The following is a 115,343-nucleotide window of genomic DNA, read 5'->3' on the forward strand; positions in this document are numbered from 1 at the left end:
TTCAGCTGTTTGGCTTTATTGATGCCGAAATTGAAGCCCTTTGCCAGATACGCATTCCGTAATCTGCCAACATATTCATCATATGTGCAGGTTATTTCACTGCCGTTGAACATTTCCTGTAACACTTCCCGATGGTTCTCTTTGGAAAGCTCCTGATAGTCGAATCCCTTTCTCGATACTGTACCTGACAGGTCAAAGTTCTCATCCAGTACGGGCAAACCATCATCGATAAAAAAGGTAAATGGCTCAAACTCGATATCCCTGATGAACTTTGGCGCCACGGTGCTGTAGTTTGTATCCAGATCGCTTTTGGTGACCTGTAATATGGATTCAGCCTTATTGTTCAATTCTGTCCCCAAATGCCCTCTGGTGTTGTCATCACCCTTGTTTAGGTGCAGTACGGTATGGATGTGTATATTCAGCTCCTGTGACCATTTCATCAGCTTGCCGGTAATTTCGGTCGCTTCCGTAGCATTATTGATGTCGTAAACAAGATCCCTGATCCCGTCTATGATGACCAGACATATTTTGCCCGCATATTTGGACAGGGCATATTCGATGATACTTATGCGCTCTTTAGTGGGGTATTCCCTCAGGGATATAAATTTTAGGTTTTCATGGACTTCCGTTGTCGGGTAATTTATGAGTTTGTAAACCCTTGAAATCAACCTGTGGCAATGGAATCTGCTCTGCTCCGTATCGCAGTACAGTACCAATGGACGGTTTATGGGAACTTTGACCTTATACTGTAATATCTGTTTTCCGCTCAATGCAGCAGCGACCAATGAAATCACATTGAATGTTTTCCTACTCTTGGCCTTTCCGGTGGATGCGCTGAAATTTCCTAATGTACCGATAACGGAATCGGAATTGCTGATTGTTATCATGATCGGAGGTTCTAAAAATTTATCTGTTATTTTTACTATAGCCCTATCCAATGCAGTGGCTATGTCCTGGTTAAACGAGATCATTATTTACCTCCTTTGTTATGGTTGAAGTTCGTCATGGATGCCATAACATCTTCTTTGTTGAAGTAAATGCGCTTTCCCATACGTTTATAGGGAATACGCCCCTGTTTCATCCATTCGGTCAGGCTGACAAGGGAAATATCAAGCTCGTTTGCCATTTCCTTTTTGGTCATTAGTTTTGTCGGTTGCTTTTTTTGCGGAGGATCGTCCATATTACCAACCTTTGAAATAAAAACCTGTAGTTCTTCCCTAACTGCATCCTTGACACAATCTCTAAGGGCATTTCGATCCAGTGTAATCATACTTTGCTCATGTTTATCAATTTAAGAATGTCGAAGTCATGGCCACTTTCTTCGTTTAATTAACTTGACACAAAATTGGGCAAGCAAGACCACAAAAAATGCCGTTCAGAATTTTGAACGGCATCTCTGCAAGGGGGTGGTATGATTTATCTTCTGGCTATTCAATTGGAATAATTTTGAATTTGCGATCTGAATTGTCAATGTCGGTGGGTTTACCGTCACAAAAATAGTTCTCTACTGTTCCGAATGGAATTGGCTTATCATGTTCCAAAAAATGATTGGAAATGATTTTTGCCCATGTTATATGGGCGTTAGTCCCTAGGAATGTTTCTGCTTTTCCGTTGATTATTATCTTTGCTTTCATAAATTCATCAAACAACGCGATCAGATTAAGTTTGTCGCCGTTCAGTATATTGATTTTATGATGATCCAAGGAATTCAATCGGGATTTCTCTTTTTTGAGCTTTTTAACCTGTTCTTTAAATTCATCCAATTCTTTTAATGTCGTATTATACTGTGCTAGCAAACGATCGAGATTTTGTTTCTGGATGAATTGCTTTTTTAATTCTTCCTGTTCCTCTTTGTTCGAATCTAGATAGTTCTCCAGAATAGTTTTTATGGTATTTATATTGGATTCTGTACTTGCATTGGATGAATTGGCAAGTTTCGTAAATGCCGAATCGATCAATTCCTGTGTCCGCTGGAATTCTATTTGAGTTTTGCTCTTTACTTCTTGCAATAGTTGCTCGCTGACTATCTCATATTTTTTTGACAGACTTACCGTGAAATTCCATCGGTCATATTTGGGAAGGATATTCTCGATGAAATACTGGAATTTCTGTATTCTAAGGTCGTTTCTTCTTTTCTGTGTCGCCGACAGCTTTTCCTGTGATTTGCTTCTTTCCTTTTTTAGCTCGGAATTAACAGTCTGCCATAATTCTTTAAAAAACTCTCTGCCGTCAGTATCGTTGAATTCAGCTTTGTAATAGTTGAAGTGGCGCAAAAAGAGATCTTCAAGTTGACTCTCTGGAAGTCGCTGAACTTTTATAAGAAAGTGTACATCCGCATGCGTATCGTTCTTGGAAAAAGGGACGCCCACGTCCAATGGATGCGGATCAAAGTCAAACGGTTTTCTTCTTCTGAAATATTTACTGTTCATAATTTTAAAATTTGTTCAGTGCATCGATTAACGAATCCGTGTTTGCCGATTCGTATTTCATTAAAGTCCTTATGTCGGAATGTGCGGTCAGTTTCTGCACAAGTGTAATGGGTACGTTCCTGCTCAATAGGTTCGTTACCATTGATCTTCTGCCGACATGGCTCGATAGGAAGTCGTACTTCCTTTTTTCTATCACCAGCTTTTGCTTACCTGAATACCTTGTGATCTTTATGATTTCGTCCATTCCTGCCAGTTTGCCGACAGTTTTGATATATTCATTGAACTTCTGGTTGGATATCTTGGGCACGGAGTAACCGATACGCTCCAAGATATCCTTTGCTGGGGCAATATACCCCTCAAAAGGTACGATCACCCTTTTTTTGACTTTTACCGAAATGAAGTCCCAAGCATTGTTTTTTATGTCCTTTGGGTCAAAGTTGATCAGATCCTCAAATCTTTGCCCTGTGTAGCACAATAGACAGAACAGATCCCGTACCCTTTCCAGACTGGGTCTGTCCGAAAGATCATGGTTCATCAGTTTCTGTATTTCGGATTCTGACAGGGCAATGATCTCATTGTAGGCTTTCTTCTTAAAGTTTGTCTTCTGGGTCTTGAAGACATCGGGATGCACCAAATAATCATTGTCGTTGCACCACTTTAGGAATACCTTTAACGTGGAGATGTACTTGTGGATGGTGTCATTCAGCAAGCCCTCTTTATCTCCATCGTTCGTGTTCTTTTTCCTGCTTAGAAATACCTCAAACTGATCGAGAAATTTACCGTCCATTTCCCTAAGGATAAGTTTTGTTCCCTTATGCTTCTCAAAATCCTCCAATCCCTTAAAGACTGTCCGGTATTCTTTTAACGTACCCTCTTTGACAAAATTGGATTTGTAGGAAAGGAACTGGGTTTTCAGGTGGGAAATGGATATTTCACTATTGACGGCATTGTCCCTGTCAATACAGTCCTGTACAATCTGTTTATAATCCTCTTTGGAAAGAAACTGGTTTGTTTCTTTTTTTCGCATTGCTTCCCTTGTACAGCAGTTTGCAAGGTTGTTCAGTTCAACATTGAATTCCAACGCTCCGCTGGCACTTGGTTTAAGCCTTTCCTTTTCAAAATCCCAACTTTTGGGCAATATCTTATAGTTTGTCCTGTATTTTATCCTACAGGATTTATCCGGTGAAAAGAAGAGATACAGTGCAGTGGGCGATGGATTCCAGAACTTTTGTGCAAGGTTCTTCTTTTTCCCTCCAACCTTTGCCAATTCCTGTTTGACCTTTTCAGGCGAAATATCGGGATTATAGGGCTTATCTAAATAAAAATTCACTTTCATATTTCTCGGACATATTTCGGACAGAAATGCTTAATATTACCATATTTTACCTTTGTAAGGTTAGGTAAAGATAGGTAATAAAATTTGTAAATACCTAATAATCAGAGTAAAATAAGAAAAGTAAAAGTAAGATATGATAACGGTTCGAATCCTGCCACCCCGACTAAAAAAGCTCTAACGAAAGTTAGGGCTTTTTTTGTTTCAAGGCAGGGTGCGAACCTACGACCCTTAAGATACTAGGAAGTTCGATTCGTAGGCGACTCAGGGTTGTGCTGGGAGCTATATGGAGATGAGTCGAATTTGTTTCAAGGCTTCACTAGGTGTAATAAAAAGGGATTTTTCAATTTTTTGCTTTGTAAAATGATCTGATTTTTAATCTTATTTTTAAATTATTTTGCAATAAGTCAGTCTATTAGGTGCTTTGTGAAGAATATTTTTGAAAAAAACATATTTTTAGTGTACTTTTGTGCCACACAAAACAAAGGTGATACCTTTTCGGGGTGTAGCGTAGCCCGGTATCGCGCCACATTTGGGATGTGGAGGTCGTAGGTTCGAATCCTGCCACCCCGACTAGAAAAGCTCTAACGAAAGTTAGGGCTTTTTTCGTTTTTTTTTATATCAAAATGAACTAAGGAATATCAAGGATTTTATGCCTTATTCCACACGCTATTCTTTTATTGTTATTATTATTTTAAGTATTTGAAAAATCAATATTTTGATTTTTTATGGCCTTTTGTTGCTGTTGGGTTTTTGAGGAGCATAAAGATCACAAAATAGGTCAGAAAGGAGCAGAGTGTATGAAAAGCCAACATACTTTCAGTATTCTTTTCTTTCTAAAGAAGGATAAGGTCAGCGGGTGAAAAGCCCCTCTTTATGCCTTATTGCAGTTAACGGTCAGTTTGCCGACTTCTCATTAAAAGAGCGAGTGCAAATCGCCGCTTGGAACCAAAAGAAACAGGAGCTTAGTGGAACAGATGATGACCATCGTATAAAAGAAAAAATCCGTGTCACGGAAAAGGACATCAATACTACGTACGGTGACCTGAAACTAGCTAAGTGTTCCCTAAGTCCCGAAACAGTTAAAGCTAAATATCTCGGTGAGGAAGATAATAAACAAGTCACTCTTCTATGGCACAAAATTGTCGTAATGAATAAAGGACAGATAGTTGAAATCGGAACCCATAAAGAACTAATATCAAAGCAAGGTTATTATTTTTCATTAGTTAAGGATCAGATTGAACTGGATTGCTGATAAGATTTACCATTATTAGCATTTTACCTTAAAATATTATTTTAATCTTCATCACCAAGAAACTAGCGAGATTCTTTTCGACGTATTATATGATATAATCAATGGAATAATTTTTTAAATTCCTGTAACATTTTTGATTGTCATTTTGTCTTCCTTTTAAAATAGATAGAATGGAAATGAAATAATTAAAATCATTTTTTTAATTCTTGTAACTTTTTTATAAACCATTTTGTCTTCTTAGTAAATGCAACAAACACAAACAAAATATGACCAATTTTTTTCGATCCAGAAGAAGCTATTTAGGTTTGCCGTATTCTTAGCTGATAATAGGGAAGAAGCAAAAGACCTGCATCAAGAAACTATGTTAAAATTGTGGGAGAAACGTGCAGACTGGGAAAAGCTTGAGAATATGGAGGCCTATGCAATAAGGGCTACAAAGAATATTTTTTTGAATTGGAAAAATAGAGTACAAAGAATGCGGGTATTGAGTACCGAAGAGATTTCAGAGGATCTGTATAAGGGACAGCTACCCGAAATTGAGTCGAAAATAAATGTTTGGGATCTGAAAGTAAAATTTGACGCAATGACAAGAGGTTTGCCGGATTTGCAGAAGCAGGTTATGTTTCTTCGAGAGGTAGAAGGTTATGAGTATAATGAGATTGCCGAATTGATGTCAATTTCTTTATCTAAGGTAAAAATTAGCCTATTTAGGGCTAGGAATTTTATAAAAGAAAGAGTTTCTAAAATAAAGCGATATGAAAGATAGAGATGTGGAATATTTGATGGAAAAATACTGGAATGGTGAAACGACCATAGATGAAGAAATAATGATCAAAAAGTATTTTTCTGAAATGGAAGTAGATGATAATTCCTTAGCAGGAATGTTTAAGTATTATGAGCTACTTGGTGAATTAGAGACAGATATAACGCCTGTCGAGGAAATTAAATTATTCAGCTTAGGAACAGAACCGAAGGTAAAGAAAATGATTAATTATGCTACGATTGCTAAAATAGCGGCGGTATTGATCATTGGAGTTGGCTTATATTTTACAGCAAATTATCATTATAGTGGTTTGCAAGAGAAAAAGGAGCAGGAAATGGCCAAAGAGCAGTTTGAAAATGATTTAAAGGAATTGTCTGAGTCATTGGCTATGGGGAAAAAGGAATATCAGGAATCTATAGGTGAATTAAGATATTAAAATAAAATTATAAGTCATGGGAAAATATAAAAAAGTATTACTGTTTGTAATTTTGCTATTCCAAATAGTATCTGTTACAGGACAAACAACATCTAAAGGAAATAAGGGAAATATCATAGATCTGGTATTCTCAGATTTGGCTAAAGATCCCTCGAATAAATTGTTTATTATGGGGGAAGCCATGTTGAATGAAATTAATGATAAGAATGGTTGGTCACGGAAAGAGACTTCTAAAATTGCTCGGTCAATCAATTCATATAAAGTTCTAACAATTGAAATAAATAATCATGGGGCTGGACTGAAGTTATTTAGAGAGATTGAGTCTGAAATACACAATTATCCAAGTTATAAAAAGTATCTTCAGGAAGAAGGCCATCGTTATTCAATTATTTATACCAAAGGAACTAACCCGAAATTCTCGTCAGAAATAGTTATCGTATACTTGAGGGATAAAAAACTTCGTATTTCAAGCTTTGCAGGCGACAACCTAGATGTCAAAGGAATGTACTAATCTCTCTATTACCTTTTAAACCAGTTAAAATTATAATTATGAAGCATTTAATATTGGTGCTAATGGGCATGCTATGTCTTCACTTTTCATTCTCGCAAGTTCAGACCGTAAAGAAATCAAACGAGATCATATTAAAAGGGAATGTTACCAATAAAAGTAATGGTCGGCCAATTCCTTTTGCTACAATTCATTTTTCGGCTTTGGAGAGTCTACACGAGGAAAAATATGTAGTCTCGTCAGATAGTATGGGTATATTCAATCTAAAAATCGTAAGAGGTGATTATCTGGTACGAAGCACCATAATAGGATATTTACTATTCGAAGACAAAATTAATACAGATAATTTTATAGCTGAAAAAAGATTAAATATAGAATTAACCTCAGAATCCAAGATGCTTGAAGAAATCACAGTTGAAGGTAAAAAAAAGAATATGGAAATGGTTCCTGGTGGGTTTAAATATAATGTCGGAGGATTGGCATCTTCTACCTCAAATAGTCTCGAATTGCTTCGTAGAGTACCTTTGATGATGTCGGATGGTGCTACTAATATCCAACTACAAGGAAAGGAACCTGTAGTCTATATCAATGGAAAAAGATTACTTCTAAGTGGTCAGGATCTTGCAAATTATCTAAAACAGATTCCCTCGATTGATATAGAGAGTGTTGAAGTTCTGACAAATCCGACGTCAAAATATGATTCTGATGGAGAAGCGGGAATATTGAATATTAAATTAAAACAAAAATCAATCAGCGGATTGTTTGGAAATATAAGTTCTAATGTGTCTACACTGTTTGGTACGGATCAGGGGGGAACTATTAATTATAGAAAAGATAAACTAGATCTTTCTGCGAGCTACAATTTTACTTACCGCGAAGATCACTATGTAAGGAACAACCGTTTTAATAATAAGCTTTTACCGGACTCTAGTCGTTTTTTTAAACAAGATATGGTTTCTGATAAAGCGGATCGAGGACATTCGGCAAAATTTGCTATAGCATATTCTTTAGATTCAAGTAGTACTTTATCAGGTAGTTTCTGGGCCGCGTTTTATCATTCTAATAGTCCTTGGATTATAAATTCTGAAATAGTTGACAATGAAGGTTTACTAACAAGTAAATATACACAAAATGATAAAAATCTAATAAACAACAGATTTTTATTATATGATTTGGCATATGAAAAGAATTTCAGAAATAAAAGTAAATTGAATATTGCCGGCAATATTTCTAGATATAACAATAAGGCCCTAAATAGTTATGATCGCATGTTTTTTAATACAGATGGAAGTCCAATTGAAGATAAATTTGCTGAGGATCGAAAGATGGAAACGGAGCGTCCATACAAATCTTATTCGGGAACTATAGATTATTCAAATAAATCGTTTTTGAATGGTGAAGTTAATTTGGGAATGAAATATACAAGCACCACTACAGAAAGCAGTTTCCGAAATTATTTATATGATAGCTCAAAACAGAGGTACATAAATGACGGGCAACTCAGTAGTGAACTCAATTTTAACGAAACTATTGCGGCGGCATATGGTAGTTATTCCAAGAAACTCAACCATTTTTCATATCAAATAGGACTTAGATTCGAGGCTTTTAAATATGACCTTAATACTACTCAGTTGGAAGATGCCTATAGTAATGACTACAGTAACTTATTTCCAAATTTAAATATTAGTTATAGTAAAGGAGAAAATGCTCCAAGATATTCGTTATCATATGGAAGAAGAATTCAGAGACCACGATACCCTATGTTAAACCCTTTCCTCAATACTTCGATGCTTGGGCTTTACACTCGTGGCAACCCTGTTCTTCAGCCTTATTTTACCGATAAGATAGAATTTCAGATCTCTAAAAATTATGGTAAAGGAAATTTCGTCATGCTTTCAGCCTCTTTCAACCAATCCAACGACATGTATAATAGTGCGATACGCTTTGATGAAAAGTATAATATGCCAGTTTCTGACTATGAAAATAGTTGGATCCTCAAACAATATGGAATCTATCTAGTCACTCAGAATAAGTTTGGAAGGTTTAGTATTAATACATATCTATCAGGAGGATATAACAATTTTAACTCAGGTACTAAGACAGATCAGTTTTTTTCCGAAATGTTTTCTTTTGTAGGTAATGCTAATCTATCCTATGATTTTACTAAGAGTACAAATATATGGTTATTCGGATACTATGTGTCAAATTCAACCATGTTTCAGACAAAAAATCTAGCTACTGGCTCTATTAGCGCTGGCATACAACAGAAATTACTGAAAAATAAACTGGCACTTTCAATGAAAATTGAAGACATGTTTAATATTAATGACCATCCAGTAATGATTATGAATCAATCTTTTAATCTGGATGTTAATAATAAGCTGAAATCAAGGTATTTAAGTTTTGGCGTCCAGTATAATTTTGGGAAAACTTTTGGAAAGAAAAATACTATTGACCAAAAGAAAGATAATAGAACTGAATAACAAATTATTGTGTAAGTAAACCGAGTTCCGGAAAGATGCGGTTGGCACTTTTTTTTAGGCATTATGTCATTAAGGCCAGTGAATTTGCTCGGAACTCGCAAATTCTGATAGTCATAGAATATGGAGGGGTATGCCACGTAAACAAATGTTCGGGGTTTTGTTTGGGAAAAGTGGGGCTGAGTCAATCCTGCCACCCCGACTAGAAAAGCTCTAACGAAAGTTAGGGCTTTTTTCGTTTCAGGACAAAAAGGCGAACCTACGACCGGATGCATTCTTCGCATTTTTTAACATTATATCCTTGTAAACCCGCTGTTAAACAGTTAAATTGCTTGAAATTTATTGTCAATTAGAATATAAACATAAATAATATGAACAGAAAAGCGGCATTTCTTTTAGGAATTTTGGCCTCTTGTGCATTACCGCAAGTAACCTTTGCTAAACATTCAATCGGAGAATCCATCCATTATCAACAAGATGTAGAAGGCAAAGAGCTGATTGGTCGATGGGACATCGAAGTTGATGTTAATGGTACCCCTGCACCATCCTGGTTAGAGGTAAAATTGTCGGGCTATAGAACTTTAGTCGGTCATTATGTAAGTACTTCCGGAAGTGCTCGGCCAGTTTCGCAGGTGTTTTATGAGAAAGGAAAGTTTAGATTTGCTATCCCCCCTCAATGGGAAGGTGGAAAGATGAATTTAAGTGTTGAGGGCGAGGTTGTGAACGGTGTGTTGCAAGGGACAATAACAGAACCTGATGGGAAAACATATCGCTTTAAAGGTGTTCGTGCTCCGGAGCTGAAGCGAACAGCTGCGGTAAAATGGGGTAAGCCTATTCAGCTGTTCAATGGTAAGGATCTGTCTGGATGGAAAGCTACTGGTAAAACGAATCAGTGGGTGGTGAAAAACGGAATTTTGACTAGCCCGCAATCTGGTTCTAATTTAGTCTCTGAGCAAAAATTTGAAGATTTTAAATTACATGTTGAATTTAAAATTCCAGCAGGAAGTAATAGCGGTGTCTACTTAAGAGGTCGTTATGAGGTTCAGATAGAAGATAGTCCCAAGGATGCACATCCCAATGCTGTGCTTTTCGCAGGGGTATATGGTTTCTTAGCTGCAAATGAAATGGTCAATAAAGGAGCCGGAGAATGGCAGACCTATGATATTACATTGGTAGGACGTCTAGTGACGGTTGTGGCAAACGGAAAGACTGTTATCAGTAACCAAGAAATCCCTGGTATAACGGGCGGTGCTTTGGATAGTAAAGAAGCAGAGCCGGGACCAATTTATTTCCAAGGGGATCATGGTCCCGTGGAATTCCGAAAAGTGATTATTACTCCAGCTATTAAATAGCATAACATGATACAAAGGCTATCTGAAAAGGTAGCCTTTTTAAATCCCTATGATAACGACTACAATATCTTCATTCTGATAGGAGGTGTAATAGCGTTCAATGGAGCCGTGAGCCTTGTACTCTTGCAGCTCTTCAAAAACCATTTTTTTTAACATTCCTTTTCCCTTGCCATGAATAAACTTTATTTCGTTCATTTCCCAATAAATAGCTGCATCTAGATTAGATCGCATAAAATCAATGGACTCTTGTAAGAGCTCCTCTGGCGAATAATCTTCCCAATCGTCAAGAAAGGTGTCGGTGTGTAAGTCAACGATAGCTGGTGGTTTGCGCATTTCTCAATATTTTACAATGCTGCAAAAGTATAATAAAACGGCGACTTAATAGGTTAAGTCACCAACGAAATCAATCGCTTGGGCAAATTTTTCATACCATTTTTTGATAATAGCTGCAATTTCATACTCTTCCGCATCGGCATGGTTGAGCATGAGTAACTCGATCGATTGGAGTAGCTGTTTGAGGTCTAGAAAATAACCGTCGAAATCCCGGAACGCAGACACGGTATCCCGAATAAGCAGCATGGCATCATGTCGAAGTGTAATCATATCATGACGTGAAGATATTCGGTCCAGCAACCATTCCTTTTGGAAATTGGAGTCAATATGTCTGTTGCAAGCCTGATTAAAAAGCAATTCAAATTCAACAATTTGATGTTTCAGGTCATATATAGCTTTTTGGAGCTCTTCAAAAGTACTGATGATCTTTTCTTGGGTCTCCATGTTTTTTGATATAATTGCCATGATATTTTACTTAAAAATGTATGCGCTTGGTTTTTAGTTATTTAAATAAAAGCATGTAAGGTATATACAAATAGTTCAGCCGAATGTTTTACATGTCTAAAATTCGGTTATGACTTTTGAATATAAAAGAAGAGGTCGAACCTAAAATGGAACTGAGTTTTTTCGGTTTTTGGTTCGGTTTCAAATGGTATATTTTTTTGAAGTCTAATTTAATTAATACTATTTAATTTTAGGTATATTTAATATCCTGTATTACTGTTAATACAGTGTAAATGTTTAATTATGTTAGCATCTAGTTTTGTTGAGTTCTTTAACAAGAGCAGGCCCTATGTCCTTTTTTTAGCACTGCTGCTGGTGTGCGGCTTACCCATGTGTCATGGCCAATATAAGCTCAAAGATTCTACAAAATTTATAAACGATCAGTTGCCGAGGTATCTCGGAAGAATGGGGAAGATTAAATCTAGAAATTATCCCCTTGTTGGCCGTGAAGCAATCTTGCGGATATTACTGAAAGACTATTACGTGTATAGACTGGTGTCAGGAGAAGATAGTTTGGATAGAGAACGTTATCCTGCTTTATGGAATCCTCTTTCGGTACAGACATTTAAAACGCTAAATACGCGTGATATGTTTAGTTACTGTATGCTTGCCCCTGAGTTTGAGATGCAAAATTGTGGTTCCTTGGGCCGGTTGAAAGGTCAACATATATTTGGAGTCTTTTATCGAGGGGACATACCGCTGGAATATTGGAGCAATAGACAGTTGGTCGCTTTGCATGGAAATAGAGATTCTGTTGTACGATATGTGGACCAGATGTGGTCTACACTCGATTTCATTGGTGAGAACACCAAAGATTTAGCGGTTGAATTGATGATGTGGGAGTTGATACCAAAGGTGTTGGATAAGTTGATTCTGACGCCAACGGACAACGATCTATATGCTTTATTGGTGCAAATAATGATGCGTCTGAAATTCAAACCTTTTGAAGATTCAGCTATTTATGAGCAATTGTATGGTTCGGCATCTTATATAGGAAGTCGAATTGAAAGCAATGCAGAAAATCGGAATGACATTATGAAATTCGCGCGGGAATGTTTTGAAACGCTAAATACATCGCCTGGCTTCCAATTGCCAACTTATATCAAACGGGAGCGTTTCTTAGATCCACCTTCTTCAAGGGAGCTGTCAGATCGGACGAGCACTTCGAAAGGACCAGATTGGAAGTGGAAAAAAGTAGATGTACCACATTATAAGCTAAAGCTGTAGATCTTTGTCTAGAAACAAAATTTCTTACGCAGGTAAAGTATCTTTTTGCCTTTAGTTTTTTCTAATTCTTGTGCTATGTTGACCACCGGGAGGGGAGTAGGTTATTTGCTTTTTTTTTACGTTATTCGCGTAAACGAAAAATAGCTTAAAATATAATATAATGATGGAAAAGGCGATCGGAAATTACCAATTAGAGATATGTTCAAATTCCGTAGCATCAGCAATTGAAGCCGAACAAGGGGGAGCGACCCGGATAGAGTTTTGTCAAAATTTGGAAAATGGAGGGACTACACCTTCGTTTGGTCAGTTGCAGTTAGTGCGGGAACTGGTGAATATTGGTATTCATGTGCTTATCAGGCCGCGTGGAGGTGATTTTCTTTATACAGAGACCGAGATCTTAGAAATGATAGCAGATATTCAGTTGTGCAAGGAATTGGGGATAGATGGTGTTGTAATAGGTATTCTGAACGCAGATGGTACGGTGGATAAAGTGAATACTTTGCGATTAGTGGAAACTGCGCGTCCCATGCATGTTACCTTTCATCGTGCTTTTGATCGCGTGGAAGATCCTTTTCAGGCATTGGAAGATGTCATCGAACTGGGGATAGATCGTATTTTGACATCTGGTCTGCAAAATTCTGCTTTAGCTGGAGTTCCATTACTCAAGCAGTTAGTTCAACAAGCAAATGGCCGTGTTGTGATTATGCCTGGTGCAGGTGTAGATGCAGCTAATATAGTTCATATTTTAGAGCAAACTGGGGCAGTTGCAATACATAGCTCGGCGAAAGAATTGCATGTGTCGAAGATGAGGTTTAACCAGAGTCAGGTCAATGGAATGGATGAGGCACAGTGGATGAGCTCAAAAGAAAAAGTCCACCAAATGGTGGACCTATTAAAAAGCCTTTAAAGTACTACTTTAAAGGCTATTAAATTCTTCTTACTATTTAGCTTCTGAAGCTAATTGATTTAAGATAGCATCGTTTTTAACGATTTGGTTGCTAGCTTTCATTTTTGATCTAGAACCTAACTCTACGTTAGTTCCTAATTTCAAAAACTGAACTTCAACACGTGAAACAGTTTTATTTCTTCTATCTTTTCTTTTTAAACGTGTAACTCCCATTTTGATAATATTTTTATTGTTTAAAATAAAACGAGGTCGGAAGCGGATTCGAACCGCTGTAGGAGGTTTTGCAGACCTCAGCCTAGCCACTCGGCCATCCGACCCTATTTTTTTCCTTTTGAAGGTCTGCAAAAATAAAACTTATAATTGGAATTAAAAAATCTTTATGATAAAACTTTTATGTTTTTAAGCATTGGTCTGAAAACCAAGCTGGTATTTTGCTGTGTGATCCTTTGAGCAATGGTCAGCAGGAACATACCGGACGGGTTTAAGCATAGCATGACAAAGACGTTTTAATAAACTATGTTATTCATAGGAATAAAAAATTGAATTGTGCCTCACCGAGCTGTCAAGTGGAAATGGACTCCATTCACTGTATCTTTTATTGGACAATGCCAAATGGTCTAATGTAAGTTTTTTATCGTGTTTTAATTTGGTAATTAATGATTTATGGATTTTGGAATAGATATTGCAAATGGTAATGTAATAAATCTCGTACAGGAAATTATGAGATTAAATGATAAAAGAAGAAAGTAAATTAAATTAGGAAACATGAAAAAACTATTATTATCTGCAGCAATTTTATTTGGTTCATTAGGAGCCTTTGCACAAGGTGGATTGGGATACGGGCTACGTGCGGGGGTAAATATTCCTAAATATTCATTTGAAAATGGAAGTTCTGAATCTAACACAGGTTTTTTTGTAACGGGTTATTTAGATGCACCTATTTCTCCAAACTTTTCCATCCAACCGGGGTTGTCTTTGCAAAATAAAGGTGGTAAATATACAGCAACTTCTGATAACGCGACAGGTGAGTTAAAACAAAGTATAATGTCTTTGGATATCCCTGTAAATGCTGTTGCTAAATTTCCTACGGGAGGATCTGGTAATTTCTTTATTGGAGCTGGCCCTTACGTGGGATTTGCACTTAGTGGTAAAAATAAATTTGAGGCAAGTTCAAATAATGCTAGTGTAAAAAGAGAATGGGATGTAAAATTTGGTAGCGGAGATGGTGATGAATTAAAACGCACCGATTTCGGTATAAACTTCTTGGCAGGCTATCAACTATCAAATGGTTTTCAGATAAATGCTGGTTACGGACTTGGTTTAACTAATTTATCTCCAGTATCTAACCTTTCAACGAAAAACCGCGTTTGGTCTGTGGGTATTGGCTTCGGACTATAAGAAATATAAGTACTTAAACTTATTATGAGGAAAGAGTCCCTGCATTTGTGGGGACTTTTTTATTGGATTAAACTTAAGTCGTCTGAAATTGTTATTTTTATTCAAAAGATTGCTGCATGAAAAGATTTCTTCCTTTACCCTTTTATGTCAAGTTGGCCTGTATACTCATCAGTATACTTTTATTGGGATACTTGGCAAAGATTGGAGATACTATACTCATCCCTATGATTTTGGGCTTGTTATTCTCTCTACTGTTGATTCCGTTAAGCAATTTTTTAGAGCGGAGGCTTAGGTTCCCGAGGACGTTGGCGGGGATATTAAGCGTAATCCTGTTTTTCGGCGTTTTAGGGTACGGACTTTTTCTTTTAGCCTCCCAGCTTACACTTCTTAAGGAAGATTTTCCAGCTTTTAAACAACAAATAATGGATGGTGTTGGTAATTTACAGACTTGGGTAAGCCATCAATTTGGAATTCAGCACAAAGATCAGATTGATTTTATCAATAAAACAGCATCGAAGTCTGTAGATTCGGGTACTTTATTCCTAGGGACAGCATTGGTTTCCCTTTCGTCGCTATTTATTTTATTTGTCTTTACCTTTCTTTACACATTTTTCTTACTTATATACAGAGGACACATTGTTAAGTTCCTTTTATTTGTGAATCGCGTAGAGGACAGACCTATCGTTCTAGATGTCGTTAAACAGGTTCAGTATGTGGTCAAAAAGTATCTTATTGGATTGCTGATCCAAATGAGTTTGGTTTCTTTATTGGTTTTTATAACGCTTTCGATTATCGGTGTAAAATACAGCTTATTGCTCGCTTTGATAACTGGCGTCTTTAACGTTTTGCCCTATGTTGGTATTTTTTCTTCGATGCTTATCATTGCGATTCTGACCTTTGCAACCTCGTCATTCACGCATGTGGTGCTGGTGATGCTTGCTTTGATTATTGTACATCTGATTGATAGCAACTTTATTGTCCCTAAGATTGTGGGTTCTAAAGTGAAAGTTAATTCGCTGTTTGCGATGCTTTCCATTATTATTGGTGAAATGATCTGGGGAATTTCGGGGATGTTTCTGGCCATTCCAATTTTGGCTATCGTTAAGATTGTGATGGACCGGATCAAAGAACTTAAACCTTGGGGATTTCTTTTAGGGGAAGAAGATAGTAAAGATGAGGTATATAAGGATTTATTTGGGACGTTAAATCCTCTTGAAAAGAAGATTATAGAAGAAAATGAGACGAAGGGGTAATTTTTTTAGAATTGAAAGTTTAATACGAATGGTATTATCATTTTTAAAGTCTAATATTAGAATTTGAACTAATTTCTAAATTATATAGTGAGGTCAAGTCTTTCGAAATAAGGTTCGGATATCTTAGTAACACTGCATGAACAAAGGCTATACCGTCATACAAATTTCCAGATTTTGACTTAGCAAAAGGATTAATTCCACATGTCGAAGAATCTGGAGGTCAGTTTGAAGTGTATTGTCGATATATATTGGGTTATTTAATAAATGGATAACTATTTTTCTCTTGTATTTCAGGAAATTTTAACCTATTTTCGTTTTATATATAATTTGTTATTAATGAAAAGAAAGTTACTCTCAATCGCTGCGCTATTATGTTTTATTACTGGTGCAAAAGCACAGACTTCTTATGGTTTTAAGGCTGGTGCAACTTTTCCTAAAATGACCGCGTCACTAGGAAGTGTATCTGTTTCGACAGAATCATCTACGTCATTTTATTTGACGGGCTACTTAGACGCTCCTTTGGCAAATAATTTTTCTATACAGCCTGGTTTATCGCTTCAAGGTAAAGGCGGGAAAGGATTGACACTTATTGACTTTGAAGAATTGGGAAATAATGTGAAATTGGATTTAATGTATCTAGAGTTACCTGTAAATTTTGTATATAGTATTCCCACAGGAAATTCTGGAAATGTTTTCTTAGGAGCTGGACCATATGCTGGATTAGGGCTGTCCGCAAAAGCCAAAGCGGAAAATGTGAAAATTGACGTCGGTTTTGGAGATAATAAATTGAAGCGTTTTGATGCCGGAATTAACTTTTTAGCGGGGTATCGTCTATCAAATGGCTTTTTGATTAATGGTGGATATGGCTTGGGACTAGTTGATATGGCGGGGGGTGAAGGAGGTTCTTTAAAGAATCGCGTTTTTTCAATTGGAATCGGTTATCAGTTATAATCTAGGCTAAAATATAAAAAGGGGCTTTTCTCGCGAAAGGCCCCTTCTTGTTTCAGTGACTGAAATCTATCACACTTTGATTTCTACTTCAACACCTGAAGGTAATTCAAGTTTCATCAATGCGTCAACAGTTTTAGCGTTTGATGAATAGATATCCAACAATCTTTTGTAAGCACACAATTGGAATTGCTCACGTGCCTTTTTGTTAACGTGTGGTGAACGTAATACCGTGTAGATTTTTTTCTCAGTAGGCAATGGAATAGGACCACTAACAACTGCACCTGTAGGTTTTACTGTTTTTACGATTTTTTCAGCTGATTTGTCAACCAAATTGTAATCGTAAGATTTCAATTTAATTCTGATTCTTTGGCTCATAGTATATGATATTATTTAAAAATGACCGCTGATTAGAGCTATTAACAACCAGCGGTCGGTTTATTTTTGAGTTCTATATTATTCTACAGAACCTTTGATTTTACCTTTTGATTTTGCAATCACCTCTTCAGCAACGTTACGAGGAGCTTCAGCAAAGTGATCAAATTCCATTGTAGAAGTTGCACGACCTGAAGTGATTGTACGTAATTGAGTTACGTAACCGAACATCTCAGAAAGTGGAACCAATGCTTTGATTACTTGTGCACCGTTACGTGAATCCAAACCTTGCATTTGACCACGACGACGGTTTAAGTCACCCATTACATCACCCATGTTTTCTTCTGGTGTTAAAACCTCTATTTTCATAATTGGTTCCATTAACACTGGAGAACATTTAGGTAATCCTTCACGGTATGCTTGACGAGCAGCTAATTCGAAAGACAATGAATCTGAATCGACAGCGTGGAATGAACCATCAATCAAACGAACTTTCATTCCTGATAATGGGAATCCTGCTAATACACCATTTTTCATTGAAGTTTCAAATCCTTTTTGAACTGAAGGGATAAATTCTTTAGGAATTTTACCACCAACGATTTCATTAACGAATTGAAGCGGTGATTTTGATAAATCGAAATCTTCATCCGCTGGAGAAATAACAACTTTGATATCCGCGAATTTACCACGACCACCTGATTGTTTTTTGAATACCTCACGGTGCTCAGTAGTACCGTTGATAGACTCTTTGTATGATACTTGAGGAGCACCTTGGTTAACCTCAACTTTAAATTCACGTTTCAAACGGTCGATCAAGATCTCTAAGTGAAGCTCACCCATACCAGAGATAACTGTTTGACCAGTTTCTTCGTCAGTTTTAACAACGAATGTAGGATCCTCTTCAGCCAATTTACCAAGACCAATACCTAATCTATCAACGTCAGCTTGAGTTTTAGGCTCAATTGCCAAACCAATTACTGGCTCAGGGAAAGTCATAGACTCAAGAATGATAGGTGATTTTTCGTCACAAAGTGTATCACCAGTTTTGATGTCTTTGAAACCTACAACAGCACCGATATCACCAGCTTCGATGAAAGGGATAGGGTTTTGTTTGTTCGCATGCATTTGGAAGATACGAGAGATACGCTCTTTGTTTCCTGAACGAGTGTTCAATACATAAGAACCTGCATCTAACTTACCAGAGTAAGCACGGATAAAACATAAACGACCTACAAATGGGTCAGTCGCAATTTTAAAACCTAAAGCTGCGAAAGGCTCGTTTACAGATGGTTTACGTGTGATTTCTTCACCAGTATCAGGGTTAGTACCTTTTACAGCCTCGATATCAAGAGGTGAAGGCAATAATTCCATTACTAGATCCAACATGGTTTGAACACCTTTGTTTTTGAAAGATGAACCACATACCATAGGAACGATCGCATTATCTAATACTGCTTTACGTAAAGCATCTAAGATTTCGCGCTCAGTTAACGAATTCGGATCTTCGAAGAATTTCTCCATCAAAGTCTCATCATAACCAGCTACTGCTTCTAATAATTTTTCACGGTATTCAGCAACTTCGTCCAACATATCCTCAGGAATAGGAACTTCAGTAAAGGTCATACCTTTATCATGCTCATTCCATACAATACCACGGTTGTTAATTAAATCAACAACACCAGTGAACGTATCTTCAGCGCCAATAGGTAATTGTAATGCTACAGCATCAGAACCTAGCATTGATTTTACTTGACCAACAACTTTTAAGAAGTCAGCACCTGAACGGTCCATTTTATTAACGAAACCGATACGAGGAACAGCATAGTTATCTGCCAATCTCCAGTTAGTCTCTGACTGAGGCTCAACACCATCAACCGCAGAGAATAAGAATACTAATCCGTCTAATACACGTAATGAACGATTTACCTCAACCGTGAAATCCACGTGTCCAGGAGTATCGATAACGTTAACTTGGTATTTATTACCACGGTATTGCCAGAAAACTGTCGTAGCAGCAGAAGTAATTGTGATACCACGCTCAGCCTCTTGCTCCATCCAGTCCATTGTTGAAGCACCTTCGTGAACCTCACCAATTTTATGGTTTACACCTGAGTAGTAAAGGATACGCTCAGTTGTTGTAGTTTTACCAGCATCGATGTGGGCAGCGATACCGATATTTCTAGTGAATTTTAAATCTCTTGCCATAATATTTTTAAGCAGCGGACCTTAATGGTCTTATGTGTTTAAATGTAATGTTAAATAAGTACACCGACCTTGATAAAAGATTATTTTTATCGGAGGTCGGTGTAATCATATTTTTTTGAATGTCTTCAAAATTAGAATCTGAAGTGTGAGAACGCTTTGTTAGCTTCCGCCATTTTGTGCGTATCTTCTTTCTTCTTAACAGCAGCACCTTCACCTTTAGAAGCTGAAATGATTTCTCCTGCTAATTTTTCGAACATTGTTTTTTCACCACGTTTACGAGCGTATGAAATTAACCATTTCATACCCAAAGCGATTTTACGATCTGGACGAACTTCCATAGGAACTTGGAAGTTTGCACCACCAACACGGCGTGATTTAACTTCAACAGCAGGCATAACGTTGTTCAAAGCTTTTTTCCAAGCTTCTAAACCGCTTTCTTGTGTTTTTTGTTCTACTAATTCTACTGCGTCGTAAAAAATAGAATAAGCGATAGATTTTTTACCATCTACCATCATATTGTTTACGAAACGTGTTACCTGAACGTCATTAAACTTTGGATCAGGTAAAATGATTCTCTTTTTCGGTTTTGATTTTCTCATTTTTCTTTCCTCCGTTTAATTATTTCTTTTTACCTTTTGCTGGAGCTGCAGCTACTTGTCCTGGTTTAGGACGCTTAGTTCCATATTTAGAACGACGTTGGTTACGACCTGCTACACCTGAAGTATCTAATGCACCGCGGATGATGTGGTAACGTACACCTGGTAAATCCTTAACACGACCACCACGGATCAATACGATCGAGTGCTCTTGTAAGTTGTGACCTTCTCCAGGGATGTAAGCGTTGACCTCTTTACCGTTTGTTAAACGTACACGAGCTACTTTACGCATTGCTGAGTTTGGTTTTTTAGGGGTAGTAGTATATACACGTGTACATACACCTCTTCGCTGTGGACATGAGTCCAACGCTGGTGACTTACTCTTATCAACCAGAGCTACTCTACCTTTTCTAACTAATTGTTGAATAGTAGGCATTTACCTGTTTTTGTTTATAAATTTTTTTACCTTAAATATTTTAAGTTCGCAAAGATACTTATTCCCTTTTGAATATGAAATAGTTAGTGTATAAAATTTAGATTATTTTTTGAATTGGTGTTACTCGTTTCTTTATTATAATCACGTTTCTTTAGTATTCTGTGCTCCTGACTACCCATTATCCTTTTGCTGTGTGTTAAACGAACCGTTTAGTATTTTTCGTCATTCGTAGCTTTGCTTCAGGAAACTAGTCTGCATGGAAGCTGAATATCCTCGTTTAGGCAACAATGGGCAGATTATATATGATTTTCAACAATGACTATTCAATTCATGAAGGTTTGTTGTACACGAATATGGACGATTATAGGGTAGCAAGACGGCAAAAAGTTATTTAATATAGGTTTCTTCTTATAAGCACTGTAAGTTGTTCTTTCTCTGTGTAGTACTCTTTAAATATTGGTATTCTCTCGAAAATATTCTTCTACTGGTTTTCAGGTATATTGCACCTCCTGCATGTTTTTGCGTTCTGTTTGGCAAAGTGTTTGATAAAAACGTGTAAATATTTAGTAGAAACAAATTAATGTATTCAAGTTATGAAAATCAAAATGAGATTAATGTATGCAGTGGTATTGGCCTTGGTAACCTTCGCTTTTGTTGGATGCTCAAAGGATAAAGATGAACCTATTCAAACAGGTGGAAGCATCGATGCAGCTGTTGGTACTTACAAAGGTAGTTTAGATCTATCGAATACAAGCGGACCGATGTTTGATAAAACCTTGACGGTTACAAAAATTTCTGACAATACTTTGAAAGTTGAGATTGGAGACAAAGCGCTAAAAATACCTGCAAAAGAGTTTAAGGTTATCAATAATATGAACATTGCAATTCAAACGGCTGGTGTTTCTCCAGAAGGATCATTTTTATTTGATGTGGAAAAAAAGACACTTCTTTGCCAAGGAAAGAAAACTACTGAAAATGAGGTCTTTTTCACTTTCGAAGGAACGAAACAATAAGTTTATCCTTTCTTGTTCAAAAGAAAAAGCGGTATTGACTTTAATCAATACCGCTTTTTTTGTCATATATCCAATTGGATGAGCTTAATACGCTGCCAATTATTGCAGATTTATTTTTAAGACAACAACGTAAAATCAATCTGCCGTTTATCAAGATCCACTTTCTTTACGCGGATTTGAACCTCATCACCCAACTGGAATTTCTTTTTCTTCCGTTGACCAATGATGGCATAGTTCTTCTCGTCAAGCACGTAAAAGTCATCGGTGATATCCCGCAGCCTGACCATACCCTCGCATTTGTTTTCCTCAATCTCCACATACATACCCCATTCGGTAACACCAGAGACAATACCCGTATATTCCGTGCCAATCTGATCCTGCAAATATTCGGCCTGTTTGTACTTAATCGATGCGCGTTCTGCTTCAGCCGCTTTTTTCTCCATTTGGGAAGAATGTTCGGCCATCTTCTCATAATGCTCCGCATTGATTTTGGCGCCGCCCTCCAGATAGAATTGTAAAAGACGGTGTACCATCACATCGGGATAACGACGGATAGGGGAGGTAAAATGGGTGTAATAATCGAATGCGAGTCCATAGTGACTTGTCTTCTTTGTTGTATAGATCGCTTTAGCCATCGAACGTACCGCAAGTGAAGTCAGCATATTTTGCTCTTTGCTACCTTCTATCTTTGTCATCAGCGCATTTAAAGATTTAGCTGTTTCCTTATCTGTTTTGATGGTCAATTTATGGCCAAACCGTGCTGCAAATTGAGAGAAAGTTGTCAGCGTCTCCGGATTAGGTACATCGTGGAACCGATATACAAAAGTAAGCTTGTTTTTTCCCCGCCCTTGTTTACCAATAAACTCGGCAACCTTCCGGTTGGCCAATAACATAAAATCTTCAATCAGCTTGTGCGCATCCTTACGGACTTTGGTATATACCCCTGTAGGTTTGCCATTTTCATCCAAGGTGAATTTTACCTCTTCACTTTCAAATGCAATTGCACCATTTTTGAACTTACGTTCGCGCAGAATATAAGCCAGTTCATTTAATTTCAGGATCTCTTCACTGAAATCACCCGATTTCGTTTCGATCACCTCCTGTGCTTCTTCATAACTGAAACGTCGGTCCGAATGGATAATTGTACGGCCGAACCATTGATCATGTACATTGGCTTTTTCGTCCAATTCAAAAACAGCTGAAAAGCATAACTTATCTTCATGTGGACGTAAGGAACAAACGCCATTAGAAAGACGCTCCGGAAGCATCGGGATAACACGGTCCACCAAATAGACCGATGTACCACGGTTAAATGCTTCTTTGTCCAATTCTGTATCGGGTATCACAAAATGCGAAACATCCGCAATATGAACACCGATTTCATAATTGCCATTCTCTAATTTTTGAAAAGAGATGGCATCATCGAAATCTTTTGCATCCGCTGGGTCAATGGTAAAGGTCGTAACGTTTCTAAAATCACGTCGCTTTGCAATTTCTTCCTCGCTTATTTTTTCCGAAATCTGATTGGCTTCATCCTCTACTTTTTTGGGAAACTCCAATGGGAAACCATAGTCGGCCAAAATAGCGTTCATCTCGGTGTTGTTTTCCCCTTTGGTGCCCAAAACATGTTTTACCGTTCCGACAGGATTTTTGCTTCCACTTGGCCAGTCGATAATCGAAACGACCACTTTTTCTTTGTCCTTGGCTCCATTCAGATTGTCCAAGGGAATAAAAATGTCGTGTAGCATCTTGCGGTCATCCGCAATAAAAAAAGCAAAATTGTTGGAGATGCTGATCGTTCCCGTGAAATCAGTCTTGGCCCTTTGCAGGATTTCAACGACTTCACCCTCTTTCTTACGGCCACCTTTTCTTTTTTCGAAGGTATGGACCTTGACAATATCGCCATGGAGTGCCTGTCTAAGTTTCCGCGGAGCGATATAAATATCGTTTTCAAATTCATCATCAGGAATCACATAGGCGGAGCCATCGGCAGTCATATCTACCTTTCCTGTGACATAAACTTTAAGTTGCTTCAGATTAAATTTGCCTCGTTCGATCTCAATAAAAAGTCCATTTCTTACATTATCATGTAAAATATCGGCTATAGCGACTTTCGAGTCGTTATCGGTAAGGTTCAATTTTGACGAAACTTGTTTATAGTTGAGCGGCTTATTACCCGATTTTTCGAAGATATCGATGATCAGTTGCGTTAAGACCTCCTTATATGGATTCTCTTTTCTTGTTTTCATCCAATTATTATTTATTATTTATTCATTTGCATCGATTTGCGGCGGTTTTCCTATTTCAGCGAACTGGCTGTGATAGCGAATTTGCAAATTCAGCCTATTACAACAGATCATGAGCAAGCCGTACATCAAGATCGATGCTCAATACAATGTACGAAAAAAACAGCATTTGACACGACAATAACAAGCTAAACGGAGCATCTTCCGATAGCCAATGTATAGACAGTTCAGCCGAAAAATAGTTTTGGATTCGTACAGCCTGATTTACTTTTTGCAATGATTGCACACACCAAGTGCATTTACGGCTATCGCTTCGAGACTAAAGCCTTCTGGGATTGATACTTTTGGTAAGGTCATATCTTCCAGACAGTATACAGAATTGCATACCCGGCAAATAAAATGCACGTGTTGGTCATGATGATCATGCTCTGAGCAGTTTGTCGAACACATGGCGTAAGTAGCTGTACCATGGAGATCAAAGATTTTATGGATAATCCCTTTCTCTTCAAAGCTGGCCAATACCCGGTATAATGTGACACGGTCAATATCCTTGCCCAGTAATTTCTCCAGTTCCGGCTGTGAAATTGCGGACTCTTTCCTCGAAATAATTTCAAGTACCTTCAACCGGGGTTGGGTAACTTTTAAACTATTTCGTTTGAGAATTTCTGGATATACAGTGTTGGAATCTTCCATGGATTTCTTCGTTAAGCCTTAGATCAAATACAAACTAAGAGAAATTTACTTTTATTTGCAAGTTTAAAAACTATCCGGCGAATTTATTCATCGTATTTTTTCCCCTTTGCATAGACCATTAACGAACATAAATGGACCATTTTCTTTCTCAGAGATGCTTTTGACAGTACAAAAATACGGAATCTATTAAAAATAAGAAAACCGATAAGTTTAAGATTAGTGTCATCTTACTTATCGGTTTTCGTTACTATATGGAAATATAGGAATCTTATTTGCCTGCAGCTTTAGCATGATCAGCTAAGAATGTCGCTAGACCGCTGTCTGTCAATGGGTGTTTCAATAAGGCTAAGATCGCTGATAAAGGACCAGTCATAACATCAGCACCGATTTTAGCACATCCTAATATGTGTGCGCTGTGACGTACAGAAGCTGCTAAAATTTGTGTAGGATAGTTGTAGTTATCATAGATTAAACGAATATCTTCGATCAACGCTAATCCATCTGTAGAAATATCATCCAAACGACCGATAAAAGGAGATACATAGGTTGCCCCAGCTTTAGCAGCCAATAGTGCTTGTCCAGCTGTAAATACCAATGTACAATTTGTTTTAATACCTTTTTTGCTGAAATATTTAATTGCTTTTACGCCATCCTTGATCATAGGGACTTTGACAACTATCTTGCTGTCAAGAGCTGCTAACGCTTCTCCTTCTTTGATCATTTCTTCATAATTTGTAGAAATAACTTCAGCACTGACATCGCCATCAACGATTGCACAGATCGCTTTATAATGGTTGATTACGTTTTCATCACCGCTAATACCTTCTTTAGCCATTAAACTTGGATTGGTTGTTACCCCGTCTAATACGCCTAAGTCTTGGGCTTCTTTGATTTGCTCTAGGTTCGCTGTGTCAATAAAAAATTTCATTGTATATGTTATTGAATGATAATTATTTGATTATTCTAATGTTCAAAATAATGATGCAAAGTTATTGATTATATTCCAGTATTGAAGCATTGATTTTCACCTATTGTATCTTTATTTTAGCAAAAAAGAATCTCTTCTCCTAATTTTTTGTTATACTTTTAATATAGTATTATCTTTACGTATGCAGGTTTTTCGTTCGCTCCATTATAGAAATTTCCGGTTACATGTTATAGGTCAAGCAATTTCCCTTATGGGAACTTGGATGCAGCGGATAGCCATCAGTTGGTTAGTCTATGAATTGACCGGATCTGTGTTTTGGCTTGGTTTTGTGCAGTTTATCTCCCTATTGCCTTCTTTGGTCCTGTCTCCATTTATCGGCAGTTTTGTCGATAAGCATAAAAAGTATAAATTGGTTCTGATAACCCAAATTGGTCTGATGATACAGGCTGGGATCTTGACCTTGGTCGTTTATCTGAAATGGGAGAGTGTCTTATGGCTTTCCATCTTAGGTCTTATACAGGGAGTCATTAATTCCTTCGATGTTTTGGGGCGTCAGTCGCTGATGATGTATTTGGTTGGGGACCGTAAAGATCTGCCAAATGCCATAGCGCTGAATTCAACAATTTTCAATGGCGCCCGAATGTTGGGGCCTGCAATAGGAGGTATTTTACTGAGTACATACGGTGAACTCGTCTGTTTTGCCCTGAACTTTATCAGTTTTGTTCCGGTCATTATTACATTATTGATGATGCAGGTTGACGAAACACATGTTCAACTGAGCAAGGGAAGCAATTGGGAAGGCTTGGTCGAAGGCTTTCGTTACCTTAAACGTTCACCGCATATCTCCTCACTGATTATTATCATGACATTCTCCAGCTTGATTGTTATTCCTTATACCTCGTTGCTGCCAGCCATAGCAAAAGAAATGTTTCATGGTGATGAACGTACGTTCTCCTGGTTTGAAAGTGCGGCCGGCCTGGGTGCCATGATTGGTGCATTTAATATGGCCCGTTTAAAATCGGGTACCAATTTGCGCTATCAGGTGATGGGGGCTGCTGCGCTTATGGGAGTTGCATTATTGTTTTTGGCGCATTCGAGTATGCTGCAGATGGCACTCGTCTATGTGATGTTGGTATCCTTTGCCATGATGATGCAAAACTCAAGTATCAATACGTATATTCAAACGCATGCCATACCGATCTATCGTGCCCGGGCAATCTCGTATTACGTGATGGCTTTTCAGGGGATATTTCCCATTGGTACATTGATGATAGGTTCCTTAGCCAGTTATTGTGGGCTTCGAACGACATTATACGTCATGGGTGGATTGGGTATATTGATCGCAATAGTGTACTATGGCTATCTCCGGCTCCATATCCACAAACGCCTATTTAAGTTTTAATTTCCGGGTTCTTAATTTTAAGGTGCGCTTTGCATAATCAATGACAGCGCCATAGTCTGCAAAAATATCTCCGCCCAATACGCCGATCACTGGTTCTAGATCCATCTGCTGATAGGCATAGTTGATCGAGCTTAAATCCAATACCGCAGTATTTAAGTTTTTTATCTGCCATTCACCAATTGTCAGACTCGGAATTTTTATATTGAAACTCTCCATTGAATTGGTGCCAAGTCCTGTTGATAATGTTTCTGAAGGCTCAAGCTGCAATTGGTCCTCCAAAAGATGCCCCAATTGTGTTTTATCAAATACAGTTTTAGATGCGCCAGTATCAACTACCATCTTGAACGAACGATTATATATTTCTACATCGACTAAAATGTGTGTGCCCTGGCCTTGTAAATCCAATAATTGAAATGGTACTGTTGTCATATAGCCAAACATACCCAAAAATTCCCTTAAAAAAGAAATTTTAAAACCCGCAGTGTGTGTTGAACGTTCATAAAAAAAGCTGTTATTGATAGAATAACAGCTTTTCATCTTTTTATCGTTTATGAGCTAAAGCGCTTTTATTTCTTTCAGTACATTATTCATTGTACGTACTGCTTCTGCACTTTTATTGAATTTTTCTTTGTCCTCTTCATCGAGTTGAATGGGGACGATGCGATCCCATCCTTTTTTATTGATGATAACCGGTACTCCAAGATTAATATCTTCTTGGCCAAATTCACCTTCCAAATAGACGGATGCTGTAAATAATTTTCCTTGATCACGTACGATACTTTCGACGACAGCAGCTGTTGCGGCACCCGGAGCATACCAGGCTGAGGTACCAATTAGGCTGGTCAATGTTGCTCCACCAACCATAGTTTTGTGTACAATTTCGTCTTGCTCTTCCGGGGTAAGGAAATCAGTGACTGGAATACTGTTCCACGTGGAGTGCTTGATGAGTGGAATCATCGTTGTATCTCCATGACCGCCAATGACAATGGCATTGAGATCGGCCGCAGAAGCATTCAGTTTTTCACTCAGTTGATATTTGAATCGGGCTGAATCCAATGTGCCTCCCATTCCAATAATTCTATTCTTAGGTAATCCACTTGATTTAAGTGCTAGATAGGTCATAGTATCCATGGGATTAGATACAATGACAATGATAATATCCGGAGAGTGTTTTACTAAGTTTTCGACAACGGACTTGACAATATTGGCATTTGTCCCAATCAATTCTTCGCGTGTCATTCCAGGTTTACGTGGAATTCCCGATGTAATGACGGCAACAGTAGAACCTGCAGTTGAAAGATAGTCATTGGTTACCCCCTTGATTTTTGATTCAAAACCCAATAAGGCGGCGGTTTGTGCCATATCTTGCGCTTTGCCTTCTGCAAAACCTTCTTTAATATCCAATAGTACAATCTCCTCGGCGACATTTCGACGGATTAAATTGTCCGCTGTAGTTGCTCCTACAGCTCCAGCACCAACAATAGTTACTTTCATATGTAAATTATTTGTTTATTCATGAGCTAATTTTTCCGCTTAAATATGCATGCCGCCTTCGGCGGTCTTTATGCCACATCGGATATCCGGTCCATCTTCACGAATGCTTGTACTTTTTTTAAATGGATATTTCATGAGCATTTATGTGGATTACTAAATAATTCTTGAATTTAATCAATTATTGTCAGTAAATCAATGTATTTAGCGGGAATAACTTGTTTTTTGACATAAGAAATAGAACGAGAATTGGTTTGTGGTAACAACGCATGATAACGCCGTCGAAAGTCAATGACTTTTATAAAATAGCAAAAAAAATAACAGGCCTGAAATTCGTTCAAGCCTGTTATTTCTATCGTGTAAATCAAATTTGAAATCCTAGAACGGATAGCCGATGGCTAAGTTGAACATCAAATTATCCTTTCTCCATTTTGAACTTCCAAAGTCGATATCCTTAAAGACCCAACGTTCTCCTTTTGGAAGATAGGGGATGCGGAAAGGTATTGACATATCTGTACGAATGATCAAAAACGTAAAGTCGAAGCGTAATCCAGCTCCACCGCCGACCGCTAATTCATTTAAAAAGTTCTTGCTGAACTTACCGCCCGGCTTGTTGACATCATCCCGTTGCAACCACACATTCCCGGCATCAATGAATGCTGCCCAATGAACAAAGCCTGCTAATTTAGCTCTGTATTCTGTGTTAAGTTCCAATTTGATATCACCGGTCTGATCGGCATAGAAGAGGCCGTTGCTTAATTTTTCAGGTGCTACTATTCCTGGTCCAATTGCACGAGCACCAAATGCCCGGATACTGTTAGGCCCGCCTACATAATATTGTTTTAAATAGGGAAGTGACCGAGAGTTACCATAGGAATAACTTAACCCTAAACTGACCCGTGAGGCAAGCTGCGAATTCTCCGACAATTTGAGATAGTGTCTGCCATCGCCACTGATCTTGATGTATTGGGAGAAGTAAGCATCGAACAATTTGAACGTTTTCCCTTTATTGAAATCTGCTCCTTTTATCAAACCGAGTATGTTTCCCGAGAGGTCCAGATTGCCTTTAAAATAAAATGTATTTTTCAAATGCTGCTTCATCGTGTTTTGAAACGTGAAGTTATAATTTGGGCCAATCGTAAATTGTGGATCTATTGCATGCCTTAACGCCGGAATAGTATCCATTTGTTTTTGGTAGTTTTCAGAAATACCTTTAGGCTGAACATAGGTAATCTCCATTAAAGCAAGATCGTGCTGCTTCTCCTCAGACTCCTGCCAGATATAACCGTAATCCAATGCGATGGAATTTAAGGTATATGCTTTGCGGCGATTTAAAAATTCATAGCGGCCTTTGACATAAGTCTTCGGGATAAAACGTCGCGTAGGAGAAATCCTTCCAAAAGGGGACAATATCCGCGGAAAGGTCAGTGTAGCCTCCATCCCGTAACGGTAATAACTCGAATTGAGGTCAGCCGATCCACCGGTCTGGGTTTCATAACCACCGAATACATTAAAACTTAACTGCTCTGCGCCTTTAAATGCGTTGCGTAGAGTCCAGTTGACATTAACTTCTGTACCATTGTATACCGAAGCCATTTTTCCCAAAAGTTCCACGCGGAGTGATTTTTTTGGCAATGGGGTTAAGTAGTAGTAGACGTCTAGTGCATTGGGAACTTCTTTGCTGTCAACAAAGTTGTTTTTGACAAATTTCCAGCTATTGAGATTCACCAGATGGCTGATGGTTTGGTTGTGGGCATTACGGTTGTAGACGTCGCCGGGGTGGAAGAAGATATGATTCGCGATAACAGGCTTTCTATAAAGATGCTGGCGATCTATAAAATAGTAGCTGCTATCATATAGTTCCGCGTTACGGGTGGATCGCTGATAGCCAGAGCTTGTTTCCGTGTAGTTCGGGTAAACGTAGATTTTATTGATCTTTGACGGTACCCTCGCCTGTGCCGGTGTTTCCTTCTTTACAGTAACATACATGTCGACCTTGTTGTTCCGGTGTGAACTGTCTACCTGAACCAGGATGTAATCAGGGCTAAAATAATAATACCCTTTATTTTTGAGGTCATTGTCGATGCGGTCACGCTCATTTAGGATAACATCAAGGCTATAATTTTTGCCCACCTGTAAGAGACTTTTATCGGAGCTCGAACGAATATCTTTACCCAGCTGCGTTGTGCTGTCAATATCAAATTGAACAGATCTTATTCGGTAGATAAAATTTGGCTTGGCCGTATAATTAACTGTTGCTTTTTTGTTTTCAACTAAAGTGTCAGATTTTACTTCAGCATTAAAGAAACCAAAATTCTCCAGACGGTTGCGCAGTAGATTCTCATTGTACTCGCGATTGACATCGCTCAACAATACCGGTTTCTCACCAATTTTCTTGAAAAATTTTTTAATGATATTATTCCCTACAGAATCGCCGGCCATATTGTTGAAGTACAACTTGAATGGTACGCCAGCTAGACGTTTATTGGGTTTGGGCATCAATGCCGCTTCTAAATGGGTCGCAATCTTTTCCTTGTTTTCCTTGGAGATGGTGTCCGAATCGACTATCACGTTGCCTTTAACATATAAGCTTTCCCCTTCTTTCAGATTCTTGGTTGAAGAACAGGATGCTATAAATGCAGCGAATGAAACTATTCCAACAATATACTTTAGTTTAGCTTGCATGATAACTCCTTTCCTCATCTTCATTTTTTATAGCTGTCGTTCTGATGGTATCTATATTTGATTTTGGACTATCGCTTTTCGGCGTGTTTTTACTGGAGTCCAACTGTTGTTTACGTTTCTCTTGTTCTCTTTCCTCTATACGTTTTCTGTACTCAGGGCTATGGGTCATCAAACTATCTCTGATGACTGTGCGTACGCTATCACGATACACTGAATCGGTTTCCATACGTTCCACATCAAAACGTTTTCTGAAACCTTTGCTATTCGTGTCATAGTACGCTTTGAGTTTTTTCGAACTCATCCAGATTTCCCGGAACCTGTTGTAATCCATATTGATGATAAATCCGATACCTGTTTCTACATATTGGCCTTGGAGCGTAACCTGATATTGATTTTTACGATATACCCGTGCAAAATAGCGACCATCTTGCGAAAGTTGATAATCCAATTGGATATCCCCAGCAATATTGTTGGCGGTTTCTCCCGGACGTGTATTTCCTTCAACTTCAAAATTAGAACCAACGGTAATTTTTAGACGATCATTTAAAAGCATTTTAGATACACCGATATTCAGATCTGTTCGGGTTTGGCCCGCTCCAGTAGCATAATCTTCCTCCGAAGTTAAGTTGAAATCCAGTTCTACTCCGGTGATAAGCTCGGAGGCAAGGCGGTTCAATTGACCGCTCAGGAATGAACTGATGCTATTTCTGACAATGGCTTCTGTTCCGCCGCCACCGGATAAACTTTCAAATGGATTGGTCGACATAAAGCGTCCTAAAACGATGAGTGAAAAGACCTGTTTGTTCAGTTCAGATGGATTTTCACGCAAGGTGGTCAATGCGTTATTTACTTTGCTGATCACATCTTGGGAAACAACTGAGTTGTTTTCGTCCAAGTCGATATCAAAATTAAGTTGCGGTTGGAACAATTTGTCTGTAATCTTCAACAAGACATTGAAAGGAATACGTTGCTTGTATAAATTAGCGTTTTCCGATCCCAGTTGCGTCGCTACAAGCTCCAGGGTTGGTGCTTTGGTTGTGTATGCTGCTGTGATATTAAGCTGCGCATCCAAGGGATCTCCGTTCCAGGTGATCGTACTTCCTTTTCGGAATGTAAAATCTTTTTTTACGGGACCAAAACTGAATGAATAGCTCCCTTTGTCTACGGTAAATGTACCTGACAAGGTAATTTTGCTGCTCGCATCAATGCCTGCATTCAGTTCCGCTTCTCCTTGGATATTCAGTGCATCCTGTGAGCCGGCATCCAAGAGAATTTTAAATTTGGCATCCTTATCCGTTTGAAGATTCAGATCTACGTCGATTCCTGTCAGACGGGTTACGGTCATCGAATCTAATTTTGCAAATACGTTGGCTCTTGTGGTATCACTCTTATCAACAAATTCGACAACACCTTTACGATCCGCCATCCCAGGATCCTCGTTTGGCATAACAAAGGTGAAATCGGTATCATCTAATACCTTGATTGTACCATCAACGATAGGCTTATCAAGATTCCCCCGAATGCGAAGGTTCGACGTAAGATACATTTTACCATAGAACATGTCGTTGTCGCTTTGTGTTGAATTGAGTACCTCAAAATTGTCTGTATTGATATTGAGATTAAAATCAAAATCAGTATACGTTTTGGTTTCTATGGATCCCGTTACCTTGGCAATATTTCCTTTCTTGTCTTCCAATGCAAATTTAGGGAAAGTAATACCCCTTTCATCCAGATGAATGGTTTCATCTTTGGCTTTGAAAAGTGCATTCAACATAGCAATATTGAATTGTGCATCTTTAAACTTAACATCGCCGTTAATGAGTGGTTTGGATGGCGATCCCGTTATTTTTAACTGACCTTCAAGATTTCCCTTCGAGTCCTTTAGATAACCCAAACTGAATGCCTGAACCGTCTGCATGGAGAGTGGCGCAATATCTAAGGTGAAATCCAGGGTTGCTTCTCCCTTTGGAGGATTTATAAAATCACCACTTAATACGACATTGTTGCCATTTTCACTGATACTAATATTCGCATTATAGGTGTTTTCCTTTTCATTGTTAACTTTTATGTTGACATTACCGACAGTATCTTGTCCAATATAGAATTTGTCGATCGTAAGATCGGATACAAATACAGGGCTACTTTCCAAACGTGATATGGTTGCCTGACCATTAATCCCGCCGCCAAGATCGACTGTTTCACTTTCAAGCATTTTACTTAATGTCTCAATGCGGAAATTTTTAAAGGCAATGTTGAGTGGCGAATTGAGCACACTGTCCTGCGATGATATACTCAGCTCTTGTCCTTTATTACTTAAGATAAAGTCATTGGCCTGAATACCTGTACTTCCAAATTTGAGCACGTTGTTTGGATTTATCGTCCACTTGTCATAGTTCAGCATAAGGCCATCCTGAAGTAGACTAAAAACAAATGCTCCATTATCAACGCGCATATTGGCGCCCAAATGATACTGCTCTTTCTCTTTCTTGTCCTTAATCCAAAGGCCAAAATCCAAATTATTTTGGATGACTTTACCGCTGAAAACTGTATTCACCAGTTCGATATTGCTCACCTTGATTTTATTGATCAAGGCCGAGTAGTAAAGTGTACTGTCCAAGGTATTAATATCCAGGGTAACGTTATTGATCTCGGTACCATTATACGTGATTTTAGGGGCATCCAACTTGGCAAGAATAGTTTTTGACTGACTATTGAACATACCGTCCAACGTAATATCAGACATTTCCGTCAGCTCCGGAAGGAAGTCCTTTATAAATTTAGTCCTGGTCAATTGGGCTGAAAACTCAATATTCTGAGGTTCATACTTAGGAACTTTAACAGCTTTTCCCGGCTGGTAGTATACCTGTAAAATGTCTTGGATGGCATTCTGCAACTCTAAAATTTTGTATTTCCCGACTAAATGGGCATTCAAAAAGTCCGATTTGAGTAGCAGCAAATTGCGGCTGGTATCGGCTTTTGCAACAAGTGAAATGCTGTCTAAAGTATAATATGCGTCGTTGTAAAGAATGGATGAATTGGTGATATGTGCCTCCCCATTTAAAAAATTTGGATCGGCTGAACTGAAATTGCCCACAAGTTTACCATGGTATTTGAGTTCATCATCCATTAATTTTAAGTTTTTAAGATTAATGGTATCTACCATAAGCTCAAAATCCACCTGTGGATATTTGGCCTTCATGTTGGCCGTTGCATTTAACTTCAATTGAATATTAGGATCGGGACTGACAACAGAAGCTTTGATATCCCCTTTGTCTGCAGTGAGATTCATATCGATATTCTGATAACGATAACCCATAGCATCCATTCGATTTACTTTGCCATCAAAATTGGCGACAAGCTTCTTCGGATCTGTTCCATGACCTTTGATTTTTCCCTCAAATGAAAGTATACCTAAGGTACTGTCCATTTTCATGATCTTACCAATGTCAAAATCACGAATACTGACAAATGCATCATAGGTTGTATCCCGGCCTATCATGCCTACTTTACCATTGAATTTGGCTGTTCCTTTCTCTGTAACCAGCGAAAGATTGGTGTTAAAGGCATTCATCCCACCGTTAAAAGTTCCGGTAAGGCCGATCGTATTGGGCAGCTCTATTCCGCTAGGAAGCATTTTTTTTGAAACCAGCTTTTCGATATCGGAACGTCCTGTAGTCAATTTCTTTAAATTAAGATCCATTGACATTTTATCAACATTGGGTAGACCCTTTAAATGCAGACTTGCAATGACACGTGTATTGGACAGAGTCTGGAAATCAATTGCCGGAATATTTAAATCATTTACCTTACCCACAACGCGACCATCAATATTAAACTTTTTGTCCATCAATGGTTTCATCACCTGCATGGTATCCAAAAAAGGAGCAAAATAGTAGATGTCGCGCATATCTACGTGGCTCTTTTTGATCGTTGCATTGACATAGATCAGCTCTGGCTTTTTGGCAATAATATCCAAAGATGGATAGGTTACTTTTAAGTAATCACGCAATAGGGTACGTGGTGTCTCTGCGTACAGGTTTTTGATCTCTGCGCCGGTATTTGTATACTTAAAATCCCCTTTCAATTGCTTGATCACAAATCCGGAATGATCAGAGGCTACAAGCTCTTTTAATGATCCACTGATCGAATCGGCGCTATAGTAAAGATCATTTAAACTGGTTTTCATTCCAGGGATCTTAATGTTGAAGTAATCAAAGCCTTTCATACGGGCCTGATTGTTGTCTCTATACGCTAAGCTTGTATTGTTGATTTGGATTTCTTTGGCTGAGACAACCCAGTTTATTTTGGTGGTATCCGCGGTGTTTTTCGCTTCTGTGTTTACTTTTTTCTGGATCTTTCCAAAGAGCACGTTATTGTCTGAACCGTCAAGATTGATCGTTTGAATATCGACAAGTTCTTTATTAAGGTCGATCTTGTTAATGTCTGCATGAAGATTTTTGATATAAAATTTTGTGTTCAGCAGGCTAGATTGATCCTCATAGCGCACTAAGATATTGGTCAGGTCAGCAATCTGTATACCGACATCTGGAAGCAAGGTGGTTACTTGTGCCGTTTTATCTGTAATACCAAAATCTTTGACCGTGGGTGCCGTGCCATCAACAACTGGTCGCCACTGTTTCACTGTGGCACTCAGACCATCTACCTTCACTTTGGGCAGATTGAAGGCCATGTTTTTTGTGAGGTCGAACTTCTTGATGTTGGTATTTAGGCTGTTCAGATAAACATCAGCACTCGTTCCAATAACATCATCGGCATAGACAATATGAAATTTATCAAATTTGACTTTATCGAGGTTAAATAGAAGGGCTGAACTGCTGTCTGCAGTCGGTTTGCTTTCTTTTTGAGAAGCGAAAGCTTTAACAATATAATCAAAGTTGAATGAACTGTCTGGCAATGTACGTCGAATTTTTGCCGTGATTCCTTCTGCTTCAATGCTCTGAATTTCAACGGTATTTTTCAGAAGTTTTAGCATGTTGATATCGACAGCTATGCTTTTTCCTGCCACTAAGGTATCCTTGCTTTGGTCAGCTAAATAGATATCCTGTAAAACCAGTTTTTTAGGGAAATCAATATTAATGTAGCCAATTTTAACAGGTGTACCAATCTTTCCCTCTACATATTGCGTTACTTTTCCGGCAATATAATTCTGAACGGAGGGTATTCTGATTAAAAATACGATTAAAATAGCCAGCGCAATTATTACTCCAATAATCCACAATATTGTTTTGAAAGCAATTCGGGTAAATCTGTTCAACGTATAATTTGATTTAAGTATCTATTAATAAAAATTAAAACGGAAAAAAGTTTGCTAAGTTTTCAGATATATAACGTATATCGCCACGATTTCAGCAAACTAAGATAAATTTGCGTGTAAATGCAAGTTTAATTTATGTGCTATACTTGCTAGCAAATATTAGACAGTTCTTCATTTCCCTTGTATAAAATCATTTTATCGTGGGAATGTTCTAAAAACACATCAAATAATTGACCAAACCATTCTAGTCGTACAAAGTTTTTTGTTTTTTAATTTTATGTTAATAAAAACATTAAATACCTATCAATTTGTCAAAGTAATAGGTATTTAATAGATGCATTATCCTGCTCGATATTCGTTTGGAGAAGAATATAAGCAATTATTCCATCAGTTTTTTATACTTGCCCCAGTTTTCGAATACCACCCATAGCCAAATAATGAAAAGTACAGCCCAAATAATTAGTCCCATTTGGCTGTAAAAAATCATGTTGTGGGTAAAAATACCAATGAGTATTGGGAAGATGACCAGTGCACCCAGTGTTCTCGTTTTTGGGAAAATAAACAATAAACCGCCCAAGAGTTCGATGATTCCAACCAGTGGCATTAGCCATTTGATCGTGGCAAAAGCCTCAAATACTTTTTTCATGTCCATATCCATTGGTGGCGTAGGCATATAATGAAAAAGTTTATCCAGCCCTGCATTGATGAATAGCAAGGCAAATAAAATACAAAGTATATTTTTAAAGATCTTCATAACGGTCGATTTTAAATTGATTATTTTACGGTTATCGTTGTAGGGGGATCAGTGCTGTTATCTTCTTTTTCTTCTTCGTCTTTGTTTGTATTTCGTTCTACGGTGATCGTACATTCTGTAAGCAATGCGGCTACAGCGCCAATTGCTGCAAAGACAGGTGCTAAGATCAAACCTATGGCACCAATGGTGACAGGAAAGCTCATGATTTCTTTGCCATGTTTGTCCGAAATGCTGATTTTGCTCACATTGCCCTCAGCAATGATTTCTTTGATCTTTTGTAAAAGGTTTTCACCGTTAATCTGAAATGTCTCTTTGAATCCCATAATGATATAATTTAAGTTCGCTCTTATAAAGTTATTCATTTTTTTACAGGAATTTATATAAAGTTATCAGCATGGTTGATCTTTGGTTATTAATAAACTGTATTGCTATTTTGGAATAGAGCAAAGCGCTTTGCTTCTTGATTCAAAAGTTTTATCGTATATCCTTGTGCTATACATGGCCTGTGCATGACGGATCAAAATTTACTTGAGCCGTCCGTTTGGCTCTTTCGTGAAAGTTCGTGCTCTTCGTGGGGTACAATTGTCAATCATATCCACTCTTAATGCGGTTTTTTATCGGATATACTTCGGATATTTAACGGTGCTTATTCGCTCATAACCGAAGAAGCACCGAACAAGCTCCGAAGAAGTACCGAAGAAGTACCGAATGAGCTCCGAATATGATCTCTCGATAAACATAAAAAAAGTCCCGTGCATTGCGCGGGACTTTTCGAGATTTATAGCGTAGCTATTAACCTAATGCTGTTAAGCTTTCCTGAAGAATTTTAATCTTCGCTTCGGCATCTGCCTTTTTACTTTTTTCGTTTTCGACAATTTCGGGTTTTGCATTTTGCACAAACCGTTCATTGGAAAGCTTTTTGTCTACAGATATAAGGAAGCCTTCTAAGTATTCCAATTCTTTGGTAATACGCTCACGCTCCGCATCCGCATCAATATTATTTTCCAAGGTAACATAACATTCGTCTTTGCCGGCAAGGAAACTTGCCGCACCAGTTATTTTTTCGGAAACAAAAGTTACACCCTCCAGGTTTGCAATCTTGGTGATGATATCAATATATTGCTCCAGGTTGATGTCCGATTGTTGATTGATTGCTAATGGTAAAGCAACTTTAGGGGAGATACCTTTAGAATTGCGAATATTCCGAACTTCCGAAATAATCTGTTGAGCGATAGCGAAATCTTTTATAAGCTGCTCATCAAAATCATTCGCTGTAGGATAAGGGGCTACGATAATACAATCTTTCTCGTCTTTTACACCGAACAGTTCGTCATGCCACAATTCTTCTGTTAGGAAAGGCATGAAAGGATGTACTAAAGTGAGTATACGTTGGAAAAAAGATTTTACTGTTTCTAAGGTTTCGCTAGAAATAGGGGAGCCATAAGCCGGTTTCACTAATTCAAGGTACCAAGCACAGAAGTCATCCCATACCAATTTGTAGGTTGTCATCAGTGCATCTGATAAACGATAGTGTTTGAAGTTTTCTTCGATATCGACCAGAGCTTGATTTAACCTTGCCTCAAACCAAGATGCCGAAATCTTATCTGAATCCGAAGCTGGAGTAGTTGTAATTTCCCAGCCTTTAACCAAGCGGAAGGCATTCCAGATCTTATTGGCAAAATTACGGCCCTGTACACAAAGTTCTACATCAAATGGAAGGTCATTACCTGCTGGAGCAGTCAATAACATTCCCATCCGCGTTGCATCTGCACCATATTCGTTCATCAAATCAATCGGATCAGGAGAGTTGCCCAGTGATTTAGACATTTTACGGCCCAGTTTGTCGCGTACAATACCTGTGAAATAAACATTTTCAAAAGGCAATTGTCCGCGGAATTCATATCCTGAAACGATCATACGTGCTACCCAAAAGAAAATGATGTCTGGGGCAGTGACTAAATCTTGCGTAGGGTAATAGTAGTTGATTTCTGCATTTTCTGGTTCGTTGATGCCATTGAAAACCGAAATTGGCCATAGCCAAGCTGAAAACCAGGTATCAAGCACATCCTCATCTTGACGTAGATCTGTCAATTGAAGCGTTGTATTACCTGATTTTTCCTGCGCTAAAACAAGGGCTTCTTCAACCGTTTGTGCAACCACAAAATCTTCGTTACCATCGCCATAGAAATACGCCGGTATTTGGTGTCCCCACCACAATTGTCTTGAGATATTCCAGTCGGTAATATTCTCCATCCAGTTGCGGTAAATATTTTTGAATTTCGTCGGATGAAATTTAATGGTATCGTCCATGACATTATCCAATGCAGGTTTTGCCAAGTCTTCCATTTTAAGGAACCACTGATTGGAAATTTTAGGCTCAATAACAGCACCTGTTCGCTCTGAAGTTCCAACATTATTGGTATAGTTTTCAACTTGCTCCAACAATCCTTTTTCTTCAAGCTCTTTCTCGATTTCCTTACGGACTTTAAAACGATCCATACCAGCGTAATGCAGGCCATTGTCGTTCAGTTTTGCTTCGTCGGTAAAGATGTCGACAAATTCCAGGTTGTGCTTTTTACCTAGTGCGTAGTCATTCACATCGTGCGCTGGAGTAACTTTAAGGCATCCTGTACCAAACTCCAAATCCACATATTCATCTTCAATGATGTTCACTTTTCTACCAACGATCGGAACAATGACTTGCTTTCCTTTTAACCAGGTGTAGCGCTCATCATTGGGATTGATACACACGGCTGTGTCACCAAAGATGGTTTCAGGGCGGGTAGTCGCCACAACAATATATTGATCTGTTCCCTCAACCTGATATTTCAGGTGGTATAATTTGCCGTTTTTCTCTTTATAAATAACCTCTTCGTCTGAGATATTTGTTTTTGCTTCAGGATCCCAGTTGACCATGCGGTAACCGCGATAAATCAATCCTTTATGATATAGATCGACGAATACGCGGATAACAGATTGATATAATTCCGGATCCATGGTAAAACGTGTGCGATCCCAGTCACAGGAAGCGCCAAGTTTTTCGAGTTGTTTTAGAATAATACCACCGTATTTTTCCTTCCATTCCCAAGCATGTTTTAAGAAATCTTCACGTGATAAAGATCGTTTGTCAATTCCTTGTTCTTTCAACATAGCGACGACCTTAGCTTCAGTTGCAATGGAGGCGTGATCGGTCCCCGGTACCCAACAAGCGTTTTTTCCCTGCATACGTGCTCGGCGAATCAAAACGTCTTGAATGGTATTATTCAGCATATGCCCCATGTGCAATACTCCCGTGACATTCGGAGGAGGCATCACAATCGTGTAAGGTTCACGTTCGTCCGGGGTGGAACGGAAAAATCCATTCGCTTTCCAATAGCTGTACCATTTTTCTTCAGCTTCTTTTGGATTGTAAGTTTTCGCTATGCTCATTTTAAATTTTTGTATTCAAACTTTTAAGGAACACAAAAGTAAGGAATTCTATGTTATTTTCCTTAGTAATCCATTGATCTTGTTCTCAAACAAAAAGAAGTTATGAATAAAGGCTAAACAATAAGTTCATTGATGATCCTCCTAAGCAGAAGAGGTGGTTATTGTAGTGAAGCAAAGCATAACGCAGGATTTATACTTTTTTAATCTTTTCTTCATATTACTAAGTAATTAGCCCGTATTTCATGTAAATTAATGTAAATTTGCCTGTTTTATTTTTACACGAAGGGATGCAACGATTTGCTAATGAGCTTAGAGCTTTAACACAGTATTTTCTGTTCTGGTTAATTATCTGTTTTATAGATAGATTGATTTTTGTTACTGCTTTTTTTGAGAAAATAGGTTTTTCCAATTTTACGGAAATTTTCAGAATTTATTACCACGGTTTGAACCTGGATTTTTCGGCTGTTTCCTATATATGTGCGCTGCCGTTTCTTGTGTATTGCATGTTAAGTTTTTTTCCAAAACTGAAACCCAAACGACTGATCCTGGATATCTATACCATTATTGTCCTGGTATTGTTCTTTGTGACAAGCTTTATCAATGTTAACATCTACCGGGAATGGGGTGACAAAATTTCTAAACGTGCCATCGATGCATTTTTTGCCTCACCTTCGGGTGCTGTAGCTTCGGCTGAGTCCACGCCGGTGTTTCTCCCCATCGTTGGGATGTTGATCGGTATATTCTGTGGTTATTTTCTGTACCGCTGGATGTTTAAAAAAGTCTCTTTTTTCAATATCAAATCTCCTGTTAGCAATTTTTTCAAACTGGCGATCGGAGTTTTTGTACTCTTCACCTTTATCCGCGGTGGTTATGGGAGAGCAACATTAAACCCTAGTAAAGCCTATTATTCCGAGGAAACATTTTATAATCATGCAGCGGTTAATACCCAATGGTCTTTTTTACGGGATTTCTTTGCCGAAAGTACCAAACTGAAAAACCCCTATAATTATTACGCGGATCAGAAGGATATTCAGGACAAGCTACGACCCGCCTTTCAAAGCCAACCTGATTCTGCTGTTGAGGTATTGTCAACGACTCGTCCGAATGTTGTTATTATCATGTTGGAAAGTTTTGTCGGCGATCTCATTCAGTCTCTTGGCGGGGAAAAGGGAATTACGCCACACATGGAAGAGTTGATTAAAGGCGGTATTTTGTTTGACCATATTTATTCTGCCGCCGATCGATCCGACAAAGGTATGGTAGCGGTGTTGAGCGGCTTTCCGGCACAAGGACCCGAGAGTATTATCAAGTATATTGACAAACATGAAAATATGCCTGCCATTGGACAGGAGTTGGATCATGCTGGTTACGAAACATCATTTTATCACGGCGGTCAGAGCGAGTTTTACAATTTTAAATCGTATATGCTGACGCATGGGATGTCTAGGGTGGTGGATAATGCCAATTTTGGATTGGATGCAGAACGTGCCTCATGGGGTGTATATGACCATGTGGTCTTTAATCAGATGATCAAGGATTTTAAAAAAGAAAAACAACCTTTCTTTTCGACGATCTTTACCTTAATTAATCACGAACCATTTGAGTTAAAACACGGCTATAAATTTGGCAATGCTACCAATGCGGATAAATTCCGAAGTACGGCAAACTATACGGATTCAGCTGTTTTTGATTTTATCAACAAAGCTAAAAAAGAAGCTTGGTATAAAAATACCCTTTTCGTAATTGTGGCTGATCATGGCCATCGCCTTCCTTCAGAAAAATGGGAGCTATTTCACCCCAATCGCTTTCATATTCCGCTGATCTTTTTCGGTGATGTGATCAAACCTGAATATCGTGGGAAAATATTCAATAGAATCGGTAACCAAACGGATTTGGCGGCAACTTTATTGACACAATTGAAGCTCCCTACAGATCGTTATCATTGGAGCCGGGATCTTTTTAATCCGACGACACCTCAAATTGCATTTTACAATTCGAAGGATGCCTTTGGTGTGATTACCCCACAACAGGCGGTTTCTTTCGATAATGTAGGACGGATTATTAATTATAGATCCAATAAAGAATATCCTGCTGGCAAAACAGACAGCTTATTGAATATCGGCAAAGCGTACTATCAAGACGTATATCGTGAATTTTTAAAATATTAGAGCTATGAAATTAAGAGGAGTATTTGCACCTTATTTTGCTGTCGCAATTCGTTTTATCTTTCTTTTGGTCATCTATGCGTTATTGCGATTGGGGTTTTATGGCGTCAATGCTTCCTTATTTCCTCATGTCGATGCAGGTAAGCTCTTGGTGATGTTTGCTGGTGGTGTACGATTCGACATTGTAGCCCTACTGTATTTTAATATTCTTTATATTGTGATGCTGACTGTTCCAGGTCCGTTTAAATCGAATAAAATCTATCAAAAAGTTGCAAAATGGATCTTTGTCGTGACCAATTCAATTGGTATAGCGTTAAATCTGATTGATTTTGCCTACTATCCATTTACCCTAAAAAGGACGACAGGAACAGTAATTGATCAATTTTCCAATGAATCCAACCTGATGAAGCTGGCTTTTGATTTCTGTTTGGATTATTGGTATCTCATCATACTGTTGGTACTGGTTGTGTATGGTTTGATTAAATCGTATAAACTTATTCAAATTGAAAGGACTACGAAATATAGCTGGAAGTCATTTTTGATCCAATTGCCTTTGTTTTTATTGACGGCCTTCCTTTTCATTGGTGGTGTGCGTGGCGGTTGGGCCCATAGTACCCGTCCCATTACATTGAGCAATGCGGGTGATTATGTGGAGACACCGGAAGAAATGAATATTGTGCTGAATACGCCATTCAGTATATTGAAAACTTTAAAGGCTGTCAATCTTAAACCCGTTCATTATTATTCCGAAACGGAGCTTGAACAGTTATACAATCCTATTCATGTGCCGCAATCAGACAAGCCCTTTGCGAAGAAAAATGTCGTTGTTCTGATTTTGGAGAGTTTTGCAAAAGAACATTTTGGTGAATTGAATAAAGATATCCAAGGTGGAAAATACAAAGGTTATACGCCTTTTTTGGATTCATTAATCCGCAATGCTTACACATTTACAGATACCTATGCCAATGGCCGTAAATCAATTGATGCTTTACCATCAGTCATTACGGGCATTCCTTCCATAGGTGAGCCTTTTGTGCTTTCGATATATTCTGGAAATGAAACCACAAGCTTAGCGAAGCTTTTAGGGAAAAAGGGATATGAGACCGCCTTTTTTCACGGAGCACCCAATGGCAGCATGGGCTTCTCCGCTTATATGAAACTGGCGGGTATCCAGCATTATTTTGGTAAAAACGAATATAACAATGACGCTGATTTTGATGGTATATGGGGAATCTGGGATGAACCATTTTTGCAATTTGTAGCAAAGAAGATCAATACGTTTCATCAGCCATTTTTCGCTAGTTTCTTCTCTTTATCTTCGCATCACCCATTTAAGGTACCTGAAAAGTATCAGGGGAAATTTCCTAAAGGACCTTTGCCCGTACAGGAACCCATTGGATATACCGATAATGCGCTACGCGAATTTTTTGCAACAGCATCGAAAATGCCCTGGTACAAGAATACTGTATTTGTTATCTGTGCAGACCATGCTACTGTAAGCTACCTGCCGGAATATCAAACGGCAGCAGGGGGCTTCCAGATCCCTATTATATTTTATGCACCCGGTGATAATCTAGTTGGCAAAGCGGATAAACTGGTACAGCAAATAGATATTATGCCTACTATTTTGAATTATCTGCACTATGATGAGCCTTATTTTGCATTTGGTTCAGATGCCTTCAAACCGGGTAAGGATAATTTTGTGCTTAATAATAACTCAGGAAGCTATAATCTCTACTATAAAGATTATATGATGTCTTATGATGGACTGAAAGTGACATCATTTTATGATCTTAAGAAGGACCGCTTGATGAAACAGGATCTGTTAAAACAACATCCAGCGGTATTGGATACGATGGAGACCAAGATGAAAGCATTTATCCAGCAGTATAACAACCGTATGATTGAAAACAAGCTGACCTATAAAAAATAACAGCCGGTTTTCTACCTGTTTAATCTAGCGCGAATGCTTCTATCGATAATAAACAAAACCAAATCGTAGACGAGGTAGATCAGGGGTAAGGTGAAGATGACCAAGAGGATAAAACCGCGGGACTTTTCATCAAAGACTCCATTGACAAGATAGTTGGCCACACTGGACCAAAACCAAATAAAAAAGTAGAAAGAGCTTGGAATGATTAGATTCCCAAGTAGGAGTGCATAGCGGTATTGGCCAGTTTTGTATTTTAGATAAATACAGCGGATATGCAGGTATAGCAGGCATATTGACCCGATCAGGGCGAGCAGCTCGGGATGTACCCAAAGAATTGCTTTTGCTAACAAGGAGGTTTTCAGGCCGACTTCGATATGAAAACTTTCTTTCCTTTCTACCTGATCAATTCTCCAGTGAACAATGGAATCTGTCTGTAATTTAGCGGTTCCCAGATCTTGTGTAAGTACATCCATCTTCCCGTCGAGGTGCAGAGACAGTTCAATCGGGCCAAAGGACGACCAGTATCTGGAAGGGAATAAGAGGTAGTCAATTTTGTATCTCGTCCGGATATCACGTCGGTCATAGCCCATATAAGCGCTGTATTGAACCTGAATACTGTTATCACCTTTGTGAAGCTTAGCGGTAAAATGAAATGCATCATTCAGCGAAATACGCTTCCATTCATCGCTGTCATAGCTGATTTCATAATAGCCATCCTTTAAACGTAAAAAGGGGAATTTTGAATCGGGTTGATCCATTTTTTTTCCTGCAATTTCGTTCTGATTGACGAGGATGCGATCCAATCCGTCCATATTTAAAGCGAGAAATACCAGTGGCAATTCGATAGCCTCTTCTGCATGGATGTTATAGACAATGCTGAAGTGACTGCGATAGTCCGAATTATAATCGGAAGTGTCTGCCAAAAGACGAATGTCAATACGCTCATTGGTGACTTTCAACTTTGCGGCAGGAACAAGCTGTCCTGTTATGCTATGGGGGCTCATTGGATTTGCCATGTTGGCAAACAATGTCATTACAGTGAGTAATAGATATACGGTTGTTAGTAGAATTTTATACTTCATTTGCTTGATATTGTCTGCTTAATATCAAGTTCCATATTTGTATGCCGACCTTTACATGATTGGGGCAGTTGTATATTAGGATATGCTTGATCTTTAACAAGATGAAAGTAAAAATTAAAAGGGAGAAATTAAAAAGGTGATTTATATTCGTCTATCTCCGATTCATATTCGTTAAGTATATTGTTTCATTCCGATGTAAATAAAACCTTCATGATTAGCAGGTACCAACAGCAATGAAAACGAACTGACGGTTCTTTCTGGCCTATAATAGGAGCCATTTTTAGAAAGAAAAAGACCCATGCCGCAAAGCATAGGTCTTTTTGTTTTTATTTTTCCAATTTTATTGAGGTTTAAACACCCAACAATAAACGAGCTGGATCTTCCAATAATTGTTTTACACGAACCAAGAAGCTTACTGATTCACGACCATCGATGATGCGGTGATCATAAGAAAGTGCAATATACATCATTGGACGGATCACCACTTGGCCATTTTCAGCAATAGGACGTTGGATGATGTTGTGCATACCCAGGATTGCAGATTGTGGAGCGTTGATGATTGGTGTAGACATCATTGATCCGAATACACCACCGTTGGTAATTGTAAATGTACCACCAGTCATCTCGTCAATCGTTAATTTGTTGTCACGCGCTTTAACGGCAAGTGCAGCGATTGCTTTTTCGATTTGTTCCAATGACATTGCATCAGCATTACGGATAATTGGAACAACTAAACCTTTAGGGGCAGAAACCGCGATTGAAATATCTGCGAAATCAGAATAGACAATCTCGTTATCTTCGATACGTGCATTCACAGCAGGCCATTCAGCTAATGCCGTGGTTACAGCTTTTGTAAAGAATGACATGAAGCCAAGACCGATTCCAAATTTCTCTTTAAAGGTATCTTTATATTTAGCACGAAGATCCATGATCGGCTGCATATTGACTTCATTGAATGTTGTCAACATAGCCGTTTCGTTTTTAACGGCAACTAAGCGTTTTGCGATCGTTTTACGTAATGAAGATAATTTCTCACGACGTTCGTTTCTAGAACCCGCTACCGGAGCAACTGTCGCAGCAGGAGCAGCGGCAGGTTTTGCTGCCGGTGCAGCAGCTTTAGCAACAGGTTGAGCTTTTTCGGCATCTTCTTTTGTGATGCGACCTTCTTTACCTGTTCCTTTTATTGTAGAAGGATCAATTCCTTTTTCTCTTAAGATTTTTGCAGCAGCAGGAGAAGCTGTACCAGCAGCATAGCTATCTGGATCTTCATCTTTTGCAGCGGCAGCCGCAACTGGAGCTGCGTTTGATGCTTCTGCAGCAGGGGCAGCAGCTGGAGCTGAACCACCGGCAGGAGCAGCGCCTTCTTCAATTGTACAAACAACAGCACCGATTTCTAAAGTATCACCTTCTTGTGCAATGATTCTTAAGATACCCGCTTTTTCAGCTGGTAATTCAAACGTTGCTTTGTCTGATTCCAGTTCGGCGATGTTTTCATCCATCTCCACATAATCGCCATCTTGTTTCAACCATTGTGATAAGGTTACCTCCGTGATTGATTCACCTACGGTTGGTACTTTAATTTCTAAGCTCATATATAATGTTCTTTATTGACAATTGCGTCCTATAGATTAAGACGCAATTGATTTTAAATTGTTTTTATTCGAATGATTTATTTAAGATCGCTGCTTGTTGTGCAACGTGTTGTTTCATGTAACCCGTAGCTGTACTACCACTTTCTTTACGGGCAACAAAACCTGTAAATGCAATCTCAGTACCCATTAGTTTACGGCAGTAGTAAGACCATGCTCCCATGTTCTCATTTTCTTCCTGAACCCAAACAAATTCTTTTGCCTTGTTGTATTTTTTACGGATTGCTTTCAATTGCTCTGTAGGAATTGGGAATAATTGCTCCAATCTCACGATAGCGATATCTTTGCGTTTGTCCGCTTCTTGTTTTTCTAATAAGTCGTAGTAAACTTTACCGGAACAGAACAACACGCGTTTAACATCTTTCGCCGCAACATTTGCATCATCGATTACCTCTTGGAAAGCAGTTTCTGTAAAATCTTTCAACGGTGATACCACTTTAGGGTGGCGCAACAATGATTTTGGCGTAAATACAACCAATGGTTTACGGAACTCACGTACCAGTTGACGACGCAACAAGTGGAAATAGTTAGCCGGAGTAGTACAGTTTGCTAAGATCATATTCTCATCCGCACATAACTCTAAGAATCTTTCGATACGTGCTGAAGAGTGTTCAGGACCCTGACCTTCCATACCATGAGGAAGCATCATAACTAAACCGTTAGAACGTTTCCATTTTGTCTCTGCACTCGATAAATATTGATCGACGATGATTTGAGCACCGTTGTAGAAATCTCCGAATTGAGCTTCCCAAATTGTCAACGAATTTGGATTAGAAGATGCATAACCATATTCAAATCCCAAAACAGCATATTCTGAAAGTAACGAATTGTAGATAGAGAATTTATCGCCACCTTTAATATTAGCTAAAGGAACATATTTCTCTTCCGAATCTTCAAGCGTCAATACCGCATGACGGTGTGAGAAAGTACCACGTTGTACATCTTGACCCGAGATACGTACACGGTTACCTTGATCCAATAATGTCGCGTAAGCCATCAATTCGCCCATTGCCCAATCGTATGAATCAGCAGTGATCATTTTGGCACGATCTTCAAACAAACGTGTAATCTTACGGAAGAATTTTTTGTCGGAAGGTAAGGTTGTGATTTCTTTCGCTAATTTTAAGAATAGATCTTTTGCAACTTTCGTTTTATCCGAAGTTGTTAATACTTCACCTTTTTTAGCGGGACGCAATCCTTCCCATGCTCCTTTAAACATCGGAATCTCTTCAGTCAATACCTCAACTGTTTTAGATTCCTCAAATTTAGTTTGCAATTCAGCTTTAAATTCCTTCTCGATATTTTTAGAATACGCCTCGTCAATACTTCCTTCAGTAATTAATTTTTTAGCATAAACTTCTTTCGGGTTCGGATGTTTCTCGATGATTTTATACAACAATGGTTGCGTGAATTTTGGTTCATCTGCCTCATTGTGTCCAAATCTTCTATAACATAACAGATCGATAAATACGTCTGTTTTATATTTTTGACGGTATTCAACAGCTAAATTAATCGCATAAACTACCGCTTCAGCGTCATCACCGTTCACATGGAACACGGGTGAAGAAGTGATTTTTGCAACGTCTGTACAGTATGTTCCAGAACGTGCATCCTTGTAGTTTGTTGTAAATCCAATCTGGTTGTTGATGACAATATGCACTGTACCGCCAGTTTTATAACCATCGAGTTTGGACATTTGGGTTACTTCGTAGACTACACCTTGTCCAGCAATTGCCGCATCACCATGAATGATGATCGGTGCAATTTTAGAAGAGTCACCTTCGTATTTGAAATCGATCTTAGAACGAACCATACCTTCAACGATTGGATCTACAGTTTCCAAATGCGAAGGGTTCGGTGCCAAACTTAAGTGGACAGATTTGCCATCGTTTGTTTTAACCTCAGATGAAAAGCCCAAGTGGTATTTTACGTCACCACCAAAGTTTACTTCAGGATCATCGGCATAAGTCTTACCTTCAAATTCAGAGAATACTGATTTGTAAGATTTACCCATGATATTAGTCAATACATTCAGACGGCCACGGTGAGCCATACCGATAACAAATTCCTGGATACCGATTTCTGCACCTTTTTCAATCACAGAATCTAATGCTGGAATTAAACTTTCCGCACCTTCCAATGAGAAACGTTTTTGACCTAAAAATTTAGTACCTAAAAAGTTTTCGAATACAACGGCGTGGTTTAATTTGTTTAAAATTCTCTTTTTTGTGTCCAAAGAGAATTTTGGCATGTTACGGTCCGCTTCCATACGGTCCTGTAACCATTTAATTTTTTCTGGGTTACGGATATATTTGAATTCTGCACCAATAGAACGGCAGTAAGTATCCTCCACCAATTGACGGATGTCTTTTAATGTCGCTGGACCTAAACCGACTTCAACACCTGCATTAAAAACGGTGTTCATGTCTGCTTCAGCAAGACCAAACGTTTCTAATTCCTTGCCAGGATAGTATTTACGTCTCTCACGAACGGGGTTAGTGTGTGTGAATAGGTGGCCACGGTCACGGTAGCCATTGATCATGTTCAGCACATTGATTTCTTTCAATACGTGCTCAGGAGTAGCTTCACCTACTGAACTTGTTGTTCCACCAGCATTTTGACCGAAATCAAAACCTTCAAAGAATTTTTGCCATCCGAAATCTACCGATTGGGGATCTTGCTTGTACGATTGATATAAGCCATCGACATAAGCCGAATCAGCATTACTCAAATATGTCAGATTGTCCATTTACAATTAAAACTATGAAATTTGTCAAAGTTATGAATAAAAAAAGAGTTTCTAATACTGAAATTGAATAATTTAATCAATAAATCTATCCAATTCTTAACATTTTTAGCATGATTTAAAAAGGGCTTCTAGCGTACTACAAATTTATTTTCTATTGGAATTATTTATTTCTGCCGAAGATTTATTTAACCAGTATTTCCTCCAGTTTTGGAAGTCCATTTGGGAAATGAGTTTTGATCAATTTTTGCCAATCCAGTGCTTTATTGTCTTTTTCACTTGTCCCAACTCCGGCAATATGAGACCACTGTCCGTAAACAGTTGCTGGAGAATAATCTAATAGATGCTCTTCATACCAGGAGGCGCCACGAAGCCAGTGTACCTGATACTCATGAACTAAATAGCTGGCTGCGATTAAGCGTGCCTGATAAGGGATATAGCCGGTCTTCTGTAACTGGACCATCACACTGTTTATAAAATCGTGTTCTGTATGGCCCGATTTCCATTTTTCAAATAATTCTTCATTCCCCTCTAAGTTCGGATGATTCTGATGGGAGCTGTTTTTAGTGCCCTGTGGCTTAAAAAATATATTTGGATATTTTTTAAGCATAAACCTAAAATAATCGCGCCAGAGAAGAATGTCGACAATCTTTTCAAATCGTTTGTCCTTCTTACCTTCACCAAGTTTTTTGATATTGTTATAGAGTAAAATAGGTGACAAGGCACCTGAAGCTATAAAAGGCCCTAGAATCAAGGGGTCCTGGTCCGTTTCCGGATAGGTTGACAATATCGCATGCATAATACTAAGCGCCGTGTCTTCGCCACCGAGAATATAGATGTCATCAACAGATTTGATCTCCTCCTCTGAATAGCCTAAATCTTTTAATGACGGAATTTTGGTGTCCTCGAGATGGGGAGGGGTAAGGAAATTGGTCGGAAATGGGATTGGTTGTCGAACTAGACTTTCCCGCTCAACTTTTTTCTTGAAAATAGAAAAACCATTGGGTATATCTTTAATAGGGAAAGGAAGGTCTTCCTTGTGGTAAAGGGTATGGCCAATGAAATGACGCAAATTTATTTTACTGCTCCAAAGCTCACTTTCTACTTTTTCCGATATAGAAGTTTCCCGAAGTGCCACTTCGCGGTGATGATAAACTTCGTTGACTTGGTATTTTTGTGCTATTCTTGGAATAATATCTTCAGGCTTGCCAATATAAGTCAATAAATCGCTACCATGGCTCTTTAATTTTTCTTTTAAAGCGGTCACGGCTTCGATGACAAAAGCCGCCCGTAAAACACCGGTATTTAAGGTGCCAAATTGATTGCGGTCGAAATATCGGGGATCAAAACAGTATACCGGGATGATAAATGAACTTTTTTCAGAAGCTTGATAAAATACTTCATTGTCATGAAGTCTTAAATCATTTCTAAACCAGATCATTGTAGCCCTTTTGTCCATAGAGGTGAAGATAAATACTTTTTAGTGCAGCCTATTTTCAGAAGATTTACAAATATATAAGGATATTGTGTTCTTGAAAGTATTTATGCGCGAATTGACAAAAAAAGGACAATGACGGTACTTGTTTGGATGGTTTACTCCATTTTGGTTAGGAAAAAATAAAAATAGTGTTAAACTTATTTGATGTTTCTCTGTTCTAAAATCAAAGAATTATGATATTTGTAGGTCATTGCCGTTGCTCTTGAGACGATCGGAGTAACATATTAAAAGCGTAAGAAAAACATGGAAAAGATAGCTGCATCACCAATGAAACCATCCTAGGGATTTTGTTCGTTTAAGAGATTGAAAGGGTAATACATAAATACAGCGTACTAGGAAGAAACGATCCTATTTAATGGCTCACGATTGTGAGAACGAATCATTAAATCGTGGTGGTTTCATTGCCATAAAAATAGAGAATTCGAATGAAAAAGGTTTTAATCAGCGGGCTAAATACCTATTTGGGACGACGGGCATCCTGTTATTTGCAATCCAGCGATTTTGATGTGACGGGATTAGTGCGCAACTTATCCCTTTTTAATAAAATAGTGAAGGAAAAGGTGACGGCAAAGCTTTTTGAATTGGATCTGCTGCGGAAAGGGGAAGCTTTCGAGCGTTTTCAAATTAGTGATCTCAATTTTGGGATTTATTTTACGCAGGTGCCTTCACTTGATAATGATATACAGCTTCAGCTTGAATTGCTTGGTCTGCGCAATTTCGTGGAAATTTGTAAACGTGCCGGAAATAATCGTGTCATTTATGTCGCAAGGCTAATGGATGAACATTTCTTGGAGCCTGTACGTGACCTGCTGGAGAACTTACGTGTCCAATATACCATTGTGATTAAAAGTAGCGTGATCGGGAAAGAGAGTGTTTTAAACCGGATATTTGCGAAACTTGCCAAACGGCAGACCATATTTTATTGGAACTGGGTGGCTTCACTGAAGTTTCGGCCGCTGCCTTTGCTCGATGTATACCGCTGGCTACGGGAAATGCCTTGGGAAAATAATTTTATATCAGAAGTTATTTACCTCGGCGGCAATGAAGAAATGACATTTAGGGGCTTATTTTACCATTTCCTCAAGTGCACTTCCGAGAGTCAAAAGAGAGAAATAAGCGTCAATAAATTCTTTGCTAAACTCTTGCTGACAAGGTTGAATGATATCAATAAAGAAGATATCGACGAATTTAGAAGAGTACTTTATTATGAGAAAAATGTAGATAATTCAACTTGGCAGCGGGTACAGGCATTTGAATTTACTCCTTTGAAATCCTATGTCTGCATGGATACCTAGGTAATGGTTGAGGTTGTTATACCGATGGTAGGAGAGGCAGATCGAAGATCGCTAAAGGTTTTTTCTTTATATCCTGTTTAATAAATTATTCTGTTAAATTTGTGGATTAACGTGTTGAAGCAGATTTAATATATGGGATACAATAGTTTAGAAGCATGTGTTGCGGATCTTGAAAAACATGGCCATTTAATCCGGATCAAAGAAGAGGTCGATCCGTATCTGGAGATGGCTGCAATTCATATGCGGGTATTTGATGTTGAAGGACCGGCATTGTATTTTGAAAATATCAAAGGTTCGGAGTTTCCCGCTGTGTCTAATTTATTTGGAACGCTGGATCGTTCGAAGTTTATGTTTCGGGATTCGTTGGATCACCTGAAAAAATTGGTGGATGTTAAGATGAATCCTGCCGCAGTGCTGAAAAATCCCTTTCAATATATTGGTTCATCGATGACCGCCCTAGGAGCTTTACCCTGGAAAAAGAAGTCGGGGGCTCCCATACTTCACGGAAAAACATCAATTAGTAAACTTCCGCAGATTGTCAACTGGCCAATGGACGGAGGCGCTTTTGTGACGATGCCGCAGGTGTATACCGAAGATGTTGCCAAACCTGGTATTATGCAGGCCAATTTGGGGATGTACCGGATTCAGCTTTCCGGGAATGATTATCTGCCCGATCAGGAGATTGGTTTACATTATCAATTGCATCGTGGTATCGGGATTCATCAAACTAAGGCAAATGCGCTCGGTAAACCTCTAAAGGTGAGTATTTTTGTCGGCGGACCTCCAGCCCATCCCTTGTCTGCAGTAATGCCGCTGCCGGAAGGACTCTCTGAGATGATCTTTGCCGGGGCATTGGGAAATAGAAGATTTCGCTATTTTTATGATAATGAAGGCTTTTGTATCTCTGCGGATGCGGACTTTGTTATTACAGGTACCGTTTATCCCAACGAAAATAAACCAGAAGGTCCTTTTGGGGACCATATCGGCTATTATAGCTTAACTCATCCGTTTCCTTTGATGAAGGTGCATAATGTGTACCACAAGAAAAATCCAATTTGGTCTTTTACAGTTGTGGGACGACCGCCGCAGGAAGATACTAGCTTTGGTGCTTTAATCCATGAAATTACGGGTGCGGCTATTCCAAAGGAGATTTCAGGTCTCCATGCAGTTAATGCTGTTGATGCCGCTGGTGTACATCCCTTGCTTTTTGCAATAGGGTCTGAACGATATACGCCTTATCAGCGTGTCGATCGACCGCAGGAAATTTTAACAATAGCCAATCAGATACTGGGTAAAAATCAGCTCAGCCTTGCTAAATATTTGTTTATTTCAGCACATGAAGATAATCCGCAATTGGATATTTATGATATTCCGGCTTTTTTGGGGCATATCCTTGAACGCATAGACCTTACTCGAGATGTTCATTTTCAGACCAATACGACTATTGATACCTTAGATTATTCTGGAGATGGATTAAATGCCGGTTCAAAGGTGGTTTTTGCTGCCGCTGGTACAAAGAAAAGAACATTGGGCCGTGAATTGCCAGCCAATTTTGAGCTGCCACGACCTTTCAATCAGGCAAAATTTGTCATACCTGGTGTTATTGCGATAGATGGACAGGCATTCTCCACATACGAGCATGAATCGGAAATTATGGCGGAATGGTGCCGCGCTGCCGCTGCAAGCTCCTGGGAAGGTTTTCCATTGATCGTTTTATGCGATGACGCCAATTTTACCGCTGCTACTGTCAATAACTTTGTTTGGACAACGTTTACCCGGAGTAACCCTGCGTATGATATTTATGGAATAAATAGTTTTACAGCATTTAAACATTGGGGTTGTGAAGGTCCTCTGATTATTGATGCGCGAACAAAACCCCACCATGCCCCGGCTTTGATTAAAGATGAAGCGGTGGAAAGACGTGTGGATCAGCTTGCTGCAAAGGGAGGTTCGCTGCATGGAGTTATTTAAGAGCGCTTAATGCCTGTTCATTCAGGTTTATGGTTGAGAAATTAAATTAGAATAGATTTTAAAAGGTATAACATCAAGATGAATACAGCAGAATTATTGATTAAATCAAAAGGAAGCGAATTACAGTTTCAGGAAGTATTGGCTCATATTGCCGATCATTACAGCTATAGTCCCAGTGCATTTCAGAATGGGACGTTGAAAAATTCGAAAGAAGAAAATCAAGGCAGTGCAAAAGTTTTCTATTTTGCACAGTTGAATGGTCTTTCGCAGGAGGATACTTTGCGTCTTTTTGCCGAGCATTATCAGAATGTACTCGATAATCCTGAGGGAGAGGGACATCAGAACATTCGTCAATTTAGGACAAATGGCTGGGATGGGATCCTGTTTGAGCAAGAGGTATTGGTAAAGAAATAATACGTTCAGCTTTAGGGGGAGCTTACGGTGGAATAGGGATGCACTTGCTGTAGCGACAGTTTCGATTGAGATCGCATAAAATAGGCAGAAGTCATCGAAAATAGAAAGGGCGGTAAACTGTTGTTACCGCCTTTTTTTTGCCAAATACATTACGGACTGTTTCGCTGGCTTAAGGCTTACTTTCGCAATCTTCTTCTTTATTTCCGCCAAAATAAACCATCCAGCAAATGCCAAATTGATCTTGAAAAGCGCTGTATAGTTCAGCAAAGAATGTTTCGCCGAGGGGCATTTCAACAGCCTTTGCATTGGTACTCAGTGCATCGTATAATGTTTTTGCCTCTGTGGTGCTTTCACACATCAGCATGACGTAGCTGTTGTTTCCTTGAATGTATTGTTGACCAAAAGCAGGAATGACATCAGCACCCATTAACATGCTGTCTCCATTGATCGAAATTGCTGTATGGCAGATTTTGTTTTTTGCTTCGTCTGGAACAGGTGGCATTTGTGGATCAGCGGGGATATCTCCGTAACGCATGTAGCCGGGATTTTTTGTGTTGAAGACTTTTTCATAAAAATTGAATGCTTCTTCACAGTTTCCGTTGAAATTTAGGTAAGCGTGTAATTTTGCCATGATTTCTAATTTTTGAATATAATGATTACTTCTTTTAGTTCTTTTTCTCATTGTATTATTCCCATGGGACTACAATAAATAGCGTGGGAGTACATTCATAAAATTAAACTGAAGTTTTCTTAAAAATCTTGCCTTAAGGCAAGATTTAAAAATTAGTACTTTATTCATTAAAAAGGATTAATTTCCGTGGACAATTTCTTTTCGAATACGGCTTAGGGAAGTGTCGGTGATACCCAGATAAGATGCGATATGCTTTAAGGGGGCTTGCTGTATCAATATTGGTTTTTCCTTAATCAGGCGTAGATAACGGGCAGTAGCAGGTTCTGTAATCATGGCAATAGCTCTATTTTTGCTGTGAACAAGTTCTTTAGCCATCCAGGAACGCCCCCATTCCCTAAATTCAGGAATCTGATGAAAGAGTTCCTGAAAATCTTCAAATTTTATTTTCCAGAGACGGGTTTCCATGAGCGCCTGAATATTTTCCACCGTTGGATTTCGTTGAAAAAAAGAAGCCACTTCAATGACAACATCATTGTCACTGCAGAAGCCGATGGTAACTTCATTGCCTTCATAATCATGTAAAAAAGAGCGTGTAAGTCCGTACTCAATCAAGTAGTATGCATTTGAAACCTGTCCTTTGGTCAATATAAAATCGCCCTTTTTGACGGTTATGGCTTCGTGTTTCTCCGTGATGGCCGTTAATTCCTGTGGTGTGAGCGCAAGCTCACTATAGAAGGTTCTAATTAGATCCATGTCCTGGTTATTTGATTACGACGTTAATTTAACGATAAATCCGCAGATCAATTGTTAATCTATTGTGTGATTATTGTAAACAAATAAGTGTTTCGTTGATAATTTCGCTTGTTTTGAAAGTTATTTTTAATAAAAACACAATAAAAATTAAAAAATATTATGAATTTAATTTTTAATTGTTTTACTTTGTGTCAATAACATAATGTAAAAACGAAATATTTAAAATTTTCATAATATGTGTGGAATTATTGGCGCTTTTGAATTAAAGCAACCTGCAAGCTCATTGAGATCTCAAGTATTAGAAATGTCAAAACGTATTCGTCACCGTGGTCCCGATTGGTCGGGTATATTCACTGGAGAGAAAGCTTTGTTGGCACACGAGAGATTAGCTATCGTTGATCCCAAATCGGGAAGTCAACCTTTGTACAGTCCGGATGGTAAAGTTGTACTAGCAGTTAATGGCGAGATCTATAACCACCATGAATTAAGAAATAGCCTTCCTGATTATGAGTTTTCTACACAAAGTGACTCTGAAGTTGTTTTGGCTTTATATTTAGCAAAAGGTCCCTCATTTGTGGACGAATTAAATGGTATTTTTGGATTTGCACTATATGATTCGCGTGATGATTCCTTTTTTGTCGCACGTGACCATATGGGCATTATCCCCTTATATTATGGTGAAGATGAACAGGGACAGTTGTTTGTTGCATCTGAATTAAAATCACTGGAAGGTTTTTGTACGACGATTGAACAATTTCCTCCAGGACATTACTTGTATAGCAAAGCTGGGAAAGCTCCGCAGCGCTGGTACCAACGTGATTGGGAAAGTTACGATGTCGTAAAAGACAACGAGACCGATATCGCTGTTTTGCGCAAAGCTTTGGAAGATGCGGTACATCGTCAATTGATGTCAGATGTACCTTACGGTGTACTGCTGTCTGGTGGATTGGATTCATCCGTTATTGCAGCGGTAACGAAGAAGTTTGCATCGAAACGTATTGAAAGTGACGATAAAGAAGATGCTTGGTATCCTCAATTACATTCATTTGCGGTGGGACTGAAGGGTGCACCGGATCTAATTGCAGCACAAAAAGCTGCAGATCATATCGGAACGATACACCACGAGATCAACTTTACAATCCAAGAAGGATTGGATGCTATTCGTGATGTGATCTATCACCTGGAAACTTATGACGTCACAACGGTACGTGCTTCTACACCAATGTACTTATTAGCTCGTGTAATCAAATCAATGGGCATCAAAATGGTGTTGTCGGGTGAAGGTTCAGACGAGCTTTTTGGCGGGTATCTTTATTTTCATAAAGCACCTAATGCACAGGAATTTCATGAGGAAACTGTACGCAAGCTGAAAAAGCTTTATCTATACGATTGTCTGCGGGCCAATAAGTCACTTGCAGCTTGGGGAGTAGAAGGACGTGTGCCTTTCTTGGATAAAGAATTTATGGATATTGCCATGCGTATCAATCCTTCCGATAAAATGATTCGCGAAGGAAGAATGGAGAAATGGGTTGTACGTAAGGCATTTGAAGACTACTTGCCGGAGAGCATCGCATGGCGCCAGAAAGAGCAATTTTCTGATGGTGTAGGCTATAGCTGGATCGATACCTTGAAAGAGCAGGCTGAAAATAAAGTTTCTGATCAGGAATTTGCAGAGGCTTCAACGCGCTTCCCGATAAACACACCGAAAAATAAGGAGGAGTTTTTATATCGGACAATTTTCGAGTCCCATTTTCCTTCAACAGCGGCGGCACAAACTGTTCCTTCGGTAAAATCTGTCGCATGCAGTACGCCAGAGGCCTTGGCATGGGATGCTTCTTTCCAGAATCTGAATGATCCATCTGGAAGAGCTGTGGCCTCAGTCCACCAAGAGAGCTACGAAAAATCCAAAGTGGAAGCAGTGTAACTAATCAACCCTCATATCTATATTTAGTAAAGCCTGGAAAGACTCTTTTCAGGCTTTTTTATGTTCTCTTTTTAACTAAATAAGGACATATTATTTAATTGATTAAAAATGAATGTATTTTTTTAAATATTCTTTAGTAATTTTCGGAAAAACCAATCACAGGAAACTTTGGGTTTCTGAATTAGCTATAGGTGAACAAAATAGAAAAGTGAATGTACAATTAAGTATACTCCCCGATGGTATTGTTCGCTGGTTAACAATTAATTATAAATAATGATATACAGATGAAGATAGATTCAATGAAACACCAAGGAATGAAATCTTTGGGGCTGGCACTTCTATTGTTGAGCGCTCCAACTATTTTTGCTCAAAATAAAGACGCTATGGTTTCGTCAATTGTGCAGGAGGCAAATGCAAATTCACAATTGGAGAAGTATGCGTTTGAGCTTGTCGATATGATTGGCCCCCGTCTTGTCGGGAGTCCACAAATGCAACAGGCACATGATTGGGTTGTCAAAAATTATAATGCGCTTGGAGCACAGGCTCGTAATGAGCCCTATGGTGAATGGCGTTCCTGGGAACGGGGGACTTCTCAAGTGACGATGACTTATCCGAGAATAAAGTCTTTAGAAGGTACACAGTTGGCTTTTAGCCCTATGACGAAGGAGAAAGGGATCGAGGCAGAAGTGGTCACTATGCCCTTGTTTAGCTCCCAATCTGATTTTCAGTCCTGGCTTAAAACAATTAAAGGCAAGATTGTATTGATTGGGATGAATCCACTGTCGGGAAGATCTGACGCCAACTGGAAGGAGTCTGCTTCCCCGAAAGGCTATGAAAAATATCAAACCCTAAAAAGTGATCAGTTGAAAAAATGGGAGGGCAGCATGTTCTACACGGGAAGCACCCGTCGGACATTGCCATTGGCCCTGGAGAATGCTGGAGCCGTTGGTGTTATTGATTCCTACTGGACGGAGCTGCCAGGTATCACGCGGATTTTTGATGCGAAGTCCAAACAGATTCCGGTATTTAATGTCGGATTAGAAGATTATGGTCTGTTATACCGCATGGCAGAACATGGGGTCAAACCTCGGGTATCGCTACAGGGAAATTCAAAAGAGCTTGGGACATCAAAAACCTATAATAGTATTGCGGAGATCAAAGGAAAAGAAAAACCGGACGAATATGTTGTGCTTTCGGCACATCTAGATTCTTGGGACGGAGCTTCGGGTGCTACAGACAATGCTACAGGGGTGATTACAATGATGGAGGCAGTCCGTATTTTAAGAAAGGTTTATCCCGAAAATAAAAGAACGATTTTGGTCGGTAACTGGGGTAGTGAGGAACAGGGGCTGAACGGTTCTTCTGCATTTGTGGAGGACCATCCCGAGATCGCTAAAAATATACAGGTGGTATGGAATCAGGATAACGGGACGGGGCGAATTGTTCGTATCGGGGGGAGTGGTTTTGAAAAATCCTACGAATACATTAGCCGCTGGGTGCAATATTTGCCTGAAGAGTTCCGCAATGAAATCCAAACCAGTTTTCCGGGCATGCCGGGGACGGGAGGGAGTGATCACTCTTCTTTCGTTCAAAAAGGAATTCCAGCCTTTGGGCTCTCTTCCACTTCATGGGATTATGGTAAAGTGACCTGGCATACCAATCGCGATACCTACGATAAGATTGTGTTTGATGAGGTGAAACAAAACGCCATTATCGTTGCGATTTTAACTTACCTAGCCTGTGAAGAACCAACGTTGGTCTCCCGGGAAAAGATCATATTGCCAATCGATAAAGATGGCAAGCAGACGGTATGGCCAACAAATCTACAGTCAAAAAGAACAAGTGGTAACTGATGATGAAACAGCTCATTTTTGTTTGTCTATTTTTGGTATACGCCCTATTCTCTTATGGACAGGCTTCATTTGCTAATTTGGAAAACTACAGAACCGAGTGGTTGATCCTTCGTGAAAATAATAATTCCTTGGTGGGGATCCGTAGTTTCAAGACAAATGCTATAAAATATTATTTAACGGTAGATCCTACTACATTGCAAACGCGTGTAGTAGGAGATCGATCAGTAAGCGTTCTGTACAAAGATGCGGCTCAGGTTACGAAAAGTCTAAGTGGTTCGGTATATGAAAGTTGTTTTTCCTTGGTCAGAAAAACTGAAAATAACTTACAGGATGCGGGTTTGAATTTTAGACTTCCCAAAGAGGCTGGTATTAATTTGACGATCGATCTATGTCCTTCACACAAACCTTTGGACAAAGCTATTTTTGAGGATCTTCTCGTTGCGTTTAAGGGAATTGATAGCACCCTGCCACTGGCCGTTTCTGTTTCGGGTAAATGGATGCTAAATCATGCTGCAGATCTGGAATGGCTAAAGTCATTGGATACAAAGGGTGTAAAGATTACCTGGATCAATCATACGTACGACCATGTTTTTAACAATAATCCTTTAACGTCCAATTTTCTGCTTTCTAAAAATACGGATCTAAATTATGAGGTGTTGGAGAATGAAAAATTGATGCTAAAAAATGGCCTTATGCCTTCCGTTTTTTTTCGTTGTCCGGGCCTAGTTTCAGATCGAAATATTATTGAACGGCTGTTGTCTTATGGTCTTATTGCGGTTGGCTCGGATGCATGGTTGGCTAAAGGGCAGCAGGCCAAGAACGGAAGTATTGTTCTGATTCATGGTAATGGGAATGAGGAACTCGGTGTGCAGGATTTTATCCAATTGCTTCGGACAGAATCTCAGTCAATAAAAACAAAACATTGGACATTGTATAGTTTATCTGAAGGCTTGGATGAGGAGCCGCATTAACTATTGAACAACTTGTTTTTGAGGATCGCCTTTCCTTTGCGTAGCTGGATAGCGTGGTAGATACTTGGGATGTCGTTAGACCAGTTTTTGAGCGTCAGGATAATAGCAATAATTTCCAGGCGCGTAAGAAGGCCTAGCCAGACCGTTAACTGAAATAAGATTGTCGATTGGCAATGTAGCAGTAATTCAACTAAAAGAGCGAATAAAAACAGCGTCCAGATCTTCGCTCCAATGGAGTGTGTTGCAATTTCCTTTTTAAATTTTGCAAAGCTAATGATGTAGGTTAATATCTCTGATCCTACCAGGATCAAAATCAATGTAGCATTATCCTTAAAAAATTGGGGACAGCTCAGGTAACTTACCAGTGAAACACAGGCAAAAAACAGGAGATCAACACTGGAGTCCCATCGACGTAACAGCGTGGTAGAAACAGCTAGCTTACGGGCAATAATGCCGTCGAATATGTCGCTTAATAATCCGATTATAAGAAATGAAATTGCATACCATTTAAAATGATCCACTTTGAGCCAGTAAAAGAGCAACAGCAGCAGGCCTAAGACAAGGCGCAGTATAATCAGTGTAAAAGGAATATTCTTTTTCAAAGCCTGCGGATAATCGGTTAAAACGTTGCTATTAAAGATACGTATTGTACATTACAAAACCAAAAAGGCACCTTTCATATTGAAAGATGCCTTTTTGGTTTTTCTTGCTTTCCTGCGTTTTAGGAAGGGTTTTTGAGGTGTTGATTGAAGTAGTCTGCAATTTTTTCGTACATATGAATACGGTCTTTTCCCATTACATTGTGTTCATGAGTCGGGTATAGAAAATAATCTACTTGCTTTCCGGCTTTAATACACGCTTCTAAAAACTCCATGCTGTTTTGTTGTACAACGACAGGATCTTGTGCACCATGAATAATCAATAGTCTTCCTTTCAGTTGATCGGCTTTATTGAGCAGAGATGTCAATTTGTAACCTTCGGGATTTTCTTGTGGAGTGTCCATGTAGCGTTCGCCGTACATAACCTCATAAAACTTCCAGTCGATTACCGGGCCTCCTGCTACAGCAGCCTTGAAAATATCGTTATGATGTAACATGAAGGAAGTTGTCATAAAACCACCGAAGCTCCACCCGAAAATACCCATGCGCTGTTGGTCAACAAAAGATTTTGATTTAAGGAACTCAATTCCTTTCATCTGGTCAGCCATTTCGTTTTGACCGAGGTTGCGATGCGTCGCAGTATAGAAATCCCGGCCTCTGTAATTTGTGCCGCGATTGTCCATGGTGAACACGATATATCCTTGTTGGGCCATATACATATCAAAATAACCAGCGCCTCCTAGCCATTTGTTGGAAACAAGCTGCGAATGTGATCCGCCGTATAAATAATACATGACGGGGTATTTTTTTGCAGGATCAAAATCGTTGGGATAAATGATACGTCCTGTCAATGGGTATTTTCCATCTGCGGATGTCAATTGTATAAATTCAATTTTAGGATCATTTATTTTTCCGGCAAAAGGGTTTTCTGCATTGACTAAGGTTGTTTCTTTAGCAGATTTAACGTCTTTGATCTGAACTTTATTTGGTGTTTTTAAATTACTATATTGATCGTAGATGTACTTGCCATCGCTGCTTAGCGCTGCATGGTGCATGCCCGATTCATTCGTTAATTGAACCGTTTTTCCTGATTTTAGATCGACTTCAAATAATTGGCGATCTAAACCATTGTTGGTGACTCCGGTGTAACTTACTTTGTTGCCATCAGCCGAAAAGTCAAGGAGTGCCTCCATTACAATGTCTTTATAGCCTAACTTTTTGATCAAATTACCTTCCGTGTTATAGAGGTAAAGTTGATTATAACCATCTTTATCGGATTGATAAAGGAATTGATCCGGTTTGTTTGGTAAAAATGTCAATGGGTTTTCTGGCTCAACCCAGGTTGTCGCAGTTTCTTCGAACAGGGTTTTGACTAAGGAACCGTTTTCTGCGTTGTATTTGTTGACTTTAAGATCATTTTGCCCACGGTTAAGTACTCCGACGTAGATGTATTTACCAGAAGGATCCCAGGTAACCATGGTTAAATATTGCTCTGAATGCTCGCCGGTTTGAAGGGTTACCTTTTGCCCCGTGGTGGTATTGTAAACGATCAAAGAAACTTCTTCTGATTTTTGGCCTGTCATGGGGTATTTTATCCATTTGATATCCGCAATTTTGGAACTCCATTGCGGTAAAGGATAATTGGCAACCATCGTCTCGTCTTTGTGGTAGTACAGCAATTTATCATTCAGATTGTTCCACCACATTCCTTTCTTGATGCCAAATTCTTGACGGTGTGTATAATCGCTTCCATTGACAATCCCTTTGTCTGTATCGTTGGTTACAGCAGTAATTTTGCCGTTTTTGTCAATAATTGCGATGTTGTTGTCTACTAAGTAAGCGATTTTTGAAAAATCCGAACTTATCTCGCGATTAGCTCCCTTATTGTCATTCCCGATAAAACTTTCAATATTTTTTGATTTAATGTTGTAAGCTACCGTATAGGTTTTATCTTTTCCTTCAACCTGCAGTAATAGTGCATTTCCGTCGCGCCATTTGTAGTCGTAAGGAAATACGCGCAAATTAAATGTTTCGTTCGGGATAGCCGTTTTTAGTGCTTTTTCGAGGTCTGTTTTAGACGCGAGATTTGTTTCGCTCCAGTTGCTGGAAGCGCTTTTGGATAATAGGTTCTGATACGATTTATCGAGATAGGAGAGGTTGTTTGATTTTGGTATCCACGATGCTCCGGCTATCGATGTTGGGGCATAAGTTCGGGGGCCAAATACTGTTTCTTCTAAATTGAGGTTACGTTGTGCATAGCTACTAATGGAGCTTGCCAACAAGAAGAATAGCGCAATTCTTTTCATTAAACTGTAATATTGTGTGAATGTTTATACTCAACGGCATAAGTGAGCCCATTCCAGTGGTTATTTGCGCTTCATTAATCCACTCACATAAGGCTTCTAAGCCTATTGCGGTAAGAAATTAATGGCACAAGTAGCTCATTACATTCCGTTTGTTTTTAATTTTATAGGGCTAAATTAGGGAAATAGCCCTATAAAACCTAATACAGAATTGTTGCTTTTCTAACTAAAATTGTTTGCTGCAAACCTATAGTTTACGTAGCCAGATGTTTCTGAACTGGACCAAATCACCATGATCCTGCAGTATAATTGGGCCAGGGCCATGGCTTATCTGCTTAGGTAGCCCTATATATTCTGTGGTACCGTCGATTTGGGTGTTGTTTTGCACAACGACTCCATTATGTAAGACCGTTACTGTTCCTTTAGAGGTCAATATTCCATCTTTACTGAATTGAGGAGCCTTATAAATAATATCATATACATGCCATTTGTCCGGTGCAATTACCTGCGCCAAAGGCGGCCGTTGTTTATAAAGACTACCCGCTCCACCATTGACATAGGTTGGATTGTTATTGTTGTCCAATACCTGAATTTCATAATGCCCCTGAAGGAAAATTCCACTATTGCCTCGCCCTTGGCCTTCACCCTTGATCACTTCGGGGCTTTTCCATTCAACATGCAGTTGAAAATCGCTAAAGTGTTCGTTAGTCTCAATGGCTCCAGCTCCCGGTTTTACTTCGAGCACGTTGTTGGCTACAGTCCAATTGGCTTTCCCTTTTTCACTTTTCCACTTGCTGAGATCCTTCCCGTCAAAAAGGACAATTGCATCGCTTGGGATACCATGATCGATCGTTAATGTGGGGGGGACAGGACTATAATATTCCGTGTCACTGGCTTTCATATTGGTTTGGGCCTGCAGTGCTGTGGCACCAAATAAGAGTGTTGTTGCTAGTGCTGATGATAAAAAAAAGTTCATCTGTTGGGTTTTTGGTATGGCTAAATATACAAATAATTCCATCTGTATGGAACAATTTCCTTAGGTTTGTACATGGCAACCATTTTACAAACAGTATCGCTGAAAGAAGCCCGATTCTATGCACCAATAGGTTACTATGAAGAAGAACAGGTGCTTGGCAATGAGTTTTTTGTTTCTATTGATGTATGTTTTCCCTTTTTGAATACCGAGACAGAGAACTTGAAAAATACGCTCAATTACGAAGAACTCTATCAGATTACCGCTAGCGTCATGCAGCCTAAACGAAAATTGCTCGAATCTGCGGCTTCAGAAATATTAGATCAGATTCGGGAAAGAGTATCCCATGCCCTGACGATCGAGGTGGGGATACGTAAATCGAACCCTCCCTTTGGTGGAGATCTTTCTTGCTCCCAAGTTAGTCTTAAATATTTCAAGGATTAAAACGAAACTGGATCAGCGATATGCTGGCTGAAAGATTTAGTTTTGCCAACTGTTATCTGATAGTCTTAAATTAACATTATGAATATTTACGATCTTGTAATTGCCGATAAGGAAAGGATAGCTTTGGAAGATGTCTTCTTGGAAGAGGAGAGCCGTCAGAAGCTCCATCAGCTGATTAAAGAGCATCGTTATATTAAAGAGCTTTCACAATATGGTCTGCCGGTTAGCAATAAGATTTTACTGCACGGTTATTCTGGTTGTGGAAAAACAACAACGGCGAAAGCCCTGGCCACAGCGCTCGAAAAACCAATTTATGTATTGAATCTGAGCAATCTCATTTCTTCTCGTATTGGTGAAACCTCGCAGCACATTAAACAGGTCTTCGATAAAGCTGGACGTGAAAAAGCAGTTTTGTTTTTAGATGAATTCGATCAGATAGGAAAGGCGCGGATTAGTGAAGAAAAGGATGTGGGTGAAATGCGTCGTCTTGTGAACACCATTATACAGCTGATCGATTATTTTCCTGCTGAAGCGGTATTGATTGCAGCAACCAACCATCCCGAAATATTGGATACAGCCATTATCCGGCGGTTTCAGCTTCGTTTGGCGTTTGAGTTGCCGACAATGGTGCAGTTGGATGCATATTATGATAAATTATTTGCGCCATTTCCACATTATGCTGATGTCGTACCTCGGCGCTATGGGATCTCCTATGCGGAGGCCAAGGACTATATTTACGATGCTGTCAAATTCTTATTGATCGCTACATTGGAACAAAATCAACCTTAATGATTTTTTTGAACGCTCCGCTTGAGATACTTAATAAAAATAGCGATTTCTGATAAACTGTTTTTCTCTTCTGCGTTAGTCTGTTAGTTGAATGCTCTGCTTCAGATGCCTAATAAAAAAATAACACCTTCTGATAAACTGTTTTGTCTCCTATACGTTACTGTGTATATGGGTACAATTTATGATAAGACTGGATCCTGTCGATGACAGATTGATCGCTAAGTCGCTAACAATAGTTTGTGAATAAGTCAAAATGGCATTTGTTTTTATTTTAAAATGACATTTTGTCTTTTAAAAACTGCTGGTACGCAAATTGAATAATTCTCTTCAAATAGTTAGAACAAAAAAGCTTAACAATAAAACAAAAAATTAGGAGGACAAAAAATGGCATTAATTAAATTCCCTACAAAAAGTTTAAACACTGATGCAGTAAATCCATTTGTAAACACTGTATTTGACAATTTATTCAATGATAACTTCATCTCCGATCGTTTGGTATCCCGTGTGCCGGCGGTCAATATATCAGAATCCGAAAAATCATTTAAAGTTGAAATGGCAGCGCCTGGATTGGATAAATCTGATTTTAAGATCAATGTGGATAAAAATCTAATTACGATTTCAGCTGAGAAAAAAGAGGAAAGTGTTAGTGAAGAAAAATTATACAGCAAAAAAGAATTCAATTACTCTTCGTTCTCAAGATCATTTACCTTGCCAGAGACCGTAGATTACAGCAATATCGAGGCTGCCTATGAAGGTGGGATATTAATTTTGACTGTTGGCAAGAAAGAAGATGCAATCATTGCAAAACGTTTGATTGAAGTTAAATAATTCAGCAGTACACAAGAAATAGTTCATTTTAGAAATGACCAAAAGGTGAATAAAAGGCAATAGTTTTTAGGTTTAGTTTATGTTTTAATCCCTCGGAGTTCCGTTTGTGTTCCGAGGGATTTTTCTTTTATAAGGATGGTCTTGACATGATGAAAAGACTACTCAGTTTCGGTATAGTTTTCAGATCGGGGAATTCTGGCGAGATAGGGCTCCATCTCTTCTGGTAATTTCGTTAATTTCCGCTTTTGAAGGTCCAGCCAGGCTCCATCAACGTTAACGGTACAGCACAAAACTCCGTCATTACGAAAAACCTGATGTATAAATGAAAAGCGACTATTTGTTTTGTTGTATTTGGTCAGTTCTACTTTTACCTGTACATATTCATCCAAATGTACTTCTTTAAAATAGATGAGTTCTTCCCTGAACAAAATTGGACCGATATGAAATTCGGCAAATTTATCCAGTGAAAAGCCCATTTTGTTCAACATATTACTACGGGCCTGAGCACATATGTCTGCGTAAGCAGAATGCCGCATATGTCTATTTGCATCGATCTGCGCCCATATAATTTGACCTTGATAAAATATATTCTCCATAATCTTCAGCGATTAGTCTCTATTTTAATAACAATTTACATATTTTTAAATAAAGCTGTAACACTTTGTTTGTTTGCTATACTTATTACCTAAATATATTTAAAGAAAAATCGCTAGGTGAACCCATCGGAAATAGAATTTCTTCGACTGATTGACGAGAATAAAGGTATTCTCGTTAAGGTGAGCCGTATGTATATGGATGATCACGAGGGGCGGCAAGATCTGTATCAGGAGATCGTCTATCAGCTGTGGAAATCCTATGCGACATTTAAGCAACAGAGTAAATTTTCAACGTGGATGTACCGTGTTGCCCTCAATACCGCAATGGTATTCTTAAAAAAAGAAAAGAAGCATCAGATTTATGATGCGTTAGAGGAGCGGCATGATTTTGCAGAAGAAGCTTACGATACCGATAAAGATGAGCAACTGAAAGTCTTTTATCAGGCCGTTCAAGAGCTCAACGCAATTGAAAAAGCCCTGATATTTTTGTTTTTGGAAGGTCAGAGTCATCGCGAGATTGCAGAGAATCTGGGTATATCGGAAGTCAATGCCCGCGTAAAATTAAACCGCACGAAGGAGCGAATTCAACAAATCATTAAAAAATACAAGTATGAATTTTGATGAGTTAAAAAAATCTTGGCAAGAACAGCCTACAGATGAGGATTTACAGAATCCAAATCTCAAATACTATAAGGAAGTTGGCAATATCATGGGCAAGTTGCGCAAGAATATCAAACGCGAGTTTATCTCCTGGGTCGTTTGTATGGGCTTTTTGTTTTTGGTGCCTATCTTGCCAATGTATAAGATTGAAGGTTATGCGGCATTTGCCTATTACTTTTTTATCGTACAGATATCATTATCAAGTCTTTTATATTACCGGAGGTTCTTTTATTTGGTAAAGAGCACGAAAAAGATCGAGTTGTTGGCTTCTAAAGAACACTTGCTCAAGTTGTATTACGATTTGAAGTATGCCGTAGAGACTTATCGTATTGCGGCCTATGTGATGATTCCACAAGCTTTGTTTCTATATCTTATTATGATAGCACAGAATAAGACAACGGTGTGGTTTGATCGGTTGTACCATTTCAAGGAAACTTTCCAACAGGAACCGAACTTTATTGTGTGGATGATTCTTTCGGCAATTGTGTCTATCGTCCTTGTTGTTGGTCTGACAGAAATTATGATTCGTTGTTACTACAGTAGGTATATCGCAGAGATCAAGGAAAAGTTGGATCAAATGGAGACGGAATAAGGCGACCATATGAAATATCTACTTTGTTTTACAGGTGTTCGTGTTTATAGCGCATGGATATTTCGTATATTGTTATCGAAAATCATTGTCCATTATGTATAATCCGACAAAGAAGTTACAGCGCAGTTCCCAGATCTTAAGTATACTGGCCAAATATGGTTTTAAAGATGCGATCGCTCGATTGCCGTGGAAAGGACCCAGATCAGCCGTAGAACATCCTATTGATGTCGATGAGATTAGTGTTTATACCCGTATTCGCATGGCACTTGAGGAGCTCGGTCCGGCTTTTATCAAGCTTGGACAATCTGCTTCGACGCGGGAAGGATTGTTGCCCAAAGAGCTCGTAGAGGAACTGAAGCGTCTAGAGGACAATGTGCCGCCCTTTGAAGTGGATATTAAATCGTATCTGAAGGAAGAACTGGAGCTGGATATTGAGGCGCATTTCCAGGAAGTTGCTGCGGAACCTTTTGCTGCGGCTTCTATTGCACAAGTATATCGCGCAACCTTAAAAGATGGGACCCAAGTGGTTTTAAAAGTCCGACGTCCAGGTATCGATGAGGTTATGCGCTGTGATCTAGCACTCATGCGTGATATTGCCAAAATTCTAACCATGTACAATGATGTACTGGAAAACCTTAATCTTCTGCTAATTGTTGAATCTTTCGCTACGACCATGCAGGAAGAGATGTCCCTGGTGATTGAGCGGCATAACATCGAACGCTTCACGAAGAACTTTAAAGGAAATAAACTGATCAAGGTACCCCGTGTTTATCCTGAACTCTCATCGGACCGTGTTCTTTGCATGGAATATCTTGATGGTTTCAAGGTAACTGATGCCGTTGAAATTAAACGTCGGGGAATGGATGTCCAAACGCTGGTCAAAAATGGGATCAATTTATACCTTGAGCAAGTGATTATTCATGGTTTCTTTCATGGCGACCCCCATCCCGGCAATATGATGGTGATGCCAGATGGACGGATTGCTTTTTTGGATTTTGGAAATATGGGTAAATTATTGGGAATAGACCGTAGGCAGCTTGAGGAGTTTATTCAATCGGCTATTTCCGAAGATGCTGTCCGTTTAGCCGATGTGATTGAAGACGTTGCGGTGGTGAGCCATATTCCGGATCGTAACCGGTTTGAAAGATCCCTATATGAGATTTTCGATATGATTGACAATGTGTCTCTCGGGGATCTTAGCTTAGATTTATTGTTCAATAAACTGTGGAACATCATTGGCGACAACCGCTTGTATTTTCCGGAATATATCTATCAGTTGATGCGGGGTATTTCGTTGATGGAAGGTATTGGACGCCAGTTATATCCCGATCTTAATATTATGGAGAGTATCAAGCCTTTTGCACGAAGGATTATGATGGAGCGACTCTCTCCAGAGGCAATCTTCAAAAAGGGCAAACATAAAGTTGAATCTTTTGCACGCGATGTCGAAAAACTCCCTGAAGATATGCGCGCTCTTGTACGTTTGTTTCGGACAGGAAATTTTACCTTAAACCATCGTCTGATCAGTGCGCGATCATTTAATGCTATTTTACGCAAGGGGGTCAATCGTATTGTCATCGGAATTATGTTTATGTCGCTCAATTTACTGGGTGGAATGATTATCGTCGCGAGGGTAGAACCGCAGTGGTGGGGAATTCCCATTTTTGCCTGGATATGTCTAGGCTCAGCATGGGTATTTGCCATATATTTATTTGTCGCCATGATTCGGGCAAAGGACAACGATTAGCAGGATCTAGAACGCATTTTCAGTAACGGTGACTGGCTATGCATACATATACACTATAAAATTGAAAACAAAAGCTATGGAAATCAATCTAAATGGGAAAAAGGCGTTGATCGGAGCGAGCTCTGCTGGTATTGGTGCAGGTATTGCCCAGGTGCTTGCCTCTTGCGGCGTATCTGTAACTTTAGCTTCCCGAAATGAGGAAAAGCTACAGCGTACCTGTGAAAGTCTTGATACTTCCAAAGGGCAGGTGCATCAGTATATACTGGTGGACTACAACGATCACGAAGCATACAAAAAGCAGATAGCACATTATTTTGAGTCGAATAAGGTTGATATTTTGATCAATAATTCGAATGGCCCACAAGCTGGAACCATAGACCAAAAAAATCTGGCGGATTACCAACATGCTTTTGAACTCTTATTTCAAAATCACTGTTACACAACCTCATGTGCGCTGCCTTATATGTTGGCAAACCGATACGGACGTATTATTAATGTGTCTTCTTCAACAGTGAAAGAACCGGTATCTAATTTAGTGTTGTCCAATACGATCCGTACAGCATTGATTAGCTGGAGTAAATCGTTGGCCGTGGATGTCGCTAAAGATGGCGTGACTGTCAACAGCATCTTAACAGGTCTGTTTGATACGGATCGTATCCAGTCGCTAACCAAGCTAGATGCACAACGTCTGGGGATTTCCTATGAGGAAGCGCTGCAATTACGGTTAAAACAGGTTCCTGCACAGCGCCTGGGTAAGCCTGAAGAATACGGTTATCTCGTCGCTTTTCTTTGCTCCGAATATGCTGGTTATCTGACTGGGACCAATATTCCCCTGGATGGCGGTATGTTAAAAGGCTTATAAAAAAGTGGCTATCCTATATCAAATAGGATAGCCACTAAGTTTGTGTGATTTATTATTTTCAATTAGTTCAATACCAATTCGGTATTGACAATGATATCTACATCAGAAGCAACCGCTTCTACACCAGAAGGTAATTTATCATTGTATTTCATGCCGAAATCCTGACGGTTAATTTTTGTTTTAGCAGTAAAGCCAGCACGTGTTTTTCCCCATGGATCAGTAATGATTCCACCATTTTGAGTCACCTCGAAAGTTACTTTTTTCGTTACATCACGAATAGTCAAATCTGCTATCATAATATATTTTCCTTTTACTTTCGCATTTGTAAAACTGATAGACTTTAATGTCATTTTGGGGAATTTTTCCGCAGCAAAGAAATCATCGGTCTTTAAATGATTGTCACGGGCAGCGATACGTGTATCGATGCTGTTGACGTCGATAGAAAAATTAACTTTAGCATTGTTAAAGCCTGTTCCTGTTGCAGTTTCAACTGTACCTTCTACCTTTGTGAATTCACCGTCAACAAAGCTGATTCCAAGGTGTTTTACATCGAATCTTGCATTTGTATGCGCAGGGTCTGCAGACCATTTTACTTGTGCTACAGCAACATTAACCATTAATACTGCTACAGCCAAAATTTGGAAAAATTTATTCATGTGTTTTCTTTTTATTTATCTAACCTTCAAAAGTTCAAAATGTTTGTTTGAACAAGCTTTTGCAAAGGTGGGATAAACTAACAACGAAAAAATTGATGTAGGTCAAGAATTTCGATTCGGCTTTAATATTTGTCTTTTTAGACGGCTTAGAAACTCTTGTGTGACGCCAAGATAGGATGCTAATTGCATATTGGAGATCCGCGGGTAGATTTTAGGATACCTTTTGATGAAATCCAGATACCGCTCTTGTGCTGTAAAACCTATGCTCGAGATAATACGGTGCTGCGATGCTATTTGTGCACGTTGGGCCATTATCCTGGAGAGTTTCTCAAAGATTGGATGATCTTCGTAAAGTTTGTCTTTATTTTTTTTTGACAGTGTAAGTACCACAGCGTTTTCCAAAGCCTGGATATTTTGAAGTGCTGGCTCCTGATAATTAAAGCTGGCAATATCACCGATCCACCAATCTTCAATTGCAAACTGTAGAATGTGTTCGATCCCATCGGCGGTGACATAGAAAGATTTAAATAAACCGCTGATCACGTATGCTTCATGGTGACACACCTCGCCAGCCCGGAGGAAGTATTCTTTTTTCTTTATTTTCCTTACCTGATAACGTGAAACGATGTCATTCAGTTCTTCCTCAGTGACATCAATGCGTTGTTTTACAAATTCCTTGAATTGTTCCATTTGGCTGTAAAATACAAAATTTTGCAATGCTAATTTAACAAGCTGTTTGATTCCTGTCAATCCTAAGTTAAAATAATTCAGTTGCTGGCTATTGCTTTTATTCAATTTGATCAAAACAGTGATGAAATCAACATTTTGGTGTAATATTTGACTGGATATTGCCGTAATTCAAATAGTTTCATCAATAATTGGTATCTTCTGTAGGATTTAAAATAATTTGATTGCTAAAACTATAAATATGTCTCATGAAGTTTGTTGCACCCAATACTCTTGAAAATGATAAGGTCGTATTACGAATCATAGAACCAGCGGATTTTGATACGCTATATCAAGTTGCCAGAGATCCCCTGATCTGGGAACAGCATCCCAATAAGGATCGCTGGAAGGAAGATGTTTTTCGCCTATTTTTTGAAGGTGCCTTAGCAAGTAAGTCTGCTTATTTGATCTTCGATAAGGAAAGTGGTGCCTGCATCGGTAGTACACGGTATTATGGGCTTGATGAAGCGGAAAAATCGATTTTTGTTGGGTATACGTTTTATGCCCGTGCATATTGGGGTGCAGGGATCAATCCATTGGTCAAAGAGATGATGTTTGATTTTGCCTTCAATTTTGTGGATCGAATTTACCTGCATGTGGGGGCTGAAAATTATCGTTCTCAGACGGCAGTTGAGCGCTTGGGTGCAATCAAAGTGGCTGAAAAGATGGTCAGCTATGTGAACGAACCTGAACGTAAAAATTTTGAATACGCATTGGAAAAATCTGCCTGGCGGCGGATCAAGAGATAAAGCCTTATTATCCCTTGATTCCGCTGAGTATACTGCCTATAATGACTGTTAATACAATCAATGTGATAATAATGTAAAGCCGGTCCTTCTCGATGACAAACCCAAATAACGAGCCGATCACGCGCACGATGGGGGTGCAAATCAATAGAAGTACACCTAGCTGTATAACCTGTGGAATATTCCGGTTGAATGCCCCGGTAATAATTCCGGTAATTGTTGTGTTGGAATTCCCCTCACCGACAAAATCTCTGTAATTCGGTACGGTGTCCTGTCCATGAACAATGAGGTAGAAGATACCGCCAAGGATAAGAATAGAGGAGGCGAATATAACGCCAATACGTAAAATTTGTCCTACCAAAAGTGAGATGTCCTTGTCTCCCCAATAGTGTTTCGAAAATACTTGTTTCATTTTGAGTAGTTATGTCCTTCATCGTCTAACGGAAGGATGTTACAAACCTAAAATTCTAAATCGTGTAAACTACCGTTTTTAGAATTTGTGCTGGAATCCGTTGAAGATCATTTCCAATGCCACCAATGTAATGGCGACGGCGAAAATAATGCGTAAAGTCTTCGGATTCATCCGTTTTAAGAGCTTGGATCCTGTAATGGCGCCGCATAATACGCCTAGGATAACTGGAAAAGCAATACCTGGATCCATATAGCCTCTTTGTAAATAGACCACTGCAGAAGCAGCTGCGGTGACACCGATCATAAAGTTGCTCGTTGTGGTACTGACTTTAAATGGGATTTTCATCATGCTGTCCATTGCTAGTACTTTAAGGGAACCGGAACCAATGCCCAATAATCCGGAAAGTATTCCTGCAATCCCCATCAAAGAGAATCCTCCGGCTATGTTGGTAAGTTTGTAAGGAATTAATTTGCCGTCAGCGGGATAGGTACTGTTCAGTTTCAATTTTTCCGCCAGGACCGAACCGCCGGAAAGTGCGTGTTCGTTTTTCTTACGTACCGTCATTGCCGCAGAGAAGATAAGTACAACACCAAAGATGATTGCAATGGTATTCGTAGGCATGTAAATGGCAATAACAGCGCCGATCACTGCTCCAATGGTGGTTGCAATTTCAAGAAACATCCCGAGCCGGATGTTGGTGATGCCTTCCTTGACGTAAGCTGTTGCTGCACCGGATGAAGTCGCTATGGAAGCCAGCAAGGCGGCTCCAATGGCATAACGGATGTCGACATGAAACAGAAGAGTCAATAAAGGGATGACAACGACCCCTCCGCCTAAGCCTGTCAGGGATCCTAAGAGTCCTGCTACAAAAGCACCCAGGAGAAGGATGATTGTAAAGGTGAGAATAGTCATAAATATTTGTTTGTTTGTGTGATCCAAAAAGCAGCAGCTGCTTTTTGGAAGGTAATTTGTTGTAAACTTAAGGGCTTTTTATTGTTTTTGAAATTTTTAAGCCGGAATAGATACAAATGTTACATCAAAAGTATCATAAAAAATGATACTGCCCTGTCGCTTCACAGCGTGAGGCAGTACCGATGACCTTTTAATAGTCTAAGTATATAGTATATAAAATATGGACAACATTATTCAGCGATTGTTTGTTGTACCTTTTCTTTTCTGTTGAAGATATCGTAGATGATTGGGAATACCAACAACGTCAATATCGTCGCTGAGATTAGTCCGCCAATGATGACGATCGCCAAAGGTTTTTGTGATTCCGAACCTATACCTGTCGATAATGCAGCTGGCAATAGTCCGATGGAAGCCATTAGAGCTGTCATGACTACAGGTCTTGTTCGCGATTTTACACCTTTGTAAATTGATTGGTCATTGGGTAGACCTTCCTTCTTGTTCTGATGGAATTCCGAGATCAGGATAACTCCATTCTGGATACATATCCCGAATAATGCAATCATACCTACTCCAGCCGAAATTCCAAAATTCATACCCGTAACGTGTAATGCAATAATTCCACCGATAAGCGCAAAAGGAACATTGGCCAATACGAGCAGCGAATCCTTGATATTCCCGAATAGAATAAACAATAGGAAGAAGATGACGATCAAACTGATTGGTACCACCTGTGCTAAACGGTGTGTAGCACGCTGCTGATTTTCAAATTGTCCAGTCCAGCCAATGGAATATCCTTCGGGAAGTTTTATTTTACTTACTTTTTGTTGTGCTTCAGCAATGGTGCTTCCTAAGTCACGGTCGCGGATGGAAAATTTGATGCCGATATAGCGTTTGATGTTGTCGCGATAGATAAAAGCAGCACCATTATCTTTTTCAATGGTCGCGATACTTTTCAAAGGAATTAATGTGCCATCACCACAAGGGACCATCAGCTGTGCAATATCTTTTTCTGTTTTCCGATATTCGGGTGCATAGCGTAGGCGAATGTTGAATTTGCGTTCACCATCGTACAAAATGGAAGCGGTCTTTCCGCCAAAGGCCATTTCCAGTACCGCCTGTGCATCTGCCGGTAGAACGTTGAAAGCTGCCATACGGGTCCGATCCAATACCACACTCACTTCGGGCTGACCAATATTGAGAATAATACCAGGTTCTTTAATGCCTTGAATACCTTTGACCTGTGCATAAACTTCTTTCGCCAGGCGGTCTAAGGTTGCGAGGTTATCGCCAAAGATCTTAATGCCGTTTTCGGCTTTGAAACCAGCAACTGCTTCGGCAACATTATCCGAAATAGGCTGTGAATAGTTATAGGTGATACCCTGAAATTGTTTGAGTTTATGGTCCATCTCTTCGATCAACTGATCCATGGTGATTTTACGTGTCCATTCCTCTTTAGGTTTTAGGGCCACAGCAAACTGAACAAAGCCAAAGCCATTGGGGTCGGTACCATCGTTGCTCCGTCCAGTTTGCGACAGTACGCCGGTGACTTCAGGAAAGGTTTCCAAAGTACTCTTTAACAGTTTGGTTGTTTTAACCGATTCACGTAAAGAAGTGCTCATAGGCATCTCGGCAGTAACCCAAAGAGATCCTTCATTTAATGTCGGTAAAAATTCTGTTCCTAAAAATTTTGCAGAAAATAAGACTGCAGCTAGTAAAGTAATTGCAACGATCATACTCAGACGCTTGTTTCGGAATGTGAATCCAAAACCCTTGGCAACAATTCTATTCCAGAATTCAACAAATGGATTGTGTCTTTCTTTCACATTTTTATTGAGCAGAATATGCGATAAAGCCGGAACGAGTGTCAAGGTAAACAGTAATGCTCCCAGTAAAGCAAAACCCAGGGTAAAGGCCAGTGGCGAAAACATTTTTCCTTCTACTTTTTGGAAGGAGAATATGGGGATCAATGAGGTGATGATAATTAGCTTGGAGAAAAAGATTGCTTTTCCCAAGCCTGTTCCTGTCTGTTTGATCCAACCAGCTTTGGCCATTTTGTTGAATTTCTCCATGCCCAGCTTATGGGCCTGGTGATCCAACATGACAAATATCCCTTCAACCATGACGACGGCACCGTCGATGATAATACCAAAGTCTACTGCGCCCAAAGAAAGCAAGTTGGCACTCATGCCTGCTAGTTTAAGACATAGAAAGGCAAAAAGTAATGCGAGGGGTATAATAATGGAAACGATGACCGTAGTGCGCCAATCTGCCATAAAGAGCAATACCATCAAGGTGACGAGTACAATACCTTCAATCAAGTTATGCATAACGGTATGGGTCGTGAAATCCATGAGATTGTCACGGTCATAGAAGGTTTGCATTTTGACATCTTTGGGAAGGATTTTGTTGTTGAGCTCGTCAATTTTCGCTTTTACAGCAGTTAAAACCTCTCTTGGATTTTCGCCTTTCCGCATTACGATGGTTCCCGCTACCACATCATCATTCTTACCAAAACCGGCTTGGCCCACACGAGGCATCGCGCTTTCTCTTACTTCGGCTACATTTTTAACAAAGACCGGATTTCCTTTTTGGTTGATTACAGTGATGTTTTCGATATCATTGATTGAGTTGACCAAACCAATACCGCGTACGACATAAGACTGGCCACTTTTTTCGATGACATCTCCGCCGACATTCAGGTTACTTTTGCTGACAGCATCAAATACCTGCAAAGGAGTCAGATTAAATTTGTCAAGTTTTATCGGGTCGGTACTGATTTCGTAAACCAAATCCTGTCCACCAAAAACGTTGATATCTGCTACACCTGGGACACCACGTAAAGCGCGGTCAATGACCCAGGTCTGCAAAGTAAGGAGGTCGCGTGAATTGCGTTGATCGCTATGTAATGTATAACGGAATATCTCTCCTGTAGGGCCATAAGGGGGCTGTACTTCAGGGTCGACATTGTCTGGTAGGCTTACAGACCGCATGAGGTTGTTGACCTGGTTGCGTGCAAAAGTATCGTCCACACCATCATCAAAAATGATTTTAACAATGGAGAGTCCAAACATGGTGGTGCTCCGTATGCTTGTTCTCTTTTGGACCGGACTCATGCCTAGTTCGATTGGTGTCGTTACAAAACGTTCGACTTCCTCCGCACTCCTTCCATTCCATTGGGTAATGATGGTTATTTGTGTATTGGTCACATCAGGAAATGCCTCAATGGGCATGCTTTTAAAGCTAATGAAACCAGCAATAGCCAAAATACCGACCCAAATAAAGGTAAATGCTTTATTTTTAATGGAAAAGGCAATGATATTTTTAATGAATTTGTTCATTCGTGTAAATGCTAAGACGGATTAATTATTCAGTGCTCTATAGATCAAAAGTTTATTGTTGACAACAACTTTTTCACCTTCCTGTAGCCCCGTAGCCATGTAGGTTGTTCCTTCATTTTGTTTGATCGGCAGTATTTCGCGAATCTTAATATCATTTTGGGATTTATAGATTAATACGAAATATTTGTTTTGATCGAAAATAACCGCATCGGAAGGAACTGCCAGTGCTTCCGTATTGGAGCGATGCAATACTTTAATGGTCGCTTTACTATCCGGAATAAGTAAACCATCCTTATTGTCTAGCACCACCCGTGCCTGCATTGAATTCGTCTGCGGATCGATGATCTTAAAGATTTTATCGATACTGCCCTGGAATTTTTTGTCCGGGTAGCTCAGGGTAGACACAATAGCCGGCATGCCCATACTAATCTTGTCGATATCTGTTTCGTTGACGTTAAGAATTGCCCATACATCTTTTGTATTGGCCACATCAAAGATATTATCGCTACGGTCACTACGCAACTGCATGTCCTTATTGATGTTCTTTTGGACGATGTAACCATCGATTGGAGATACGACCGAATAAATATTGCCTGTACGGACATTGTAGATCTGACTGACGGCCTCTGAACGGCGTAGCTGCTCTTTGGCTTTGGTCAATTGTCCTTTTGCTTCCAACATGTCTTTATCTGTGCTCAATTTTCCGTTATACATATCTTCAGCTACACGGTAGTTTTTCTCTGCGAGTAGTACATCGGTTTTGGCATCTGAAAGATCCTTTTGTATACCGGCGACTTCCGTACTTCTGATTGTTGCCAATACCTGACCTTTATGGACATAATCACCCAAAGAAACATTAACGGAGATAACATTCCCTCCAACGAGCGGGAAAATATCGATGTAATTGTTTTGATCGGCCGATATCTTTCCAAAGAAGTTGAGTTCTTCGGTCACGTTTTCTTTTTTTACCGTAGCAAAACTTGTCGATTTAAGCATCGTCTCACTAATTTCGAAACCTTTGACAATGGCTGCATTATCTGTTTCTTTATGATTTTGGCAAGAGTAAAGTAGCACTATTGCCACAGTGGCTATAAGAAGTTTTTTAGTTGACATGAGTTGAGTTGAATATAGAAGTTTGAGCCAGGTAGTTTAATTGTTCGGCGTTGAGAATAATTTCCTTTTTCATATCGTATAGTTTAAGAATAGATATCCGATAGCTGTCCATAAAATCAGTGAATTCAACTAAAGAAATATTCCCTTTTCTAAAATTGTTGAATATGCCATCATAGACCACAGCGATGTTATGAAGGTCGTCTGGTGTAATGGTAAAATATTGGTTATATTGATTTTCCCAGGACTGATAGTTGGAACGGATCTGTGACTCCAGCAGCTGCCGTTGGACTTCAATATTTTTCTTTGCCTCTTCTTCGGCGTATTTCGCTTTGATAACATTTCCTTTATTTTGTTTCCACAACGGGATCGGAATGGCGGCTGTGACATTGACCTCATTGCGGAATACACCCCCATTCTGGCTGTAGGAAAGGCCAAAGTTAATATCAGGTGTGTTTAGGGATTGTTGCCATTTTGTAAATAACTGTGAGCTTTCCGAGGTCTTTAAGGCAAATTGATAATCGGCATTGTTTTCCAAGGCCAATTGGTAGATTTTGTCCAAAGGCATGGTTGGCTTTACGGCAAGTTCCTGATCTGCTTCTTGATCCGTTAACTTCGGTAATACATCTTCCTGACTGGAAATAAGCACACGTAATTGCTGCTGTAGATTGATGCTATTATTGATCGCTGTCGTTTTTTCGTTGTTGAGATCGATGGCCATTGTTTGAAGACGAACCTGATCTTTCAAAGAAACGTTCCCTTTTTTTCCTTGCTCTTTATACGCTGCAAGCAGATTATTTAGGTAATCCAGCTGAATTTTAATATCCGCCAACTTATGTTGCTCAAAGTAAAGGGAGTAAAAGGTTGTACGCAGCTGCGCACGAAGACTTGCCAGCAATTGACTGAACTGCAACTTAGCAAGTTCAACATTTGATTTAGCAAATTCCACTTCATTCTTCTTTTTTCCACCTAGATAAATTAATTGGGATACACTTGCTTCCTTGGATTGACCAATATGAAATGCTTTTTTGTTCTGTGGGTCGTAGGCATTGGCAGACAGCTGCAACTGTGGTAGATCCCATATTTTGGCCTGTATGACGTCAGCCTCTGCCTGGCTGATGTCATATTGTTGCGCCAGGAGGGAAAGGTTCTTGCTGACGAATGCTTCTTCGCATTCCTGCAGTGTCATCTGTTTTCCCGAGATCTCACTTTGCTTATTCCCAAGTGTACTTTCATGAATACTCGTATAATCTGCCTGTGGCGGTTTTTGTTGAGCAAAAGCCATACTATTGAAAAGCAATAAAAATATTAAAGGTTTCTTTGTCATGTTTATCAAAACTTGTGTAACAAAATAACTGGTCGAATATTAAAAGCCCCTTAATAAATGCTTAAAAAAAGCTTAAAATTAGCATGTCTTTCAGGTAGGTAAGAAGCCTAATGTGTCGGTTAATAAATGTATCTACTTGTTGCTTAATGGCTTCCGGTTAATTTGGAGCGATTTTTGCAACTAACCTTTCTGGTTGAGAAACAATTTAAATAGTAATACAAAAGTATGCGTAGATTGTTTTAGATCTGCCTGATATGCTATCGTTGCTTGATGGGATTGCATGATACGCTGAACGATACGTAGCCCTAAGCCTGACCCTGTTGTTTCACTTGCATTTTCACCGCGGCTGAATGCATCGAAAATTCGCTTTTGGTCGATTGTGCTCAAGGCTGGGCCAGTATTACTGACAAGTACTTTGAGTTCCCAGGTTGATTCTACAATCATAACTTTTACCTCTCTGGTATCGGAATAGAGCGCGGCATTTTTAAATAAATTCACAAAAGCAATTTCAATCAATTGTGCGGAACAGAAAATACTGAGTTTGGGGTCTTCGATCCCGCTAATTGAAAAATCCAGTTGTAGGTCGGGGAACACCTTGGCTACTTTTTCATAAGCCATGAAGATAATTTCATCAATTCTTTCTTCCGTATAAGTCATTTTCAAACGCTCAGAGTCGAACTTTGAAAGTAACATCAGCGAATCGGTTACCTCCGAAAGATGTAAGGTTTCCTTGGATATGTTCCGTAAAACCTGCTTTACGTCTTCACTCAGCTGATTTTGATGGTAAAGGTTCTCCAGCTGAAAGGACATTCGGGCAAGCGGTGTTCGCAGCTCGTGGGAGGCGCTGGAATTAAACTCTTTTTGCGATTCGAAAGCAGCCGAAAGCCGGAGCAGCATGGTATTAAATGCTCGGGTTAGTACAGCAATCTCATCTGTATGACCGTTATACTCTACAGGTTTGGTAAGTTTACTGGCATTAATCAGCGTGATATTGTCTTTTAATTTATCGAGTGGGATCAATAGGCGCTGGATGAGGTTATAACTAAATATCCAGACCAGAACAGCGCTCAGGACAAATAATATTGTTAGAACGAGCGCAAGATGGTCCATTTTTTCATTTCCGGAGTAATCCTGTGCTTTTACGATAATATAATAAGGTAAACCGTTGATGCGATAATATTTGGCCAATGTTTCGTATTGGTCCTGATAGTAGAAGATCTGTTTTTCCTGAGTTAGCCGATTGACAATCGAGGCATTCCAGGTAATGGTCTGATCCTTTACGGTACTGAAGACGAGCTGTTTGTTTTTGTCAAGGATGATAACATCTTCATAGAAAAGGCCATCTTCGTCATCGTGAAAATAGTTTTTGTAAGATTGGCGGTTGAAATAGGGGTTACTGGCAATATAATGGGAAATATTATCCAATTTATCAATCAGTCGCTGGCGAAATTGATCTTTACGAAAATCGAAACTAGCATAGTAGATAATCAACATCGCAATACCGAAAAGGACGGAGAATGCAATGCTAAAGCTAATCGCTATTTTCTTCTTTAAATTCATTTTTCTGCCGATAGGTAATAACCAAATCCAGGTCTTGTATGGATGAGTTTATTTTCAAAGTTCTTGTCAATCTTCTTACGCAAGAAATTGATGTAAACTTCAATTGTATTCTGTGTTGTCTGAAATTGATTTTGCCATACTTCCTCCGATATATGTTGCTTGGACAAGGTGCGACCCTTTGCCTGTGCTAAGATAAGCAGCAGTTGAAATTCTTTTTGGGTAAGATTAATTTCTTCATTTGCACGTAATACTCGCGCCTCATCAGGATAAATGATCAGATCATCGACTACCAATGTTTTTGTTTCATTGCTTTCGCTATGTTGTTGCCGACGCAATAGGGAATAGATGCGCATCAGCAATTCATCTAAGACGAAAGGTTTAACCAAATAGTCATCAGCAGCCCGGAGAAATGCCTCCTTTTTATCATCTATATCATCGTATGCCGAGAGAATAATAATTGGTGTAAAGGCGTCATGGCTTCTTATCTTTTTACAGATTTCCAATCCATTGATTTTGGGGACGTTGATATCCAATAGATAAAAACCATATTTCTTCTGGTGTGTTTTGGCCAAAAAATCAATCCCATCAAAGGCTTGATCACAGGTAAAGCCCTGGCTTAATAGAAAAGATCGGATCTCCTTAGAGAGTACCTTGTCGTCTTCGAGCAGCAAAATGTCCACCATATTTATATCTGTTGTCTTTTCGTAAAAATAAACAAATTTTTGTCATCCAATCAAGGAGATGTTTTCTTCGTGCTTAATTTGGTAACATAAGATTTACACGAAGAAATATGAAACAAAAAGAAATCTAAGTAGATTCAAATCGAAATTATAAATAAGTGTTATGGAGACCAGAAGAGAATTCCTACGAAAGACCCTACTATTTTCAGGAGCAGCAGGTATTGCCAGCTTCATGCCCACATCGATCCAGAAAGCCTTTGCGATAGACCCTGCCCCAGGAAGTAGTTTTTTAGATGCCGAACATATCGTCATCCTGATGCAGGAGAACCGATCTTTTGATCATACGCTAGGTAGTCTTTCGGGAGTTCGGGGTTTCAATGATCCACGTTCGATACGTTTACCGAACGGTTTACCCGTATGGTATCAAACCGATAAAGAGGGAAAAACGTATGCTCCTTTCCGATTAAATCTGAAGGAAAGTAAAGTGACCTGGATGGGTTCTCTTCCACATAGTCGTGCAAGCCAGGTGGATGCCTTTAACCAAGGTCGTTACGATCATTGGTTGTTATCGAAGCAATCAGGGAATAAACAATATGCGGCTATGCCCTTAACATTGGGGTATTTTACACGCGAAGATTTGCCTTTTCATTATGCCTTAGCGGATGCTTTTACAGTATGTGATCAGAATTTTTGCTCAGGCATGACCAGCACTACGCCTAACCGTTCCTTTTTCTGGACGGGTAAGATTACAGAGATGAAAGATGGTCTGCAAAAAGCGAATATTCGGAATGATGACTTTGGCTATGGTAAAATGACTTGGGAAACTTTTCCGGAATTGCTTGAAAAGAACGGCATTAACTGGCGTTTTTATCAAAATGAGACAAGCTGTGGCGGAGGGTTTTCCGGACAGGAAAGAGCATGGCTATCCAATTTTGGGTGTAATCTACTGGAGTTTTTTCAGGCTTATCAAGTTAAATTTAAGGAGAACTATATCAGAAGCCTGGAAACACAGGTTCGGGATTTGCCCGTGCAGATTTCCAAGTTGGAAGAGAAGTCTCCTTCTTCCGAGGAACAAGCCGAAAAGATACGCGCTGATATTCGCAAAAAAAGTGAGGCACTTGAGCGAGCTGAGACCGAACTAAAGGAATTCAATCCAAACAATTATAAAAAGCTAAGTGATTTTACGAAATCATTAAACGAGCGGGCGTTTACGGTAAACAAGGGGGACAACAATTACAGATCGCTTGATACGTTACGTTTTAAGGCACAGGGGAAGAAAAGTACATTGGAGGTCCCTAAAGGAGATATTCTTTATCAATTCCGTAAAGACGTTGATACCGGGAAACTGCCCGCAGTATCCTGGTTGGCCGGCCCACAGAATTTCTCGGACCACCCGAGTGCGCCCTGGTATGGAGCTTGGTATGTATCTGAAGTTTTAGATATCTTAACGAAGAACCCTGAGGTTTGGAAAAAAACAATTTTTATCATTACCTATGATGAAAACGATGGTTACTATGATCATGTTAAACCTTTCCTTGTACCTGATTTAAAGAAGAAAGATACAGGAGCATGTTCTCCTGGGATCGATACGGAGGTGGAGATGGTTCGTTTAGAAAATGAGCTAAAACAGGGAATTCCTAAAAAGCAAGCACGTGAAGGGGCTGTGGGCCTAGGTTTTCGTGTTCCCATGTATATTGCGTCGCCTTGGTCACGAGGTGGTAAGGTCTGCTCTCAGGTATTTGATCATACATCTACTTTGCAATTTTTGGAATCTTTCTTTAATAAAAAGCTGAACAAGAATATACATTTGGAAAACATCAGTGCATGGCGTAGAACAATCTGTGGTGATTTGACAACCGCCTTTACGCCTTTTACTCAGCAAAAGGAACAACTCCCTTTTCTTGATCGGAATCAATATATCGAAACGATATACAATGCGCAGTTCAAAGATGATCCGCGAGGCTTTGTTGAGGTCAAAGATCCTGATCTCGCGACTAAAAACGGATGGATTCCGGGATTTGACCGAATACAGGAGCGGGGGATTCGTAGATCTTTGCAATTGCCTTATGCGCATGATGCGGTGGGCTATGTGAAAGACGGAGTATTTCATCTAACGATGACTGTAGACAGCAAGTTTTTCGGAGAAAGGACTGCCGGTACAGCCTTCAATGTGTATAGTCCGTTGGAATATCGTGATGAACAGGGGCAAAGTGAAACCTACCGTAATTGGAATTTTGCGGTGAAGGCCGGTGATCGTTTGGCATATCAGTGGGACCTGGCACGATTTGAAGGAGATCGCTATGCTTTTGAATTACATGGTCCAAATGGTTTTTATCGAAAATTTTCTGGACAAAAAGGAGCAGCAGCACTAGAGGCTACCGTTTCTCCGGAACTGAAAGCGCTGACTCAGGCAGCGACAGGGAAATTGCAGTTGAGACTCAGGAACAAGAGTGACCAGCGGGTAACGGTAGTTGTCGAAAGCCTTAGCTATGGAAAATATGCCACAACGAAAGAAATAGCTCCCGCCGAAGAAGTTCCATTGATCCTGGATGTTGAAAGTCAAGGAAATTGGTATGATATTGCTGTACGAATCAAGGGAGACAGCAGTTTCGTCATTCAGCTCGCAGGGCGATTGGAAACGGGTGTTGAGTGTACAACTGATCCATTATTAGCATAATCTGTACTGTTTCAGCAGGGATGGCGGTCAATTCTTATTGAATGGGTTCCCTGCTGTTGCTATATATCTATCAGTAGTATCCGCTTGACCTTATTTACACGCGAACAAATAAGGTCTCCGGATAGTTTGTTTCTATATAACGACGAAGATACAACTCCGTATCAGTACTTATGGTGCGGTCTTTATGAACGGGGAATGTATTGTAAACCAAGGTATGTAGATTGATCTTGCGCTTGGTGATCGCTTCCAGACTTAGTAAGGTATGGTTGATACTCCCTAATTTTCCAGAGGTGACAAAAATAAGCGGATACTGCATTTCTTGGATGTAATCGATAATCAGATAATCTTCTCTTAATGGAACCATCAACCCACCTGCACCCTCAATAAGAACAGCGTCGTAGCGTTGGCTTAATGTTAAGCTAGCCTGTCTGATCTTTTTAAAGTCAATTTCACGATTATCCAGGCGTGCTGCTAGATGAGGGGAGGCGGGGTAGGTGAAAATCTCCGGCATCGTAATTTTCTGATGATCTTCTGCTGTTAATGGGATTTCCATGAGTTGGCGATGGAGGACGATGTCTTCGGAAATAGTTGTATTTCCAGTTTGTACAAGCTTTTGGGTAATGGTGCGTATACCGCTTATATTCCATTGTTTCGCGAGGAGGCCAGTCGCATAACTTTTTCCGATCCCGGTATCTATGCCGGAAACAAAATAGATATTTTCGTTCATTGCTGTATTTCTTTTGTAGGTTGTTCGATTGTTTGTAATTCGAGTGCTCAGCTGTTATTTTTTTGCAATAATATAGATGGGATGGTAGGTTAGGGATACGCCCTCTTCTGTCCCATAGTGTGATGTATATTTATCACAGAAAGCCCGAAGTTTGCCTTTTGTCCACCGGTGATTTTTTATTCCCGTCACTCCCGTTTGCTTCAGGTGGACAAGAACTTGTAGTGGGCTTTCAAAGTGCAGTTTTAAATGTTCTTCTTGTGCAACGAGGATCTTATAATTCAACGCTAAAAGTTCTGTGATAAGTTCCGATTTAGATCTATATGTTAGTCCAACATGTGCCGTTGCATTGATCTCGTGCATATTGTCATGTCCAAAAGTGCTGAAGGCAAGGATACCGGAATCCGGAAGGGATCCATAACAGCTTTCAAAGAAAGCGTGAGGATTGTTGAACCACTGAATCGTAGAACAGGACGCGATTAGATTGATGTCTTTGGGAAAAGCATAAGTTTCTGCATCAGCACAGATGAACCTGTGCGACGATGTCAAAATATCCATTACTTCGGGCATCATTTCTGGACAGATATCATTTAAAACCATTTTTTTTGGTTTGATATGCTGTAAGATTAACCGCGAAAAAAGCCCTGTTCCGCAGCCAATTTCCAATACTTTTTGTGGTCTTATCTGTATGTTCTCCTGCATCAACCTGATCATTTTTTTTGCTATTTCATATTGGGCGATCGCTGCCGACTGATAGTTAGATGCCGCTTTAGCGAAACGGGATATAATCCTTTGTTTGTCCATCATGATGATCATCTTAAAAGGTGCTTAAATAATTGTTCGGGATAATGAGTAGCATCGATTATCGTATATGCAGTACCGGGCCAGGCGCGTTTTTGATTCTCTAAGTTGAAGATTCGATCTTCTTTGCCTATATATATCTGATGCCATTGGAATGCAGCTGCTGATTTTGCACCAGCTGTTTTTTCAATCGCGATGAGCTCTGAACGGAGGTCTTCGATGTCGCGTTGGGGGGCTCTTTCAAGAAAGTAGTTAAAAAGGGCCTTGGAACCACACATGCGTAATCTGAATTTTTCCAACGTTTTATTGCTCAGTGTATCCAATGTTCCTTTAAATAACTGGCTAGGAATTCCTTTTTCGTCATCTATTGGAAATGGTGTTCCATTGATTGCGGTACATGTGCTGATGGGGTAATTGCTGTTTTGAAGTTCGGGCAGTACCATTGATGCTGCCCATACCCCCATAGACCAGGCGAAAACCTCAATTTCCTGGTAGCTTGCCAGCAGACTTTTGTCCAACAGTAAATCCGTATAACTATGGGCAACAATAAGATCTTTGCCGACTGGCGAGTAGTGCAAAAAAGGATGTTCATCCATGCCCCAGCCTGCAAAGAATAACAGTAGTTTTTCGTTGGATTTTACCTGAAGATGCTGCTCTGGCAAGTTATCGGCCGGAGCGACTCTTTTAGGAGCGATTCTTTTAAGTATCATAAGCTTGCTGCGAGTTGTTTGATCATGGATGATGTCATTGTTGCTGTCAATGAAATTCGGATTCTTGATGTTCCTTCTGGTACCGTGGGCGGGCGTATGGGAAGCACGTAAAATCCCTTTCGCTGCAGGTCTTCTGCTTTCAGTACCGTTTCCTTGTTATTACCGATAATGACCGGTAAAATATGACTCTCTGACGGACAATTAAAGCCTTTGGCAATTATGTGCTGTTTGAGCAATAGGCTATTTTTGTGCAGCTGTTGGCGCCGGTCTGTAAAGTCACTTAAGCGTTCCAAAATAAACACAGTCCATAATAGATTGATGGGTGGCAGCGCTGTTGTAAAAAGTAGCGTACGTGCCTTATTGATCAAATAATTCCGGATTGGTTCCTTACATAGCAGGTAGCCACCAACCGATGCTAAAGCTTTTCCGAAGGTGCCTGTCAGGAAATCAATATCGGCAATACATTGCTGTTCTTCTGCGCAGCCAAGTCCCTGTATTCCGCGTACGCCTACGGCGTGAGCTTCATCGACATAAAGTAAGGTATTGGGGAAACGTTGTTTTAGACTGACCAGATAGTTGAGGTCCGTGCAATCACCATCCATGCTAAAAATACTTTCTGTAACGATGATGATGCATGTGAAGCGATGGGCATATTTTGTCAATAATTGCGTTAAGTGCGTATAATCGGAATGCCGGTACCTGTAGCAGGCCGCATTGGATAGTCGGATGCCATCAATTAGGCTTGCGTGCACACCCTTATCGGCGAGAATTAATGTCTGTGTATCACAAACTGCAGGAAGTATGCCTACATTCATGTGGTAGCCGCTGTTAAAGACCAATGCACCTTCCGTACCGAACAAGCGGCACAGCTTTGTTTCCAATTGCGTATAGCGTGCATGGTTTCCTGTGAGTAGACGCGAAGAGGAGGCGCTGAATACAGCATTATCCTTTGTCACCGAGTTTAGGAATTCTTGACGAAGTATCTGATCTGTCGCAAGTCCAAGATAATCGTTAGACGAGAGGTTGTAACGCTCTTTAACATGCTCCTTTCCTGTGTTATCCTGTTGTGTGATAAGGGGAAGTTTTCGTTTATTCCCTTGTTTTTCAAGGGCAAATAATTCATCTTCAATGCGCTGGATTAGACTGTTTTCAATCATTGGACTGTGCTGATTACGGCTAGCAATGCCTGTGTTAACTTGTGAAGCTCACCTTCATTTATGATAAAAGGGGGCATGATATAAATCAGTTTTCCGAATGGCCTTACCCAAATTCCCTCTTCGATAAACCGCTGTTGTATGCTGGAGAGATCGACGGAGTTTTTCATCTCGATGACTGCAATTGCACCTAGAATTCTGAGCTCCTCGACTTGGGGCAGCGCTGTTGCAGGGCTAAGTTCCCGTCTCAATTGTTCTTCGATTAACGTTACTTTCGCTTTCCAGTCCGTTGCCAATAGTAATTTGATGGAAGCGTGGGCTACTGCGCAAGCCAAGGGGTTGGCCATAAAAGTTGGCCCGTGCATAAACGTACCTGGTGTACCGTTGGAGATTGTATTCGCAACATGATCTGAGGTGATCACGGCGGATAGCGTCATATAGCCACCGGTCAAGGCTTTGCCGATACACATGATATCGGGCACTATTCCGGCATGCTCCCAGGCAAAGAGCTTACCCGTGCGCCCAAATCCGGTAGCAATCTCATCAAAGATTAAAAGAAGTTGATTTTCTTTGCAGAGATGTGCTGCCTGACGCAAGTACTCGGGATGGTAAAAACGCATGCCACCGGCTCCTTGGACGATAGGTTCAAGGATGAGAGCGGCCAATTCATCCTTGTGTGAGCAGATCAGGTCTGCCAAGGGTTGGATGTCATTGGCATCCCATTCTTGCTCAAACCCTATTTTTGGAGCAGGGGCAAAATAGCGTTTGGGTAAAGCATTGTCAAAGATGCGGTGCATGCCAGTAATGGGATCACAGACCGACATCGCGTTCCAGGTATCACCATGGTACCCCGAACGAATCGTGACAAAGTTTGTCTTATTGGTCTTTTTCTGTGAGCCCCAGTATTGAATAGCCATTTTAAGCGCAACTTCTACCGCGACAGAACCCGAATCGGCATAAAATATTTTGTTGAGTGAAGTGGGGGTGATGTCAAGCAGTATTTTACCGAGAGCAATTGCTGGTTCGTGCGTAAGTCCACCAAACATCATGTGTGACATGCTACTGAGCTGTGCTGTGACCGCAGCGTTAAGGACGGGGTGATTGTAGCCATGGATGGCGCACCACCAGGAGGACATACCATCTATGAGCTGCTGTCCATTTTCCAACTCGATTATACAACCATCTGCCCGTTTAACCTTGTAGGCCGGCAAGGGATTTGTCATGGTGGTATACGGATGCCATAGATGCTCTTTATCAAAATCATCGATAAGGTCGTGTTGGTTGATTTCTTCTCTTTCCATGATGGTCTGCCGAATTAGTTCTGTTATTTGTTTTGCTGCTGTTATTTGTCTTGCTGCTTAGCGATGTTGCGCTGGATTTTATGATCTGGTCTTGACCATTTTGGTCTTTCACCAAGATCATGGTAATGTGCCATCTCAGTTGCGATGGTTTCGGGTTGATTTCTTTTCTCGAAAGGCTGTTGTGCTACCAAACCTAATGTTTTAAACATGTCCATATCTTCGTTGACGTCGGGATTGGGCGTGGTGAGGAGTTTGTCGCCTGAGAAAATCGAATTGGCTCCCGCGAAAAAACATAACGCTTGCCCCTCTGTACTCATGTTGGTACGTCCTGCAGAAAGGCGAACTTGTGTGGTGGGCAATAAAATTCGGGCTGTAGCCACCATGCGTACCATTTCCCATATCGAAACTGTTTCCATGACCTCCATTGGAGTACCGCTTACAGGAACGAGTGCATTGATCGGTACCGATTCGGGTTGTGGAATGAGTGAAGCAAGTGTGATCAACATCGCTGCACGGTCGGCGATACTTTCTCCCATCCCAATAATACCACCACTACATACGGTTATGTTTGTTTTACGTACATTTTCGATCGTTTGAAGGCGATCGTCATAGCTCCTGGTCGAGATAATTTCCTTATAGTAATCGGCAGAGGAATCGAGGTTGTGGTTGTAGGCGTATAGTCCAGCTTCTGAAAGACGTTGTGCTTGGTTTTCGGTCAGCATTCCTAGCGTGCAGCAGACTTCCATGTCAAGTCTATTCAGTGTTCGGACCATATCAAGTACATGGTCAAACTCAGGGCCATCTTTAACATTGCGCCAGGCGGCCCCCATACAGATCCTTGAGCTACCTCCAGCTTTGGCCGCTAGTGCCTGCTCTTTTACCTGCTCTACACTCATTAAGCCTTCCGATTTTACATTCGTATGGTAACGTGCGGCCTGGGGACAATAGGCGCAGTCTTCGGGGCACCCACCTGTTTTTATTGATATCAATGTGGATACTTGTACTTTGTTGGGGTCGTGATATTTCCGATGTATCGATGCCGCTTCATAAAGCAGGTCCATTATTGGTTTGTTGTATAAAGCGACAACTTCTTCCTGCGTCCATTTTGGTTTTGTTTCCATATTAATGCTAAGTTTTTATGCTAAAATCAAATCTATTTTACTTAATGACCATTCGGATTTCGTAATTCAATGCGATTATTTTTTCATGATGATTGCAAAGATTATAGTTTAAATGATAACTTTGGTAGTCCGAAATAAACATAATGAGTAGTCCGGTTAGTATAGGTTTTCATTCCATTATTAAGATAGATCGCCGTAAGGAAGATGCCATCTATCTACAGATCGTTTATCAATTTATCAATGCCGTTAAGCGAAATCTATTGGAAGATGGAGATCTGTTGCCCGGAAGCCGGAAGATTGCTGAAGAGCTGAGCGTGCACCGAAAAACCATTGTAGCCGCTTTGGCGGAATTGCAGGAACAGGGCTGGGTGAAAATTTCGCCTAATCGCGGGACTTTTGTGAAAAATCCCGAGCTTATCGGTACCTCTGGGGCTACGATTGAAGCATTTAGACAGCCACCTGATTTTGCGCCTTACTTTTTTAGAAAGGAACTCATATTGGATATGCCTATTTCAGAGGTTCCCGAAAGGTACTATTTTACGGATGGAACACCTGATTATAATGTCATTGGAGCGGAGGAACTGGTGCGTTTTTATGCATCCATGGTGAAACGGAAAAAGAAAAGTGATGATTTTCCGACGACGACTGAAGGAAATTTGTTTTTTAGGGATCAGTTAAGCTATTATCTGAATTTAACAAGAGGGTTTCATCTTTCCCGGAATTTCTTGTTGCCGATTGCCAGCCGCGAGCAGATTTTTTCAATTTTATCCCGATTATTGATCCGGCCCGACGATATTGTACTGGTAGAAAATTTAAGTTATTTTTTACCTAACATGATCTTTAGTCAAGCTGGGGCCAAGCTAAAAACCATTCCGGTAGATGCGGAGGGGATGATTGTAGATAAGATCGGAGATCAATTTAGACCCGGAGAAATCAGGTGTGTTTACCTCAATACCAGGTGTCAGTATCCAACGACGGTTAACCTTTCCGAGCGAAGGAAAATTCAACTGTTACAGTTGGCCGAGCAGTATAACTTTATCATTATTGAGGATGATGTGGATTTTGAGTCTTCCTTTTTTAAAGAGAAAGGCGAATCACTTTTCCGGAAAAATGGCGGCAACCGTGTGATTTATACAGGTGCTTTCGGTAGTTTCTTTGACCCTGGTTTCCAAATGAATTTTTTGATCGCACCTCAGGATCTGTTGGAAGAGGGAAAAAAGTATTTGAACATCTTCGGAAAGCCGAATTTTATGATCGAGAAGACATTGGGTGAGATTATCCACCAGGGTGATATCTTTCGGTATCAGCGTAAATTTCAGAAAACAATTGCAGAGCGAAAAGAATTGTTTGCACAATTGCTGTTACGGCATTTTGAAGATAAAATCAGCTTTGAAATCCCGGCTTCGGGACTGGCCTTTTGGATACAATTTAATACGGTTGTTTCGCTGACAGCCTTGCAGGAGAAAGTGCGGTCGCAAGGACTGTTGTTGCCAAGTAATTGCCTTTATCAAAATAAAATGGTCACTGCATTGCGGTTGGGGTTTGCTCATCTTGACGAACAAAGTATGGTGGCTGCAATTTCTTTGTTGCGTGCAGCTTATGCTGATTTGGTCGAAAATATCGACTAGCTGCTTTGCAGTATATGGGTCAATTTGTTTTTGGCTTCTTGGTGGGGACCACGGAAATCCACAAAGTATCTGTGCTGCCATTGTTTACTTTTGTTAGCCTGTTTGTTCGTTGGGATGCTCCAATCTGGATAAATACGAAATCCGCGTTTGCCCATTTGACAACCCGCTGTGAGGATTGCATGTTCAACTAACGCCTGTTTTGGAAAGACAAATAGGCCGCAATGCTGGTCCTGTTCAACCGAAATTAGGTAATAATCGAAATGATCATCTGCAGTAAAAGGTATGGTCTGGCCATCGGTGTCACGTTTCCAGAGCGCAACGAATAATCCCACTTTTTTTGGTGTTATCTTGGCCTTTCTAAATTTGAAGTGTTTGTTGCCCAGTTGAAAATTAAAACCATAATAGGCCCTACCTGTTTGATCTTGTGATAGGTTAGCGCAATGGAGCATAAGTATGCTTTCGAGTTGATCTATCACTTTCCTGATCATATCATCAGCGATCTGCGGGGTTGCCTGATGGTTAAGATTCATGTTTGGGGGTATAGATTAACTGCACAACACCCGATTTGAATGTGACGCTTTGAACAAGTTTTAGGGTTAGTCGTTCAGGTAAGTTTTCGAATAAAGGCTTGCCACTTCCGAGGGCAATAGGATGAACGGAAATGCGATAGACGTCAACAAGGTTAGCTTGAATGAATGTTTTAATTAAACGCGCTCCACCATATAGCCAAATATCCTTTCCGGGCTGTGCTTTTATTTCCTGAACTTGTTTAGTGATCTCAGTCTGGATGAAAGTAGCGTTTTCATCTTGCCTTGCCTGACTAGAAAAAACATATTTTTTCTTCGCATGGACATTTTTCCAAAGATTTATTTCTGTTTCATCAGCCGTAGCGTCCGGTTGGAAATTACCCCAGGCATCATAGCTCACGCGGCCATAAAAGATGGTGTCGATCGAAGCCAAAAAGCCATCGAAATCCATGTCATCATCCATAATACACCAGTCAACCTCTCCCTGTGAACCCTCAATAAAGCCATCTAGGGTCATGGCCAGATCCAATATTATCTTTCTCATGTTATTTGCTTTAAACCTGTTGCTTGTGTTTCCGTAAAATAGGAGCTGGGTTAGCTCAATATCGGATTGTCAGGATAACATAAAGATAGGGAAATAATAAGTTTTGACCAAATTGGTGAAGAACGGAGCAAAGAAAAAGCCCAGCAAAGAATGTCTGGGCTTTGAGATTATATAAGGGGAATAATACTTGCTAAAAAAGTGAAGACCTAGTCTTCATCGGTGATAATATCATCACCATCTAATTCGAAACCTTCACCAAGGAAGGTATTCTCTAGTTCGAATAAATCTGAATCTTTAATCATTTTACTATTTTTTTGATATTCAAAGTTATCACCCTTATTTAAGCTAATCGTCAATATAAAATGAAATTTGTGTTAAGCGATATTGTTATATTTTTTTGAGTACAACATCTAATTTTTCTGCCTGGATGATTCGGCTGAAAAACTCTTTTAAATCAAAATACTCTTCCGGCATAAACAGGGGTTTGTTTAATTGTGTTGCAGATTCTATTATCAGAACGTCCGGTGTTGTATTATTGATTTTGAAAATATAGCGGGCCGCACGTTCAGGAAGAGCCATACTGATATTTTTTAACTTTCCTTCCGTTGGATATGCATAGCCTTTTGGTAGTTTGATTTCAATGTAGCATTCTTCTTGGACTAAAGAACCAAAGTCGATTGGATAATTCCGTTCCGTTAGGTTGAAGGGGTTCTTGGACATTTTGGTGTCAATATATGGATTGAATAGAAGTTGGTCATTTTGTAGGGTTGCAAAATTCTTAATCTCAATTTCAAACTCCTCCGTTAGTGGTTTGTCAAGAGATTCCCGATTCGATACTTTAAAACTGTTGATTTTGATGCGATTGTTTTCTTCATCTATTTTTTCATAGAATTCTTCTTCAGAATTACTTCCTTGAAGGCGCTCACGCATTTTGGAAGCGCCATAACCGTTACGAGAGGTAATCCATTTTCCTTTTAATGCACCATCTTCCGACAGTTCACCATAGAAGAAATTACTATAACTAGATGAAAGATTTGCCTCGAGTTTTACCCAGTTAGATTCGCCTTCAAGGGGAATTGATCTTCCCTGAAAATTGACACATTTCATCGGGATATTTCCAAACATCTCATAGGGAGAGGTCGCATCCAGCAGGTAGTAGTTTTCACCTATTTTTACCCGGGCAATAACGTGATTGAACTCTGATATCGCTGGTGCATAGAGCCCTGCATAGCCATTCTCACGTGTCGATAAAATAACTGGGATGGCATCTAGCTTCGCATAACGTAAGGCATTGACCAGTCCGAGGTTAATATCTGCGCTATTGCCTGTTCTCTTTTCGATGGCTTCTTTGATATTTTTTGCGTAGATCGAATGGCGGTTATTCCATTTTATTTGTTTCTGAAAATATGTATACAGCCGTACCGCTTTTTCTAGATCATCTTTTGAATCCTGCAAGACGGGTTCAATGAACTCCTTCAATGCCGTTTTTCGCTTTACTTGTCCACCAAAACTTTCGTCCTGTACGAGTTTATCTCTGACATTTTCCCACGTGAGCGAGAAGTCTTTTGTCGGTCCCATTGGAATGCTATACCGACCGAGTTCGAAGAAAATGATTGACCTAAAATTTTTAGAAGAGGTCATGTAATCTTCGGTATGGAAAGCCGGGATATTTTCCATGGTATAGGTGGTTTTATTGCCTAAGACTTCTCCAACTTGAGAGTTTAGCCCCGTGTTGTAATTTTCAACCTTTCGGTCACTGACGGCTAATCCTCCCTTTAAATTGGCTTTATAATGAAAAACTTCGGGAATACGCGTGACGTATTGGCTATAAAGTTTCGGAAGATCTTCCTGAAATTCCCAAGCATTTAGGTTAAAGATAAATGGAGATTCTGTACGGTAACGGTATTCGATAATTGTACCTTCTTGGACCTGCGGAATGGCCGCTTTCGTTACTGCATAGTTTTCTGAGGCGTTCTCGTTAAAAATATTCGCTTTCGTCATCTCTGTTTCCACGACCTTATCACCGACGAGGTGATAGGATGCTCCCTTGATGTCCATAAGGACTTCGCGGTCGTTCCCACTTTTATATAAAGGGATGCTGAAATTAGCGTAATCATAAGCTTCCTTATTTAATATTTTAATGCGGACGTGTCTGAAAAATTGAACAACCGGACCTTTGTTTTTATCATAACTAACTTCGGCCGATCCATATTCACGTAAGACAAAGGCATTTGCTGCTGTATCTATTTTGTCAACAGTAATGGCAAAATCTTCCTTTTTTATTTTACCGAACGAAAAATCTTGCGCTTGTAGGTATACACCACTAAGCAGGAGGAGGCCAGTGAAAAAACTTTTCATAAAAAATGACTGTATGGTTAAGAATTATAACACTAAAGTATGAAATAATTTTAAATCCAAACCCTTATAAATTAAATTGATTGAAAAGATAAATGGATCGATAAATTTCGACTGCTTATTTGTCTCGATAGCGAGATAAACTTGTGTTGTCGTTTGATGAGATGCGCACAGATAGCGTACTTACAAGGTGAATTCGAAGCTTAACGTGACATAGCGGTAGTCTTCCCCTTTCCATTTTGGTCCCGAAAGTAGGATTTCTTTGGCTTTGGCATCGAGGTAATCATTTGCACTTTGGAGCACACTGATATTTGTTGGGAATCCATCTTTATCGATATAGAAGCTTAAACGGACAGTGCCCTCATAACGGCTTTTAGCTGTTTTTTTCTTGATATAATTGTTGAACGATCTCCAGCCCCAGATCGGTTCGGCACTTTTTGATTTGCGTGAAGACATCGTGGTGACGACGACTTCATCAAGTGTGGCGCCGGAAGGTTGCAGTTTGATCGTCGTATTTTTGCTGCGACGCATATTCAATGCAACTGAGTTGTAGCCTAGAGCCATGATGTCGACGAGTGAATCCATTGTACTGGGTTGGATGGTTGCTTGTCCCTGTGCGTCGGTATTCGTAGCAAACTTGCTATTGGGTTGAATGATTGTCACTCCCGAAATAGGCAAGCCTGTCTCTTTGTCCCGAATCGTAAGTTGTAGCGGTGTACCTTGTTGTTGTGGGATCGAAATACCTGGAGCTCTGCCTGCAAGTGTATTGTTTAAACTTGAGGTTCCCCGAATCATAATCGTTTGGGAAGCATCTTTTTTCTTTGCCATTGGCGCATAACCGATAACAATTGTACTGTCTGTAGGTCTTAATCCAAATACAGGGCGATCATTATTGAGATCTTCCTTCATTTCTTCCAATGATTTTACACGTAGGGAGGGTTCCCGCGATAAAACGGTTACCTCTTCCAGTGGATGCTGTTCATGAAGCCGCGGTCTGTTATTATCTGCTAATTGTGGCGAATGATCTTGAGATCCTATTTTTGAAGCGATATCATCTGAAGGAATGATAGAATCTGCTGCTGTAATCTTTGTTTTGGGTTTTTCCTGCGTAATACTTACTTCAGCGGTACGCTTCGCTTCGGATGAATTTTTGTCCTGTTGACGGTAAAGAAGGAGACCAACCCCCAACACGATCACTGCTGCTGCGGCGATGCTAAGTCTCTTCCAATCGAAGACCTTTATTTTAGCGGAATTGTCTTTTTCAATACGTTGCGCAATTTGGTTGTTGATTGTTGTAATTACGGTTTTATTCTGATCCATTTCAATACCTATAAGAATATCCGCCAACATGGGGTCACGTTGCGCCTCCCGTTCAAGCGCATACATCTCCGTAGGAGATAGTTCGGCGTTGACGTATTTCTTTAAGTATGCTATGTCGTAATTACTGTTGCTCATTCCAAGCCTCCATGCAATTTTTTAAATTCCGTTTTCCATTCTGAATATAGCTTTTTACTTCGTTCAAGCTATAACCGGTAGATTCACTAATCTCTTTGTAACATTTTTCCTCCAAAAAGAAGAGTCTAACCGACTGTTGCTGTTTGTCTGGCAATTTTCCCAGACAGCCTTCCATGGCTGTTAGCTGTTCTTCTTTTTCATCATATTGTTCATACTGATGCATGTCTCCCGGAAATTTCACAAATTCATCCAAAGAAATTTGAGTTTTGTTCTTTTGAGACCTTAAATACATCAGACAATGGTTCTTGCTTAATACGTAAAGCCACCTTGGGAAGTCCTTGATTTCTTGTTTGTTGACTTTGTATATTAATTCTTCAAAGATATTCATGACAGCATCTTTACTCAATTCGGAATCTTGGAGATACCGTAAGCAAACATAGTATACCATCTCCGTATGTCGTTGGTATAGATCACCCAATACCTGGAGCTCCATAGACTCCTGGTAGTGCAGCAAGAGCTCGTTGTCTTGTGCTGTATCTATTTTTGACGACTTGAATGCGAACATTTTATTGGTTAAAAATATTTTTTTTTTCTGGTTTATGGAAATTTAATATTTGAGGCATCCCTTGGCAAAAATGTAAAAGATATGAGAACAATACTTTTTGTAATAGGTTTGTTGCTATCCTTAGGTGGATATGCCAAGCAAGGATATGAGGTTAGGGGGAAGGTTGTCGATGCGAATACAGGAGTCGCCCTTGTGGGGGTACAGGTGAGCAATGTTGCAACCAAAGCACTTGTGCAGACCGATAACAAGGGAAACTATCGTATTCAAGTCCTTGATGGTAAAAACATCTTGATTTTTAGTTATATCGGATATCTTGAGCAACGGGTAGCGATAAACCATCGGTCAAAGGTTGATGTGGCGTTGGTGCAGCAAAATAATGCGCTGGATGAAGTTGTGGTGACCGGATATGAGCGCAAGGCCAGGCGTCAGACGGCCTCGGTGATGAATGTTAATGCAGCTTTGTCTGGGCAAGTATCGGGTTTGTATATTAGAGGAACGGCGTATGTGCCTAATCAGAACCAAGAATCTTATCAAAAGTTGAAGGAAAATAACTTTATCAATCCACGTAAGGAGCCTTTATCGACGTTTGCAGCCGATGTTGATGCTGCTTCCTATAGTAATGTACGTCGATTTATCAATTCGGGAACATTACCTGAAAAAGACGCGGTACGGGTTGAAGAGATGATCAATTACTTTCAGTATCAAGTGGCCGGACCTAAAAATGGTGAACCTGTAAATATCGTCACCGAATTGACGAAGGCACCCTGGAATACGACGCATCAGCTCATGCGCGTCACGTTAAAGGCGAAAGATATACCTACAGCGAATCTTAAAGCTTCCAATTTGGTGTTTTTGATCGATGTGTCGGGATCAATGATGGGACCGGGGCGTCTACCTTTGGTGAAAGCTTCGCTGAAGATGTTGGTCGATCAGCTTCGTGCTGTGGACCATGTAGCCATTGTGACCTATGCTGGATCGGCAGGGGTAAAACTGGAGAGTACGCCCGGTGATGAAAAGATGAAAATAAAATCGGCTATTGAGGAGCTGGAAGCCGGTGGAAGTACTGCTGGTGCTGCAGGAATTAAGAAGGCTTACGAAATTGCGAAGCAACAATTTATCAAAGGAGGAAACAACCGGATCATTTTGGCTAGTGACGGCGATTTCAATGTTGGGGAGAGTAGTGATGAATCGATGGAAGAATTAATTGCCAAAGAAAGTAAATCGGGGGTTTTTCTAACAGTACTGGGGTATGGCATGGGGAATCTGAAGGACAGTAAGATGGAGATCCTTGCAGACAAAGGGCATGGGAATTATGCCTACATAGATAATATTTCTGAAGCACGAAAAGCGATGGTGACCGAATTTGGGGGAACTTTGTTTACCGTTGCTAAAGATGTCAAGATCCAGGTCGAATTTAATCCCAGTTACGTGCAGGCATACCGTTTAGTGGGATACGAAAACCGCTTGTTGGAGGCTGAGGATTTCAATAATGATCAAAAGATGGGTGGTGATATGGGCGTAGGACATGTGGTGACAGCCTTATATGAAATTGTACCCGTCGGTGTGGAGTCGGGGGGGATCGGAACGGTAGATCCCTTAAAATATCAGCAGCAAGCGGATCAGGCAGCTGGACGGAGAAATGCTGAACTGGCAACAGTTAAATTTCGGTATAAGGAGCCTGAAGGGGAGAAAAGCAAGTTGCAGCAAAAGGTGGTGGGAACTACCGTTACGGAATTGAACAGTGTGAGTGAAGATTTACGATTCGTAACTGCGGTAGCGGAGCTTGGGCTATTACTTCGTGATTCTGATTTTAAGCAAAAGGCCAATTTTGATCAGCTCATAGCGCGAGCAAAAGCTTCTAAAGGCAGAGATGAGGAAGGTTATCGTGCTGAATTTATTCGTATTGCAGAGAATGCCCGGGATTTATCGAGATCAAAAGAATAAATAGAAATGGCTAAATAAGGATTTTCAGTAGCAGCAATCGAAATGCTGCTGCTGGAAATAGTTTAGTTTGTGGGACAATAGCCAAAAAAGTAAATAAAATCTATATTTTTAGGTCATCAATAAAAGGAACGTATTTTGCTTCTGCTGATTGTCGTTACGTGATATTTGGTAAGTAAGTACAATCCGAGCGATACGTTGTTGCGGTGTATGGAAATAAAAAATGCTAGATAAATGAAGAATTTTTTCTTGTGCTTTCTTTTGGCTATTGGTATTACAATACCATCGGTGGCCCAAAATGCGAGTTTGAATAAACAACAGACCATGGCTTATATTAATAAGCTATATAAGGTTGCTTACCACTATAAGGATACAAAAATTGATACGGTGACGGTAGACGGGAAGGTGTTGACAGTCTTTCTTTCCAGTGGACAGCATTTTCGAAGTGATATTGCCAAATCCGATGTACTTGTCATCGCAAGAGTAAAATCAGGTTATCAAATTCGATTTAAGTCGTCGCCAAGTACGGATGAAATTTTATGGGCAATCCAAACGGAAGAAGATGCCAAACGTCTGAAAAATGCATTGGAGCATCTGATTAAAATCGTAAAAACCGAAAAAAAGACAGATCCTTTTGGTAGTTAAGTCATATTAGGCGGGCCGATCAGAGGGGTAATAGAATGTTCGGCAAGGTATGAGCTTGCCGAACTGAATAGAGAAAGTAGTAGGGCTTGCACATGGATATGTGTTGAGGATTGCTGAGGGGGTAACCAAATGCCTACTAGATATAAAGACGATTGGCTTCATGGCCGAAATTGAAGTGGCTGTTGAAACCATCGATTGTAAATCACATCGTTTATACTAATTTAAGGTGTTTACATAAATTCAGGGTTAAAATGTTGTTATCTTATTGTAATTAAGTGTGTTGTCTGTTTGTTTCCGAATGATCTTATTTCTCCTGTTGATGAATTTATTTCCCGGGAGTACCTTTATCCTCTTTCCAAGCTTATATTTCCGAGATAGCTGCTATTCATGCTTCGATTAGTCCCGTCAGCTGCAATAAAACCTAGATATAGATGATATGTATCACTTTGGGTTGGTTTCGGTATTTGAATAGATTCTTGTAAGTCCATAATGTAATTATTAAGTAGAACACCTTGTGAAGCGTTTATTGGATTTTCAGGAATGAGGAGTACCAAGGTTCGGAAATCTGTCAGATCTTCATGTAAGAGTTTTTCGGAGTTTTTTAGTTCCCAAGTGATATGGATAATTTCGTTCAACAATTGAAATGTTGCCCCTGTAATCTCTTCATCCAAACCTCGGCTTAGGGCAATCTTTTCGTAATCGATATGAAAACCTTCATCGTCTTTTTGCATGGCATGGTGAAGGTTGTAGGACATCGCAGCATTATAAGCTGTCATATTCTTGGCGTAGGTTGAAAAGCCGAGCCGTATGACTTTCGTGTAAGGGCTTAAGAATTGTTGCATAAGTCCAAATTTGTTTCGATTGTTTACTTCCTTTTCAGAAAGTGCTCTTTTTTTATTCACTCTCGGAAGAGACCTGACGTAATTGATCTCTTTCCACTTACAAAAAACTACAGGTCCCACTTTGCCTGAAGGAGGACCATTTACACCCTGTGTTACATTTGCCATAATATCAAATTAAATGTGTAGGGCTACTAACACACAACGAATAGATAAGTTTGGTTTAATACATTGAATAATTGTAAATAGCATGTTAAATAATAGGGAGCTAATAGGTGCTTAAGACGGCTTCATCCGAATGAGGTCCCTATAAGGTCCCTATAAAGTCCCTATCAAATCCCTTTTAGAGAATTATTTTTTTGGGTTGAGATCGCTTGTTGCTGACTTAATGGTTTGCACAAAAAAGCAGATCCGAGGAATGATCTGCTTTGAATGATATGTATTAGAAGTTGGCTGCTATGTTAACCTATTAGTAAGGTAAATAGTGGGATCACATATTTTGGGGCCCGTCCGTTTTGTAACAGCCTTCGGAAATATTTTTTATGGCCTATTATGGTTATTGGCAGGTGGGGTCATTCTACCTAACATGTTAGATGTCTGCGAAAAAATCCTTATTTTTACCGATAAAATCACATCGAATTGACACATCAGGAAAAGTCGAGCCAGATTAGGAGGGAAATAAATCTCTCCTATCAGCAGCTGAAAGGAATGTACCCCATCTTAAAAAGTCAGAACAGTATCGGAATGGCCATATTTGCACTAGCGATCCTGGGCATTGTTGTTGTATCGATAGCTTGGTCTCGCGCTCTTGTTCCGGCTTGGCTTATGATTGTCAGTAATGCCTTTTTTATGGGTGTTTTACATGAAATAGAACATGATCTGATTCATTGGCTTTATTTTAAAAGACAAAAAGTGGTTCATCATTTTATGCTTTTTAGTGTATGGATATTACGCCCATTGACTGTCAATCCCTGGATACGCAGGACCTTGCATCATCATCATCATAAATTTTCGGGTACCTTACATGATGTTGAGGAACGTAGTGTGACGAATGGCGAGCAGTGGTCTATCAAACGTTTGGTAACAACAGCCGATGTTGTATTGGGCGGGCTCTTTCGACTGCATCGGATGTTTAATGATATGGACAAAGAGGTGAAAAAAGGGAATCTAAAATTGGAGACTTCTTCAAAACTAAAACGGATTATGTTTTTAAGCATTGTTCCAGTGACGATTTTTGCACATGTGATCTTATATTTCTTCTTTGCAGACCTATTATTTGATTGGTTAAGAGTGGTGTTTGGGGTGAATTTGAGTTTTCCACACTATGTTGATAACATGTTGATAAGTCTACATTGGATCATTTATGTTATTCTATTACCAAACTTATTACGCCAATTCTGTTTACATTTTATTACGTCAAACATGCATTATTTTGGCGATGTCGAAGCTGGAAATGTGATTGAGCAGACGCAGGTATTGACAGTTTGGTGGACTTTTCCGATGCAATTGTTTTGTTTCTTTTTCGGGTGGACACATAGTATCCATCATTTTGTCGTCAATGAAACATTTTACGTACGTCATATCGGCCGTAAGAAGGCACAAGAAATCTTACGGAAGTATGGGGTTCGTTTTAATGATTTGGGAACATTTAGAAGGGCGAACCGTTTTCGAGAACTTTCCAACAAAGAGGTTTAGTACTTTTTGTTTACCTCTTTTTACGATAGGTTTTATAGTTACCGTGCTGCTGATAGACAAGGGCCCCCTCTTCACAGTAGTTTGATAGGTAAACAGAGAATTTGTTGCTTTGGCTTTTGTCCATACCCAATTGGATCAATACCTCCGAAACACGTCGTGCTGAGTGGAAAAAATCCGAATGATAGACGAGGTCATCCAGTTTTTTGCTTAACGTGATTCTTTCCTGCGCATCGGGAGGTAGGGAGTAGGGAGAATTAAAGACAATATCATGCTGAAAAAATATCGTTGGTTGAATTTCTAGGCTACGACATAAGGTTAAAAAATTTGTGAGCGTTAAGTCTTTTCCCTTTTCTATGCCATTGAGTGTTCCTGTTGAAATGCCCGTTAGATGGGATAGATCCCGCAGTGAATAATATAGATCATTTCGTTTAGCGCGAAAGCGTAAACCAATTGTTTCCAGTAATGCCTTGTCTTCATCCGTCATACAACGAATTGAATGACAATTTGCGCAAAATATAGTTTATTATTTTGTTAAAAAATTTGTGTTTATTGTTTTTTGTTTTATATTTGTTATAACAGATGTTTTTAATCGAGAATTGTTTCGTGAAAGTCTATGTTGGATCAAATATCGGATAGGAACGAATCTTTCTCACGATTAATAAATAGACTCTACGTCACCGTCCTGTGTAAAATAACCATTATAACAAGTTGTTATCCTTAGAATACAGGAAATGAAAAATAAGTGGATATTGTCAATTTACCTGGCTTCGGTTTCCAAGAATCCGTCAAGTTCCGCCGGAGCCGTGGTAAATTGTTCAGTACGTCAGCACAATGACCGAAATTTTGGTCATATTCTACCAGATTGTGTATGACGACACAAGTCGACTTGCCCAGCTTCGGTTTCCAAGAATCCGTCAAGTTCCGCCGGAGCTGTGGTGAGTTGCATGTTATCGTCCACTCATAAAATAATAAATCAAATAAAATACAATCAATACACATACTGCAATAATAAGCGTACGTTTGAGATTTCGACCAGCAGGTTCATCATCTTTTTCCTCAATGGCAACGTCAGGTAGTTTCTCTTCCTGTTTTTGATCGCTATATTCTGGGTTATCATATTTATTTTCCATCACTCAAATTGTTTGTTATTGTAAGTAGAACAGCAGCGGACTGTAAATCGTTGAGTTGGTATATTTTTAATTCATATAAAAAAACATACTTTGGAGCGCTGGGTCTGGGGTGTGAATAAATAAAACGGTAAAGCATTGTGTTTTTTCGAGTATTTGCATACATTGCGGTTATATTTAACGCGACAAACCTAAACAACCTGTAAACGCTATGTTTACAAATGATTTTGCGTTGAACGAAGTCTATAATAAATAATTGAGCACTAAATGAAAAGAAGAACTCTTATCGGAACATTGGTAGCTGGATGTATGATGTTGGCTGTTAGTCCAACATTTGCACAACAGAAAGCTGCAAAAAAGGAAATTGGTCTACAGTTATATTCTGTACGCGAAGAAATCGGGAAAAACCCGAATTTCGACCAGATTCTACAAAAGATCTCAGCATTGGGTTATACAGGAGTGGAAGCCGCTGGATACAAGGATGGTAAATTATATAACTTGAGCCCACAAGAGTTTAAGGCAAAAGTAGAAAAAGCTGGAATGAAAGTAATTTCATCACATGCAACGAAGACTTTATCAGAGAAAGAGTTAGCCTCTGGAGATTTTACAGAATCGCTAAAATGGTGGGACGAATGTATTGCTACACATAAGGCCGCGGGAATGAAATACATTGTTACGCCTTGGATGGATGTGCCTAAAACACTTAAGGATTTGGAAACGCAATGTCGCTACCTCGATGCTGTGGGTGCGAAATGCCGTCAGCAAGGAATCGTATACGGATACCACAACCACTCGCATGAGTTTAGAAAAGTGGAGGATAAGGTGATGTACGATTATATGTTAGAGCATACAAATCCTGAGAATGTATTTTTCGAGATGGACGTGTATTGGGCTGTAATGGGACAAGTTAGTCCTGTTGATTATTTCAATAAATATGCCGGCAGATTCAAGGCTTTGCACATTAAGGATCATCGTGAAATTGGTCAAAGTGGTATGGTCGGTTTTGATGCAATTTTTAACAATTCAAAAGTTGCTGGCCTGCAATATATTTTTGTTGAGCTGGAAGAAACACGTAACGATATTTACACCGGTTTACAACAAAGTATCGATTATCTAAAAAAAGCTTCTTTTGTAAAAGCTAGCTACTTAAAATAGCCGGAAATCGGGAGAAAATTGACCCAGTTGAGACAATTCTCCGTTTGATAGATTTATTATTTTTCGTTAACTTGAATGTAATAAAAAGGGATTTTTTATTGGATTAAATTAGACCATATGAAACGGATTATTGTTGCTACAGACTACGCTGAAGAGGCCGAACATGCCTTAAAGTTTATTATGGAAGTTTTTGCAGGAAAAGAATACGAGCTCGTTTTATTTTCTCTTCAAAATCCTTCCATCCATGCGATGAACGCTCGACTTTCTCCCGATTCTATGTTCAAGATTTTTGAACATCAAAGTAAGGTTTTACGACGCAAAGCCGAGGCTATTACTGCTGAAAGTGGTGTTTTGACTATTCCTTATCTCGCAGCAGGCTTGTTTTATGACCAAATTACCAAGTGCATCCATGAGACGGATGCCGATTTGTTGGTGATGGGAATGGCTAAACGTTCCTTTGATCAAGATATGCTTGGTAATACGACCACGGCAGCCATTAGTAAGTTAAAAATACCAATCCTTTCAGTTCCGCTAGGCGCAAAATTTACGGGTCTGGAGCATATTCTTTTTGCCTGTGATATTGTTCGTGGTGTGCAAAAGGAAATTCTTGAAAAAGTAAAGGATTTTGCAGCTGAGTTTGGTGCGGTACTGGAGGTACTCAACATTCGTAAAACAGTGGAGCAGCTAAATGAGGAAAAAGGAAAAGAAACAAGGGAAACCATCAACGATGTGATGGGAATCGTAAGTTATTACTACAAAAATGTAACGTCCAATGAGGTCGTAAAAGCTATCCGGGATGAGGTAAAAGAAAGCAGCACAGATCTGCTGGTTATGATCCCCTATAAGTACGGTTTTTGGAGTTCATTGACCCATCGAAGTAAGACTCGTATGATGGCCTCGGGGCTGGATGTTCCTTTGCTGACAATCTCGATCTAATTCTTTTTAACTATAAAAGCCCAGGTGAGCTGAGATCAACTGGGCTTTATCTTGATTGTACTTATTGAAATAGAGGGAGTATCTTATCCCAAATTTGCTGGTAGGATTTATTGTCCCGGACGATTCCCTTATCTTCATCATAATAATTAGGTGCGTCAAAACTTCCGCCTTTACGCCTTTCTATTGAAAATATATTTAGAACTATTTTTGATCTTTTAGCTTGTAAAGGGCTGATCAGGAAGTTGAAAATTAATTTTTCTCCCTCTTTATTGCTTAGGAGATTCTTGTTTTCAAGATACGTACTGGTTTGAATAAATCCCGAAGTCCGATCGAGCTGTACAATAAAATAACCACCATCCTGAAGCACTTGTATTATCTTGTTGTATGCCGAATCACTTGCGATCGGGATAGTTTTAGTACGGTCTGGATTTTGTGCCAACAGGGGGCTGGAAAAAACAAATACATAAGCAATCAACATCAAGGAGAATTGGATTAAATGTTTCATATTACCGAATTATAGATCTTATCAAGTTAATACTTTAATTTAACAATTTTATTTTTGGTGACAGCTACTTAGGTCGTCACGTTGTTATTTAATTCGTATACCTAATATTTTTAGACTACGTTCTTCCTGATCTAAGGTTGCTATATTGGGTAAGTTAGCCCATTCCTTGAAACCCATTTTTTCAAATAATGCAATGCTTGGAAGATTGTGTGCAAAGATAAATCCCAACAAAGTATGTACGCCTAAATCTGGAGCTTTATCAATGCAGTACTGGAGAATCTGTTTGCCCAGGCCTCGACCTCGCTGCTGTTCGTCCAAATAGATACTGATTTCTACTGTTGCATCATAAGCTGGACGACCATAGAAAGATTGAAAACTTACCCAACCAAGTATCTGGTTATTTTCATCTTCTATCAGCCACAGGGGTCTTTTCGAAGCGTTATGTTCGTCAAACCATTTTTGTCTACTGGCAACAGATACTGGGGCAGTGTCTGCAGTAACCATGCGAGAGGCTATTGTAGAATTGTATATTTCTACTATGCGTGGTAAATCATGTTGTGCTGCGTCGCGAAATTTTAATTGATTCATGGTTTGTACTGTTTAATTGTTGTTTGGACGGCTCTGATATTCTGTCCGAAGATAGCTTGTGTTGCGAATAGCAAGCAGATAAAAAGAATGAATTTCATGAAGATCGGCTATGTATTAAATCTGTTTTTGTCAAACTTAGATAAATTGCTTTTTATATGCAATACAATTACACTTCATAAAGGTAACAATTCATAGATGTGTGACATTTCTTGCTGCGCTTCTGACTCGTTTATAAGGGCGCGAGGGTAAATTGCATGATTTCTGTGTTTTATGAGTAAAATTTACACCAATTTTAACAAATATTTCACTATATAGTGTTATTTTTTTCTCATCTTAGATCATTCAACGAAGAGACATCAGCGTTATTGATGATAGATCTTAGCGAAATAGCTTGTCTTTTCGTTTAGTTATACAGGAACTTTTCTAAGCAGGAATTTTTCACCGAGTTCCGGTCGCCATAAAATCACTAAAAAATTATCTAAGAAGGATCTAGGGATGAGATTGGCTAGCAGCTATGCTGTTAGCTACTTTTTTGAATACAACGAATCAATTATGAACGCATTGCAAGCTGTACCTAAAATCCGAATCCGTTCAATGGATGTTATGCGTGGTTTCACGCTGTTCTTGATGTTATTTGTCAATGACTTGTTTATTCCGGGTGTACCTAAATGGCTGGTTCATTCGGAAGCAGATGAGGACGGAATGGGATTGGCGGATTGGGTATTTCCGGGATTTCTTTTTATGGTTGGAATGGCAGTGCCTTATGCTGTTGCGGCCAGGGAAAAGATAGGTTCATCGACAACGGTCATTTTTGTTCATATTCTGATCAGAACATTAAGTTTATTGCTTATTGGTGTATTGATATTGAATGGTCCGCGAGCTGATCCACAGCTGACGGGGATGTCACATTTGTTGTGGTTGGGACTGCTGTATGTATTCGTTTTTCTGATTTGGAATCATTATCCGAAGGACATGCAATATCAGTCCATTTATAAGGGGCTGCGTGCAGTTGGTATCATGGGGATTATTTATCTCCTGTATATTTTCAAAGCGTCGGATGGAAAAGGCTTGGAAGTAGGGTGGTGGGGGATTTTAGGGCTGATTGGATGGGGATATTTTGCCGCGGCTTCTATTTTCTTATTGAGCAGGGGAAAGATAATTGTGGTTGTATGTGGTTGGTTGCTGTTTTTGGTACTCAATATGCTGAGCCAAATGGGATTTAAAGTTGAATTCCCTGGTGCCGGAAGATATTTACATGTTCTTCTAGCTGGCAATATTCCCTGTATTGTGCTGTCCGGAACAACCATAGGGATGCTTATGAAACGTTATGCGGCAACTCCGCGGGTATTGTTGCGTTTTTTGCTGGTTATTGGTTTGATTTGGCTAGTTGCAGGTTTTGTATTGCGTTTTTGGTTTATTTTATCCAAAATCCATGGTACGCCAAGTTGGGCATTGGTTTGTTGCGGGATTAGTGGATTGCTTTTGATACCACTTTATTATTTCATTGATGTGAAAGGCTACCATCGCGGGATAGGATTGTTTGAGGAGGCCGGAAAGAACTCATTAACGACCTATCTTGCTCCTGATCTGATTTACTTTGTCTGTTGGGGTTTTCATCTTCCACTGTTCTTTTATAAGCAATCTGATTATATGAGCTTAGCTATTGCCGGTTCATTGTTTTGGGCTTTAGCCATGTTGTGGTATGCAATCTTGCTAAAGAAGCTACATATTTATCTGAAACTTTAGTTAGCGAGTAAGCATCAAATGTGAATGCTTTACGGATTATATTTTAGGACGATCAATATCATCTAGAAACAAAATAAAAAGCTATTATGGAATGTAAATTGAAATCAATATTTGGTCAGACCTTCACTGTTCTGTTATTGACTTTATTGTTGTATCCTAGTGTAAGTTGTGCACGAGCGAAAAACAAAAAAGTTGTTATCGCCTATGTCACTTCCTGGTCTAAAGTGATGCCTGATCCGACTTATCTGACGCATATCAATTATGCTTTTGCACATGTCAGCGACAGCTTTGACGGCCTACGTATAGATAATGAATCCAGATTGAAGGCTATTACGGATCTTAAGAAAACACATCCACATCTCAAGGTATTGCTGTCCGTTGGCGGCTGGGGAAGCGGCCGGTTTAGCGAAATGGCTGCTAATGAATCTAATCGGCAAAAGTTTGCCAAAGACTGCTGGCGTGTGATGAAGGAGTTTAATCTTGATGGTATTGATATCGACTGGGAATATCCAACGAATTCTTCTGCAGGGATCTCGTCTTCTTTAGCGGATACGGAGAATTTCACCTTGCTCATGCACGATATCCGCAAGGCTATTGGTAAGAAGAAACTGTTGACTTTGGCTTCTGTTGCGAACGGTAAGTATATTGCTTTTGACAAGATTAAGAATGATGTGGATTTTGTCAATATCATGACTTATGATTCGGGTCATCCGCCTTATCATCACGCGAGTTTGCACCGGTCACCTTTATCTGGACATACAACTTGTGTGGAGGCCGTTAAGGCCCACATCGAGGGCGGTATGCCTGTTGAAAAATTGGTGCTGGGAATTCCATTCTATGGTCGGGGCAATAAAACTGAAGTCAAGGGTTTTATCGATTATAAAGATCTGCTTTCACTTCAGGGCTTTGAGCAGAAATGGGACGATGAGGCTAAAGCGCATTATCTTGTCAACGATAAAGGGGATTTTGTACTGACTTATGAAACACCAGAATCGATTGCACTTAAATGCGATTATGTACACACGACAGGGCTACTCGGTGCGATGTACTGGGAATATGCGGGAGATACAGCAGGAGGTGTCTTACGGGATGCCGTCTACAAAGGTATTCTAGAATAAACAAAAAAGCCTAACGTAAGTTAGGCTTTTTTGTTTGTGGAGCTGGAGAGATTCGAACTCTCGTCCAGTCATGGTACTGTATACGCTTTCTACATGTTTAGCTTCTCTTTAATTGTCGAGCGAGGGAAGGTGAGTCGCTTACCTATACCGTACGCCGTAGTTGCTGTTTCTCACAAGTGCTTAGCAACATCACACTTGCCAGTTCTATTGTTCGATGCCCCGAATGTTAAACCAAAGAACAGGATCTAACGGGACAAATAGCTATGTTAAGTCTAACTTAAGCAGCTAAGGCGTAGTTTTCTTCGCCAGTTATAATTCTGAAAGTTCAGATTAAAGTGCTCTACTAACAACGCACTACATGCTTACATAACCGTCTCCATCCTGTCAATTCCGGTCAACCCCAATTATGTCTTACAAAGGTACTATTTTTTTGCTTAATCAGCAAGATGTGTCGTGTTCTGACCTAATGTCTCGCTATTTGGTTGGAAACAAATGAGATAGTTTCTGTATTTGCCTGATGAAAGCATGAGAATAGCAAAAGTTCATGATAGCGTCCAAACCAGAGGTACATTCAGATAACTGTTTGCACCTAATTGTTTGCACAGAAATTTATCGGTGGACAACAAAGCTATGGTTGAAAAAAAGCTGGATATAAAATCCAGCTTTTTTATTATTTGATCAATCCAATTATTTGATCAATCCAGCCCTTTTCAACAAAGGTTCTACCGAAGGTTCTTGTCCGCGAAAACGTTTGTAAAGGACCATTGGATGTTCGGTTCCACCTTTTGAAAGAATATTATCCTTGAATTTGGTTGCGATTTCCTTATTGAAAATGCCGTTTTGTTTAAAGTAGTCAAATGCATCGGCATCCAGTACTTCGGCCCATTTATAGCTGTAATAGCCCGAAGAATAACCGCCATTGAAAATATGGGAGAAGGCCGTGCTCATGGCATTTTCCTTGACATCGGGATAGAGTTTTGTCGAGGCAAACTGTTCATCTTCGAATGATTTGAGGTCCGAGATCGCCGTTGGATCCTGTCCATGCCAGCCCATATCCAATAGACCAAAGCTCAATTGGCGCATTGTTGCCATACCCTCAAGAAATGAAGCGCTTTCGCGGATCTTTTCGACAAGTTCAATCGGGATCACTTCGCCAGTTTCATAGTGTTTGGCAAATAGCTCAAGAGCTTCTTTTTCATAGCACCAGTTTTCCATCACCTGACTCGGTAACTCGACAAAATCCCAATATACAGAGGTTCCAGATAGTGTAGGATAAGTGCTATCAGCTAGCATACCATGTAGGGCATGTCCAAATTCGTGAAATAATGTGGTCACTTCCTGAAAGGTCAACAGCGAAGGTTTTGAAGCTGTAGGACGCGTAAAATTGCAAACAATAGAGACATGTGGACGTTCTTGTTTACCCTGTTGAATGTACTGTGGTTTGAAAGAGGTCATCCAGGCCCCATTTCTCTTTCCTTTACGCGGGAAGAAATCCGCATAGAAGATAGCGACTAATTCACCGTTGTCTTTACTGACCTCAAATGTTTGTACTTCTTCGTGGTAGGTATCTATTGTATCGACTTCCTTGAAGTTGATGCCAAACAAGCGATGGGCTACTTCAAATGCACCTTGTAAGACATTTTCGAGTTTGAAATAAGGTTTGAGCTTTTCATCGTCCAGATTAAAGCGTTCTTGTTTCAGCTTTTCGGCATAATAGGCACCATCCCATTTTTCCAATTGGTCTATGCCATGCATGTTTTTTGCAAATTGAGATAATTCTGCAAATTCTTTCACTGCTGCTGGTTTCGCTTTTCCAAGTAAGTCGTTTAGGAATTCGGTGACTTTACTTGGGTTTTGCGCCATACGTTCGGCAAGGACAAAGTCTGCATGGGTGGCGTAGCCTAATAATTTGGCCCGTTCGAAGCGCAGTTTTACAATTTTAAGGACATTGTCCACGTTGTTGTGCTCGTTGTCCTGAAAAGCTTTGCGGCCTGCGGCGAGGGTAATTTCTTTGCGAAGTTCCCGATTGTCGGCATAAGTGACAAAAGGAAGATAGCTCGGGAAATCCAGGGTAAAAAGCCAGCCTTCTTTTTCGTTGGCTTTAGCCAAAGCATGTGCAGCCTCTACAGCACCCTCTGGAAGTCCGGCAAGATCTTTTTCGTCTGTTACCAACAGCTGATAGGCATTGGTTTCGGCGAGGACATTCTCTCCGAATTTCAATTTTAAAAGCGATAGCTCGGCATCTATTTCGCGAAGCTTTTCTTTCTGTTCATCATTTAAAAGTGCACCGTTGCGCACAAAATCCTTATAGGATTTTTCCAATAAGGTGGTTTGCTCTGCCGTTAATGTCAGTTGATCCTTCTGATCGTATACAGCCTTAACCCTTTTGAAAAGATCGAAATTTAAGGTGATATCATTGCCTAAAGCAGATAGTTTTGGGGCGACATCCTGTGCGATCTTTTCGAGATCAGCATTGGTTTCAGCGGAATGGAGATTGAAAAAGATATTGGACAAACGATCTAGTGTCTGTCCTGAGTAGGACATAGCAGCGATGGTATTGTCAAAAGTTGCCGTTTCGGGATTGTTGACGATAGCATCGACTTCATCTTTTGTCTTCTGAATAGCTTCATCAAATGCAGGAATATAATCTTCGTTTTTTATCTGTGAAAACGGAGCTGTGTCGTGCTGCGTTTTAAATTTCTCTGTTAAAATACTCATAGGAGTAAATGTAATAAATATTTATTTCAAGCGATAACATCTGCTTAAATTATGGGGCTGAGATGATATTTGACCGAATAGGCGTTTAGGCTGCGCCGAAAATTTAGGAGGAAAATTAGAACTGCATAAAAAAAGAGCTCAGAGGAGCTCTTTTTTATATTTGGATAGGAGATTAGGCCAGTTTTCCTAATGCTTCTTTGATTCTTTTTAAAGCTTCGATCAAACTTTCGTCTGAGGCTGCATAAGACAAGCGGATGTAATTGTCGTTACCGAATGAATCTCCACCTACTGTAGCTACGTGACCAACATTCAATAAGTACAATGCCAAATCAGATGAGTTTTTAATGACATTACCATCTTGGTCTTTTTTACCAAAGAACGAAGAGATTTCTGGGAAGAAATAGAATGCACCCTCTGGAAGATTTGTTCTTACGCCTGGGATTTCAGTCAATAGATCGTATACCAATTGGCGACGACGAGCGAAAGCTTCTTTCATTTTGTTGACAGATTCTAATCCTTGTTCATAAGCGACGATACCCGCACGTTGAGAAATTGAACATGTACCTGAGGTTGTCTGTCCTTGTAATTTATCATTTGCGGCAGCAATGGTTTTGTTGGCAGCGATATAACCTAAACGCCATCCCGTCATTGCAAATGCTTTTGAAAAGCCATTGATGATAATTACTCTATCTTTGATGCTTTCAAATTGTGCGATGGATTCGTGTTTGTCTACAAAGTTGATATGTTCGTAGATTTCATCGGATAGGATAAATACCTGTGGATGTTTTTCGAAAACTTTAGCTAATGCAGCCAATTCATCTTTGCTGTAAACTGTTCCTGTGGGGTTGTTTGGCGAAGAGAACATAAACAATTTGGTTTTTGGTGTAATTGCCGCTTCCAATTGTGCTGGTGTAATCTTAAAGTTATTGTCGATCTCTGTATTGATAAATATCGATTTTCCTTCTGCTAAAATGACCATTTCGGAGTATGATACCCAATATGGTGTTGGGATAATTACCTCATCACCTGGGTTGATCAAAGTCAAAATTACATTAGACAGGGATTGTTTTGCACCTGTAGAAACAACAATTTGAGAGATGTCATAATCTAAATTGTTTTCTGTCTTCAACTTGTTTACAATTGCCTGGCGCAATTCAGGGTATCCCGGTACCGGCGAATAACGCGTCCAGTTTTCATCTAGGGCTTTCTTCGCTGCATCTTTTACATGCTCAGGAGTGTTGAAATCAGGTTCACCTACGCTAAGGCTAATTACATTAACGCCTTTTGCTGCTAATTCGCGGCCCAACTTGGTCATTTTAAGTGTAGCCGATTCGGACAAATTATTTATCCTGTCTGATAAGTATGATGA

Annotated in this window: 96 protein-coding genes, 2 tRNA genes and 1 other RNA gene (2 of these 99 running past the window's edge); 39 read left to right on the top strand and 60 right to left on the bottom strand. The window is 39.6% G+C overall.

Annotation, left to right across the window (positions count from 1 at the left end):
* The 4 genes from A9970_RS27295 to A9970_RS27310 form a co-directional block, all read right to left on the bottom strand.
* On the bottom strand, positions 1–887 hold the 5' portion of the coding sequence (locus A9970_RS27295) for an AAA family ATPase (RefSeq protein ID WP_224200403.1). Its footprint begins 76 nt before the window's first position; the window shows 887 of its 963 coding nt (coding positions 1–887); the start codon lies at positions 885–887; the stop codon falls past the left edge of the window.
* A gap of 83 nt (positions 888–970) precedes the next feature.
* Entirely contained in the window at positions 971–1,270 is a 300-nt protein-coding gene (locus A9970_RS27300) for a helix-turn-helix domain-containing protein (protein WP_003013280.1), read from the bottom strand.
* A 157-nt stretch (positions 1,271–1,427) separates the two neighbouring features.
* Complete coding sequence (locus A9970_RS27305; RefSeq protein WP_003013276.1) at positions 1,428–2,429, bottom strand: hypothetical protein; 1,002 nt, start codon at positions 2,427–2,429, stop codon at positions 1,428–1,430.
* A gap of 4 nt (positions 2,430–2,433) precedes the next feature.
* Positions 2,434–3,765 carry a site-specific integrase gene (locus A9970_RS27310; RefSeq protein ID WP_003013274.1) on the bottom strand — a complete coding sequence of 444 codons (1,332 nt, stop codon included), beginning with the start codon at positions 3,763–3,765 and terminating at the stop codon, positions 2,434–2,436.
* A 496-nt stretch (positions 3,766–4,261) separates the two neighbouring features.
* Here A9970_RS27310 and A9970_RS27315 point away from each other — a divergent pair.
* The 7 genes from A9970_RS27315 (at position 4,262) to A9970_RS27345 (ending at position 10,556) form a co-directional block, all read left to right on the top strand.
* A tRNA-Pro gene (locus A9970_RS27315) sits at positions 4,262–4,335 on the top strand.
* A gap of 286 nt (positions 4,336–4,621) precedes the next feature.
* Entirely contained in the window at positions 4,622–5,017 is a 396-nt protein-coding gene (locus A9970_RS27320) for a hypothetical protein (protein ID WP_182984390.1), read from the top strand.
* A 244-nt stretch (positions 5,018–5,261) separates the two neighbouring features.
* Entirely contained in the window at positions 5,262–5,783 is a 522-nt protein-coding gene (locus tag A9970_RS27325; protein ID WP_182984391.1) for an RNA polymerase sigma factor, read from the top strand.
* Complete coding sequence (locus A9970_RS27330; RefSeq protein ID WP_182984392.1) at positions 5,773–6,216, top strand: hypothetical protein; 444 nt, start codon at positions 5,773–5,775, stop codon at positions 6,214–6,216. Before A9970_RS27325 ends, A9970_RS27330 begins: the two co-directional genes overlap by 11 nt.
* 16 nt (positions 6,217–6,232) lie before the next feature.
* A complete protein-coding gene (locus A9970_RS27335) occupies positions 6,233–6,727 on the top strand; it encodes a DUF4252 domain-containing protein (protein WP_182984393.1) in 495 nt (164 codons plus the stop codon).
* Positions 6,728–6,765: 38 nt separating this feature from the next.
* Positions 6,766–9,207 carry an outer membrane beta-barrel family protein gene (locus tag A9970_RS27340; protein WP_182984394.1) on the top strand — a complete coding sequence of 814 codons (2,442 nt, stop codon included), beginning with the start codon at positions 6,766–6,768 and terminating at the stop codon, positions 9,205–9,207.
* Positions 9,208–9,575: 368 nt separating this feature from the next.
* Positions 9,576–10,556 carry a DUF1080 domain-containing protein gene (locus A9970_RS27345; protein ID WP_182984395.1) on the top strand — a complete coding sequence of 327 codons (981 nt, stop codon included), beginning with the start codon at positions 9,576–9,578 and terminating at the stop codon, positions 10,554–10,556.
* 39 nt (positions 10,557–10,595) lie between these two features.
* Here the strand turns inward: A9970_RS27345 and A9970_RS27350 are convergent, their stop codons facing one another.
* A complete protein-coding gene (locus tag A9970_RS27350; protein WP_153847232.1) occupies positions 10,596–10,889 on the bottom strand; it encodes a Smr/MutS family protein in 294 nt (97 codons plus the stop codon).
* A 45-nt stretch (positions 10,890–10,934) separates the two neighbouring features.
* Complete coding sequence (locus A9970_RS27355; RefSeq protein ID WP_182984396.1) at positions 10,935–11,354, bottom strand: hypothetical protein; 420 nt, start codon at positions 11,352–11,354, stop codon at positions 10,935–10,937.
* Between the two features lie 282 nt (positions 11,355–11,636).
* Here A9970_RS27355 and A9970_RS27360 point away from each other — a divergent pair, with 282 nt between their 5' ends.
* A complete protein-coding gene (locus tag A9970_RS27360; protein ID WP_182984397.1) occupies positions 11,637–12,620 on the top strand; it encodes a hypothetical protein in 984 nt (327 codons plus the stop codon).
* A gap of 160 nt (positions 12,621–12,780) precedes the next feature.
* A complete protein-coding gene (locus A9970_RS27365) occupies positions 12,781–13,527 on the top strand; it encodes a copper homeostasis protein CutC (protein WP_182984398.1) in 747 nt (248 codons plus the stop codon).
* A 33-nt stretch (positions 13,528–13,560) separates the two neighbouring features.
* Here the strand turns inward: A9970_RS27365 and A9970_RS27370 are convergent, their stop codons facing one another.
* The gene (locus A9970_RS27370) at positions 13,561–13,740 is read right to left on the bottom strand and encodes a hypothetical protein (RefSeq protein ID WP_046671880.1); all 180 of its coding nucleotides are present in this window, start codon (positions 13,738–13,740) and stop codon (positions 13,561–13,563) included.
* A gap of 33 nt (positions 13,741–13,773) precedes the next feature.
* Positions 13,774–13,844 (bottom strand) — tRNA-Cys (locus A9970_RS27375).
* A gap of 448 nt (positions 13,845–14,292) precedes the next feature.
* Between A9970_RS27375 and A9970_RS27380 the strand changes: the two genes are divergently transcribed.
* From A9970_RS27380 to A9970_RS27390, 3 genes are all read left to right on the top strand, one after another.
* Positions 14,293–14,925: a porin family protein gene (locus tag A9970_RS27380; protein WP_070562978.1), complete on the top strand. Its 633-nt coding sequence runs from the start codon at positions 14,293–14,295 to the stop codon at positions 14,923–14,925.
* Positions 14,926–15,041: 116 nt separating this feature from the next.
* Entirely contained in the window at positions 15,042–16,178 is a 1,137-nt protein-coding gene (locus A9970_RS27385; RefSeq protein WP_153847229.1) for an AI-2E family transporter, read from the top strand.
* A gap of 264 nt (positions 16,179–16,442) precedes the next feature.
* Positions 16,443–17,129: a porin family protein gene (locus tag A9970_RS27390; protein ID WP_182984399.1), complete on the top strand. Its 687-nt coding sequence runs from the start codon at positions 16,443–16,445 to the stop codon at positions 17,127–17,129.
* Positions 17,130–17,198: 69 nt separating this feature from the next.
* Here A9970_RS27390 and rpsJ read toward each other — a convergent pair whose 3' ends face one another.
* The 4 genes from rpsJ to rpsL form a co-directional block, all read right to left on the bottom strand.
* Entirely contained in the window at positions 17,199–17,504 is a 306-nt protein-coding gene (gene rpsJ, locus A9970_RS27395) for a 30S ribosomal protein S10 (protein ID WP_028070501.1), read from the bottom strand.
* A gap of 78 nt (positions 17,505–17,582) precedes the next feature.
* Positions 17,583–19,706: an elongation factor G gene (gene fusA / locus A9970_RS27400; protein WP_153846788.1), complete on the bottom strand. Its 2,124-nt coding sequence runs from the start codon at positions 19,704–19,706 to the stop codon at positions 17,583–17,585.
* A gap of 131 nt (positions 19,707–19,837) precedes the next feature.
* Entirely contained in the window at positions 19,838–20,305 is a 468-nt protein-coding gene (gene rpsG, locus A9970_RS27405) for a 30S ribosomal protein S7 (RefSeq protein WP_046671863.1), read from the bottom strand.
* 19 nt (positions 20,306–20,324) lie between these two features.
* The gene (gene rpsL / locus A9970_RS27410) at positions 20,325–20,738 is read right to left on the bottom strand and encodes a 30S ribosomal protein S12 (RefSeq protein WP_079641421.1); all 414 of its coding nucleotides are present in this window, start codon (positions 20,736–20,738) and stop codon (positions 20,325–20,327) included.
* Positions 20,739–21,331: 593 nt separating this feature from the next.
* Between rpsL and A9970_RS27415 the strand changes: the two genes are divergently transcribed.
* Positions 21,332–21,751, top strand: coding sequence for a hypothetical protein (locus A9970_RS27415; RefSeq protein WP_182984400.1), 420 nt, complete (start codon positions 21,332–21,334; stop codon positions 21,749–21,751).
* A gap of 116 nt (positions 21,752–21,867) precedes the next feature.
* On the opposite strand, the gene rnr is transcribed toward A9970_RS27415, so the two are convergent.
* The 3 genes from rnr to fsa all read right to left on the bottom strand — a co-directional run bounded on the left by rnr (position 21,868) and on the right by fsa (position 25,618).
* On the bottom strand, positions 21,868–24,000 hold the full coding sequence (gene rnr, locus A9970_RS27420; RefSeq protein WP_182984401.1) for a ribonuclease R: 2,133 nt from the start codon (positions 23,998–24,000) through the stop codon (positions 21,868–21,870).
* Between the two features lie 261 nt (positions 24,001–24,261).
* Positions 24,262–24,690: a Fur family transcriptional regulator gene (locus tag A9970_RS27425; RefSeq protein ID WP_159731159.1), complete on the bottom strand. Its 429-nt coding sequence runs from the start codon at positions 24,688–24,690 to the stop codon at positions 24,262–24,264.
* A 268-nt stretch (positions 24,691–24,958) separates the two neighbouring features.
* A complete protein-coding gene (gene fsa, locus A9970_RS27430) occupies positions 24,959–25,618 on the bottom strand; it encodes a fructose-6-phosphate aldolase (protein ID WP_075994110.1) in 660 nt (219 codons plus the stop codon).
* A 181-nt stretch (positions 25,619–25,799) separates the two neighbouring features.
* Here fsa and A9970_RS27435 point away from each other — a divergent pair, with 181 nt between their 5' ends.
* A complete protein-coding gene (locus tag A9970_RS27435) occupies positions 25,800–27,020 on the top strand; it encodes an MFS transporter (RefSeq protein WP_153846791.1) in 1,221 nt (406 codons plus the stop codon).
* On the opposite strand, the gene A9970_RS27440 is transcribed toward A9970_RS27435, so the two are convergent.
* The 7 genes from A9970_RS27440 to A9970_RS27470 all read right to left on the bottom strand — a co-directional run bounded on the left by A9970_RS27440 (position 27,006) and on the right by A9970_RS27470 (position 40,654).
* Positions 27,006–27,557, bottom strand: coding sequence for a retropepsin-like aspartic protease (locus tag A9970_RS27440; protein ID WP_235032969.1), 552 nt, complete (start codon positions 27,555–27,557; stop codon positions 27,006–27,008). The genes A9970_RS27435 and A9970_RS27440 overlap by 15 nt on opposite strands.
* A gap of 18 nt (positions 27,558–27,575) precedes the next feature.
* Positions 27,576–28,514: a malate dehydrogenase gene (locus tag A9970_RS27445; RefSeq protein ID WP_182984402.1), complete on the bottom strand. Its 939-nt coding sequence runs from the start codon at positions 28,512–28,514 to the stop codon at positions 27,576–27,578.
* A gap of 375 nt (positions 28,515–28,889) precedes the next feature.
* Positions 28,890–31,214 (bottom strand): BamA/TamA family outer membrane protein, encoded by a 2,325-nt coding sequence (locus tag A9970_RS27450; protein ID WP_259655499.1) that lies wholly within the window; start codon positions 31,212–31,214, stop codon positions 28,890–28,892.
* On the bottom strand, positions 31,186–36,471 hold the full coding sequence (locus A9970_RS27455; protein ID WP_182984404.1) for a translocation/assembly module TamB: 5,286 nt from the start codon (positions 36,469–36,471) through the stop codon (positions 31,186–31,188). The genes A9970_RS27450 and A9970_RS27455 overlap by 29 nt, the downstream gene beginning before the upstream one ends.
* A 379-nt stretch (positions 36,472–36,850) precedes the next feature.
* Positions 36,851–37,225: a DoxX family protein gene (locus A9970_RS27460; protein WP_075994106.1), complete on the bottom strand. Its 375-nt coding sequence runs from the start codon at positions 37,223–37,225 to the stop codon at positions 36,851–36,853.
* A 20-nt stretch (positions 37,226–37,245) separates the two neighbouring features.
* Complete coding sequence (locus tag A9970_RS27465; RefSeq protein ID WP_240199716.1) at positions 37,246–37,587, bottom strand: DUF4342 domain-containing protein; 342 nt, start codon at positions 37,585–37,587, stop codon at positions 37,246–37,248.
* A 430-nt stretch (positions 37,588–38,017) separates the two neighbouring features.
* The gene (locus A9970_RS27470; RefSeq protein WP_182984405.1) at positions 38,018–40,654 is read right to left on the bottom strand and encodes a valine--tRNA ligase; all 2,637 of its coding nucleotides are present in this window, start codon (positions 40,652–40,654) and stop codon (positions 38,018–38,020) included.
* A gap of 503 nt (positions 40,655–41,157) precedes the next feature.
* Here A9970_RS27470 and A9970_RS27475 point away from each other — a divergent pair.
* Together A9970_RS27475 and A9970_RS27480 are read left to right on the top strand one after the other, a co-directional pair.
* Positions 41,158–42,822 carry an LTA synthase family protein gene (locus A9970_RS27475; RefSeq protein WP_227550232.1) on the top strand — a complete coding sequence of 555 codons (1,665 nt, stop codon included), beginning with the start codon at positions 41,158–41,160 and terminating at the stop codon, positions 42,820–42,822.
* Positions 42,823–42,826: 4 nt separating this feature from the next.
* Positions 42,827–44,752, top strand: a complete 1,926-nt coding sequence (locus tag A9970_RS27480; RefSeq protein ID WP_182984406.1) for an LTA synthase family protein — start codon at positions 42,827–42,829, stop codon at positions 44,750–44,752.
* An 11-nt stretch (positions 44,753–44,763) separates the two neighbouring features.
* Here the strand turns inward: A9970_RS27480 and A9970_RS27485 are convergent, their stop codons facing one another.
* The 4 genes from A9970_RS27485 to A9970_RS27500 all read right to left on the bottom strand — a co-directional run bounded on the left by A9970_RS27485 (position 44,764) and on the right by A9970_RS27500 (position 51,670).
* Positions 44,764–45,834, bottom strand: coding sequence for a hypothetical protein (locus A9970_RS27485; protein ID WP_182984407.1), 1,071 nt, complete (start codon positions 45,832–45,834; stop codon positions 44,764–44,766).
* Positions 45,835–46,184: 350 nt separating this feature from the next.
* Entirely contained in the window at positions 46,185–47,426 is a 1,242-nt protein-coding gene (gene odhB, locus A9970_RS27490; RefSeq protein ID WP_070562935.1) for a 2-oxoglutarate dehydrogenase complex dihydrolipoyllysine-residue succinyltransferase, read from the bottom strand.
* Positions 47,427–47,490: 64 nt separating this feature from the next.
* Positions 47,491–50,232, bottom strand: coding sequence for a 2-oxoglutarate dehydrogenase E1 component (locus A9970_RS27495; protein ID WP_182984408.1), 2,742 nt, complete (start codon positions 50,230–50,232; stop codon positions 47,491–47,493).
* Positions 50,233–50,413: 181 nt separating this feature from the next.
* Positions 50,414–51,670 carry a deoxyribodipyrimidine photo-lyase gene (locus A9970_RS27500; protein ID WP_259655500.1) on the bottom strand — a complete coding sequence of 419 codons (1,257 nt, stop codon included), beginning with the start codon at positions 51,668–51,670 and terminating at the stop codon, positions 50,414–50,416.
* Positions 51,671–52,152: 482 nt separating this feature from the next.
* Between A9970_RS27500 and A9970_RS27505 the strand changes: the two genes are divergently transcribed.
* From A9970_RS27505 to A9970_RS27515, 3 genes are all read left to right on the top strand, one after another.
* Positions 52,153–53,022: an NAD(P)-dependent oxidoreductase gene (locus A9970_RS27505; RefSeq protein WP_182984410.1), complete on the top strand. Its 870-nt coding sequence runs from the start codon at positions 52,153–52,155 to the stop codon at positions 53,020–53,022.
* A gap of 132 nt (positions 53,023–53,154) precedes the next feature.
* Positions 53,155–54,993, top strand: coding sequence for a UbiD family decarboxylase (locus tag A9970_RS27510; protein ID WP_182984411.1), 1,839 nt, complete (start codon positions 53,155–53,157; stop codon positions 54,991–54,993).
* Positions 54,994–55,071: 78 nt separating this feature from the next.
* On the top strand, positions 55,072–55,407 hold the full coding sequence (locus tag A9970_RS27515; RefSeq protein WP_075994097.1) for a HopJ type III effector protein: 336 nt from the start codon (positions 55,072–55,074) through the stop codon (positions 55,405–55,407).
* A 169-nt stretch (positions 55,408–55,576) separates the two neighbouring features.
* Here A9970_RS27515 and A9970_RS27520 read toward each other — a convergent pair whose 3' ends face one another.
* Both A9970_RS27520 and A9970_RS27525 read right to left on the bottom strand, forming a co-directional pair.
* Positions 55,577–56,038, bottom strand: coding sequence for a VOC family protein (locus A9970_RS27520; protein WP_159731185.1), 462 nt, complete (start codon positions 56,036–56,038; stop codon positions 55,577–55,579).
* Positions 56,039–56,215: 177 nt separating this feature from the next.
* Positions 56,216–56,791: a Crp/Fnr family transcriptional regulator gene (locus A9970_RS27525; protein WP_075994096.1), complete on the bottom strand. Its 576-nt coding sequence runs from the start codon at positions 56,789–56,791 to the stop codon at positions 56,216–56,218.
* A gap of 235 nt (positions 56,792–57,026) precedes the next feature.
* Here A9970_RS27525 and asnB point away from each other — a divergent pair, with 235 nt between their 5' ends.
* The 3 genes from asnB to A9970_RS27540 all read left to right on the top strand — a co-directional run bounded on the left by asnB (position 57,027) and on the right by A9970_RS27540 (position 61,539).
* The gene (gene asnB, locus A9970_RS27530) at positions 57,027–58,715 is read left to right on the top strand and encodes an asparagine synthase B (protein WP_153846806.1); all 1,689 of its coding nucleotides are present in this window, start codon (positions 57,027–57,029) and stop codon (positions 58,713–58,715) included.
* A 284-nt stretch (positions 58,716–58,999) separates the two neighbouring features.
* The gene (locus A9970_RS27535; RefSeq protein WP_182984412.1) at positions 59,000–60,568 is read left to right on the top strand and encodes a M20/M25/M40 family metallo-hydrolase; all 1,569 of its coding nucleotides are present in this window, start codon (positions 59,000–59,002) and stop codon (positions 60,566–60,568) included.
* On the top strand, positions 60,568–61,539 hold the full coding sequence (locus A9970_RS27540; protein WP_259655501.1) for a polysaccharide deacetylase: 972 nt from the start codon (positions 60,568–60,570) through the stop codon (positions 61,537–61,539). Before A9970_RS27535 ends, A9970_RS27540 begins: the two co-directional genes overlap by 1 nt.
* Here A9970_RS27540 and A9970_RS27545 read toward each other — a convergent pair.
* The 3 genes from A9970_RS27545 to A9970_RS27555 form a co-directional block, all read right to left on the bottom strand.
* Positions 61,536–62,141, bottom strand: a complete 606-nt coding sequence (locus A9970_RS27545) for a CDP-alcohol phosphatidyltransferase family protein (RefSeq protein ID WP_200845672.1) — start codon at positions 62,139–62,141, stop codon at positions 61,536–61,538. The genes A9970_RS27540 and A9970_RS27545 overlap by 4 nt on opposite strands.
* Before the next feature lie 119 nt (positions 62,142–62,260).
* Positions 62,261–64,444 (bottom strand): DPP IV N-terminal domain-containing protein, encoded by a 2,184-nt coding sequence (locus A9970_RS27550; protein ID WP_182984413.1) that lies wholly within the window; start codon positions 64,442–64,444, stop codon positions 62,261–62,263.
* Between the two features lie 244 nt (positions 64,445–64,688).
* A complete protein-coding gene (locus A9970_RS27555; protein WP_182984414.1) occupies positions 64,689–65,417 on the bottom strand; it encodes a DUF1080 domain-containing protein in 729 nt (242 codons plus the stop codon).
* Between the two features lie 72 nt (positions 65,418–65,489).
* On the opposite strand from A9970_RS27555, the gene A9970_RS27560 reads away from it, so the two are divergent.
* The 3 genes from A9970_RS27560 (at position 65,490) to A9970_RS27570 (ending at position 67,475) form a co-directional block, all read left to right on the top strand.
* Positions 65,490–65,858, top strand: a complete 369-nt coding sequence (locus A9970_RS27560) for a dihydroneopterin aldolase (protein ID WP_182984415.1) — start codon at positions 65,490–65,492, stop codon at positions 65,856–65,858.
* Between the two features lie 78 nt (positions 65,859–65,936).
* Positions 65,937–66,647: an AAA family ATPase gene (locus A9970_RS27565; RefSeq protein ID WP_182984416.1), complete on the top strand. Its 711-nt coding sequence runs from the start codon at positions 65,937–65,939 to the stop codon at positions 66,645–66,647.
* 384 nt (positions 66,648–67,031) lie between these two features.
* On the top strand, positions 67,032–67,475 hold the full coding sequence (locus A9970_RS27570) for an Hsp20/alpha crystallin family protein (RefSeq protein WP_075994089.1): 444 nt from the start codon (positions 67,032–67,034) through the stop codon (positions 67,473–67,475).
* A 158-nt stretch (positions 67,476–67,633) separates the two neighbouring features.
* Here A9970_RS27570 and A9970_RS27575 read toward each other — a convergent pair whose 3' ends face one another.
* Positions 67,634–68,071, bottom strand: coding sequence for a thioesterase family protein (locus tag A9970_RS27575; protein WP_075994088.1), 438 nt, complete (start codon positions 68,069–68,071; stop codon positions 67,634–67,636).
* 117 nt (positions 68,072–68,188) lie between these two features.
* On the opposite strand from A9970_RS27575, the gene A9970_RS27580 reads away from it, so the two are divergent.
* The 4 genes from A9970_RS27580 to A9970_RS27595 all read left to right on the top strand — a co-directional run bounded on the left by A9970_RS27580 (position 68,189) and on the right by A9970_RS27595 (position 71,932).
* Complete coding sequence (locus A9970_RS27580; protein WP_075994087.1) at positions 68,189–68,692, top strand: RNA polymerase sigma factor; 504 nt, start codon at positions 68,189–68,191, stop codon at positions 68,690–68,692.
* Positions 68,682–69,323 (top strand): hypothetical protein, encoded by a 642-nt coding sequence (locus tag A9970_RS27585; protein WP_153846813.1) that lies wholly within the window; start codon positions 68,682–68,684, stop codon positions 69,321–69,323. The genes A9970_RS27580 and A9970_RS27585 overlap by 11 nt, the downstream gene beginning before the upstream one ends.
* Positions 69,324–69,417: 94 nt before the next feature.
* Positions 69,418–71,070: an AarF/ABC1/UbiB kinase family protein gene (locus tag A9970_RS27590; RefSeq protein ID WP_182984417.1), complete on the top strand. Its 1,653-nt coding sequence runs from the start codon at positions 69,418–69,420 to the stop codon at positions 71,068–71,070.
* Between the two features lie 76 nt (positions 71,071–71,146).
* Positions 71,147–71,932 carry an SDR family oxidoreductase gene (locus A9970_RS27595; RefSeq protein WP_182984418.1) on the top strand — a complete coding sequence of 262 codons (786 nt, stop codon included), beginning with the start codon at positions 71,147–71,149 and terminating at the stop codon, positions 71,930–71,932.
* 62 nt (positions 71,933–71,994) lie between these two features.
* On the opposite strand, the gene A9970_RS27600 is transcribed toward A9970_RS27595, so the two are convergent.
* Positions 71,995–72,588 (bottom strand): YceI family protein, encoded by a 594-nt coding sequence (locus A9970_RS27600; RefSeq protein WP_153846816.1) that lies wholly within the window; start codon positions 72,586–72,588, stop codon positions 71,995–71,997.
* A 102-nt stretch (positions 72,589–72,690) separates the two neighbouring features.
* The gene (locus A9970_RS27605) at positions 72,691–73,278 is read right to left on the bottom strand and encodes a Crp/Fnr family transcriptional regulator (protein WP_145328318.1); all 588 of its coding nucleotides are present in this window, start codon (positions 73,276–73,278) and stop codon (positions 72,691–72,693) included.
* Positions 73,279–73,523: 245 nt separating this feature from the next.
* Here A9970_RS27605 and A9970_RS27610 point away from each other — a divergent pair, with 245 nt between their 5' ends.
* On the top strand, positions 73,524–74,063 hold the full coding sequence (locus A9970_RS27610) for a GNAT family N-acetyltransferase (RefSeq protein WP_182984419.1): 540 nt from the start codon (positions 73,524–73,526) through the stop codon (positions 74,061–74,063).
* Between the two features lie 7 nt (positions 74,064–74,070).
* Here A9970_RS27610 and A9970_RS27615 read toward each other — a convergent pair whose 3' ends face one another.
* The 7 genes from A9970_RS27615 to A9970_RS27645 all read right to left on the bottom strand — a co-directional run bounded on the left by A9970_RS27615 (position 74,071) and on the right by A9970_RS27645 (position 83,402).
* Entirely contained in the window at positions 74,071–74,472 is a 402-nt protein-coding gene (locus A9970_RS27615; protein WP_153846818.1) for a DUF1634 domain-containing protein, read from the bottom strand.
* A 78-nt stretch (positions 74,473–74,550) separates the two neighbouring features.
* Positions 74,551–75,384 carry a sulfite exporter TauE/SafE family protein gene (locus tag A9970_RS27620; RefSeq protein WP_075994080.1) on the bottom strand — a complete coding sequence of 278 codons (834 nt, stop codon included), beginning with the start codon at positions 75,382–75,384 and terminating at the stop codon, positions 74,551–74,553.
* Between the two features lie 230 nt (positions 75,385–75,614).
* A complete protein-coding gene (locus tag A9970_RS27625) occupies positions 75,615–78,722 on the bottom strand; it encodes an efflux RND transporter permease subunit (protein ID WP_153846819.1) in 3,108 nt (1,035 codons plus the stop codon).
* A gap of 21 nt (positions 78,723–78,743) precedes the next feature.
* Positions 78,744–79,835 carry an efflux RND transporter periplasmic adaptor subunit gene (locus A9970_RS27630; RefSeq protein WP_153846820.1) on the bottom strand — a complete coding sequence of 364 codons (1,092 nt, stop codon included), beginning with the start codon at positions 79,833–79,835 and terminating at the stop codon, positions 78,744–78,746.
* A complete protein-coding gene (locus tag A9970_RS27635) occupies positions 79,825–81,159 on the bottom strand; it encodes a TolC family protein (RefSeq protein ID WP_220801715.1) in 1,335 nt (444 codons plus the stop codon). Before A9970_RS27635 ends, A9970_RS27630 begins: the two co-directional genes overlap by 11 nt.
* 180 nt (positions 81,160–81,339) lie before the next feature.
* Entirely contained in the window at positions 81,340–82,719 is a 1,380-nt protein-coding gene (locus A9970_RS27640) for a HAMP domain-containing sensor histidine kinase (RefSeq protein WP_182984420.1), read from the bottom strand.
* Complete coding sequence (locus A9970_RS27645) at positions 82,716–83,402, bottom strand: response regulator transcription factor (RefSeq protein ID WP_201667286.1); 687 nt, start codon at positions 83,400–83,402, stop codon at positions 82,716–82,718. The genes A9970_RS27640 and A9970_RS27645 overlap by 4 nt, the downstream gene beginning before the upstream one ends.
* A gap of 160 nt (positions 83,403–83,562) precedes the next feature.
* Here A9970_RS27645 and A9970_RS27650 point away from each other — a divergent pair, with 160 nt between their 5' ends.
* The gene (locus A9970_RS27650; RefSeq protein ID WP_182984421.1) at positions 83,563–86,076 is read left to right on the top strand and encodes a phosphocholine-specific phospholipase C; all 2,514 of its coding nucleotides are present in this window, start codon (positions 83,563–83,565) and stop codon (positions 86,074–86,076) included.
* Between the two features lie 94 nt (positions 86,077–86,170).
* On the opposite strand, the gene bioD is transcribed toward A9970_RS27650, so the two are convergent.
* From bioD to bioB, 6 genes are read right to left on the bottom strand one after another with little or no spacing between them, the layout of a single operon-like run.
* Positions 86,171–86,803, bottom strand: coding sequence for a dethiobiotin synthase (bioD, locus tag A9970_RS27655; protein ID WP_182984422.1), 633 nt, complete (start codon positions 86,801–86,803; stop codon positions 86,171–86,173).
* Positions 86,804–86,857: 54 nt separating this feature from the next.
* Positions 86,858–87,607, bottom strand: a complete 750-nt coding sequence (gene bioC / locus A9970_RS27660; protein ID WP_182984423.1) for a malonyl-ACP O-methyltransferase BioC — start codon at positions 87,605–87,607, stop codon at positions 86,858–86,860.
* 5 nt (positions 87,608–87,612) lie between these two features.
* Positions 87,613–88,311, bottom strand: coding sequence for a DUF452 family protein (locus A9970_RS27665; RefSeq protein ID WP_182984424.1), 699 nt, complete (start codon positions 88,309–88,311; stop codon positions 87,613–87,615).
* Positions 88,308–89,468, bottom strand: coding sequence for an 8-amino-7-oxononanoate synthase (locus A9970_RS27670; RefSeq protein WP_182984425.1), 1,161 nt, complete (start codon positions 89,466–89,468; stop codon positions 88,308–88,310). The genes A9970_RS27665 and A9970_RS27670 overlap by 4 nt, the downstream gene beginning before the upstream one ends.
* Positions 89,465–90,766, bottom strand: a complete 1,302-nt coding sequence (gene bioA / locus A9970_RS27675) for an adenosylmethionine--8-amino-7-oxononanoate transaminase (RefSeq protein ID WP_182984426.1) — start codon at positions 90,764–90,766, stop codon at positions 89,465–89,467. Before bioA ends, A9970_RS27670 begins: the two co-directional genes overlap by 4 nt.
* 41 nt (positions 90,767–90,807) lie before the next feature.
* The gene (gene bioB / locus A9970_RS27680; protein WP_182984427.1) at positions 90,808–91,887 is read right to left on the bottom strand and encodes a biotin synthase BioB; all 1,080 of its coding nucleotides are present in this window, start codon (positions 91,885–91,887) and stop codon (positions 90,808–90,810) included.
* Positions 91,888–92,030: 143 nt separating this feature from the next.
* Here bioB and A9970_RS27685 point away from each other — a divergent pair, with 143 nt between their 5' ends.
* The gene (locus A9970_RS27685) at positions 92,031–93,515 is read left to right on the top strand and encodes a PLP-dependent aminotransferase family protein (protein ID WP_182984428.1); all 1,485 of its coding nucleotides are present in this window, start codon (positions 92,031–92,033) and stop codon (positions 93,513–93,515) included.
* Here the strand turns inward: A9970_RS27685 and A9970_RS27690 are convergent.
* The 5 genes from A9970_RS27690 to A9970_RS27710 all read right to left on the bottom strand — a co-directional run bounded on the left by A9970_RS27690 (position 93,512) and on the right by A9970_RS27710 (position 98,961).
* Positions 93,512–94,045: a MepB family protein gene (locus tag A9970_RS27690; RefSeq protein WP_182984429.1), complete on the bottom strand. Its 534-nt coding sequence runs from the start codon at positions 94,043–94,045 to the stop codon at positions 93,512–93,514. The two genes, A9970_RS27685 and A9970_RS27690, sit on opposite strands and share 4 nt — an antisense overlap.
* Positions 94,035–94,586, bottom strand: a complete 552-nt coding sequence (locus tag A9970_RS27695; RefSeq protein ID WP_182984430.1) for a dihydrofolate reductase family protein — start codon at positions 94,584–94,586, stop codon at positions 94,035–94,037. The genes A9970_RS27690 and A9970_RS27695 overlap by 11 nt, the downstream gene beginning before the upstream one ends.
* A 387-nt stretch (positions 94,587–94,973) precedes the next feature.
* Complete coding sequence (locus A9970_RS27700) at positions 94,974–96,944, bottom strand: DUF3857 domain-containing protein (protein WP_182984431.1); 1,971 nt, start codon at positions 96,942–96,944, stop codon at positions 94,974–94,976.
* A gap of 180 nt (positions 96,945–97,124) precedes the next feature.
* Entirely contained in the window at positions 97,125–98,396 is a 1,272-nt protein-coding gene (locus tag A9970_RS27705; RefSeq protein WP_182984432.1) for a carboxypeptidase-like regulatory domain-containing protein, read from the bottom strand.
* A complete protein-coding gene (locus tag A9970_RS27710) occupies positions 98,383–98,961 on the bottom strand; it encodes an RNA polymerase sigma factor (RefSeq protein WP_182984433.1) in 579 nt (192 codons plus the stop codon). The genes A9970_RS27705 and A9970_RS27710 overlap by 14 nt, the downstream gene beginning before the upstream one ends.
* An 81-nt stretch (positions 98,962–99,042) precedes the next feature.
* Between A9970_RS27710 and A9970_RS27715 the strand changes: the two genes are divergently transcribed.
* Both A9970_RS27715 and A9970_RS27720 read left to right on the top strand, forming a co-directional pair.
* Complete coding sequence (locus tag A9970_RS27715; RefSeq protein WP_182984434.1) at positions 99,043–100,905, top strand: VWA domain-containing protein; 1,863 nt, start codon at positions 99,043–99,045, stop codon at positions 100,903–100,905.
* Between the two features lie 231 nt (positions 100,906–101,136).
* Positions 101,137–101,547 carry a hypothetical protein gene (locus tag A9970_RS27720; RefSeq protein ID WP_182984435.1) on the top strand — a complete coding sequence of 137 codons (411 nt, stop codon included), beginning with the start codon at positions 101,137–101,139 and terminating at the stop codon, positions 101,545–101,547.
* A gap of 344 nt (positions 101,548–101,891) precedes the next feature.
* Here the strand turns inward: A9970_RS27720 and A9970_RS27725 are convergent, their stop codons facing one another.
* A complete protein-coding gene (locus tag A9970_RS27725) occupies positions 101,892–102,554 on the bottom strand; it encodes a DUF6266 family protein (RefSeq protein WP_182984436.1) in 663 nt (220 codons plus the stop codon).
* A 471-nt stretch (positions 102,555–103,025) separates the two neighbouring features.
* On the opposite strand from A9970_RS27725, the gene A9970_RS27730 reads away from it, so the two are divergent.
* Complete coding sequence (locus tag A9970_RS27730; RefSeq protein ID WP_182984437.1) at positions 103,026–104,081, top strand: fatty acid desaturase; 1,056 nt, start codon at positions 103,026–103,028, stop codon at positions 104,079–104,081.
* A 10-nt stretch (positions 104,082–104,091) separates the two neighbouring features.
* Here the strand turns inward: A9970_RS27730 and A9970_RS27735 are convergent, their stop codons facing one another.
* Positions 104,092–104,565 carry a helix-turn-helix domain-containing protein gene (locus A9970_RS27735; protein WP_153846836.1) on the bottom strand — a complete coding sequence of 158 codons (474 nt, stop codon included), beginning with the start codon at positions 104,563–104,565 and terminating at the stop codon, positions 104,092–104,094.
* A gap of 463 nt (positions 104,566–105,028) precedes the next feature.
* Complete coding sequence (locus tag A9970_RS27740; protein WP_153846837.1) at positions 105,029–105,211, bottom strand: hypothetical protein; 183 nt, start codon at positions 105,209–105,211, stop codon at positions 105,029–105,031.
* Positions 105,212–105,475: 264 nt separating this feature from the next.
* Between A9970_RS27740 and A9970_RS27745 the strand changes: the two genes are divergently transcribed.
* On the top strand, positions 105,476–106,363 hold the full coding sequence (locus A9970_RS27745; RefSeq protein WP_153846838.1) for a sugar phosphate isomerase/epimerase: 888 nt from the start codon (positions 105,476–105,478) through the stop codon (positions 106,361–106,363).
* Positions 106,364–106,480: 117 nt separating this feature from the next.
* Positions 106,481–107,299, top strand: a complete 819-nt coding sequence (locus A9970_RS27750) for a universal stress protein (protein WP_182984438.1) — start codon at positions 106,481–106,483, stop codon at positions 107,297–107,299.
* Between the two features lie 61 nt (positions 107,300–107,360).
* Here A9970_RS27750 and A9970_RS27755 read toward each other — a convergent pair whose 3' ends face one another.
* Both A9970_RS27755 and A9970_RS27760 read right to left on the bottom strand, forming a co-directional pair.
* Complete coding sequence (locus A9970_RS27755; protein WP_182984439.1) at positions 107,361–107,804, bottom strand: hypothetical protein; 444 nt, start codon at positions 107,802–107,804, stop codon at positions 107,361–107,363.
* 84 nt (positions 107,805–107,888) lie between these two features.
* Positions 107,889–108,392 (bottom strand): GNAT family N-acetyltransferase, encoded by a 504-nt coding sequence (locus A9970_RS27760; protein ID WP_075994058.1) that lies wholly within the window; start codon positions 108,390–108,392, stop codon positions 107,889–107,891.
* Positions 108,393–108,944: 552 nt separating this feature from the next.
* On the opposite strand from A9970_RS27760, the gene A9970_RS27765 reads away from it, so the two are divergent.
* Positions 108,945–110,138 carry a DUF5009 domain-containing protein gene (locus A9970_RS27765; protein WP_182984440.1) on the top strand — a complete coding sequence of 398 codons (1,194 nt, stop codon included), beginning with the start codon at positions 108,945–108,947 and terminating at the stop codon, positions 110,136–110,138.
* Between the two features lie 86 nt (positions 110,139–110,224).
* Positions 110,225–111,256 (top strand): glycoside hydrolase family 18 protein, encoded by a 1,032-nt coding sequence (locus tag A9970_RS27770; protein WP_182984441.1) that lies wholly within the window; start codon positions 110,225–110,227, stop codon positions 111,254–111,256.
* A 34-nt stretch (positions 111,257–111,290) separates the two neighbouring features.
* Here the strand turns inward: A9970_RS27770 and ssrA are convergent.
* The 3 genes from ssrA to A9970_RS27785 all read right to left on the bottom strand — a co-directional run.
* Positions 111,291–111,658: a transfer-messenger RNA gene (gene ssrA / locus A9970_RS27775) on the bottom strand.
* Positions 111,659–111,943: 285 nt separating this feature from the next.
* Positions 111,944–113,974, bottom strand: coding sequence for a M3 family metallopeptidase (locus A9970_RS27780; protein WP_182984442.1), 2,031 nt, complete (start codon positions 113,972–113,974; stop codon positions 111,944–111,946).
* 172 nt (positions 113,975–114,146) lie between these two features.
* A protein-coding gene (locus A9970_RS27785; RefSeq protein ID WP_227550235.1) for a pyridoxal phosphate-dependent aminotransferase crosses the window boundary here: on the bottom strand, positions 114,147–115,343 show its 3' portion. The gene runs 9 nt beyond the window's last position; 1,197 of the gene's 1,206 nt are visible here — the last part of the coding sequence; its start codon lies beyond the right edge, outside the window; the stop codon is at positions 114,147–114,149.

This window comes from Sphingobacterium sp. UME9, from assembly GCF_014170215.1.
GTDB lineage: Bacteria > Bacteroidota > Bacteroidia > Sphingobacteriales > Sphingobacteriaceae > Sphingobacterium > Sphingobacterium paramultivorum.

What these genes read in the sequence shown, in the direction of transcription:
- A9970_RS27300 (WP_003013280.1), bottom strand. Translation starts at nt 1,270, where the DNA reads ATGATTACACTGGATCGAAATGCCCTTAGAGATTGTGTCAAGGATGCA.
- A9970_RS27305 (WP_003013276.1), bottom strand. Translation starts at nt 2,429, where the DNA reads ATGAACAGTAAATATTTCAGAAGAAGAAAACCGTTTGACTTTGATCCG.
- A9970_RS27310 (WP_003013274.1), bottom strand. Translation starts at nt 3,765, where the DNA reads ATGAAAGTGAATTTTTATTTAGATAAGCCCTATAATCCCGATATTTCG.
- A9970_RS27325 (WP_182984391.1), top strand. Translation starts at nt 5,262, where the DNA reads ATGCAACAAACACAAACAAAATATGACCAATTTTTTTCGATCCAGAAG.
- A9970_RS27330 (WP_182984392.1), top strand. Translation starts at nt 5,773, where the DNA reads ATGAAAGATAGAGATGTGGAATATTTGATGGAAAAATACTGGAATGGT.
- A9970_RS27335 (WP_182984393.1), top strand. Translation starts at nt 6,233, where the DNA reads ATGGGAAAATATAAAAAAGTATTACTGTTTGTAATTTTGCTATTCCAA.
- A9970_RS27340 (WP_182984394.1), top strand. Translation starts at nt 6,766, where the DNA reads ATGAAGCATTTAATATTGGTGCTAATGGGCATGCTATGTCTTCACTTT.
- A9970_RS27345 (WP_182984395.1), top strand. Translation starts at nt 9,576, where the DNA reads ATGAACAGAAAAGCGGCATTTCTTTTAGGAATTTTGGCCTCTTGTGCA.
- A9970_RS27350 (WP_153847232.1), bottom strand. Translation starts at nt 10,889, where the DNA reads ATGCGCAAACCACCAGCTATCGTTGACTTACACACCGACACCTTTCTT.
- A9970_RS27355 (WP_182984396.1), bottom strand. Translation starts at nt 11,354, where the DNA reads ATGGCAATTATATCAAAAAACATGGAGACCCAAGAAAAGATCATCAGT.
- A9970_RS27360 (WP_182984397.1), top strand. Translation starts at nt 11,637, where the DNA reads ATGTTAGCATCTAGTTTTGTTGAGTTCTTTAACAAGAGCAGGCCCTAT.
- A9970_RS27365 (WP_182984398.1), top strand. Translation starts at nt 12,781, where the DNA reads ATGATGGAAAAGGCGATCGGAAATTACCAATTAGAGATATGTTCAAAT.
- A9970_RS27370 (WP_046671880.1), bottom strand. Translation starts at nt 13,740, where the DNA reads ATGGGAGTTACACGTTTAAAAAGAAAAGATAGAAGAAATAAAACTGTT.
- A9970_RS27380 (WP_070562978.1), top strand. Translation starts at nt 14,293, where the DNA reads ATGAAAAAACTATTATTATCTGCAGCAATTTTATTTGGTTCATTAGGA.
- A9970_RS27385 (WP_153847229.1), top strand. Translation starts at nt 15,042, where the DNA reads ATGAAAAGATTTCTTCCTTTACCCTTTTATGTCAAGTTGGCCTGTATA.
- A9970_RS27390 (WP_182984399.1), top strand. Translation starts at nt 16,443, where the DNA reads ATGGATAACTATTTTTCTCTTGTATTTCAGGAAATTTTAACCTATTTT.
- rpsJ (WP_028070501.1), bottom strand. Translation starts at nt 17,504, where the DNA reads ATGAGCCAAAGAATCAGAATTAAATTGAAATCTTACGATTACAATTTG.
- fusA (WP_153846788.1), bottom strand. Translation starts at nt 19,706, where the DNA reads ATGGCAAGAGATTTAAAATTCACTAGAAATATCGGTATCGCTGCCCAC.
- rpsG (WP_046671863.1), bottom strand. Translation starts at nt 20,305, where the DNA reads ATGAGAAAATCAAAACCGAAAAAGAGAATCATTTTACCTGATCCAAAG.
- rpsL (WP_079641421.1), bottom strand. Translation starts at nt 20,738, where the DNA reads ATGCCTACTATTCAACAATTAGTTAGAAAAGGTAGAGTAGCTCTGGTT.
- A9970_RS27415 (WP_182984400.1), top strand. Translation starts at nt 21,332, where the DNA reads ATGAAAATCAAAATGAGATTAATGTATGCAGTGGTATTGGCCTTGGTA.
- rnr (WP_182984401.1), bottom strand. Translation starts at nt 24,000, where the DNA reads ATGAAAACAAGAAAAGAGAATCCATATAAGGAGGTCTTAACGCAACTG.
- A9970_RS27425 (WP_159731159.1), bottom strand. Translation starts at nt 24,690, where the DNA reads ATGGAAGATTCCAACACTGTATATCCAGAAATTCTCAAACGAAATAGT.
- fsa (WP_075994110.1), bottom strand. Translation starts at nt 25,618, where the DNA reads ATGAAATTTTTTATTGACACAGCGAACCTAGAGCAAATCAAAGAAGCC.
- A9970_RS27435 (WP_153846791.1), top strand. Translation starts at nt 25,800, where the DNA reads ATGCAGGTTTTTCGTTCGCTCCATTATAGAAATTTCCGGTTACATGTT.
- A9970_RS27440 (WP_235032969.1), bottom strand. Translation starts at nt 27,557, where the DNA reads ATGAAAAGCTGTTATTCTATCAATAACAGCTTTTTTTATGAACGTTCA.
- A9970_RS27445 (WP_182984402.1), bottom strand. Translation starts at nt 28,514, where the DNA reads ATGAAAGTAACTATTGTTGGTGCTGGAGCTGTAGGAGCAACTACAGCG.
- A9970_RS27450 (WP_259655499.1), bottom strand. Translation starts at nt 31,214, where the DNA reads ATGAGGAAAGGAGTTATCATGCAAGCTAAACTAAAGTATATTGTTGGA.
- A9970_RS27460 (WP_075994106.1), bottom strand. Translation starts at nt 37,225, where the DNA reads ATGAAGATCTTTAAAAATATACTTTGTATTTTATTTGCCTTGCTATTC.
- A9970_RS27465 (WP_240199716.1), bottom strand. Translation starts at nt 37,587, where the DNA reads ATGAATAACTTTATAAGAGCGAACTTAAATTATATCATTATGGGATTC.
- A9970_RS27470 (WP_182984405.1), bottom strand. Translation starts at nt 40,654, where the DNA reads ATGAGCATAGCGAAAACTTACAATCCAAAAGAAGCTGAAGAAAAATGG.
- A9970_RS27475 (WP_227550232.1), top strand. Translation starts at nt 41,158, where the DNA reads ATGTTAAGTTTTTTTCCAAAACTGAAACCCAAACGACTGATCCTGGAT.
- A9970_RS27480 (WP_182984406.1), top strand. Translation starts at nt 42,827, where the DNA reads ATGAAATTAAGAGGAGTATTTGCACCTTATTTTGCTGTCGCAATTCGT.
- A9970_RS27485 (WP_182984407.1), bottom strand. Translation starts at nt 45,834, where the DNA reads ATGAAGTATAAAATTCTACTAACAACCGTATATCTATTACTCACTGTA.
- odhB (WP_070562935.1), bottom strand. Translation starts at nt 47,426, where the DNA reads ATGAGCTTAGAAATTAAAGTACCAACCGTAGGTGAATCAATCACGGAG.
- A9970_RS27495 (WP_182984408.1), bottom strand. Translation starts at nt 50,232, where the DNA reads ATGGACAATCTGACATATTTGAGTAATGCTGATTCGGCTTATGTCGAT.
- A9970_RS27500 (WP_259655500.1), bottom strand. Translation starts at nt 51,670, where the DNA reads ATGATCTGGTTTAGAAATGATTTAAGACTTCATGACAATGAAGTATTT.
- A9970_RS27505 (WP_182984410.1), top strand. Translation starts at nt 52,153, where the DNA reads ATGAAAAAGGTTTTAATCAGCGGGCTAAATACCTATTTGGGACGACGG.
- A9970_RS27510 (WP_182984411.1), top strand. Translation starts at nt 53,155, where the DNA reads ATGGGATACAATAGTTTAGAAGCATGTGTTGCGGATCTTGAAAAACAT.
- A9970_RS27515 (WP_075994097.1), top strand. Translation starts at nt 55,072, where the DNA reads ATGAATACAGCAGAATTATTGATTAAATCAAAAGGAAGCGAATTACAG.
- A9970_RS27520 (WP_159731185.1), bottom strand. Translation starts at nt 56,038, where the DNA reads ATGGCAAAATTACACGCTTACCTAAATTTCAACGGAAACTGTGAAGAA.
- A9970_RS27525 (WP_075994096.1), bottom strand. Translation starts at nt 56,791, where the DNA reads ATGGATCTAATTAGAACCTTCTATAGTGAGCTTGCGCTCACACCACAG.
- asnB (WP_153846806.1), top strand. Translation starts at nt 57,027, where the DNA reads ATGTGTGGAATTATTGGCGCTTTTGAATTAAAGCAACCTGCAAGCTCA.
- A9970_RS27535 (WP_182984412.1), top strand. Translation starts at nt 59,000, where the DNA reads ATGAAGATAGATTCAATGAAACACCAAGGAATGAAATCTTTGGGGCTG.
- A9970_RS27540 (WP_259655501.1), top strand. Translation starts at nt 60,568, where the DNA reads ATGATGAAACAGCTCATTTTTGTTTGTCTATTTTTGGTATACGCCCTA.
- A9970_RS27550 (WP_182984413.1), bottom strand. Translation starts at nt 64,444, where the DNA reads ATGAAAAGAATTGCGCTATTCTTCTTGTTGGCAAGCTCCATTAGTAGC.
- A9970_RS27555 (WP_182984414.1), bottom strand. Translation starts at nt 65,417, where the DNA reads ATGAACTTTTTTTTATCATCAGCACTAGCAACAACACTCTTATTTGGT.
- A9970_RS27560 (WP_182984415.1), top strand. Translation starts at nt 65,490, where the DNA reads ATGGCAACCATTTTACAAACAGTATCGCTGAAAGAAGCCCGATTCTAT.
- A9970_RS27565 (WP_182984416.1), top strand. Translation starts at nt 65,937, where the DNA reads ATGAATATTTACGATCTTGTAATTGCCGATAAGGAAAGGATAGCTTTG.
- A9970_RS27570 (WP_075994089.1), top strand. Translation starts at nt 67,032, where the DNA reads ATGGCATTAATTAAATTCCCTACAAAAAGTTTAAACACTGATGCAGTA.
- A9970_RS27575 (WP_075994088.1), bottom strand. Translation starts at nt 68,071, where the DNA reads ATGGAGAATATATTTTATCAAGGTCAAATTATATGGGCGCAGATCGAT.
- A9970_RS27585 (WP_153846813.1), top strand. Translation starts at nt 68,682, where the DNA reads ATGAATTTTGATGAGTTAAAAAAATCTTGGCAAGAACAGCCTACAGAT.
- A9970_RS27590 (WP_182984417.1), top strand. Translation starts at nt 69,418, where the DNA reads ATGTATAATCCGACAAAGAAGTTACAGCGCAGTTCCCAGATCTTAAGT.
- A9970_RS27595 (WP_182984418.1), top strand. Translation starts at nt 71,147, where the DNA reads ATGGAAATCAATCTAAATGGGAAAAAGGCGTTGATCGGAGCGAGCTCT.
- A9970_RS27600 (WP_153846816.1), bottom strand. Translation starts at nt 72,588, where the DNA reads ATGAATAAATTTTTCCAAATTTTGGCTGTAGCAGTATTAATGGTTAAT.
- A9970_RS27605 (WP_145328318.1), bottom strand. Translation starts at nt 73,278, where the DNA reads ATGGAACAATTCAAGGAATTTGTAAAACAACGCATTGATGTCACTGAG.
- A9970_RS27610 (WP_182984419.1), top strand. Translation starts at nt 73,524, where the DNA reads ATGAAGTTTGTTGCACCCAATACTCTTGAAAATGATAAGGTCGTATTA.
- A9970_RS27615 (WP_153846818.1), bottom strand. Translation starts at nt 74,472, where the DNA reads ATGAAACAAGTATTTTCGAAACACTATTGGGGAGACAAGGACATCTCA.
- A9970_RS27620 (WP_075994080.1), bottom strand. Translation starts at nt 75,384, where the DNA reads ATGACTATTCTCACCTTTACAATCATCCTTCTCCTGGGTGCTTTTGTA.
- A9970_RS27625 (WP_153846819.1), bottom strand. Translation starts at nt 78,722, where the DNA reads ATGAACAAATTCATTAAAAATATCATTGCCTTTTCCATTAAAAATAAA.
- A9970_RS27630 (WP_153846820.1), bottom strand. Translation starts at nt 79,835, where the DNA reads ATGTCAACTAAAAAACTTCTTATAGCCACTGTGGCAATAGTGCTACTT.
- A9970_RS27635 (WP_220801715.1), bottom strand. Translation starts at nt 81,159, where the DNA reads ATGACAAAGAAACCTTTAATATTTTTATTGCTTTTCAATAGTATGGCT.
- A9970_RS27640 (WP_182984420.1), bottom strand. Translation starts at nt 82,719, where the DNA reads ATGAATTTAAAGAAGAAAATAGCGATTAGCTTTAGCATTGCATTCTCC.
- A9970_RS27645 (WP_201667286.1), bottom strand. Translation starts at nt 83,402, where the DNA reads ATGGTGGACATTTTGCTGCTCGAAGACGACAAGGTACTCTCTAAGGAG.
- A9970_RS27650 (WP_182984421.1), top strand. Translation starts at nt 83,563, where the DNA reads ATGGAGACCAGAAGAGAATTCCTACGAAAGACCCTACTATTTTCAGGA.
- bioD (WP_182984422.1), bottom strand. Translation starts at nt 86,803, where the DNA reads ATGAACGAAAATATCTATTTTGTTTCCGGCATAGATACCGGGATCGGA.
- bioC (WP_182984423.1), bottom strand. Translation starts at nt 87,607, where the DNA reads ATGATGGACAAACAAAGGATTATATCCCGTTTCGCTAAAGCGGCATCT.
- A9970_RS27665 (WP_182984424.1), bottom strand. Translation starts at nt 88,311, where the DNA reads ATGATACTTAAAAGAATCGCTCCTAAAAGAGTCGCTCCGGCCGATAAC.
- A9970_RS27670 (WP_182984425.1), bottom strand. Translation starts at nt 89,468, where the DNA reads ATGATTGAAAACAGTCTAATCCAGCGCATTGAAGATGAATTATTTGCC.
- bioA (WP_182984426.1), bottom strand. Translation starts at nt 90,766, where the DNA reads ATGGAAAGAGAAGAAATCAACCAACACGACCTTATCGATGATTTTGAT.
- bioB (WP_182984427.1), bottom strand. Translation starts at nt 91,887, where the DNA reads ATGGAAACAAAACCAAAATGGACGCAGGAAGAAGTTGTCGCTTTATAC.
- A9970_RS27685 (WP_182984428.1), top strand. Translation starts at nt 92,031, where the DNA reads ATGAGTAGTCCGGTTAGTATAGGTTTTCATTCCATTATTAAGATAGAT.
- A9970_RS27690 (WP_182984429.1), bottom strand. Translation starts at nt 94,045, where the DNA reads ATGAATCTTAACCATCAGGCAACCCCGCAGATCGCTGATGATATGATC.
- A9970_RS27695 (WP_182984430.1), bottom strand. Translation starts at nt 94,586, where the DNA reads ATGAGAAAGATAATATTGGATCTGGCCATGACCCTAGATGGCTTTATT.
- A9970_RS27700 (WP_182984431.1), bottom strand. Translation starts at nt 96,944, where the DNA reads ATGAAAAGTTTTTTCACTGGCCTCCTCCTGCTTAGTGGTGTATACCTA.
- A9970_RS27705 (WP_182984432.1), bottom strand. Translation starts at nt 98,396, where the DNA reads ATGAGCAACAGTAATTACGACATAGCATACTTAAAGAAATACGTCAAC.
- A9970_RS27710 (WP_182984433.1), bottom strand. Translation starts at nt 98,961, where the DNA reads ATGTTCGCATTCAAGTCGTCAAAAATAGATACAGCACAAGACAACGAG.
- A9970_RS27715 (WP_182984434.1), top strand. Translation starts at nt 99,043, where the DNA reads ATGAGAACAATACTTTTTGTAATAGGTTTGTTGCTATCCTTAGGTGGA.
- A9970_RS27720 (WP_182984435.1), top strand. Translation starts at nt 101,137, where the DNA reads ATGAAGAATTTTTTCTTGTGCTTTCTTTTGGCTATTGGTATTACAATA.
- A9970_RS27725 (WP_182984436.1), bottom strand. Translation starts at nt 102,554, where the DNA reads ATGGCAAATGTAACACAGGGTGTAAATGGTCCTCCTTCAGGCAAAGTG.
- A9970_RS27735 (WP_153846836.1), bottom strand. Translation starts at nt 104,565, where the DNA reads ATGACGGATGAAGACAAGGCATTACTGGAAACAATTGGTTTACGCTTT.
- A9970_RS27740 (WP_153846837.1), bottom strand. Translation starts at nt 105,211, where the DNA reads ATGGAAAATAAATATGATAACCCAGAATATAGCGATCAAAAACAGGAA.
- A9970_RS27745 (WP_153846838.1), top strand. Translation starts at nt 105,476, where the DNA reads ATGAAAAGAAGAACTCTTATCGGAACATTGGTAGCTGGATGTATGATG.
- A9970_RS27750 (WP_182984438.1), top strand. Translation starts at nt 106,481, where the DNA reads ATGAAACGGATTATTGTTGCTACAGACTACGCTGAAGAGGCCGAACAT.
- A9970_RS27755 (WP_182984439.1), bottom strand. Translation starts at nt 107,804, where the DNA reads ATGAAACATTTAATCCAATTCTCCTTGATGTTGATTGCTTATGTATTT.
- A9970_RS27760 (WP_075994058.1), bottom strand. Translation starts at nt 108,392, where the DNA reads ATGAATCAATTAAAATTTCGCGACGCAGCACAACATGATTTACCACGC.
- A9970_RS27765 (WP_182984440.1), top strand. Translation starts at nt 108,945, where the DNA reads ATGAACGCATTGCAAGCTGTACCTAAAATCCGAATCCGTTCAATGGAT.
- A9970_RS27770 (WP_182984441.1), top strand. Translation starts at nt 110,225, where the DNA reads ATGGAATGTAAATTGAAATCAATATTTGGTCAGACCTTCACTGTTCTG.
- A9970_RS27780 (WP_182984442.1), bottom strand. Translation starts at nt 113,974, where the DNA reads ATGAGTATTTTAACAGAGAAATTTAAAACGCAGCACGACACAGCTCCG.